Source organism: Streptomyces sp. NPDC055966, assembly GCF_042269865.1.
In the GTDB taxonomy this organism is placed as follows: domain Bacteria; phylum Actinomycetota; class Actinomycetes; order Streptomycetales; family Streptomycetaceae; genus Streptomyces.
On record NZ_JBHJYK010000010.1, the window covers coordinates 171,350 to 285,230 of the forward strand.

Here is a 113,881-nt window from a genome sequence, read left to right on the forward strand (position 1 = left end):
TGGCGATCCACTGCGCGGAGGCGGCGACGCCCAGGGCGGCGGCGCGGATCTTGTTCGGGAACATCTCGCCGAGCATGACCCAGACGACCACGCCCCAGGACAGCGCGAAGAAGAGGACGAACAGGTGGGCGGCGATCAGGGCGACCCAGCCCTGGGTGGCGGGAAGCTTGCCGCCGACCAGGTGGGAGGAGAACGCCCAGGCCTCCAGCGCGAGACCGACGGCCATGCCGACCGAGCCGATGAGGGCGAGCGGCCGGCGGCCGACGCGGTCCACGAAGATCATCGCGATCACGGTGCCGACGATGTTGATGATCGACGTCGTGAAGGAGTAGAAGAACGAGTCCGTCGGGTCGATGCCGACCGACTGCCACAGCGTCGAGGAGTAGTAGAACGCGACGTTGATGCCGACGAACTGCTGGAAGACCGACAGGCCGATGCCGACCCAGACGATCGGCTTGAAGAAGAAGCCGCCGCCGAGCAGGTCCTTGAAGGTGGACTTGTGCTCGCTCTTCATCGCGTGCTCGATCTCGGCGACGCGGGCGTCCAGGTCGGTGCCCTCGCCCTCGACCTCGGCGAGGATCTCCTTGGCGCGCTCACGCTTGCCGACGGAGAGCAGGAAGCGCGGGGACTCGGGGATCGCGAAGGAGAGCAGGCCGTACAGGACGGCCGGGACGACCATGACGCCGAGCATGACCTGCCAGGCCTCCAGGCCCATCAGGTGGCCGCGCTGGTTGCCGCCGGCGGCGTTCAGCAGGCCCCAGTTGACCAGCTGCGAGATGGCGATGCCGATGACGATCGCCGCCTGCTGGAAGGAGCCGAGCCGGCCGCGGTAGGCGGGCGGGGCGACCTCGGCGATGTAGGCGGGGCCGATGACGGAGGCCATGCCGATGGCGAAGCCGCCGACGACGCGCCAGAGGGCGAAGTCCCACAGTGCGAAGGGCAGCGCCGAGCCGACGGCGCTCACCGTGAACAGCACGGCGGCGATCTGCATGACCCGGATACGGCCGATCCGGTCGGCTATGCGGCCGGCGTACGCGGCGCCGATGGCACAGCCGATCAGGGCGATCGCGATGACCTGGGCGAGCGCGGCGGAGCCGATGTCGTAGCGGCCGCGGATGGCCTCGACGGCGCCGTTGATCACGGAGCTGTCGTATCCGAAGAGGAAACCGCCCATGGCGGCAGCCGCCGCGATGAAGATGACGTGCCCGAGATGCTCGGGTTGAGCCGTTCTGGCTCCTGACTGAGGTGCCTGCGCTGTGCTGGTCACGTGTATCTCCTCGGGCCACGGCAACGCTGCCGGGGTGGGGGGCGAGCCCTCTCAGGTGGCGACACCTGAAGGTAAAAGCAACGTTGCAGAGACTATGCCTTCAAGTTTCGAAGTCAATAGTTCAACGGCTGTGAGTTTCGAGATATGCCCGATCATCTCGCGTTCATTTATTGAACGCAGAGTTAGTTGATCTTGAAGAGGGTCAGCGGAGCCGCTGAGAGATGACCTTGGACACTCCATCGCCCTGCATGGAGACGCCGTACAGCGCGTCGGCGACCTCCATCGTGCGCTTCTGATGCGTGATCACGATCAGCTGCGAGGCCTCCTGCAGCTCCTGCATGATCCGGATCAGCCGCTGGAGGTTGGTGTCGTCGAGCGCGGCCTCGACCTCGTCCATGACGTAGAAGGGGCTCGGCCGGGCCTTGAAGATCGACACCAGCAGCGCGACGGCCGTCAGCGACCGCTCGCCGCCCGACAGCAGGGAGAGCCGCTTGACCTTCTTGCCCGGCGGGCGGGCCTCGACGTCCACACCGGTGGTGAGCATGTTGTCGGGGTCGGTCAGGATCAGCCGCCCCTCGCCGCCCGGGAAGAGCCGGCTGAAGACGCCCTCGAACTCGCGGGCGGTGTCCCGGTACGCCTCGGTGAAGACCTGCTCGACGCGCTCGTCGACCTCCTTCACCACCTGAAGCAGGTCGGCCCGGGTCTTCTTCAGGTCCTCCAGCTGCTCGCTGAGGAACTGGTGCCGCTCCTCCAACGCCGCGAACTCCTCCAGCGCCAGCGGATTGACCTTGCCCAGCTGCTGGTACGCCCGCTCTGCGGCCTTGAGCCGGCGCTCCTGCTCGGCCCGGTGGAAGGGCCGGGGCTGGTTGCGCGGGTGCTCGGGGTCCTCGGGCAGCACCTCGCCCTCGGCGGGCGGCGAGGGCGGCACCGGCAGGTGCGGCCCGTACTCCGACACCAGTCCCGCCGGCTCGACGCCCAGCTCCTCCAGCGCCCTGGTCTCCAACTGCTCGATCCGCAGCCGCTTCTCGGCGCCGAGCACCTCGCCGCGGTGCACCGAGTCCGTCAGCTTGTCCAGCTCCGACTTCAGTTCGCGGCCGGCGGTGCGCGCGGCGGTCAGCTCCTGCTCGCGCCGCGCCTTCGCGGCCTCGGCGGCGGTGCGCTCCCGCTCGGCGCGGGCGAGGGACACCTCGATGTGCGCGAGCAGCTGCCGGGTGCCGGCGGCGACGGCCTCGGCGACGGCCGCCTCGTGCCGCAGCCGGGCCCGGCGCTGCTCGGCACGCGCGCGTGCCTCGCGTTCGGCGCGGGCGGCCCGGTCGAGCGAGTCGGCCCGCCCGGCGAGCCCCTTGACCCGCTCCTCGTGGGTACGGACCTGGAGCCGGGCCTCCATCTCGGTCTGCCGGGCGTTGGCCCCGTCGGCGGCGAGCCGATCGCGGACGGAGGTGTCCGGCTCCTCCTCGACCGGCATCTCCTCGGCGACCGCCAGCCGCTCGGCCAGCTCCTCGGCTTCCTGTACGGCCCTGTCCAGCGCCTCCTGCGCGCGGGCGGCGGCAGCGGCGGACCGCTCCGCCTCCCCGGCGGCGCCGCGCGCCTGCCCGGCGAGCCGGCCGAGCTGCTGGGCGACGGCCGACTTCTCCCGGTCGGCGGCCCTGCGCCGCTCCCCCAGTTCTTCCACGAGGGCGGCGGCCTGCCCGCGGCGCTCGGCCGCCGCCTGCTGTGCCTCGGCGAGGCCCTCGCAGCGGACCGCCAGCTCGGCCAGCTCGGCCGCTGCCTCGTCCACGGAGGCCTGTACCTCCAGCAGGCTCGGCGCGCCGGCGGAGCCGCCGTGGGCGAAGTGGCCGCCGAGCAGGTCGCCCTCGGTGGTGACGGCGATCAGTTCGGGGTGCGCGTAGACCAGGTCCTCGGCGTCCTCCAGGGTGCCGACGACCACGATTCCCCTCAGCAGGCGGTGGACGGCGGGCATCAGGTCGGCATCTCCGCGCACGAGCTCGGCCGCGAAACGCCCACCGGGGGGTGCCGCGGTCGGCAGTTCGGCGGGTGCGGGTTCATCGTGGCTTGTCGCGCAGTTCCCCGCGCCCCTGCGGGGCGCGTCCCCTCGGGTCGGCTCCGCCGGCCCCGCCAGCAACAGCGCCGCCCGGCCGCCGTCCTGCTTGCGCAGGAGGCGGATCGCGTCCGCCGCCGCTGCCGGGGTCGACACGGCGACGGCGTCCGCCGCCGCGCCGAACGCCGCCGCCAGGGGGACCTCGTAGCCGGGGGTGACCGTCAACAGCTCGGCCGCCGGGCCGAGTACGCCCGTCAGGCGGTCCCGGGCACCCAGCAGTATCCCGGTGCCGTCCTTCCGCCGCAGGCCGAGGGCCAGGGCCTCCTGGCGGGCCTGGGTCGCGGCGCGGCTGCGCTCGGCAGTGGTGAGTGCCTCGCGGGCCGCGCTCAGCGCGGACTCCGCCTCGGCGAGCTGCCGTCTGGCCGCCTCGTGCCGCTCGGCCAGGTCCGCGTCGTCGGCGTCGAGGCCGTCCACCTCGGCCTTGAGCGCCTCGTACTCCTCCTGGGCGGTGACCGCCCGTTCCTGTGCCTCGTCGCGGGCCACGGCCAGCCGGTCGATCTCGGCCTGCGCCGAGGCCGCGCGCGAACGGGCCGCGTTGACCTGGCCGTTGAGGCGGGCCAGACCCTCGCGGCGGTCGGCGATGGCGCGGGCCACGTCCTTCAGCCGGCGCTCCTCGACGGCCAGTTCCCGCTCCAGCTCGGCCCGGTGGGCGACCGTGTCGTCCAAGGCGTGCTGGGCCGCGTCCAGGGCGGCCTCCAGCTCGGCCTCCTGTTCACGGATGCGGGCGGCCTCGCGCTCCAGGTCCTCCGGGTCGCGCCCGCGCCGCTCCTCGGGGGGCGCGGACGTCGCGCTCTTCACGCGCGCGTCGGCCAGCGAGATCGTGCCCCGTACGCGTTCGGCCAGCTGGGACAGCTCGTACCAGGTCTGCTGGGCGCGCTGGAGGCGCGGCGTGAGCTGCCGTACCTCGTCCTCCAGCAGGGCCTCGCGCTGCAGGGCCTTCCTCAGCTCCTGCTCGGCCGACTCCTTGCGCTCCTTCAGGGCGGCCTCGTCGGCGATCTCGCTCTTCAGCGCCTCGCGCAGCCGGACCAGGTCGTCGGCGAGCAGCCGCAGGCGGGCGTCGCGGAGGTCGGCCTGGATGACGGCCGCTCTTCTCGCCACCGCGGCCTGCCGGCCGAGGGGCTTGAGCTGGCGGCGCAGCTCGTCGGTCAGGTCCTGCACGCGCGCGAGGTTGGCCTGCATCGCGTCCAGCTTGCGCAGGGCCTTCTCCTTGCGCTTGCGGTGCTTGAGGACGCCGGCCGCCTCCTCGATGAAGGCGCGGCGGCCCATGGGGTCGGCGTGCAGGACGGAGTCGAGCTGGCCCTGGCCGACGATGACGTGCATCTCGCGGCCGATGCCGGAGTCGGAGAGGAGGTCCTGGATGTCGAGGAGCCGGCAGGTGTCGCCGTTGATCTGGTACTCGCTGCCGCCGTTGCGGAACATGATCCGCGTGATGGTGACCTCGGCGTACTCGATGGGCAGCGCACCGTCGGAGTTGTCGATGGTCAGGGACACCTCGGCGCGGCCCAGCGGGGGGCGGCCGGTGGTGCCGGCGAAGATGACGTCCTCCATCTTGCCGCCGCGCAGCGACTTGGCGCCCTGTTCGCCCATGACCCAGCTGAGCGCGTCCACGACGTTGGACTTGCCCGAGCCGTTCGGTCCCACGACACACGTGATACCCGGTTCGAAGCGGAGTGTGGTTGCCGAGGCGAACGACTTGAACCCGCGGAGGGTCAGGGCCTTGAGGTGCACGCCGTCGGACTCTACCGGGCGCCGCTATCTCACTCCACGAACCCTCCGGGCCACGCGGTTTCACCAGTGAACATGCAGGGCACACCGTACGTTAAAGAGGGTGAAAGCATGCGGGGGCAAGAAGAAAGAAGGAAGGGACGCCGGAGCGTCCCTTGCAACTCTGACGACTGGGTTGCAGCCGTCCGGTCGACTGAGCGGTTGAATCGGCAGCCCGATGACTGCGACTGCTGTCGTGGAGCGATGCAGTAATCAGGTGAGCGCAGGCTCCGCCTGGTGTGCGTCGATGCTCTCCATGATCCTGTCCTGAGAGGCGGCAGCCGTCAGCGCGTCGTTCTCGGCCTGGATCCGTACGAGCTCGGACTCCAGGTCCTGGACACGCTGCTGCAACCGTCGCATCTCGGCGAGGAGTCGAGGGTCGGAGCCGCCGACGTAACCGAGAAGCGCCTTTGCCATGATGGATGGTCCTCCACACTGAGTGACCGACCGATGCGGTGTGGGTCGTGAGGGATTCGCACCCGCGGTGCTTGGCACATCCGGGTGTTGCTCTGCTGTTGCTTCATGCCAAACAGCTAAGGTGCGCGGGGCTTTCAGCGTCTCACCAAAAAGTTTGACGGTCAACACGATCACACCCCGTATTGGTGGGCGAACCGGGGGCACGCGGCCGGGAAATCGGCGGCGCGGCGACTCTTCCGGTGCCTCGGGGCGTGTCGATCAGTCGTAGCAGGGGAGCCTGCCATGCCGGGCTCTTCTTGGCAACCACCAGGCCATTTCCACCCTCCGCACGCGCGCCCGGCACCTCTTCGCGCGCCTGCCGGTGCGGCGTCGCGGACCCCGGTCAGCGAATGGCGAAGCCGTCGTAGCCGCCGCGGGGTGTGTCCCAGATCTCGGTGACGCCTTCCACGCGCCCGGGCGTGTCGGTGCCCTGGAGCCAGTCGAGCAGCCCCTCGCAGTCCTCGCGCGGCCCTTCCGCGACCACCTGGACCCGGCCGTCGGCCAAATTGAGAGCAAAACCACTCAGGCCGCCGATCTCCAGCGCCTTCGCACGCGTGAACCAACGAAAACCCACACCTTGGACGCGTCCACGCACCCAGGCGACCAGCCGTACATCCTCGCTCATGGGTGCAACCTAACCGGCCGATGTCGCTCGGGACGCGTCGCCTCCCGACGCCATGGGGTACCGTCCCCACCCAATGCATCTCATATGAAACTCACTCGATCGAGTGAGTCGGGTGGGCCAGAGGGAGTCAGGCGCCACCAGGGACCGGGGAGCCCGCGAGGACGAGGAAGAGGGCAAGGGGATGGGACGGCACCGACGCTCCGCCGCCGGCCGCGCCGCCGAGGGACGCGCCACGGGGGTCACGCACACGGACACCTCCGCCACCGGGAGCGACGGCCCACCGGACCCGTACACGCGGGACGCGTACACGACCGACTCGTACACGACGGACTCGTACACGACGGACTCGTACGCCCAGGACCCGTACACGACGGACATGTACACGCAGGACCCGTACGCCCTGGAGCTGTACCGGCGGGACGGGATACCCAAGGGCATCGCGCCGTACCTGAACCCGGAGGCCTACACGGGGGCGAACCCCCGGGCCCGCGCCTATCCGTTCGCCGACGGCGGTGGTGCGGGCTCCGGGGCGGGCGGCGGGTTCACGCCGGGCGGCGACTCCTCCCGCCGCAGGCGCCGCAAGAGGGCCGGCGGGCCGGTGCGCGTGGGCCTGCTCGGCACGGCCGCCGCCGCCCTGCTCGGCACGGCCGCGGTGGCCACGGGCGTGGTGCCGGGGCTGGAGCACTACAGACTCGGCGGCGGCACGGACACCGGCAGCGACTCGGTACAGGCGGCCGGCTCGCCGGGCAACACGGCGACCGAGCAGGGCGGCACGTCGGGCGGCGCCGACCGCCGCGAGGGCGATGCCGGCGCCGGCAGGACCGCGACGCGCCCGGCGTCCCCGAGCCCCTCCGCCTCCGCCTCCGCCTCTACGTCGGCCTCCCCCTCGGCCACCCCGTCCAGGACGGCGGGCGGGATCCCGGCGCCCCGGGCCACCGCGTCCCGGCCGGCGAGCAGCCCGTCGCGTACGGCGAGCAAGGCGCCCGCGACGAGCGCCGCGCCGGCGTCGGCGTCGGCGCGGAGCGCCGCCGAGGCGGAGGTGCTGAGGCTCGTCAACCAGGAGCGGTCGAAGGTCGGGTGCAGCCCGCTCACGGCGAACTCCTCGCTGACCAGGCTGGCCGAGGCGTTCAGCGACGACATGGCCGCGCGGGGCTTCTTCGACCACACCGACCCGGACGGCAAGTCGCCGTGGGACCGTGCCTCGGCGGCCGGGATCAGCAACCTCGGCGGCGAGAACATAGCCCGCGGCCAGGCGGACGCCCAGGCCGTGATGACGGCCTGGATGAACAGCCCCGGTCACAAGGCCAACATCCTGAACTGCGACTTCAAGACCCTCGGCGTCGGTGTCCACCTCGGCACGGGCGGCCCTTGGTGGACGCAGGACTTCGGTTACTGAGGCTCTCGGTCACCGAGGCTCACAGAGCGCGGCGGTAGGTCAGCCCGGGGCGGCCGCTGTGCGGGAGCCGGGTCTCGCCGGTGACGGTGAAGCCGGTGCGGGTCAGCACCGTGCGCGAGGCCGGGTTGTCGAGGGCGGCTGCGGCGCGCAGGACGCTCAGGCCGTACCGCTCGGCGGCGAGCACGCACACCTCGCGGACGGCCCAGGTGGCCAGCCCCTGTCCGGCCGCGCACTCGGCGACGCGGTAGCCGAGTGCGGCGCCGCCGTCGGCCACGTCCACGAGGTTGACCCGTCCCAGTACTTCGCCGTCGCCGCCTGCCACCACGTGGAAGTAGCACTCCCCCGCCTCCTGCTCCGCCAGCAGGGCGCGCAGCCGCTCGTCGAACCGGGCGAAGAAGTCGTCACCCCGGTCCGGGACGGACGCGGCGAAGTACGCGCGGTTCTCCCGCTCGAAGGCGAGGAGCGCGGGGGCGTGGTCCGGGCGGAGCAGGCACAGCTCGGGCATGCCGGGACCGTACGCGACCCGGCCCGCCCTCGTCTCCCGTATTTCCCCCGAATCTCCGGCGGCCTCAGGCGGCGCTGCGACCGCGCGTGAACACCAGCGCCGTCTCCGTCACCCGGCGGCCCAGGTGCTCGGCGGTGGCGATGTCCGCCTTGTGGACGCCCTCGGGACCCTGGTCGTTGTTGCTCTGCGCGGCGGCGCCGGCGAAGAAGCCGAGGCGGTTGAGGTCGTTCTCCGAGGCGGTGCTGGCGTTCCAGCCCGGGAGCAGACCGAGGTTGACCCAGTGCATGCCGTGCTGGGCGGCGAGGGTCTGGAAGAACTGCAGGGTGTGCAGCTTGTCGCCGCTCTTGGAGGCCGAGTTGGTGAAGCCGGCGGCCAGCTTGTCCTGCCAGGCGCGGGTGAACCAGCGGCCCGAGGTGCCCTCGGCGAAGACGTGGAAGGCGCCGGAGGCGGTGCCCATGTAGGTGGGCGAGCCGAAGACGATCGCGTCGGAGCGGTCCAGCGTCTCCCACTGCTCGTCGGTGATCTCGTCGACCTTGATCAGGTGCACCTCGGCACCCGCGTCGGCGGCGCCGGCGCGCACGGCCTCGGCGAGGACGGCGGTGTGGCCGAAGCCGGAGTGGTAGGCGATGGAAACGACAGGGGTGGTCACGACAGACTCCTCGATCGGACAGCCCGGAGGGCGAGTTGGCAGCTCAAAAGCAGTGACCCCAGGAAAGCACTAACTTCTGGTTAGTGCAACCTGGTGGTTAGCGCTGTGTGTGCGTATCCTTCTGTCATGAGCGCCACGCCCCAGGAACAGGACCACCTCGCGGACACCCTCGCGTACGACGTCTTCGCCAAGGCCTGCCCGTCGCGCGCGACGCTGGAGCACGTCACGGGCCGCTGGGGCGGGCTGACGCTCGGCGCGCTGTACGAGGGGTCGCTGCGCTTCAACGAGCTGCGCCGCCGGGTCGACGGGGTGAGCGAGAAGATGCTGTCCCAGACGCTGCACGCGCTGGAGCGCGACGGACTGGTGCACCGCGAGGCACAGCCGACGAACCCGCCGCGCGTGGACTACGAACTGACCGCGCTCGGCCGCGAGGTCGCCGGGCGGCTGCTCGCCCTCATCCACTGCGTGGAGGGCGCGATGGACGACGTGCTCACGGCACGCGCGCGTTACGACGAGACGCGCGGCGCCCTCTGACACTTCGGGCAGAAGTAGCTCGACCGGTTCATCCACGGGCGGCGGCGGATCGGCGTACCGCACCGCCCGCAGGGCTCGCCCTCGCGGCCGTACGCGTCCAGGGACCGGTCGAAGTAGCCCGACTCGCCGTTGACGTTGACGTACAGGCTGTCGAAGCTGGTGCCGCCGACGGCGAGCGCCGCGTTCATGACGTCCCGGACGTGGCCGAGGAGTTCCTGGGTGACCGGGCGGGTGAAGTTCGCCGTCGGGCGCTCGTAGTGGACGCGGGCGCGCCACAGCGCCTCGTCCGCGTAGATGTTGCCGACGCCGCTGATCAGCGACTGGTCGAGCAGGGCCCGCTTGATGGTGGTGCGCTTGCGGCGCAGCGCCCGGTGGAAGGCCTCGTCGTCGAACAGCGGGTCGAGGGGGTCGCGGGCGATGTGCGCGATGACGTCGGGCAGGCCGTCGGGGGTGTTGTCGTGCAACGACAGCCCGCCGAAGGTGCGTTGGTCGACGAAGCGCAGCTCCGTGCCGAGGGAGTCCGCGAACCGGACGCGGATGCGCAGGTGCTTCTCGTCCGGCGCCTCGTGCGGCTGCACCAGCAACTGGCCGCTCATGCCGAGGTGGGCGAGGACGGACTGGTTCGTCTCCTCCAGCGGCAGCCACAGGTACTTGCCGCGGCGGCTCGGGGTGCCGATGTGCCGGCCCTTGAGGCGGTGCGCGAAGTCGTCGGCGCCCGCGATGTGCCGGCGTACGGCGCGCGGGTGCAGCACCTCGACCTCGGCGACGGTGCGCTGGGCCACCCAGCGCGCGAGACCGCGCCGTACGACCTCGACCTCGGGCAACTCGGGCATCGGGACCCCCGTACAGAGCGCTCGCACGGAGCGGTGGATGAGCCGAGCGCCCGCCCGCCGGGAACGGCGGTGCGGGCGCTCGTACTGCTGTGGGTCAGGCCGGAGCGGACGAGGACTCGCCGTCCTCGGCGTCGGCCCCGGAGGCTTCGTCGGCCGCCTCGGCGGCCCTGGCGCGCTCGTCCGCGGCGGCCTTGATGGCCCGCCAGGCGGACTCGGCGGCCTGCTGCTCCGCCTCCTTCTTGCTGCGGCCGGTGCCGGTGCCGTACGAGACGCCTCCGACGCGGGCGGCAGCAGTGAAGGTCTTCTCGTGGTCGGGGCCGGTCTCCGTGACCAGGTACTCGGGCACGCCGAGCCCTTCGATCGCGGTCAGCTCCTGGAGACTGGTCTTCCAGTCCAGGCCGGCACCGAGGTTGGAGGACTTCTCGATCAGCGGGTCGAAGAGCCGGTGCACCAGCTCGGACGCCGCGTCGAGACCCTGGTCGAGATAGACCGCACCGATCACCGCTTCCAGGGTGTCGGCGAGGATGGACGCCTTGTCCCGGCCTCCTGTGCCCTCTTCACCACGGCCGAGCCGGATGAAGGCGCCCAGATCGAGGCCACGGCCGACCTCCGCCAGCGCACGCGAGTTGACCACCGCGGCCCGCAACTTGGCCAGCTGGCCTTCGGGCAGGTCGGGGTGGGTGCGGTACAGCGTGTCCGTGACGACGAGGCCGAGCACGGAGTCCCCGAGGAACTCCAGCCGCTCGTTCGTCGGCAGACCGCCGTTCTCGTACGCGTACGAGCGGTGGGTCAGCGCGCGCACCAGAAGGGCGGACTCAAGCTGATAGCCGAGCCGCCCTTCCAGAAGCGTGTGGGACGAGGCCTGGTTGTCCGCCGGGCTCCCGCTCGCACGGGAAGAGTTCTTCTTGGGCGTGGACACAGTGCCTCTCACCTGGCCGCTCAGACTTCGAGGACCTGGCGCTTGTTGTAGGTGCCGCAAGACGGGCACGCGATGTGCTGCTGCTTGGGCTCGTGGCAGCGCTCGCACGCAACCAGGGTGGGGACCGCAGCCTTCCACTGCGACCGGCGGTGGCGCGTGTTGCTGCGCGACATCTTCCGCTTCGGAACAGCCACGGCTACTTCTCCTGCTTCTCGTCGACGCCCGCTTCCGCGTCAGCGCCGCTCATCTCGTCCTTCTCGCCGTCTTCGAGTGAACCGGCGAGTCCCTGCAAAGCCGCCCAACGGATGTCGACGGCGTCGTGATGGTGGTCCGGGTCGTCCGTGAGCCGCGCTCCGCACTCGGAGCACAGGCCCTGGCAGTCTTCCTGGCACACCGGCTGCATCGGCAGTGCGAGCACCACCGCGTCGCGCAGCAGAGGTTCGAGGTCGAAGAGTCCGTCCTCGAGGAAGAACCTGTCCTCGTCATCCTCGGCGTCGTCGCCCGGTTCCGCGATCACGCGGCCCCGGTCGTCGGCGTCAGGGTACGAGAACAGTTCCTGGAAGTCCGCTTCGAGCTGCTGCTCGACCGGCTCCAGACACCTTACGCACTCCCCCTCGGCCAGTGCACGGGCGGTGCCTGTGACGAGCACCCCTTCCATGACCGACTCAAGGCGGAGTTCGAGCTCCAGCGGGGCGCCCTCGGGCACTCCGATGACTCCCTGGATCCCGAGATCCGCGGGGGCGTCGATCGTGCGGGTCAGGCGCTGGAGCGCGCCAGGACGCCGCCCCAGCTCGTGTGTGTCGAACACGAGAGGGTTGCGGTGGTCGAGGCGGGCGTTGGGAGCCATTCCTGCTTTCGATCTTCAAACTCGGAGGGACGCCGCCCTTCGGTGTTCCGGGCAGCGCTGATCGCGGACATACGCGCGACCGAAGAGCCAGGATACTGGACCTTTCGCTCTCGGCCCAATCCGGCCCTGTCTACAGGCCCCGGCCCTGCTCGTACGCCCGCAGCTGCTCCGCGCTGATCATGCCGGTGTCGAAGAGGCTGGTCTCGTCGAGGGCGTAGCCCTGCTGTCCCTGGTGCTGGTGGGACTGCTGGGCCTGCTGGGGGTCGTAGGCGGCCTGCTGGGGGTCGTAGGAGCCCTGGTAGGCGTAGGGGTCGGCCTGCTGGTAGCCGTAGCCGGTCTGGGTCTGCTGCGGGAAGGCCGCGTACGGGTCCGGCTGCTGCTGGTAGCCGTACGCCGGCTGCGGCTCGTACGACGGCTGCTGGGGCTGCTGCTGCGCCGGCCGGTCCTGGCGCTCGGCCGGGGCGTCCTGCTCGGCGAGGGCCGCGAGGTCGGCGAGGTAGTCGGCGTCGCTGGAGTGCTGGAAGGTCGTGGTGTCGTCGGCGAGGGCGCCGAGGTCGTCCGTGGCGATCCGGCCGTGCAGCTTCTGCCGGCCGCGGCCGACGGCCTCCAGGGTCTTGGCGAGGACCGCCTCGAAGGCGCCCAGCTTGGCGTCGACGTACTGGTCGGCGGTGTGGCGCAGGGTCTCCGGGTCGTGGCTGCGCTCGGGGGCGTCCTCGTCCTCGTAGCCGTTCTCGTCCAGGCCGGGGCCGGTGCCGAGCAGCTTCTCGCGGCCGCGGCCGACCGAGCCGAGGGTCTTGGTGAGGACGACCTCGAAGTTGGCGAGCTTGGAGTCGACGTAGTCGTCGGCCTCGGCGCGGACCTCCTCGGCCTCCTGGCGGGCCTCGGCGAGGATCCGGTCGGCCTCCGACTGGGAGCGGCGGGCGATCTCGGTGTCGGAGATCAGCGAGCCGCGCTCGGCGTGCGCGCCCTCGATGATCCGCTCGGCCTCCTGGCGGGCCTGCTCGACCATCTGCTCACGGCCGCCGATCAGCTCCTGCGCCTGCGCGAGGGAGCCGGGCAGGGCCTGGCGCACCTCTTCCAGCATCGCGAGCAGCTCGGCGCGGTTGATCACGCACGAGGCCGACATGGGCATGGCGCGGGCGCCGGCGACCGCGGAGACGATCTCGTCGAGCTTCTTCTGCACGTCCACCTGTGCTCGCCACTCTCTACAGCCGGGTTGGAGACGGACGGGACGACTGTAGTCCCATCGGTCCCATCAGTCCTTGTGCAGGCGCTTGTTGAGGGCCCCCAGCACCGGGGCGGGCACCAGGTGCGAGACGTCGCCGCCCCAGGCCGCGACCTCCTTCACCAGGGAGGAGGACAGGAAGCTGTACGTGGGGTTGGTGGGCACGAACAGCGTCTCGACGCCCGTGAGCCCGATGTTCATCTGGGCCATCTGCAGTTCGTAGTCGAAGTCGCTGACGGCGCGCAGGCCCTTGACGATGGCCGGGATCTCGCGCTGCTTGCAGAAGTCGACCAGGAGGCCGTGGAAGGCCTCGACGCGCACGTTGTCGTACTCGGCGGTGACCTCGCGGATCAGCTCGATCCGCTCCTCGATCTCGAACAGGCCCTTCTTGGACTTGTTGATCATCACCGCGACGTAGACCTCGTCGTAGAGGCGCGAGGCACGGGCGATGATGTCGAGGTGTCCGTTGGTGATGGGGTCGAACGACCCGGGACAGACGGCGCGGCGCACTTGTGATCCCTCGCTCTCCGGTCCGGTCATCGTGCGTCTTCGCACGTAGAGGCGGCGCGACCGTACCAAAACGTTCCCTCGCCGTAGCGACGGGACCTCAGTGGTGCGAATCCGTCGGGCCAGCGGAATTCTCCGCCTCTGGTGCTGCGCTCCACGGTGACGAGGGCTTCTTCGGTGAGCCAGCGTTCGGAGCGGAGTGTGAGCAGAATCTCGCGAAGATCGTCGTCCGTGACGGCGTACGGAGGGTCGAGGAAGACGAGGTCGTACGGCTCGGCGGGGGGCGCGGTTCTGATGACTTGTTCCGCTTTGCCCGCGCGCACTTCGGCGCCGGGCAGGCCGAGGTTCCTGACGTTGTCGCGGACGGTCCTCGCCGCGCGGGCGTCGGCTTCCACGAGGAGCGTGTGGCTCGCGCCGCGGGAGAGCGCCTCCAGGCCCACGGCGCCCGAGCCGGCGTAGAGGTCGAGGACCCGTTCGCCGTCGAGGGGGCCGCCGAGGAGGGACTGCCAGGTGGAGAAGAGACCTTCGCGGGCGCGGTCGGAGGTGGGCCGGGTTCCGGTGCCGGGCGGTACGGCCAGGCGACGTCCGCCGGCGGTGCCGGCGATCACGCGGGTCATCTTCGGTCCTTGGTCGGGGGTGGTGACGGATTCAGTGTGGCAGGCCGCTTCAGCCCTTTTCCAAGTACTGCTCCCTCTCGTCGTCCAGCAGGGCGGCCAGCGCCGTCCGCAGGCCCGGCAGGTGCTCCAGCTCCGGGTCCGCGCTCACCACCGCCGTCGCCTCCTGTCTCGCCTCCGCGATGACCTCCTCGTCCTCGATGACGGCGAGGACGCGCAGGCTGCTGCGGGCGCCGGACTGGGCCTGGCCGAGGACGTCGCCCTCGCGGCGCTGTTCGAGGTCGATGCGGGAGAGCTCGAAGCCGTCGAGCGTGGCGGCGACCGCGTTCAACCGCTGGCGGGCCGCGCTCGCCTCGGGCATCTCGGTGACCAGCAGGCACAGGCCGGGGGCCGAGCCGCGGCCGACGCGGCCGCGGAGCTGGTGGAGCTGGGAGACGCCGAAGCGGTCGGCGTCCATGATGACCATGGCCGTGGCGTTGGGGACGTTGACGCCGACCTCGATGACCGTGGTGGCCACCAGGACGTCGGTGTCGCCGGCCGCGAAGCGGCGCATGACCGCGTCCTTGTCGTCGGGGTGCATACGGCCGTGCAGCACCTCGACCGTGAGCCCCTGGAGTGGGCCCTTGGCCAGCTGGTCGGCCACGTCGAGGACCGCGAGCGGCGGGCGCTTCTCCGCCTCGTCCTCGGGGGACGGTTTCTTGGCCTTCTTGGCGTCGGCCTCGTCGATGTCGTCGCCGATGCGGGGGCAGACGACGTACGCCTGGTGGCCGTTCGCCACCTCCTCTCGGACCCGCTCCCAGGCGCGGGCGAGGAAGTGGGGCTTGTCGGCGGCCGGGACGACATGGCTGGCGATGGGTGAGCGGCCGGCCGGGAGCTGGTCGAGGACCGAGGTCTCCAGGTCGCCGAAGACGGTCATGGCGACCGTGCGCGGGATGGGGGTGGCCGTCATGACGAGGAGGTGGGGCGGCTGCTTGCCCTTGCCGCGCAGGGCGTCGCGCTGTTCGACGCCGAAGCGGTGCTGTTCGTCGACCACGACCAGGCCCAGGTCGTGGAACTGGACCTTGTCCTCGATGAGCGCGTGCGTGCCGATGACGATGCCGGCCTCGGCGGTGACCAGATCGAGCAGCGCCTGGCGGCGGGCGGCGGCGCCCATGGAGCCGGTGAGCAGGACGACCTTGGTGGCCTGCTCGGCGCCGCCCAGCATGCCGCCCTCGGCCAGCTCGCCCATCATCTCCGTGATCGACCGGTGGTGCTGCTGGGCGAGCACCTCGGTGGGCGCGAGCATGGCCGCCTGCCCGCCCGCGTCGACGACGGCGAGCATGGCGCGCAGGGCGACCATGGTGTTGTGGGTCACCGAGAAGTGGTCGGTGACGTACGCGTGACTGGAGTGCGCGACGCTGATGCACTGGACCGGTTTCCGGCCCACATACTCCACCGCCCGGATGCCACGCCTGAAGGTGTTGTGTTCCGGACGTGGCCGCACGCGCTCCGCCTTGTGTGTGAGCCGGAAGGGGGCGAACTCGTCGGGCAGCGCGACCGAGACGTTGAAGGCGGATCCCTTCGGCAGCACCCGCGCCCGGCCGCCCAAGGACCGCACGATCCAGGCGACGTCATCCGCGAGCCTGCGCGAGGCCGAACACAGGGAGATGCTCATCCCGTCCCGGTGAATCGTGCCATCCGTGTCCAGCAGCCCTTGCAGGAGAGCGAGCCGATTCTTGATCGACGCGTTCTTGAAGTCGTCGGGGATGAACCTGTCGTGGGACGCCAGGCCCCAGAGACCGAGGTCACGCAGGACCTGGATCACCGGGTTCCGGACGCCGCCCGCGCGCTGCGACAGCTGGATCGTGTAGTCGCACCGGGAGCCCTGGACCGCCACGAGGCGGCAGTCCGGAGCCACGGAAGCCGCGACGGCGTCGTGGATCTCCGCGTCCTCGGTGGACAGGCGCAGGTCGTGCCGGAACGAACCACCGCCCAGGAGGAGTCCGAACAGATACGGGTCCAGCGGGAGTCCCGAGTCGTCGCCGAGGTCCACCGGCGTGGCCACCGGGATGTACCACTTCGACGAGCCGTCGGCTTCGAACAGGTCGTGCCGGATTTCCCTCGCGGTCATCACCTTCGGCGGCTGACCGCGCTGCCACCCGCACCTCGTGCCGACGATCCAGAGGTGCTCGTCATCGCATTCCACGGAGCTCCCGTCGGACAACACCATGCGCCACACTCCGCGCTCTCCCTGTGGGAAGACCCCGTCGACCAGGGCGACATCTCCGTCGGGCACGATGACCTCGTCGCCCTCCCTCATGTCTCCCATCCGCCTGAACCCCCTGGGCGTCAGGACGAGCGAGTCCAGTGGCTGGGCCTTCCCCGATCCCACCTCGCCCTGGAGCAGGCGGTGCATCGGGTGTTCCGTGGCGAGGTCGTCGAAGATCTCGCGGGAGACCTTCTGCTGGCCCTCGGTGAGGGTGAAGGGGAGGCGGTCGTCGAAGGCCGTGAGGAGGCCGTCGGGCCGGGGCCTGCGGGGGACGGCCGGGAGCTGGGCGTCCGCGTGGCGGCGGCGGGCCAGGGCCACCTGGAGGACGAAGGCCTCGTCCCACTTGAGCCGGGCGCGGGCGTCGGCGATGTCCGCCTTGGTGTGCGGGCGGTGGATCTTGAGCAGTGCCTCGGGGAGCGGGAGCAGGCCGCGGCCTTCGAGGAGCGGGCCCGGCAGCGGGTCGACGGCCTCCTGGGCGGCGGGCAGCACCGTCTGGACCGCCTTGCCGATCTTCCAGGACTCCAGCTTGGCGGTGGCCGGGTAGATCGGGATCAGGGCGCCGGCCCAGCTCTCGACCGTTTCCTCGCTGTCGCCGCGCAGCAGTTCGTAGGCGGGATGGGCCAGTTGGAGGCGGCGGTTGAAGACGGAGACCTTGCCGGCGAACATCGCGCGCGTGCCCGGCAGCAGCTCCTTGTGCGGCTTGTGCACGCCGTTGCCGAAGAAGACCAGCTGGAGGCGGCCGCTGCCGTCGGTGATCGTGACCTCCAGGCGCTGGCCCTTGCCGCGCGGCGCCCTGGCGGAGGCGAACGTGTGCAGCCGGGCGTCGGCGACCTGGGCGACCACCGTGACGTGCTCGTCCATGGGGAGGTCGGCGAGGTGGGTGAGCTGGCCGCGCTCCTCGTATCTGCGCGGGTAGTGGTGCAGGAGGTCGCCGACGGTGTCCAGGCCGAGGTGCTCGGCCATCACCTTCGCGGTGGCGGGGCCGAGCACTGACTTCAGGGGCTGCTTCAGGGGCTCTTCCAGTGCGGGCACGAGATCCATTGCACACCACGGCACTGACAATGCCGTAGCACCGCCCGGCCCGGCCGCCGTGCGCGCTGCCCTGCGCATTCGTCCCGCCGCGCCGTCAAAATCAGGGAAAGCCCTGGTCAGGTGCGCTGATCCGGCCCTAGGATGGCGCGCTCCGGCCCCCTTTCCGCGGTCACCGCCCCATCCGGGACCGCCCGACCCCGCGCCGCACGCGTCCCCCCTCCGGCGCAGTGACGATGGAATCCCAGACCTCACAGTCATCCCAGGCATCCCGGTCACCCCACCAACCTCACCCGCCTCACACGTTCCAGGTCGACCTGCGCGGTCTGGTGGACCTGCTCTCCCATCACCTCTACTCCAGCCCCAAGGTCTATCTGCGCGAGCTGCTGCAGAACGCGGTCGACGCGGTCACCGCGCGGCGGGCCGAGCAGCCGGACGCCCCGGCGCTGGTCCGGCTGCACCCGGCGGACGGCGGGCTGCGCGTCGAGGACAGCGGCATCGGGCTCACCGAGGCGGACGTGCACGAGCTGCTGGCCACCATCGGGCGCAGTTCCAAGCGGGCCGAGGGCCTGCGGGAGGCGCGCTCCGGCTTCCTCGGCCAGTTCGGCATCGGGCTGCTCGCCTGCTTCGTGGTCGCCGAGCGGATCCGCGTGGTCAGCCGCAGCGCCCGTACGCCCGACGCGCCGCCGGTCGAGTGGACGGCGCGCGACGACGGGTCGTACACCGTGCGCACGCTGGACGGCGCGGCGCGGCCCGAGCCGGGCACCACCGTGTACCTGACCGCGCGTCCGGGCGCCGCCGAGTGGCTCGCGCCCGAGCGGGTCCTGGCCCTGGCCCGGGACTTCGGCTCGCTGCTGCCGTACGACGTCCGGGTCGGCGAGGAGCCGGTCACCGAGCTGCCCGCGCCCTGGGACCGGCCGTATCCGAGCCCGGCGGGCCGAAGGGTGGCGCTGGCCCGGCACTGTCGGGAGCTGTTCGGGTTCGCGCCGCTGGACTCGATCGACCTGGACGTGCCGCTGGCCGGGATCCGCGGGGTGGCGTACGTGCTGCCGGCCTCGGTCGGACCGGCCCAGCGGGCACGGCACCGGGTGCATCTCAAGGGCATGCTGCTGACCGAGCGGGCCGAACAGGTGCTGCCGGACTGGGCGTTCTTCGTGCGCTGTGTGCTGGACACCGACAGCCTGCGGCCCACGGCCTCGCGCGAGTCGCTGTACGAGGACGAGACGCTGGCCGCGGTCCGCGACGCGCTCGGCGACCGGATCCGCTCCTGGCTCACGGGGCTCGCCGCCGGTGATCCGGAGCGGCTGCGGGCCTTCCTCGCCGTGCACCACCTGGGGGTCAAGTCCCTGGCCCGGCACGATGCCGGGATGCTGCGCACGATGCTGCCGTGGCTGCCGTTCGAGACGACCGACGGGCAGCTGTCCCTGGAGGAGTTCGCGCAGCGCCACCCGGTGGTGCACTTCACGCGGACCGTCGAGGAGTACCGGCAGGTCGCGCCGATCGCGTCCGCGCAGGGTGTGGGCGTCGTCAACGGCGGCTACACGTACGACAGCGAGCTGGTCGAGGCGCTGCCGTCGGTGCGGCCGGGGACGGTGGTCGCCGAGCTGGACGCGGACACCGTGACCGCGCACCTGGACTCCGTGGACCCGGCCGAGGAACTGGCGCTGTCGGGCTTCCTGGCGGCCGCGCGGGCCAAGCTCGACCCGCTGGGCTGCGACGTCGTGCTGCGGGCCTTCCACCCCCTGTCCGTGCCCGCGCTGCACCTGGACGACCGGGGCGCCCGGCACGAGCAGGCGCGCGCGGACGCCGAGGAGCGGGCCGACGACCTGTGGGCGGGCATCCTGGGCTCGCTGCGCGGCAGCGCCCCGCGCGCGCGTCTGGTGCTCAACCATCTCAACCCGCTGGTGCGGCGCATCGGTTCGCTGGCGGACCCGGAACTGATCGGCACCGCCACCGAGTCGCTGTACGGGCAGGCCCTGCTGATGGCACAGCGCCCGCTGCGGCCGGCCGACTCGGCGCTGCTCAACCGGGCGTTCCTCGGCCTCCTGGAATGGGCCACGCACGGAGAGTCCGCTCAGGGGGCTCGGGGAGAGGACGATCACCGATGAGCGGAATCGACGGCACGCACGGGACCGGCGGGAGCGAGGGGGCCACGGACTTCGACGCGCTGCGCCGGGCGATGGCGGAGAACTCCGAGCAGCCGGAGGGGCCCGCCCGCAACGCGCGCGCGGAGCGGCTGCTGGCCGACGCCGAGCGGCTGGACGTCCCGCTCGCCGTGATCGAGGCGCTCGGACACCAGCTGAAGGTCTACAACTACAGCTCCGAGAAGGACAAGATGTTCGTCCCGTTCGCGCGGCTGCTGCGCATGTGGGACGAACGGCCGGAGGACTTCGACGCGTACGAGGCGCACTCGCTGCACTGGGTCTTCAAGTGGATGTCGGCGGGCATGCTCGACCAGCCGCACGTGCCGCTCGCCTCCATCGAGAAGTGGCTCGGCGAGATGGCGCACCGCTACCGGCTCGCCGGGCACTCCGAACGGGCCGTGCGCAGCGCGGAGTTCAGCGTGGCCGCGCACGTCGGCGACCACGCGCGCGCGGAGCGGGCGTACGCCGCGTGGCTGGCCGCCGACCGGGACGAGATGGCCGACTGCCACGCGTGCGAGCTGCACGGGCAGGGTGAATGGCAGGTGACGCTCGGCCGGGACGAGGAGGCCCTGGAGCTGTGGCGGCCGGTGCTGGAGGGCGAGTTCGCGTGCGCGCACGAACCGCACACCGTGCTGGCGTCCTCCCTGGCCCCGCTGCTGCGCCTGGGCCGCGTGGACGAGGCCCGGGCGCATCACCTGCGGGGCTTTCGTCTCGTACGCCCGATGGAGTCGATGCGGGGTGCGTACGCCGACCATGTGGAGTTCTGCGCGCTGAGCGGCAACGAGGCGCGCGGTCTGGAGCTGCTCGCCGAGCGGCCGGCGTACTTCACCGACACCGGGCATCCGCGCAGCCTGCTGGACTTCATGGCCGTGGTGGCGCTGCTCATGGACCGGCTGACCGAGCTGGGCCTCGGCGACCGGCGGGTGCCGGGGCCGGCCGGGCGGACCTGGACCGCGGGCGAACTCGCGGTCCACGCGCGCGCGGAGGCGCTGGCGCTGGCCGAGCGGTTCGACCGGCGCAACGGCACGGCGTACGTCGGCGACCGGGCACGCGCGCGTATGGCCCAGCGGCCGCTCGCTGACCGGCTCCCGCTGGGCGTCCGTACGCCCCGCACCGCAGCGGCGCCGGTGGCACCTGCCGCGCCCTCCGGGACGGCGGCGGCACCCGGCCTGCCCGCCCTGCTCGCCGAGGCCCGGCGCCTGTCGGAGACGCTGCGCCCGCACGCCCTGGAGGCCTGGGCGGCGGTCGCGGAGGCGGCGCGGGGCGCGGAGCTGGAGCCGCGGGCCCGCGCGGAGATCACCGACCACGAGGCGATGGCCCGCGGCCCCGAGGGCGTCGCGCTGTTCGCACGGGCGGCGGAGCTGTACGCGGAGGCGGGCGACCCCGGCGAGGCACTGGGCGCACGCGCGCGTGGCGCCTACGTCCGCGCCCTGACGGGCGAGGTGACGGCCGCCCTGACCTCCGTCACGGCCCTGTACGACGAGATCCTCGCCCTGTACGCCGAGGAGGGCACCGGTCTGCGGCAGACGGCCTCGGTGGCGATGAGCCGGGCACGGATCCTGATGCGGGGCGTACACGAGGGAGCGGTGTTCGAGGAGACCGCACGCCAAGAGGCCGAAGCCGCGTCGGACGGGCCCGCGCCCGCAGAGGCCGATCCGAGCGGCCCGGCGTCCGAAGAGACCGGCTCGCGCGGGCCCACGGCCGAGCGGCAAGCACCCGGCCGGCCGGGGCCCGAGGGATCGGCGCCCGGAGAACTGGCATCGGACGGTCCGGCGTCCGAGGAGGCCGGTGCGGGTGGGCCCGGTGCAGCTGCGCGCGGTGATGCCGTGGCGCGGGCCGAGCGGGCTGTGCGGGAGGTGCTCGCGCTCGTGGACGGGCGGGGGGCGGACGATGTGCGGCTGGCCGCGCGGGCCGCGGAGGCGAGGGCGATGCTGGCCGAGCTGGCGGGGGTGCGCGGGGACGCCGGGCAAGCGGCGGCGTTGTTCCGCGAGGCGGCCGCCGCCTATGTCGACGCCGGCCTGCCGTGGTTCGCCGTGGAGTACGAGGTACAGGTCGCCGCCCTCGCCCATCAGGCCGGTGACGCGGACGCGGCCGAGCGCGCGCTGCGGTCCGCGCTGGAGCACGGCGGGGCTTACGTGGAGCCGGTCGGGCGGGCCCAGCTGCATCTCCAGCTCGCCGAGGTCGTCGGCGGGCGCGGCGATGTCGTCGAGGCCGCCGAGCAGGCACTCCAGGCCGCGCACTGGGCCGACGAGGCGGGCGAGAGCGGCACGCTCGGCGCCTGGGCGCGCCAGCAGCTGGGCGGTTTCCTGCTGCGCCGGGGCCGCTGCGCGGAGGCCGCCGAGGTGCTGGAGTCGGCCCTGGCGGACCTGTCCGCCGAGACGCACGGCGACGGGCCCGTCGTCCAGGCGTTGTGGTGGCTCGGCGACTGTCTGAGCGAGCTGGGCGATCACCAGGGGGCCGCCGAACGCCGGCTGCGGGCCGCCGAGTTCGCCCGGCACTGGCCCGAGCAGCAGGACCACGCCACGCTCGCCCATCTCGCCGCCGAGTCCCTGGGCAACGCCGGGCTGCTGGACGAGGCGGAGCAGGCGTACACGCGCGCGGGCGAGCTGTGGCGGGCGCTGGGCAACCCGCACTTCCTCGTGCGTTCGCTGCGCGCCCGCGCGTGGCTGGCGCTGCGCGCGGAGTCCGGCGCGCGGGGTGCGCGGGAGCTGATGGCGCAGGCGGTGCGCACCTGCGAGGGCGCGCTGGAGGCCGCGGCGGATCCGGTGGTACGGGAGCAGCTCACCGCCGAACTGGGCGCCACGCACCGCCAGTTCGGCGATCTGCTGGCCCGCTCGGCGACCGAGGAGGCCGAGGAGGTCGAAGACAGTGTGATCCAGGGGGTGTTCGAGGCCGCGCTGGCGCAGATGGACCGGGCGGCAACGCTGTTCGGCGCGCTCGGCGCGGACGGGCTGGCCAGCCGTACCGGTGCCGAACTCGCCGCGGGCTGGCTGGAGGCCGACCTCGGCCGGCCCGCCGCGGCGGCCGCACGCGCGCGTGCGGTGCTCGAAGCCTACGAGAACGCCGACCAGGACGCCGGGGACGAGACGGTGCGGGAGCGGCGGGCGGAGGCCGCGCAGCTGCTGGAGCTGGAACGGTGAACCCTCACTCCACACCGATGAGCAGCAGCGCGCCCTGCCGGCCGCCCCGGTACACCACGGTGTCGACGGCGAGGTAGGACTCCCGGACGCGGGCCTGGAGGTGCTGGGCGACGGTCTCGGGGGCCTCGTCGCCGACGACGAGGGTGACCAGCTCGCCGCCCGCCTGGAGCATGCGGTCGAGGACGGTGACGGCGGTGGCGGTGACGTCGGCGCCGATCACCGCCACGTCGCCGTCGATGAGTCCGAGGACGTCCCCGGCCTGGCAGATGCCGGCCGTCGTCCAGGACTCGTGCTCGGCGACGGCCACCTCGGCATAGCGGGTGGCGCCCGCCGCCGAGGTCATCTGGACCACGTCCTCGTCGAAGCGGCGTCCCTGCTCGTGCACGGCGAGCGCGGCGATGCCCTGGACCGCCGAGCGGGTCGGGATCAGGGCCACGCGGATGCCCTCGGTGCGGGCCTGCTCGGCGGCCGCGGCGGCCGTGTGGCGCAGCTCGGCGTCGTTGGGCAGCAGGACGACCTCGCGCGCGTGGGCCCGCCGAAGGGCCTGCACCAGCTCCCCGCTGGCGGGCGGCTCCCCGGGGCGCGCGAGGACGGTGGTCGCGCCGGCCTCGGCGTACAGCCCGGCCAGGCCCTCGCCGGGCACGACGGCGACGACGGCCCGCTGCACGCGCTCGCGTGGCGGCCGGCCGCGCCCGGTGTGCGCGTCCCCGAGCCCGAAGTGCGTGATCCGGATCCGGTACGGCCGTCCGGCCTCCACGCCCGCCTCCACGGCGGCACCGGCGTCGTCGACGTGCACGTGGACGTTCCACAGCCCGTCGCCGCCGACCACGACCAGGGAGTCGCCGAGCGCGTCGAGCCGTTCCCGGAGCCGGGCGACGGCGCCGTTCCCGGCCTCCAGCAGGTAGATCACCTCGTAGGCGGGCCCGTCCGCGCCGGGCCCGTCGTCGCACGGCCCCGCCTCGGAAACGGCCGTTACGCGCGCGTGCCCCTGAGGAGCGGCAGGGGCCCCCGGCACGTCCGGTACCGCCTCCCCCGTGAACGCCTCCACGAGCGCGCCGAGGACCGCCACGAGGCCGCGTCCGCCCGCGTCGACCACCCCGGCCCGGCCCAGCACCGCCAGCTGGCCCGGAGTGGCCGCCAGGGCCGCCCGCGCGCCCTCGTAGGCCGACCACGCGACCGCCCCGCAGTCGCCCTCGGCCCCCTCCGCGGCGTCGGCGGCGGCCGAGGCGACCGTCAGTACGGTGCCCTCGACCGGGTGGGCGACGGCCTGCCGGGCGGAGTCGGCGGCCTGCCGCAGCGCCCGTCCCAGCCCGGCGCCGTCGACGCGAGCGGCCTCGTCGTCCCGCGCGAGCACCTGGGCCATCCCCCGCAGCAGCTGCGCGAGGATCGTCCCGGAGTTGCCCTGGGCCCCGATGAGCGCGCCGTGGGCCATCGCGTGCACGGCGTCCGCGAGGGACGGCTCCCCGGCGCCCGGACCGGGTCCGGGCCCGGAGCCCGTCTCGTACCCGGCGAAGACGGCCTCCACGGCCGTGGCCGCCGATTCCAGGGTGAGGTAGAGGTTCGTGCCGGTGTCCCCGTCGGCCACGGGGTAGACGTTGATCGCGTCGATCTCCTCGCGTGCCCGGCCGAGTGCGCCGAGCGCCAGACCGCACCAGGTGCGCACCGCGAGAGCATCGAAGAATGTCTGCGGCACCTGCGCCACCTGCGCCTCCTTGAGCCGGCCGTACGTGGGACGCAGCGTAGACCCCGGGCCGGTGTCCGGCGGAAGAGGGCCGGGGGCGGGGGCCTGAGCTGCCATGGTAGTTTCGTTGTACGGACGCAGTCGTTGTATGCTGCTCCGGTTGCCCGATCCACATCGGGCCGTTCCCCTGGCAACGCCACTCAGATTCAGGTCGTACGATCTCGATCCCGGCATGCCGGGATTATCCGTAAGTGCATCTGAAGTCTTTGGAGTGACCCGTGGCTGCCAACTGCGACGTCTGCGGCAAGGGGCCGGGCTTCGGCAACAACATCTCGCACTCGCACCGCCGTACGCCCCGCCGCTGGAACCCGAACATCCAGCGTGTGCGTACCGTGGTCGGCGGGACGCCGAAGCGCGTGAACGCTTGCACCTCGTGCATCAAGGCCGGCAAGGTCTCGCGCTGACGCACAGCTAAGCGCGCGGCCACTGCTGGTTCGCTGCACTGAGCCGGTCCACCTCACGGTGGGCCGGCTTTTTGCCGTACTCACGCTTGCCGTACTCGCGAGGTCACTCGGGCGACCTGAACCGCCAGCCGTGGTCCACCGGCCCGATCCCGGCCCCGAGCGCGAACCCGGCGGCGATGGCCCCCGTGACGTACTCCTTGGCCGCCACGACGGCCTCCGGCACGCCCTGCCCCTTCGCCAGGCCCGACGCGATGGCGGAGGCCAGCGTGCAGCCCGTGCCGTGCGTATGCCGGTTGTCGTGGCGGGGCGCCCGCAGCCAGTGCTCCGCCGAGCCGTCCGTGAGCAGGTCGACGGCGTCTCCGGCCAGATGCCCGCCCTTGATCAGCACCCAGCGCGGCCCGTACTCCAGCACGGCCGCCGCGGCCCGGCGCAGATCGTCCTCCGACTCGACGCGCACGCCTGTGAGTTGGGCCACCTCGTCGAGGTTCGGGGTCGCCACGGTGGCCGCCGGGAGCAGTTTCGTGCGCACGGAGTCCAGCGCGGACGCGGCCAGCAGCGGGTCGCCGTGCTTGGAGACGCCGACCGGGTCGACCACGGCCGGGGCGTCCGTGCCCAAGATCAACTCGGCGACCGTCTCGACCAGTTCCGCCGAGGACAGCATGCCGGTCTTCACGGCCTGGACGCCGATGTCGTCCACGACGCTGCGGTACTGGGCCCGCACCGCCGCCACCGGCAGCTCCCAGGCGCCCTGCACGCCCAGCGAGTTCTGCGCGGTCACGGCCGTGATCACGCTCATGCCGTGCACGCCGAGCGCCAGCATCGTCTTCAGGTCGGCCTGGATGCCCGCGCCGCCGCCGGAGTCGGAACCGGCCACCGTCAGTACGCGCGGGATCACGACTCGATGTCCCCGAAGTGGTCCCAGCCGCCCTTGCTGGTCCAGGGCGCCCCGTCGACGGTCACCTGGGGCAGCGCGGAGGGGTTGAGGACCTCTCCGATGACCTTCCAGCGGGCCGGCAGCTTGGTGTCCGGCGGGAAGGTCGCGACGATCGCGTGGTCCTCTCCCCCGCTCAGCACCCACTGGAGCGGGTCGACGCCGACGGCCTGACCGATGTCGTTCATCTGGGTCGGGATGTCGATCGCGCCGGAGCGGATGTCGATACGTACCTTGCTGGCCTCGGCGATGTGCCCGAGGTCGGCGATCAGCCCGTCGCTCACGTCGCACATCGCGGACGCGCCGAGCCGGGCGGCCGCCGGGCCCGCGTGGTACGGCGGCTCGGGGCGGCGGTGGGCCTCGACGAAGGCGCGCGGGGAGCGGAAGCCGCGCGAGAGGACCGCGTAACCGGCCGCGGACCAGCCCAGCCAGCCCGTGACGGCCACCAGGTCGCCGGGCTGGGCTCCCGCGCGCGTGACGGGCTCCTGGTTGCGCAGATCGCCGAGCGCGGTGATCGACACCATGATCGTGTCGCCGCGTACGACGTCCCCGCCGACCACCGAGGCGCCCGCGACCTGGCACTCGTCGCGCAGGCCGTCCATCAGCTCGCTCGGCCAGGTCACCGGGAGTTCGGCGGGCACGACCAGGCCGAGCAGCAGCGCGGTCGGCACGGCGCCCATGGCGGCGATGTCGGCGAGGTTCTGGGCCGCCGCCTTGCGTCCCACGTCGTAGGCCGTGGACCAGTCGCGGCGGAAGTGCCGCCCCTCCAGCAGGATGTCGGTGCTCGCCACCACGCGCCGGTCGGGCGCGGCGACCACCGCGGCGTCGTCGCCGGGGCCGATCCGGACCGCCGGGGTGGTGGTGAGACGGGAGGTGAGCTCCCTGATGAGCCCGAACTCCCCGAGCTCACCAACAGTGCCCTTCATTTCCCTTGCTCCCCTTCTGTCCCTGGTCGCTGGTCGTGCCCAGTCGCGCGACATCAGTGTCCCCGATACGGTCGAGATGACCGTCGCCCGGTCGAGGTCGACCGTCAACCTCCGTCGCGCCTGCACCCTGGCGCGCAAGCCCGGTTCCCGCAGGTCTCCCCTCGGGGAGCGGCGACGCGATACCGTGGCGTTCCTTTTCCCCACATGATCCTCGTGGCCGCCCTGGAGGTTCCGTGGTACAGGCGTACATCCTGATCCAGACGGAGGTCGGCAAGGCGTCGACCGTCGCCGAGACGATCAGCAAGATCCCTGGAGTGATCCAGGCCGAGGACGTGACGGGTCCGTACGATGTCATCGTGCGCGCCCAGGCCGACACGGTCGACGACCTCGGCCGGATGGTGGTCGCGAAAGTCCAGCAAGTGGACGGCATCACGCGCACCCTGACCTGTCCGGTCGTGCATCTGTAGCCCCCGTCTACGCTTGGCCGGTGAACATCTTCCGTCACCGGCCCCTCGGCCTGCTCGCGCCCGCGCTGCTGATCGCGGTCGCGGGCTGTTCCTCGGCAGACGACAGCGCCTCGGTGGCGGTTCCCACCCCCGACGCGAAGACGGCCCCGGTGTGCCGGGACCTGCACAAGGTGCTGCCGCAGAAGCTCGACGGACGGAGCCGTGACGACCCCGCACCCCGGTCCGCCTACACGGCGGGCTGGGGAAGCCCGGCGATCATACTGCGCTGCGGTGTCGTACGGCCGCCGAAGATGGTCGATCCGAAGGTGGCGGAAGGGGGCGACCCGGACGCGATCGCGGGCGGGGTGAACGGCGTCGACTGGCTGATGGAGAAGCAGGGCGACGGGACCTGGCGGTTCACGACGGCCAACCGCGTGGCCTATGTGCAGATCGGCCTGCCCAAGGGGATGTCCGCGCAGGACGAGGGCACGGCGGTGCTCACGGACATCGCGCCGGCTGTGAAGAAGGCGATCCCGGTCGGGATCGCCTCCATGCGCGGGTGAACTGCGAGCTGCTCAGCGCAGCCCGGTCGGGCGGCGCAGCGCGGCCTGCACCAGGCGGTCGATCAGCTCGGGGTAGCCGACGCCCGTGGCCTGCCACATCTGCGGGTACATCGAGATCGGCGTGAAGCCGGGCAGGGTGTTGATCTCGTTGATCACGAACTCGCCGTCCTCGGTGAGGAAGAAGTCCGCGCGGACCAGCCCCTCGCAGGAGGCGGCCTCGAACGCCTCGACCGCGAGCCGCCGCACCTCGGCGGTCTCCGCGTCGGTGAGCGGCGCCGGGACGATGCCGGGCGTGGAGTCGATGTACTTGGCCTCGAAGTCGTAGTACGCGTGCGTGTCCGGCGGCGGGATCTCGGCCGGTACGGAGGCGCGCGGGCCGTCCTCGAACTCCAGGACGCCGCACTCGATCTCGCGGCCCCGCAGGGCGGCCTCGACGAGGATCTTCGGGTCGTGCTGCTGGGCGGTGGCGATCGCCTCGTCCAGGCCGGACAGGTCGTCGACCTTGGTGATGCCGATCGAGGAACCCGCGCGCGCGGGCTTCACGAACAGCGGCCAGCCGTGCTCGCCCGCGAAGTCGACGATCTTCTTCCGGGCGGCGGACTCGTCCTGCGCCCACTCACGGGGGCGGATCACCACGTAGGGGCCGACCTTGAGCCCGAAGGAGGTGAAGATCCGCTTCATGTACTCCTTGTCCTGGCCGACGGCCGAGGCGAGCACGCCGGCGCCCACGTACGGCACGCCGGACAGCTCCAGGAGGCCCTGAAGGGTGCCGTCCTCGCCGTAGGGGCCGTGCAGCACCGGGAAGACCACGTCGACCTCGCCCAGAGCCTTGGGCACGGAGCCGGGCTCGCTGTAGACGACTTCGCGGTTCGCGGGGTCGACGGGGAGCACCACGCCGCCCTCGTGCGACTCCGCCAGCTCCTCGACGTCGGGGGTGCGGCGGTCGGTGATGGCCATCCGCTCCGGTTCGTCGGCGGTGAGGGCCCACCGGCCGTCCCGGGTGATGCCGATCGGCAGGACGTCGTACTTGGTCCGGTCGATGGCCTTGAGGACGGCGCCGGCGGTGACCACGGAGATCCCGTGTTCGGAGCTGCGCCCGCCGAACACGACGGCCACGCGCGGCTTGCGCGACGGCTGCTCAGGGCTCTGGGGAAGGTTCTCGGTGCTCATATCGGGTTGAGAGTACCCGGTGGTAGAGCCCGGATACAGCGTCGACTCCGCCCGGGAACGAACAGAGACGGGCGCGTTCGCTCAGCGTCGTTCGGGCTTCGCGCTGCGCGACATCAGCTCCTTGACGGCGACCACGGGCGACTTGCCCTCGTGCACGATGGCGACGACCGTCTCGGTGATCGGCATGTCGACACCGTGCCGGCGGGCCAGATCCAGCACGGACTCGCAGGACTTGACGCCCTCGGCGGTCTGCTTGGTGACCGCGATGGTCTCCTGGAGGGTCATGCCCTTGCCGAGGTTGGTGCCGAAGGTGTGGTTGCGGGACAGCGGCGAGGAGCAGGTGGCCACCAGGTCGCCGAGGCCCGCGAGGCCGGCGAAGGTCAGCGGGTCGGCGCCGAGCGCCACCCCGAGCCGCGCGGTCTCGGCGAGGCCGCGCGTGATCAGCGAGCCCTTGGCGTTGTCGCCGAGCCCCATGCCGTCCGCGATGCCGACGGCGAGCCCGATGACGTTCTTCACGGCGCCGCCGAGCTCGCAGCCCACCACGTCGGTCTCGGTGTACGGCCGGAAGTACGGCGTGTGGCAGGCGGCCTGGAGGCGCCGGGCGACGGCCTCGTCGGCGCAGGCGACCACGGCGGCGGCCGGCATGCGGGCGGCGATCTCCCGGGCCAGGTTGGGCCCGGTGACGACGGCGATGCGCTCGGCGCCGACCTTGGCGACGTCCTCGACGACCTCGCTCATCCGCATGGCGGAGCCGAGTTCGACGCCCTTCATGAGGGACACGAGCACGGTGCCCGGGGCGAGCAGCGGGGTCCACTCGGCGAGGTTCTCGCGCATCGTCTGGGAGGGGATCGCGAGGACCGTGAAGTCCGCGTCCCGCAGGGCCTCGGCCGCGTCGGCGGTGGCCCGCAGGTTCTCCGGGAGTTCGACTCCGGGCAGGTAGTCGGGGTTCGTCCGGGTCGAGTTGACCGCCTCGGCCAGCGCCGGGCGGCGGGCCCACAGGGTCACCTCGCAGCCCGCGTCGGCGAGGACCATGCCGAAGGCGGTGCCCCATGAGCCGGTGCCCATGACCGCCGCCTTTACCGCCTTGCTCACTTGCCCTGCCCCTCCGGTTCCTTGCCCTGCGTGTGTGCTTCGGTCTGTGCCTGCGCCTGTGTGCGGCGCCGCTGCTCGATCCGCTCGCGGCGCGGGTCGTAGGCCGTCTCGGGCGCCTTCTCGCCGCGGATCTCCTCCAGCTGGCGCGTGACGGCCGCCATGATGACCTCGGTGGCCTCCTTCAGCAGGTCCGGGGTCATCTCCTTGTCGTAGAAGCGCGAGAGGTCCACGGGCGGGCCCGCGAGCACGTGATGGGTCTTGCGCGGGAGGAGGTTCGGCTTCTTGGCGTACGGCGGCAGCAGTTCGTTGACGCCCCACTGGGCGACCGGGATGACCGGGCACTTGGTCTGCAGGGCCACGCGCGCGGCGCCCGTCTTGCCGGTCATGGGCCAGCCGTTCGGGTCGCGGGTGAGGGTGCCCTCGGGGTAGAAGGCGACGCACTCGCCGCGCTCCACGGCGTCGATCGCGGCCCGGAAGGCGCTGAGCGCGTCGGTGGACTCGCGATAGACGGGAATCTGCCCGGTACCGCGCATGGCGGCGCCGATGAATCCCGTCTTGAAAAGGCCGCTCTTCGCCAGGAATCGCGGAACCCTTCCGGTGTTGTACTGATAGTGCGCGTACGCGAAGGGGTCCACGTGGGAATTGTGGTTCACCGCGGTGATAAATCCGCCCTCGGCCGGAATGTGCTCCATTCCGCGCCAGTCACGCTTGATCAGAACCACCAGCGGCGGTTTGCAGATCACCGCGGCGAAGCGGTACCAGAAGCCGATTCTGCGGCGGGGCACAAGGACACCTTCCTCTAGGCATGCCACCTCGGCGGGGGGCCGCACAAGTGTCGCCCCGGGCCGCCGGTCTGTCGAGAACACCGTACGCCCCGCCCTGCGTGTCCTCGGATACAGCGGGTGACAATGAGCGCGACAAGAGAGGGACGGTACGCCGGTGCAGTGGACCTTGGTCATCCCGCTGAAGCCCCTGGTGCGGGCCAAGAGCAGGCTCTCGGACACGGCCGCGGACGGAGTTCGCCCGGGGCTGGCCCTCGCGTTCGCGCAGGACACGGTTGCCGCGGCGCTGGCGTGCGCGGCCGTCGCGGGTGTGGCGGTCGTCACGGACGACGAGCGGGCCGGACGGGAACTGGCGGCGCTGGGCGCGCGGATCGTCCCGGACACCCCCGCGGACGGCCTGAACGCCGCCCTGGCGCACGGTGCGGCGGCGGTACGCGCGATTCGCCCCGGAGCGGCCGTGGCGGCCCTGAACGCCGATCTGCCGGCACTGCGCCCGCGGGAACTGGCGCGGGTACTGGACGCCGCCGCGGAATTCCCCCGTGCCTTTCTCGCGGATGCGGCGGCTATCGGCACGACACTGCTGGCGGCGGGGCCGGAACAGGAATTGCAGCCGGCGTTCGGCATCGATTCCCGCAACCGCCACCGGGCCTCGGGCGCGCGGGAACTCACGCCGGCCGGGGTGGATTCGGTGCGACAGGACGTGGACACCGGGGACGATCTGCGCGCGGCGCTGGCCCTGGGGGTGGGCCCGTACACAGCTGCCGCCGCGGCGGGCCTGCTGAGCGCCCCGTAGGCTGAACTCCATGCAGGCCACCGCATACACCTACGACCCCGAGACCCGCAGCGGACAGGTGCTGCTCGACGACGGCACCCCCGTGCCGTACGACACCGCGGCGTTCGACGCCGGCGGGCTGCGGCTGCTGCGGCCCGGGCAGCGGGTGCGGATCGAGACCGAGGGCCGCGGGGACGCCCTGCGGATCACGCTCGTCACGCTGCAGACGCTGTAACCGTCCCCGCACACGCCGCGGGCCGGGCTCCCCTGGGGAGTCCGGCCCGGCGCGTGAGTGCCCTGGAGACCTTACGACGCCTTGCGCGCGGTGGTCTTCTTCGCCGTGGTCTTGCGAGCCGTCGACTTCTTGGCCGGCGCCTTCTTCGCGGTGACCTTCTTGGCCGGGGCCTTCTTGGCGGCGGTCTTCTTCGCGGCGGCGGTGGTCTTCTTCGCCGCCGCCGTGGTCTTCTTGGCGGTCGTCTTCTTCGCCGTGACCTTCTTCGCCGCGGCCGTCGTCTTCTTCGCCGCCGCCGTCGTCTTCTTGGCGGTCGTCTTCTTCGCCGTGACCTTCTTCGCGGCCGCCTTGGTGGCCTTCTTCGCCGCGGCCTTCTTGATCGCCGTGCCGCCGGTCAGGCTGCCCTTGGGCGCCTTCTTCACGGCGACCTCGCCGCCGCGCGGGAGCTTCTTCGAGCCGCTCACCAGGTCCTTGAAGCCCTGGCCCGCGCGGAAGCGCGGCACGGAGGTCTTCTTGACCCGAACCCGCTCGCCCGTCTGGGGGTTGCGGGCGTAGCGGGCGGGGCGGTCCACCTTCTCGAAGGACCCGAAGCCGGTGACCGAGACCCGCTCGCCCGCGACGACCGCGCGGACGATGGCGTCCAGGACATGATCGACAGCCTCGGCCGCCTGCTGGCGGCCACCCATCTTGTCGGCAATCGCTTCTACGAGCTGCGCCTTGTTCACGTCTTCCCCTTCGGAGACATCGCCAGAACGAAAGTGTTCAAGCTTTTTCGCACGTTAGGCAGATATATACCGCAAATCAAACACGAAACGGGCTTATCACCCTTGTGCCGCAACGGATTCGGCGCTCCCAAGCTGCTCAGTGGTCCTCTTCGGGGATCCGCCCCGCGTCGAGGTCCGCGTTGAACCGCTCGAGCCGCCTTGCCGCAGCGGCGAGATCGTGCTTGGCCGCGGCCGTAATGACCAGCAGCTTCCGGGTCAGCGCCATCCGTACGCCCTCCGGGACTTGCAGTGCGCGCACCCTTGCATGCGCTTCCTTGAGCTGGTTCGCGACCGCCGTATAGAGCTGGAGTTGGCCGTCGTGTCCCATGCACAGATTGTGCCATCTGGGGCGAGTTGTCGCCTGCGCAGGGTGTAACTGCCGCCTCAAATGGCCTTCCAGGCACTTGCGGAGGCTGCGATCATTGCACTCGCCTACCCGGCCAACAGCCTTCCTAACGTGGCAAGTTGAGGACAGCGTAAGAGGTGCGCAGGTCCGATCGGGTGCAGACATGGCTGTACCCCCAATCGTGGCGATCGGGGGTACAGGCGGGGTGTTGCGGTGGCCGAAATCAGCCCTGGGGATCAGGGCCGGCGATCAGGCCTGGAGCGTGCGCGGCTTGTAGGTCGGCCGCTTGGCCTCGTAGGCGGCGATGTCGGCGTCGTTCCGGAGCGTGATGGAGATGTCGTCCAGGCCGTTCAGCAGGCGCCAGCGGGAGTTCTCGTCCAGCTCGAAGGAGGCGGTGACGCCCTCGGCGCGCACCTCACGGTTCTCCAGGTCGACGGTGATCTCGGCCTGCGGGTCCGACTCGACGAGCTCCCACAGCGCGTCCACGACCTTCTGGTCCAGAACCACCGTGAGCAGGCCGTTCTTCAGCGAGTTGCCCCGGAAGATGTCCGCGAAACGGGACGAGATCACGGTCTTGAAGCCGTAGTTCTGCAGGGCCCAGACAGCGTGCTCGCGGGAGGAGCCGGTGCCGAAGTCGGGACCGGCGACCAGGACGGTCGCGCCCTGCCGCTCGGGACGGTTGAGCACGAACTCGGGGTCCTTGCGCCAGGCCTCGAACAGCCCGTCCTCGAACCCGTCCCGGGTCACCTTCTTGAGCCAGTGAGCAGGGATGATCTGGTCGGTGTCGACGTTGCCGCGGCGCAGCGGGACGGCCCGGCCGGTGTGGGTGGTGAAGGCTTCCATGGTTCTCAGACTCCAGCGGGCGCGGGGGTGTCGGCGGACAGGTCGGCGGGCGAGGCGAGGTGGCCCAGGACGGCGGTCGCGGCCGCGACCTGCGGCGACACCAGGTGCGTACGGCCGCCCTTGCCCTGCCGGCCCTCGAAGTTGCGGTTGGAGGTGGACGCGGAGCGCTCACCCGGGGCCAGCTGGTCGGGGTTCATGCCGAGGCACATCGAACAGCCCGCGTGCCGCCATTCGGCGCCGGCCTCCTTGAAGACCACGTCCAGGCCCTCGGAGACGGCCTGGAGACCCACCCGCGCGGAGCCCGGGACGACCAGCATCCGTACGCCGTCGGCGACTTTGCGGCCCTTGAGGAGCTCGGCGGCGGCACGCAGGTCCTCGATGCGGCCGTTGGTGCAGGAGCCTACGAAGACGGTGTCCACCTCGATGGAGCGCAGCGGCTGGCCGGCCTCCAACCCCATGTATTCCAGGGCCTTTTCGGCGGCGAGGCGCTCCGAAGCGTCTTCGTACGAAGCCGGGTCGGGGACGTCGGCCGAAAGCGGCGCGCCCTGGCCGGGGTTGGTGCCCCAGGTGACGAACGGCGACAGCTCGGCGGCGTCGATGACGACCTCGGCGTCGAAGACCGCGTCGTCGTCGGTGCGCAGGGTCTTCCAGTACGCGACGGCGGCGTCCCAGTCCGCGCCCTCGGGTGCGTGGGCGCGGCCCTTGAGGTACGCGAAGGTGGTCTCGTCGGGGGCGATCATGCCCGCGCGGGCGCCGGCCTCGATCGACATGTTGCAGATGGTCATCCGGGCCTCCATCGAGAGCTTCTCGATGGCGGAGCCGCGGTACTCCAGGATGTAGCCCTGGCCGCCGCCCGTGCCGATCCTGGCGATGATCGCCAGGATCAGGTCCTTGGCGGTGACGCCCTCGGGCAGTTCGCCCTCGACCGTGATCGCCATGGTCTTCGGGCGGGCCAGCGGCAGCGTCTGGGTGGCCAGCACGTGCTCGACCTGGGAGGTGCCGATGCCGAACGCCAGCGCGCCGAAGGCACCGTGCGTGGAGGTGTGCGAGTCGCCGCAGACGACGGTCGTACCGGGCTGCGTCAGACCGAGCTGCGGGCCGACGACGTGCACGACGCCCTGCTCGACGTCGCCCAGCGGGTGCAGCCGCACCCCGAACTCGGCGCAGTTCTTGCGCAGCGTCTCCAGCTGGGCACGGGAGACGGGGTCCGCGATGGGCTTGTCGATGTCGAGGGTCGGGGTGTTGTGATCCTCGGTCGCGATGGTGAGGTCGAGACGGCGCACCTGGCGACCGCTCTTGCGCAGCCCGTCGAAGGCCTGCGGGCTGGTCACCTCGTGCAGGAGGTGCAGATCGATGTAGAGGAGGTCGGGCTCGCCCTCGGCGCGCCGGACGACGTGGTCGTCCCAGACCTTCTCCGCGAGTGTCCTACCCATCGCTTTCCCTCCGGCCGGCAGACGTGCGCCGGCCCAACTAGAGATCCTGAGGATGCGGCGGCTGCCCTTGCGAGGGCCCCTGAACGTCGTGATTCCGGGCGTCCGCCACCGGGCCCGTTGGTCCGCGGGCCGCCTGTGTGTTTCCAGAGTGGCGCGTTCCACGGAAAATTGAACTTGCGTTTCACAGAGTGAGACATGAGTATCGTTGCATGGACAACAGTAGCGGCGTCGGCGTTCTGGACAAGGCGGCCCTCGTCCTGAGCGCTCTGGAGTCCGGTCCGGCCACCCTCGCGGGTCTGGTCGGGGCCACCGGACTGGCACGACCCACGGCCCACCGCCTGGCCGTGGCCCTGGAACACCACCGCATGGTGGCACGCGACATGCAGGGCCGTTTCATTCTCGGCCCGCGCCTCGCGGAACTGGCGGCGGCGGCCGGCGAGGACCGCCTGCTCGCCACGGCCGGCCCCGTGCTCACCCACCTCCGCGACGTCACGGGCGAGAGCGCGCAGCTCTACCGGCGCCAGGGTGACATGCGCATCTGCGTGGCCGCGGCGGAACGGCTGTCCGGCCTTCGGGACACCGTTCCGGTGGGCTCCACGCTCACGATGAAGGCCGGCTCCTCGGCGCAGATCCTCATGGCCTGGGAGGAGCCCGAGCGGCTGCACCGGGGCCTGCAGGGCGCCCGCTTCACGGCGACGGCCCTGTCGGGCGTACGGCGCCGCGGCTGGGCCCAGTCCATCGGCGAGCGCGAGCCGGGCGTCGCGTCCGTCTCCGCGCCCGTGCGCGGCCCCTCCAACCGCGTGGTGGCCGCCGTGTCCGTCTCGGGCCCGATCGAGCGCCTGACGCGCCATCCCGGCCGGATGCACGCCCAGGCGGTCATCGACGCCGCCGCCCGCCTCTCCGAGGCCCTGCGCCGCTCGGGCTGAGCAGGCGCCGCCCGGGGACACGTCCGGGGACGCCGGGGAGGGCCTGCCTCAACGCCGCGGCAAGCCCTCCCCGATCCCCCGATCCCCCGATCCCCCCGGTCAGCCGGTCTTCTCCGCGACCGGCACCCCCTTCGACCGGTAGGCGAACCGGTCCTTCGCGTACCGGCCCCGCCGCTCCAGCGGGACCTGCCCGTGCGCCGCGGCCAGCCCGAACGCGGGCATGTCGCCGTAGATCGCCTCGTACGACCCCTCGGGCACGACGTACGACTCGTGCCAGATGCCGACCTGCCCGCGCAGCTTCCCGTCCCGCTCCTTGCGGTTGAGGCGCGCCCAGGCCTTGTGATGGAAGGCGTCCGAAGCCGTCGCGTAGGCGTACAGCCGGTCCTTGGACTCCCAGTACTGCACGACGTAGTACGTCCGCGGCGAGGCCGTCAGCAGGACGTGGCTGAGCAGGCCGCGCTCGGGTTCCTTCCGCAGATCCCGCAGCATGCGGAGCATCGCGAGCATCACCGGCAGCCAGAGGTGCACCGCCCAGAAGCGGTTGATCCGCATGCCGATCAGCAGGACGACGACCTCGCCCTTCGCGTCAGCGGTCGTTCGGTTCACCATGACCACTCCCCCTTCATTGGTGAGCGAAGCTATCCAAGTAGCAATGCTTGGATAGTGCCGTTATCCGAGAAGGAGCGCAAGAGATGCGGCTGGCCGAACTGAGCGAACAGAGCGGTGTGTCCACGGCGACGATCAAGTACTACCTGCGCGAAGGGCTGTTGCCGCCGGGCCGCCAGATCAACGCCACGACGGCCGAGTACGACGAGGAGCATCTGCGCCGGCTGCGGCTGGTGCGGGCGATGATCCAGGTGGGCCGGGTGCCGGTGGCGAAGGTGCGCGAGGTGCTCGGGCACGTGGACGACGACTCCCTGCCCCGCACGATCCGCCTGGGCGCGGCACTGTGGGCGCTGCCGCAGGTGCCGGAGCCGGACGCGGAGGACGAGTACGTCCAGGCCGCGCACCGGGAGGTCGGAGCGCTCCTGGAGCAGCTCGGCTGGACGAACGCCAAGCAGCTCACGACCCTCTCGCCCGCGTACCGCTCGCTGGTGGTGGCGGTGGCCGCGTTCCGCCGGATCGGCTACACCTTCGGCGCCGAACTGCTCGTGCCGTACGCCGAGTTGATGTACCGGACAGCCGTCCTCGACCTGGACAACATGGAGGCGTATCCGTCGCAGGCGGAGCGGGTCGAGTTCGCGATCCTGGGGGCGGTCCTCAACGAGCCGGTACTGCAGGCGCTGCACCGGCTGGCCCAGGAGGAGGAGACGGCGCGGCGGTACGGCTTCGAGTAGCCGGCGTCGGACACGACGAAGGCCCTCCGCCGAAGCGAAGGGCCTTCTCCTGTACCCCCGACCGGATTCGAACCGGCGCTACCGCCTTGAGAGGGCGGCGTGCTAGGCCGCTACACAACGGGGGCGTGGACACTGCGTTTCCGCAGGTCCGAGCTGGTCTACCTGGACTCGAACCAAGACTAACTGAACCAGAATCAGTCGTGCTGCCAATTACACCATAGACCAATGATGGTTTAGACCAGTCAGTACCCCCGACCGGATTCGAACCGGCGCTACCGCCTTGAGAGGGCGGCGTGCTAGGCCGCTACACAACGGGGGCCCTAGCGATCCCGACGAGATCGAGATCAGTACCCCCGACCGGATTCGAACCGGCGCTACTGCCTTGAGAGGGCAGCGTGCTAGGCCGCTACACAACGGGGGCTTTGCAGATGAGCTCTGCGAGCTGGCCTACCTGGACTCGAACCAAGACTAACTGAACCAGAATCAGTCGTGCTGCCAATTACACCATAGGCCACTGGAACTCAACCCCCTGTGGGGTTCTCGTTCTAGTTTGCTCCTCGGGGCTCCGGCCTTTCGGCCCGCTCCCCTCGGCGCAGGAAGAACATTACCCGAAGGTGGACGGGGCTCCAAAACGGGTATCCGCGCGGACGAGCGCGGGGAGTTCGGCGAGGGTCGTGATCCGGTGGACGGCGCCGTGCCCGACCGCTTCGCCGGCCGGCCGCTCAGCGGCCCCGCCGCGGTCGATCCACACCGACACCAGCCCGGCCTCGGCGGCGCCCCGTCCGTCGATCTCCGGGTGGTCGCCGACGTACGCCACCTCGTGCGGGGGCAGCGCGAGAGCCTCGCAGGCCGCGCGGAAGGCCCCGGGCTCCGGCTTGGAGACGCCCAGCTCGGCGGCGCACAGGACGGCCTCGAAGCGGTCGCGGATGCCGAGGGTGCGCAGCTTGTGCTCCTGGACCGTGATGCTGGAGTTGGACAGCACCGCGTGCCGGTGACTGGCCGAGAGGGCCTCCAGGGCGGGCAGGACGTCCGGGAAGAGGCTCCAGGCGGCCTCGTAGTGCCCTATGTACCGCTGGAACCAGGCGTCGGCCTCGTCGTCGGTCAGGTCCGCGGCGAGGAACACACGCACGCGGTCGCGCCGCTGGTCCTGGAAGCCGCGCTCCCCCGCCGCGAACCGCGCCCACTGCTGGTCGGTGACCTCCCGCCACCGGGCCAGGGCCGCCTCGGCACCGCCGTACCCGTCGAACAGCCCCTCGGCCACCAGATGCGCCCGCATGCCCTGCCGGTCCGCGGTCGTGTAGTCGAAGAGGGTGTCGTCGACGTCCCAGACAACGGCTCTGATCGTCATGATCCGAACCTATCCCGTGAGGAACGCGACAGGGGCGGCATCCGGGAACTTCCGGATGCCGCCCCTGCGGGTACGGCGGCGACGACGGTTACGCGGCGAGCTTGGCCAGCGCCGCGTCGATGCGGGCCAGCGTCTTCTCCTTGCCCAGGACTTCCAGGGACTCGAAGAGCGGCAGGCCGACGGTGCGGCCGGTGACGGCGACGCGGACCGGGGCCTGGGCCTTGCCGAGCTTGAGGCCGTGGGCCTCGCCGGCGGCCAGGACGGCCTCCTTCAGGGACTCGGCGGAGGTCCAGTCCGCCGCCTCCAGGTTCTCGCGGGCCGTGCGGAGCAGAGCGTCGCTGCCCTCCTTCATCGCCTTCGTCCAGGACGCCTCGTCGAAGACAGGCTCCGTCAGGAACAGGAAGTCGACGTTGTCGGTGATCTCGGAGAGCACCTTGAGGCGGGTCTGCGCGTGCGGGGCGATCGCCGCCCACTTCTCCTCGTCGAAGTCCTCGGGCGCCCAGGGGGCGAACGGGGCCTGCAGCCAGGGGGCGCAGCGGCCGGCGAACTCCTTCACATCCAGCATGCGGATGTGGTCCGCGTTGATCGCCTCGCACTTCTTCAGGTCGAAGCGCGCCGGGTTGGGGTTCACGTCGGAGATGTCGAAGGCCGCGACCATCTCCTCGATCGTGAAGATGTCCTTGTCCGCGGAGAGCGACCAGCCCAGCAGGGACAGGTAGTTGAGCAGGCCCTCGGGCAGGAAGCCCCGGTCCCGGTAGAGGTTGAGGGACGACTCCGGGTCGCGCTTGGAGAGCTTCTTGTTGCCCTCGCCCATCACGTACGGCAGGTGGCCGAAGGCCGGGGTCCGCTTCGCGATGCCCAGCTCGATCAGCGCCTTGTACAGCGCGATCTGGCGCGGGGTGGAGGAGAGCAGGTCCTCGCCGCGCAGGACGTGGGTGATCTCCATCAGGGCGTCGTCGACCGGGTTGACCAGGGTGTACAGCGGGGCGCCGTTCGCGCGGACGATGCCGTAGTCCGGCACGTTCTCCGGCGTGAAGGTCAGCTCGCCGCGGACCAGGTCGGTGAAGGTGATCGTCTCGTCCGGCATCCGGAAGCGGACGATCGGGCTGCGGCCCTGGGCCCGGTACTCCTCGACCTGTGCGGGGGTGAGGTCGCGGCAGTGGCCGTCGTAGCCGGACGGCCTGCCGGCGGCGCGGGCGGCCTCGCGGCGGGAGTCCAGCTCCTCCTGGGAGCAGTAGCAGTGGTAGGCGTGACCGGCGTCCAGCAGCTTCTGCGCGACGTCCTTGTAGAGGTCCATGCGCTGCGACTGGCGGTACGGCGCGTGCGGGCCGCCGATCTCGGGGCCCTCGTCCCAGTCGAAGCCGAGCCAGCGCATCGCGTCGAGCAGCTGGTCGTACGACTCCTCGGAGTCGCGGGCCGCGTCGGTGTCCTCGATGCGGAAGACCAGAGTGCCCTGGTGGTGCCGGGCGAACGCCCAGTTGAACAGGGCGGTGCGGACCAGGCCCACATGCGGGTTACCGGTGGGCGAGGGGCAGAAACGGACGCGTACGGGGGAGCCGGGTGCGCTAGCCACGCTTGACAACCTTGTTGGTGAGTGTGCCGATGCCTTCGATGGTGACGGCGACCTCGTCGCCGACGTTCAGGGGGCCGACCCCCGCGGGGGTGCCGGTGAGGATGACGTCGCCGGGGAGCAGGGTCATGGCCTCGGAGATGTTGACGACCAGGTCCTCGATGGGGTGGATCATCTCGCTCGTGCGGCCGAGCTGGCGCTGCTCGCCGTTGACCGTGCACTGGACGGTCAGGTCGTTCGCGCGCGCGAGGTCCAGGTCCGTCTCCACCCAGGGGCCGAGCGGGCAGGAGGTGTCGAAGCCCTTGGCCCGGGCCCACTGCTTCTCGCGCTTCTGCACGTCGCGGGCGGTGACGTCGTTCGCGCAGGTGTAGCCGAAGATCACGTCCTTGACGCGCTCGCGCGGGACCTCGCGGCACATGCGGCCGATGACGACGGCCAGCTCGGCCTCGTGGTGCAGTTCCTCGGAGAAGGGCGGGTACTGGATGTCGTCGCCGGAGGCGATCATCGAGGTGCTCGGCTTGAAGAAGGCGAACGGCGCGTCCGGGACCTCGTTGCCCAGCTCCTTCGCGTGGTCCGCGTAGTTGCGGCCGAAGGCCACGATCTTGTTGCCGATGACCGGGGGCAGGAGCCTGACCTTGCTCAGCGGGACCTTGACACCGCTGAGCTCGAAGTCGACGCCGTAGGGAATGCCCTTGATGATGTCCAGGACGAGCTCGTCCTGCTTGTCGCCCTCGACCGCGCCGAAGGCGACGTTCCCGTCGATGGAGAACCTGGCGATGCGCACGGGATCCTTGCGCCCCTCACAGTTGAGAACCGGCGTGCTGACGCCCCAGGTTAACCGGTCGAGGGGTCGGATTCCTCCCGGAAATGCCTTCCGCCGAATTCCCCGGTGCCCGGAATTCGGCGGAATAGGTGAGCGGCCGCGCGGCCGCTCCGCGCCCGTCGGCTACTCTGCGGCCACCGCCTGGGCCGGGACGTCCACCAGGACGGTGCGCCGCGGGTTGGCCGTGTGGACCGGAAGGTCGACGGAGTGCTCCGGCAGCTCGGCGGTCTGCAGCTCGCCGGCGTCCTTGAGGTGCGCCAGGGTCGTGCGCCGAGGATTAGCGATCTTGTGGAACATCATCGTCGTCTTCACCGTTGTCGTCCTGTGCCCTCTGGTCGAGTGGGTTTGCAGAGTCGTCACCCTTGTAAAGCGTCAGGCTAAACATCCAATTCCCTGCCGACGGCGCCAACTGCCCCTGTGGCGCATGTGAGTTTCCTCACGGCGTCGCGGACAAAGCGGTCAAATCACTTCGTCAATCCGGCCTTACGAAACGGACATTGACCACCTGAAGCCCTCATTCCGCTCCTGATCATGGCGACTGGGACACCTGACGCCGACCGACAACTCGCCTGGTTTCACCCGTTATGCACGGGATAAGCTTCCACGTCAGGTGACATGGCACTCACAGCCCGTCACCGAGGTCACGGCTCGGTCCACGGCCCTTGTTGGAGATCCGGCACTGTGCTGGAATTCCACGGACCGCCGCAGGATCGAGCCGGCGCACAGGCGGCGCGACGCAGCGCCGGGTGGCGGCGAGACAGGGGGAACCAGCGCCGGTCACTCAAGACCATCGGGGGACGTTTTCAGGGCGCTCCCCACAACGCCGACACCGTGTCCCTCCGCTCGCGGAGGGGTGCCTGGTCCAGAGGTTGCGACGCTAGTGCAGGGACGTTTCAAGAGGGATGGCAGCGCTTCGGCGGAGCCGGAGCCACACGACGGGACTGCTCCCATGAAGGGCGGCTCCTCCTCCCAGCACGCCCAGAACCAGGGCCCGGCCCCGTCCGGTGACGGCGGTGAGCGCGGCGGGCGGCCCGGCGGCCCGTCGGGTCCGACCTCCTCGACCGCTTCCGCCTCCCCCGGCGGCTCCGCGGCCACCACCCCGGCCGTCAAGCCCGTCAAGGGCACCACCGGCCCCGGTTCGCGCATGGCCCTGCGCAACTGGCGCATCTCCACGCGTCTGGTCTCGCTGCTCGCCCTCCCCGTGGTCGCGGCGACCTCGCTGGGCGCGCTGCGCATCGACCAGAACATCAACGACATCCAGCAGCTCGACAACATGAAGCTGCTGACGGACATGACCAAGCAGGCCACGGAACTGGCCGCCGCGCTCCAGGAGGAGCGCGACCAGTCGGCCGGTCCGATGTCGCACGGTCTGAAGGCCACCGACTACACGGTCAAGGGCTACCAGGAGAAGACCGACCGGGCCCGCGAGAACTTCCTCGACGCCTCCGAGCAGATCGACGCGGCCAGCAAGGACGGCCAGCTCCAGGGCGTCCGCGACGCGCTCGTCGGCCTCGCCAACCAGCTGGACGACCTGGCCAAGATCCGCCGGTCCGCCTACCAGTCGCCGGGCAACTCGACCCAGACCATCGAGTCCTACCACCGCCTGATCACCCAGCTGATCTCGCTGTCCCAGGACATGGCCGAGGCGTCCAGCAACCCGGAGATGATCTCGCGCACCCGCGCCCTGGCGGCCTTCTCCACCGCCAAGGAGTACGCCTCCGTGGAGCGCGCGACCATCGCCGCCGCGCTGCCCTCGACCACCGCCTCCAAGGGCGACCTCTCCGAGAACGACCGGCTCTACGGCCAGTCGGCGTTCCAGAGCGAGAACTCCGAGCTGGCGATCTTCCGCAAGATCTACTCCAGCCAGAACGCCGAGGAACTCCTCAAGCCGATCGACGAGGGCAACCCGACGATCGAGGCCGCCGACACCTACGCCAAGCGCGCCTTCGAGTCCGCCAGCGGTATGCAGCAGCTGCCGGCGCGGTCGTACCGCGACTGGGTGGACGACAGCTCGACCAAGATCGAGCAGATGAAGAAGATCGAGCACACGCTGCTGGAGGAGATGGAGCAGAAGGCCCGCGAGCTGAAGAGCGCCACCCAGCAGGACGCCATCATCTCCGGTGCGCTGATCCTGCTCGTCCTCGGCGTCTCGCTGGTCGGCGCGTTCGTCGTGGCCCGCTCCATGATCCGCTCGCTGCGCCGGCTCCAGGAGACCGCGACCAAGGTCGCCCAGGACCGCCTGCCCGAGCTGGTCAAGCAGCTCTCCGAGTCCGACCCGCAGGACGTCGACACCTCCGTCGAGTCCGTCGGTGTGCACTCCAGGGACGAGATCGGCCAGGTCGCCGCGGCCTTCGACGACGTGCACCGCGAGGCGGTCCGCCTCGCCGCCGAGCAGGCCCTGCTCCGGGGCAACGTCAACGCGATGTTCACCAACCTCTCGCGCCGTTCCCAGGGCCTCATCCAGCGTCAGCTCTCGCTCATCTCCGAACTGGAGTCCCGCGAGGCCGACCCGGACCAGCTGTCCTCGCTGTTCAAGCTCGACCACCTCGCCACGCGTATGCGCCGTAACGGCGAGAACCTCCTCGTCCTCGCGGGCGAGGAGCCCGGCCGCCGCTGGACCCGCCCGGTCCCGCTGGTCGACGTGCTCCGCGCCGCCGCGTCCGAGGTGGAGCAGTACGAGCGCATCGAGCTGGCGTCCGTGCCGACGACCGAGGTCGCCGGCCGCGTCGTCAACGACCTCGTGCACCTGCTCGCCGAGCTGCTGGAGAACGCGACCTCGTTCTCCTCGCCGCAGACCAAGGTCAAGGTCACCGGTCACGCGCTGCCCGACGGCCGCGTGCTGATCGAGATCCACGACACCGGTATCGGCCTGTCCCCCGAGGACCTCGCGGCGATCAACGAGCGGCTCGCCTCGCCGCCCACCGTGGACGTCTCCGTCTCCCGCCGCATGGGCCTCTTCGTGGTCGGTCGTCTGTCCCAGCGGCACGGCATCCGCATCCAGCTGCGCCCGTCCGACTCCGGTGGTACGACCGCGCTGGTCATGCTGCCCGTGGACGTGGCCCAGGGCGGCAAGAAGCCCGCCCCGGGCAAGCCGGGCGCGCCCGGTGGCTCCGGCGGTCCCGCCGCCGCGCAGGCCGCCGCGGGTGCGGCCGCGGCCCGGCGACAGGCCGGCAACGGCGGTGCCCTCGGCGGCGCTCCGGCCGGCGGCGGTCTGCTCGGTTCCGGTCCCGCCCCGCGCGGTCAGGTCGGCGCCGGCCAGGGTCCCCGGGCCGCGCTGCCCGGCGGAGGCCAGGGCGGCCGTCCCGGTGCGCCGGGCGGAGCGCGCGGCCCGCAGGGCGGTGCCGGTGCGTTCGGCGGCCCCGGCGGTCCGCAGCAGGGCCGGGCGGTCCCCACGGGTTCCACCGCGGGCGGCTTCGGCGCTCAGGCGCCGGGCGCCCCGCAGAACCTCCAGGCCGCGAACCCGGCCGGGCCGCAGCAGGACGCCTTCGGCGGCCGCGGCCCGCAGCGCCCCGCCGCCCCCGCCGACCAGGGCCGTCAGCCCCAGCTGCCGCCGCGCGGCGGGCCGCGGGCCGAGCTGCCCGGCGCCGAGCCGCAGCAGCCGCGCACGCCGAGCTGGAGCGACTCCGGTGCCCCGCTGTCGCGTGCCTCGCTGGACGCCCCGCGCGGCCACGACGAGCAGGACCCGGCGCACACCGCGCGCATGCCGCGCGTCGACGACCGCCAGGGTCCGGGGGCGACGGCGGAGATACCGGCGATACCCGCGTTCGACGACCACGGTCCGTCCGCCACGGGCGAGTTCCCGCGCCCCGAGCTGAACGGCTTCGACGGCTCCCAGCACACGGGCCAGTTCACCCAGCCCGACGCCCCGCAGCAGTCCGGCCGGTTCGCCCGCCCGGACAACCCGCAGCAGACCGGGCAGTTCGCCCGGCCCGAGGCCCCGCAGCTGCCGGGCCGGTTCGACGGCCCCGCCGGTCAGCCGGACGACGGGCAGTTCCTCCGCTCCGACGTCTTCGGCAGCCCGGCGCCCGCGCGGCCGGACGACAGCCGCCGCGACGGCGGCCGGTACGCGGCCCCGCAGGCCTACGACGGCGGCTTCGACGGCAGCTCCACCGGACAGCACGCGCTGCCCGGGCAGCAGCAGAACCCGGCGCACACCGGCCAGTTCGAGCGCCCGCAGCCGCCCGTCCGGAACGACTTCGGCACCCCGCGCCCGCCGGCCCAGCAGCAGCCGTCGCAGCAGCAGCCGTCGCGTCCGGTGCAGCGCGAGCCGGAGGCCCTGCCGCCGGCCAGCGGTCCCATGGACGGCCGTACGCCGCTGTACGACACGCTGGAGACCAACTGGTTCCACGGCGGTCCGCAGGACGGCACGGCCGCACCGCAGCAGCCGCAGGCGCCCGCCCCTGCTCCGCAGCGCGGTGCGAACCCGGGCGGTGCGGGCGGCACCGGCAACGGCTCGACCACCGGCTCCTGGCGCACCTCGCCGAACGACGACCTCGTCCGGCAGGCCGAACGTGTGCGGCAGCCCGCCGCGGGCGGTATCACCACCTCCGGCCTGCCGCGCCGGGTGCCCCGGGCGAACCTCGTCCCGGGCACGGCTCAGCAGCAACAGCACCAGGCCGGTCCGCAGATCTCGCGTGCGCCTGACGACGTACGCGGACGGCTGACCAATCTCCGTCGGGGTATCGCTCAGGGCCGTCAGGCCGGAAGCGGCCAGACCGGCAGCTACCCGAGCCCCACTCACCAGCAGGAGCGTTAGTTGAGTCCGATGAGCCAGGCGGCACAGAACCTGAACTGGTTGATCACCAACTTCGTGGACAACACCCCCGGGGTGTCGCACACGGTGGTGGTCTCCGCCGACGGCCTTCTGCTGGCGATGTCCGAAGGCTTCCCGCGGGACCGCGCCGACCAGCTCGCGGCCGTCGCCTCGGGGCTCACCTCGCTGACCGCCGGGGCATCCCGGATCTTCGAGGGCGGCAACGTGGCACAGACGGTCGTCGAGATGGAGCGGGGGTTCCTCTTCCTGATGTCCGTCTCGGACGGGTCGTCCCTCGCGGTCCTGGCCCACCCGGAGTGCGACATCGGTCTCGTCGGCTACGAGATGGCACTGCTCGTCGACCGCGCAGGGGCGGTACTCACCCCGGATCTGCGCGCCGAACTCCAAGGCAGTCTGCTCCACTGACCGCCCCCGGCACCACCCACCTCACCAAACCACCGTCCGGCCGACACAATCCCCCCACCGGCCCCCGACAGACGGCTTGACCGACCGACCTGCTGTCCCGCCCGGAGGATTCATGACCCCGCCCACCGCCCATCACGATCCGTACGCGGAACCGTACGGGGACGAGGGCGACCAGCCGCTGGTCCGTCCGTACGCGATGACCGGCGGCCGGACGCGGCCTCGCTATCAGCTCGCCATCGAGGCGCTGATCAGCACGACGGCCGACCCGGCAGCGCTCATGGGGCTGCTCCCGGAGCACCAGCGCATCTGCCACCTGTGCCGTGAGGTCAAGTCGGTCGCGGAGGTCTCCGCGCTGCTGGCCATGCCGCTCGGGGTGGCCCGGATCCTGGTGGCCGACCTCGCCGAGGCCGGCCTGGTCGCCATCCACCAGCCCGGTGGCGACGAGAACAACGGTGGCGCTCCGGACGTGACGCTGCTCGAAAGGGTGCTCAGTGGACTTCGCAAGCTCTGACGCGGGCCGGGCCACCACCTCCGCCAAGATCGTGGTGGCGGGCGGCTTCGGCGTGGGCAAGACCACGTTCGTCGGCGCCGTCTCGGAGATCAACCCGCTGCGCACCGAGGCCGTCATGACGTCCGCCAGCGCGGGCATCGACGACCTCACCCACACCGGGGACAAGACGACGACCACCGTCGCCATGGACTTCGGCCGTATCACCCTCGACCAGGACCTGATCCTGTACCTGTTCGGCACGCCGGGCCAGGACCGCTTCTGGTTCATGTGGGACGACCTGGTGCGCGGTGCGATCGGCGCGGTGGTGCTCGTGGACACCCGGCGCCTGGCCGACTGCTTCCCCGCGGTCGACTACTTCGAGAACAGCGGGCTGCCGTTCGTCGTCGCCCTCAACGGCTTCGACGGCCAGCAGCCCTACAACCCCGACGAGGTGCGCGAGGCGCTCCAGATCGGGCCGGACGCCCCGATCATCACGACGGACGCCCGCCACCGCGCGGACGCGAAGTCGGCGTTGATCACGCTGGTCGAGCACGCGCTGATGGCCCGCCTGCGGTAGCACAAGTGCTGGTCAGCACGTGCATACGTGCTCAAGTACGACGTGCCGTACGGCAGTTGTCGTAATCGGACCGGAGCCGGCTGTGGCCTTTGACACGGTCGGCTCCGGTGTTCATAACAGTTCGGCAGAGGAATCCCCGGGTATCACCACGCGACGCAGTCGGGCTGTACCGCTGCGCTCACAATCGCCCCGCCTTTTGGCGGGGCTCGCTCTTTATGACCGTTTTATCTGCCACCTGCGACAGGCCCCTTCACAGGTTTCCACTGTTTGGAAGAGCACTGGTCCACGTGCTGGAATGCCTGAACTGCCCAATAGTCAAAGACGTACTCAGTAGTCGATGACGAACCGGGCTCTGAGAGACTCTGCGGCACGACGTAGGTGCCGACCGCCGAGAGGTTGTTGGTCGAGTGAGGCGAAGCAAGAACGGTCCCGAGCCGTCGGCACGGGGCAACTTCACCCCGCCGCCGCGCGCTGCGGCGCCCACCCCCATGACCGGCGCGGAACCGGCGGCCCCGCAGGCCCCGAGCGGCGGTCGTTTCTCCCCGCGCAACTGGCGGGTGCCGACCAGACTGAACGCGATCCTGCTCATACCCGTGGCGGTCGGTCTCGTCATGGGCGGCTTCCAGGTGAAGAACTCGATCGACACCTGGCAGCAGGCCCGTGACGCCGAGAACACCGCCCGGCTCGTGCGCGCCTCGCTCTCCTACGCCGACGCGCTCTACCAGGAGCGCGACACCGCCGCCGCGCCCCTGCTGAAGGGCAAGCTGGAGACCGCCCAGGACAAGGCGACCGTCACGGCGGTCCAGAACGCGACCGACAAGGCCGCCGACGCCTTCGACCAGGCCGCGCAGAACATGCCGCACAAGTCCGGCCTGGAGCGCCGGCTGAAGCTGTTCCGCGAGGCGGAGCCCTTCCTCCAGACGCTGCGCGCGGGTGCGTACACCTCCAAGTTCACCGGTGTGCAGACCGAGGAGGGCTACGTCAAGGTCGCCCACCCGCTGATGGAGTTCGCCAACGAGCTCGGTCTCGGCACCGGCAACATCACCTCCTACGGCCGTACCGTCTACGCCATCTCGCTCACCAAGGCGGCCCTGTCGCTGGAGCGCTCGATCGGCATGCACATCCTGGTCAAGCCGGGCCCGGACGCCCCCAACCTGGCCAGCCAGCGCGTCGCCCTGTCCTCGTACGCCTACCTGGAGGGCATCGCCGTCGAGGAGTACATCGGCGGTGGCACCCAGGCCGACGCGGACAAGCTGGACGCCGAGAAGAAGGACATCCAGACCCAGGCCGTGACGATGGCCCAGCAGGCCAAGGCCAAGGACCCGAGCTACGTCGCGCCGCCGTCCGACCCGCAGAAGATGGTCACGGCGCTCGCCACCCTGGACTCCACCGACCCCGCCGCGCGTGCGGCGCTCGCCCAGAAGGGCATCACCGCGCAGAACTGGTGGGCGGTCAACACGCTCAAGTTCAACGCGTACCGCGACATCGAGTCGGGCATGGCCGACAAGGCCGTGAACGAGGCCTCCGGCATCGCCGACGACGCCAAGACCTCCGCGATCACCACCGGTGCCGTCGTCGTGGTCGCCCTGCTGCTCGCGTTCATCCTGGCCGGTGCCGTGGCCCGCCAGATGAGCCGCTCGATGCGCCAGCTGCGCAACGCCGCCTTCGGCATCGCCGAGCAGCGTCTGCCGATGCTGGTCGACCAGCTCTCGCGCACCGACCCCGGCCGGGTCGACACCCGGGTGACCCCGATCCCGATCACCACCAAGGACGAGATCGGCGAGGTCGCCCGCGCCTTCGACCAGGTCCACCGCGAGGCGGTCCGGCTCGCCTCCGAGCAGGCGCTGCTGCGGGGCAACATCAACGCGATCTTCACCAACCTGTCGCGCCGCAACCAGTCGCTGATCGAGGGCCAGCTGACCCTGATCACCGACCTGGAGAACAACGAGGCCGACCCGGACCAGCTGGAGAACCTCTTCAAGCTGGACCACCTGGCCACCCGTATGCGCCGCAACGGCGAGAACCTCCTGGTCCTCGCCGGCGAGGAGCCCGGCCGCCGCTGGGACCAGCCGGTCCCGCTGGTCGACGTGCTGCGCGCCGCCTCCTCCGAGGTGGAGCAGTACGAGCGCATCGAGCTGTCCGGTGTGCCGGAGGCCGAGATCCACGGCCGCGCGGTCACCGACCTCGTGCACCTGCTCGCCGAGCTGCTGGAGAACGCGACGACGTTCTCCTCCCCGCAGACCAAGGTCCGCGTCACCGCGACCCGTCTCCCCGACGGCCGCATCATGATCGAGATCCACGACAAGGGCATCGGCCTGACGGCCGAGGACTTCGCGGACATCAACCACAAGCTGGCCAACCCGCCGACCGTGGACGCCGCGATCTCCCAGCGCATGGGCCTGTTCGTGGTCGGCCGGCTGTCCGACCGGCACGGCATCCGCGTCCAGCTGCGCCCCTCGGGCGAGCAGGCCGGCACGACCTCCCTGGTCATGCTGCCCGACGCGATCACGCACGGTGGCGGCGGCGAGACGCCGCTGGACCGCGAGGAGTTCACGGTCTCGCAGATCATCCCGGAGCAGCAGTTCCAGCAGTTCCAGGGTGAGAGCTTCGGCCAGGCGCAGCAGCCTCTGCGGACCGCAGCCGAGCTCGGCTTCGACGACAGCCGGTACCCGGAGATCCCCGACGACATCCGGGAGCTGGACCCGGTCGGCCGCTCGCTGATGCGCGAGGAGCGCCGCGCGGCCCTGGAGGCGCAGGGCCAGGGACAGCCGCAGGCCGAGCAGCCGGAGCCCGAGGCGCCCGCCGCCTACGCGGACCCGCTGTTCGACGGCCGCTCGGGCTACCAGGCGCAGCAGCCGCAGCAGGCGTTCCAGGAGCAGCCGCAGCAGGCCTACCAGGAGCAGGCGTACGAGGAGCCGCGGCAGGCCGCGTACGAGGAGAGCTACGACAAGCCGTACGAGGACCAGTTCTTCGCGCCGAACGGCGGTCTGCCGCAGGGCGAGAGCTTCTCGGCCGGCGGCTACCCCGACCCGGCGTACACCGATCCGGCCCCGGCGCACTCCTACCAGGACGACTGGCCGCAGCAGCCGCAGCAGCCGCAGCAGCCGCAGGACGGGTACCAGAACGGCTACCCGGCCCCGTACGCTCCGGAGGCGGAATCCTCGCAGGCCGCTGACGTGAGTGAGCGGAACCGCGTAGGCTTCGACCGTCCGGGACCGGCCTCTCCCGCCGCCCACGCGCTGACCGACGCCGGGCTGCCCCGCCGCGGTTCCGCCGCGAGCGGTTCCAACGGTTCGAGTGCCGCGAACGGCACGGCCCGTGTGCAGCCGGAAGCACCGGCACCGGCTCCGGCTCCGGCTCCGGGCGACGCTCCGGCAGCGGGCGGCGACAACGGCTGGCGTTCGGCGAACGACGCGCGGTGGCAGCAGGCCTCGCAGCTCCGGAAGCCGAAGGCGGGCGGGGTCACCGCGTCCGGTCTGCCGCGGCGGGTGCCCAAGGCCAACCTGGTCGAGGGCGCCGCCGAGAGCACCCCCCAGGGAGGCCCCCAGGTCTCCCGCGCCCCGGAGGACGTCCGGGGCAGGCTGAGCAACCTGCGTCGAGGCGTCCAGCGCGGACGCAGCGCAGGCAGTGAAACGAACGGCCAGGGCTTCGGTCCTGACAGCACCTACAACCAGGAGCGTTAGTGTGAGCCCGATGAGCCAGGCGGCACAGAACCTGAACTGGTTGATCACCAACTTCGTGGACAACACCCCGGGGGTGTCCCACACGGTGGTGGTCTCCGCCGACGGACTCCTTCTGGCAATGTCCGAGGGCTTCCCCCGCGACCGCGCGGACCAGCTCGCGGCCGTCGCCTCCGGTCTGACGTCTCTGACGGCAGGCGCCTCCCGGATCTTCGAGGGAGGTGCCGTGAACCAGACTGTTGTGGAGATGGAGAGGGGATTCCTCTTCATCATGTCCGTATCCGACGGCTCCTCGCTCGCGGTTCTGGCCCACCCGGAAGCGGACATCGGCCTCATCGGGTACGAGATGGCCCTTCTGGTGGACCGCGCGGGCACGGTCCTGACCCCGGATCTCCGTGCGGAGCTCCAGGGCAGCCTTCTCAACTAACAATCGGACGGTGCGTATTCGCGTCCCGGGGCCGTAAGGTTTCGGGACGCGGCTCCACAGCGATGGGTGCCCGGCACAGTCGGAGGAGGAGAGAAAGTGGCAACACCCCCAGGTGGTTCGCATTCGGGGAACTGGTCGTACGGCCCTGGTCAGGGTCAGGGCGACGGTTCGGCGAACCGGTACAACTTCCCCTCCGCCCCGAGCCACCGGCAGCCGTACGCGCCGCAGGGCCCCGGCCCGTCGCCGTACGACCAGCCGCCGGCCCCGCGCATCCAGCCGGTGCAGCCGCAGCGCCGCCCCGAGCCGGCGCCCGCGTCCGCATCGAACAACCCCCTGGTGCGTCCGTACGCCATGACCGGCGGCCGGACCCGCCCGCGGTACCAGCTCGCCATCGAGGCACTGGTGCACACCACCGCGCAGCCGCACCAGATGCAGGGCCAGTTGCCCGAGCATCAGCGGATCTGCAACCTCTGCCGGGAGATCAAGTCGGTGGCCGAGGTCTCGGCCCTGCTGACGATCCCCCTCGGCGTGGCCAGGATCCTCGTCGCCGACTTGGCGGAGGCGGGCCTGGTCGCCATCCATCAGCCCGGCGGCGACGAGAACGCCGGTGGCCAGCCAGACGTGACACTGCTCGAAAGGGTGCTCAGTGGACTTCGCAAGCTCTAGCGGCGGTCCTTCCCGCTCCACCACCTCCGCGAAGATCGTGGTGGCGGGCGGCTTCGGCGTGGGCAAGACCACGTTCGTGGGTGCCGTCTCGGAGATCAACCCGCTGCGCACCGAGGCCGTCATGACGTCCGCCAGCGCGGGCATCGACGACCTCACCCACACCGGGGACAAGACCACCACCACGGTGGCCATGGACTTCGGCCGTATCACCCTCGACCAGGACCTGATCCTGTACCTGTTCGGCACGCCGGGCCAGGACCGCTTCTGGTTCATGTGGGACGACCTGGTGCGCGGTGCGATCGGCGCGATCGTGCTCGTGGACACCCGGCGCCTCGCCGACTGCTTCCCCGCGGTCGACTACTTCGAGAACAGCGGGCTGCCGTTCGTCATCGCCCTCAACGGCTTCGACGGCCAGCAGCCCTACAACCCCGACGAGGTGCGCGAGGCGCTCCAGATCGGACCGGACACCCCGATCATCACGACGGACGCCCGCCACCGCGCGGACGCGAAGTCGGCGCTGATCACCCTGGTCGAGCACGCGCTGATGGCCCGCCTGCGGTAGCACTCCGGCTCCTCCTGACGACGGCCCCTGAACCGGTGGGTTCAGGGGCCGAGTTGTGTGCCGACGCCGGGCGTTCAGCGTCCGCAGTACGGCATGGAGCGCACGGAGCCGCCGTGGTTCTCGTCGTCGGTGCCGAGCAGGGCCCGGTCGGTGCCGGGCACGCACTCCACGGCCTCGACCTTGTAGCCGTGGAAGGTGCCGAGCAGGGTGGGGGACTCCGCGAGCGTGACGCGCACGGCGCCGGCCGGGGAGACGGTCACCCGGCCGATGTCGGACACGGCGGAGTCGAACGGCCCGTCGTCATCGGCGTCCGCCGCCGAACTCGCCAGGATCCGGCCGGAGTCGGTCACGGTGAGGTCGGTGATGTGCCGGGTTCCCTCGCCGACCGGGTACGGCGCCCGGTACGGCCGACGGCTCACGGCGCCGAACTCGGGCTGCCCCCAGGGGGCGAAGGTGAGCGGCGCCGCGTACAGGACGGCGGGGTGGTCCGGACCGTCGCCCCGGGAGGCCCACAGCGCGGCGAGCCTGCCGCCCCGGGACACCAGCGCGAAGCTCTCGTCGTCGTCGCCCGGGGCGACGCCGGGCAGGGGCGCGTAGTCGACGACGGCCGCCGTGTCGCCGTCCACCCGCACGCGGTAGACGATGCCGCGGGCGGCGAGCGCCATGTACTCCCCCGCCGTGCCGGGAATCGCCTCGATCGCCTCCAGGTCCTGCGGTTCGGCCCCGCTCCAGGTCAGCGGACTGACCTCGTCGGGGCCGCGGTCCCGGTGGGTGACCCGGGACAGCCGCCGCTGGCCGGGCGCCTTGTTGTCGTGCACGATCAGCGCGTCCACGCCGGTCCCGTCGGCCGAGGGCCCCTCGTCGGCGAGGCCGCTGACGCCGCTGCGGGCGTCGGTGCCGACCCGCTGCCAGCTCTGGCCGGCGGCGCCGGCCGGGATCATGGCGAGCACGGTCAGAAGGGTGGTCGCGATGGTGATCCGGACGGCACATCGCGGCGTCGAGAGTGTCACGGGTGGTGGGGTCCCTTTCCTGGGCCGGTACCTGGGCCGGCTGTGCCGGCTCCTGCGCCGGATCTCCGCGCCAGATTAGGGATCTTGAACTCCCGCCGCCCAGCGCCGGTTGATCCGTTCGCGGGAGCGCACGGGCGCACGGACGGACTGGAAGGGCGCACAACACGACGGCCCCGCCCTCCCGGAGGAGAGCGGGGCCGTGGTGAGGCGTGGACTCAGTGCCAGCTGTGCGGGGCGCGGAAGCCGCCCTCGCGCTCCAGGCGACGCCAGCCGGCCCTGGGGCGGCCGCGGTGCGCCGGGGCCACGGACGTGCGGGCGGCCGCGCGGGCCAGGAGGACGGCCGTGATGGCGGCGACTTCCTCGGGCTCGGCGTGGCCCTTCTCGACGCGGATGTCAGGAGTGCTCATGGGTGTCAGTCTCCGTGAGAGAGAGGTCCGCGGGGTTGCCGCGGCGGGTCCGCTCGGTTACTGCGGGGGGTTGCCGTGCTTGCGGGAGGGCAGGTCGGCGTGCTTGGACTGGAGCATCGCCAGGGACTTGACCAGGACCTCGCGCGTCTCGGCGGGGTCGATCACGTCGTCCACGAGGCCGCGTTCGGCCGCGTAGTACGGGTGCATCAGCTCGGACTTGTACTCCTTGACCATCCGGGCCCGCATGGCCTCGGGGTCCTGGGCGTCGGCGATCTGCCGGCGGAAGATGACGTTGGCGGCGCCCTCGGCGCCCATCACGGCGATCTCGTTGGTCGGCCAGGCGTAGGTGAGGTCCGCCCCGATCGACTGGGAGTCCATGACGATGTAGGCACCTCCGTACGCCTTGCGCAGGATGAGCGAAATCCTCGGCACGGTCGCGTTGCAGTACGCGTACAGCAGCTTCGCGCCGTGGCGGATGATTCCGCCGTGCTCCTGGTCCACACCGGGGAGGAAGCCCGGCACGTCCAGCAGGGTGACGATCGGGACATTGAAAGCGTCACACATCTGGACAAAGCGCGCAGCTTTTTCACTGGCCTCGATGTCCAGCACACCCGCGAGGACCTGCGGCTGGTTGGCGATGATGCCGACCACCTGGCCGTCCATGCGGGCCAGCGCGCAGATGATGTTCCGCGCCCAGCGCTCGTGGACCTCCAGGTAGTCGCCGTCGTCGACGAGCTCCTCGATGACCTTCGTCATGTCGTACGGCCGGTTGCCGTCCGCCGGGACCAGGTCCAGCAGGACGTCGCTGCGGCGGTCGACCGGGTCGGAGGACTCGGTGCGCGGAGGGTTCTCGCGGTTGTTCTGCGGCAGCATCGACAGCAGGTAGCGCACCTCGGCGATGCACGTCTCCTCGTCGTCGTACGCGAAGTGGCACACGCCGCTGGTCTCGGCGTGCACGTCGGCGCCGCCGAGCCCGTTCTGGCTGATCTCCTCGCCGGTCACGGCCTTGACCACGTCCGGGCCCGTGATGAACATCTGCGAGGTCTCACGGACCATGAACACGAAGTCGGTGAGCGCCGGGCTGTACGCCGCGCCGCCCGCGCACGGGCCGAGCATCACGCTGATCTGCGGGATGACACCCGAGGCCTTGGTGTTGCGCTGGAAGATGCCGCCGTAGCCGGCCAGGGCGCTGACGCCCTCCTGGATCCGGGCACCCGCGCCGTCGTTGAGCGACACCAGCGGGGCACCGGCCGCGATGGCCATGTCCATGATCTTGTGGATCTTGGTCGCGTGCGCCTCGCCGAGCGCACCGCCGAAGATCCGGAAGTCGTGCGCGTAGACGAAGACCGTACGGCCCTCGACCGTGCCCCAGCCGGTGATCACACCGTCCGTGTACGGCTTCTTCGCGTCCAGGCCGAACCCCTGCGCCCGGTGCCGGCGCAGCTGCTCGACCTCCTGGAAGGAACCCGGGTCCAGGAGCAGCTCGATCCGCTCCCGCGCCGTCAGCTTGCCCTTGGCGTGCTGCGCCGCCGTCGCCTTCTCGCTCGGGCCGGCCACGGCCCTGGCACGAATCTCGTGCAGCTCGGCGACTCGTCCGCGCGCGTCCGTCGGCTCGCCGGTCGGCTCACCCGTCGTCTCTTCCAAAACGGTCATGTAGCGACCTTACGAAGGACACCAAGGAAAGCGAGACGTCGACTCCGTACAGTCTCCGGCCCGTTTTCCTGGTGCCAGTGAACAGAACCACAGGCGCGTGCAGCCGTTCCGACTGCTCAGAGGGCACCGGGCTTGTAGGGAGACCACAAAGCCATCAGCTGAGACTCACCTCACATACACGGTCGGCACATGCCATCCCTGGAGTGACGCGCAGCCTCAGAGAGCGGTCCGCGGCGAGCACCTCGACGCCCTCGCCGGCCCGGGTCACCGCGCGCACCGGGCGGTCCCAGACGATCTCCAGCGGCCTGCCGGTGCGCGGTGGCTCGCCGATGTGCAGCACGGCCGTACGGCCCCGGCGGACGACGAGCACGCTCGCCCCCGCGGAGACGGCCAGGTCCCCCACCGTACCCGCCCGCCAGAAGTTCGCGCCGGTCAGCCCCAGCCGGGGCACGGCGACGGCCTGCCGGCCGGGGTCGTTGGCGAGGACGCGCAGCCAGTGCCGGTCGGCGGCCCGGGCGGCGGTCTCGGCACGGGTGGCGCCGGGCAGCAGGACGTACAGGTAGCGGGCGCCGGCCGGGTCGGTGCCGTGGTCGAGCCAGAGGGTCTGCCAGCGCCGGGTGCGCCGCTCGTCGGTGCTGGTCGCGTTGATGTCGGACCAGGCGCCGGTGCGGTCCTCGCGCAGGGTGCGCAGTTCGGCGCCGTACGGCCCGTGCGGCAGGATCCAGCCGCCGTGCCCTTCGAGGTGCGCCCAGTTCCGTGCGCGCACGAAGGCCTGGTTGCCGCCTTCCCCCAGGTTGCGGTTGTCCACGACCGTCTCGACCGGGACGGCGTCGGCGCAGGTGATCCCGGCGCCGAGGCAGACCACGGCGTCGTCGAGGAAGAACCAGGACTTACGGGCCTCCAGGCTGGAACCGAGACCCTTGAGATGCTGCCCCACGGCCGCGTACGTACCGTCCGTCGCCCCGCCGACCCACCGGACGTCCGGCTTCGGCGCGCCCCACTCGCCCCCTTCGCGGTCGGCGAGCCGCTTGGTGGAGACGGTGGTCCCGGGCAGCCGGTACCAGTCGACGGTCGGCCAGAACCAGTCCGTGTATTGATCGGCCCGACCGGCCCGACCGGCCCGACCGGCCCGACCACCACTCGGCCACCAGTACAGCATCCCCGAACCGGTGTGCCAGCCGTGCGGGTTCTCGCCGTTGCCGCACTCGTAGTGGGCGATGCGGTCGCTCGCCATGGACAGGGCGGCGGTGAAGCGGGGCCCGCGGTGGACGGCGCGGTCCATGGCCGGGAAGAGCCGGTGGCCGAGGGGTTCCGGGGCCGCCGGGACGGGCGAGGCGGCGACGGCGTGCAGCCGCGCGAGGTCGGCGACACCGAACTGACCCCCCGTCAGCACCGGTGTCACGCTGTCCCGTTCGATCCATCCCTTCACCATCCCGTACCACTTCGCCCGCCGCGCCTCCCCCGCCCCGCCCGCGAGCAGCGCGATCGAGCCGATGAGCGCCTGCCCGTGGAAGTGGTCGCTGCGCATGAGGTGCAGGTCGTCGCCGAGCAGGTAACCCCGGCTGATGGCACGGCCGTTGACGCCGTCCATGACCAGACCGTCGTGGACGAGCGGCGCGAAGGAGTGCTCGACGGCGTCGAGGACGTTCTGCCGGGCGGGGTCGGTGACCTCCCAGGGCGACCCGGCGAGCAGGGCGAACAGCCGCCCGAGTCCGTCGAGCAGGACCTGGCCGTACGTCCCCGCGTAGGCGACCCAGGTGTGCTGCACGAAGGAGCCGTCGGCGTAGAGCCCGTCGCCCTGGGTGACGTACGGGAAGACCGGCGAGAGGGCGTCCCGGGCGAGGGAGATCCTGGCGTCGTCCCGCCCGAGGATGCCGCGCAGGACGACGGAGCGGGCGAGGTCGACGCGGTTGGCGCCGGTGGAGGTGCCGGAGTAGTCGGTGAGCATGCTGTCCGGGATGAAGTGGTCCACGGCCGCGCAGGCGGCGGCGATCCGGTCGGCGCCGAGGCGGTCGTACAGCGTGGCCGTGATGTCCATGAGCAGCCGGGGGCTGCCGATCTGCCACTCCCACCAGTTGCCGTAGCGGCTGGTGGAGGGGTTGTAGACGCGGGCGGACAGATGGTCGAGGCCGCGGATGACGGCGTCGAGGAGCGCGGGGTCGCCGCCGGCGCCGGTGCCGGGCTGGGCCCAGGCCTGGGCCATGGTCCACAGCCGGTTGTAGCTGTAGGTGATGCCGGCCGGCGGGTCGAAGGGGTGCCCGGGCCACAGGGAGTCGGGGGCGGGCGCCATGGTGCCGCCGAAGTCCCGCGCCAGGGAACCGAGTTGGCGGAGGCGGGAGGCGTACGGTTCGGCGCCCGGGTCGTATCCGGTCCCGAGGGCGATGTCGAGCCAGCGCCGGCGCAGGGCGTCGTGGGGATCACCGCCGGTCACGGCATCGGCGACTCCGGGGCGGACTTCGGGGCGGGCCCCGAGGACGGGAGCCAGGGCAGGGCCGAGGGCGGCGGCGAGCAGCATCGCGCGCCGGGTCGGTCGCAGGGAACCACTCATCGCCGCACCCTTCCCGACGTCCGGCGGTGCACGCAGATGGTGCACGCAGATGGTGCCCGCTTCCCGGCCGGTGCGCCAGATGGCAGACGCCGTTGCTCCGCGTAACGATGAAGACACACTACGAATGATGTTGAAAACTGAACAGAATGGGTCTACCGTCGGAGACATCGAGTTCGTTTAACGTTCAACTGAAACTTCCTGGAGCACGACATGGGCTTCTTCAGCCGCAAGGACAGCACCCCCGCGACCACGACCGCCGCCACCGGCCCCGACCTGACGGCGCTGACCGGCGACTACACGATCGACCCGGCACACACCACGATCGGCTTCACCGCCCGGCACGCCATGGTCACCAACGTCAAGGGCGCCTTCCACGACTTCACCGGCAGCCTGCACCTCGACGGCGCGGACCCGGCCGGCTCCACCGCGACCCTCGACATCCAGATGGCCAGCGTCGACACCGGCAGCGCCGACCGCGACGGGCACCTGAAGTCGTCCGACTTCTTCAAGGCCGACGAGTTCCCGACCATGACCTTCCGCTCCACCAAGGCGGAGGCCCTGGGCGGCGAGGACTACCGCATCACCGGCGACCTCTCCATCCTCGGCACGACCAGGCCGATCACCATCGACCTGGAGTTCAACGGCTCGGCGAAGGACCCCTTCGGCAACGAGCGCGTCGGCTTCGAGGGCAAGGCCGAGATCCTGCGCTCCGAGTGGGGCCTGACCTGGAACGCGGCCCTGGAGACCGGCGGCGTCCTGGTCTCCGACAAGATCAAGCTGAACTTCGACATCTCGGCCATCAAGAACGCGTGAGCCTCCGGCGGTTCGGCCGGGAGGGGCTTGCGGGGTCGGGCTTCGCAGGGGACCGGAGGGTTTGGGCCACTCATGGCCACCACGAAGGCCCTGGCCCCGCCCCTCACCGGGGCCTCGGACAGCGCCCAGTCGCGGCCCAAGACTGCCCATCACCTGCGGCTGGGCGGCTGCGTCTGATCGCCGTTCGCCGCCGAGCCGGCCCGGCGTGCAGGCGAGGCGCGAACGCGTCCGTGCTGGGAAGCGGGCGGCCCCGGCTCGTTCGTGAGCCGAGGGCCTCGCCTCCTGACGGGGACCGGCAGTACCCACCACGCCGCCGCGATGGACAGAACCGCTCCAACGGCTGTCGCGGCAAGGCGAGTCGGCAGCAGGCTCACCGCGTCCTGGCCGAAGTAGCCGAGGAGCAGGGAGAGAGCGGTCGTGATTCCGGCTGCCCAGTAGGCGTAGTTGAGCGGGCGCAGCCACAGCGCCACGGCTAGGACCGCGAACATCACCGCCACCGACGCGCGGCCCGTGATGCCGGTCGAGGCCACCCCGGTGGCCAGCAGCGTGCCCGCGGCCGCGCCCGCGAGGCGCTCGACCCCCTTGCGCACGACGTCCGTTCGACCCCGGTTGCCGCTCGCCGCCACGTACGCCGTGAGGACCGCCCAGGGCCAGTGGCCGTCGAAGAGAAGGCGGCCGCAGAGGAAGGCCAGGGCCACGCCGACCGCCATCTGCACGGCCATGCGGGTGCTGGAGCGCGGGCGAAGACGCGAGGCCCGGCGGGGAACGACCGGCTCGGGCTCCGGACGCCAGGGGCCGTACCGGTCCCCGAGGGCCTGTACCAGCCACACGCACCCGCACGCCAGGACGCCGATCAGCGCCGACCAGGACCAGCTCACCAGCCCGCTCTCGGCCGCCGGCGGCAGCGCGGGGCCGGGGACGATCAGCAGCGCGACGAACGGCAGCGCCGTCAGCGTGCCGAGTCCGGTCGCCGTGGCGCCGTAGCGGCGCATCCAGATGCACAGCGAGATGCCCGCCGTGAAGACGGCAGCGCCGATCGCGTAGTGGTGCATGATCAGCCGGCCCAGGAACTGCGCCCCGGCGGCCGTGACGGGCAGCAGCGCCAGGGCGGCCAGCCGGCGGCTCGTCGGCGCGGTGCGCTGGGTCGAGGACAGGGGGAGGGTGAGGGCCACCGCGAGGACGGGCACGTCCGTGTGCAGCCCGGCCGCGCCCTCCAGCCACAGGGCGGCACCCCAGCAGAGCAGCACCGCCGTCATCGCCAGCATCACTTCGTACGCATTGCGTATGAGTTTTGAGCGCACAGGGCGACGATACAGCGGGCTTCCCGTCGCAGCTATTAAGCTGCACGTAGGATCTCTGCATGGATCACCACTCCGACGCCGCCCGCCTCCGGCGCGCCGTCGTCCGGCTCAACCGGCGACTGCGGCAGGAACGCGGGGACGGCGGCCTCAGCCCCAACCAGCTCGCCGTGCTCGGTCACCTGAGCCGGCACGGCCCGGCGACCCCCGGCGAGATCGCGGCGGCCGAGCGGCAGCGGCCCCAGTCGCTCACCCGGGTCTACGCGGAGCTGGAGACCGAGGGGCTGATCGCGCGGGAGCGGGGCACCGACGACCGGCGCCAGTCCGTGCTGTCACTCACCGGACCGGGCCGGCGGGCGCTGGAGCGGGACATGGCCGAGCGTGACGCCTGGCTGGCCGAGGCGCTGGGCACGCTCGGCGAGACGGAGCGCGGGGTGCTGAACCTGGCGGCGGCGGTGATGGAACGGCTGGGCTCCCTGTCCCTGACGGACGACGGTCACCACCAGGACAAGGAGTGACGCACCCTCAGAACCCCCTCAGAACCCCCCTCCGAAATCCCCTCCCCCGTCTCCCCCGCCCCCGCCGCCGAAGTCGCCGCCTCCGTCGCCGAAGCCGCCCCCGAAGTCCCCGGGGTCGAAGTCCGTGCCGGAGACGTCGCCGCCCTGGGAGCCGTCGTCGTAGCCGCCGTCGTAGCCGGAGTGCGGGCCGAAGTCGCCGTAGCCCGTGCCGTAGTCGGCCGCGTACGACGGGGTGGCCATCATGCTGCCGAGGAGTGTGCCGACGAGCAGGCCGGGCAGGATGCCGCCGCCGAAGTAGCCGCCCGCCCAGGGGCCGTAGGCGGGGCCCGCGTCCCAGTAGGGGCGGCGGCCGTGCTCGGTGTCGACCTCGCGGATCACCGGGTCGCGGCCGTCGGCCAGCCGGGTGGCGTCGGCCGCGCAGACCGGGACCTGGCGCGGGGCGCCGCCGGGCGGGGTCCAGTCCGCGTCGGCGGCCGAGGGGCCGTGGCGCGGGTCGAAGAAGCAGGGCGGCCGGCGCTCGGGCAGCGGGCGGCCCGTGCGGCGGGCGGTGAGCTGGGCGAGCGAGAAGCGGCCGTCCTCCAGCGCCTCGGTCACCGTGCGGACGTCCTCCGGGCGCCGCGCCTCGGACATCCGCTGCTTGGCGGTCTCGTAGGCGTCCAGGGCGCGTTCGTAGTCGGCGCGCATCGCGTCGTCGGCGCCGGGCTCGGCCGGGTGGAAGTCGAGGCGGTCCAGTTCCTCGCCGAAGGCGGTGATGTCCTCGTCGACGACCACGCGCAGCCGGTCGAGGGCGGCCCGCCGCTCCTCCTCGCGCCGGCGGCGGCTGCGCCGCACCAGCGCGTACGCGCCCGCGCCGCCGGCCACGAGGACGGCGCCCGTGACGAGCACCGCCGTGCCGGACACCCCGCCGCCCGAACCGGCCGGGCCGCCCCAGCTCCTCGGCGCGTGGCCGCCGACCGTGGCCAGGGCGCGGTCGGTGAAGTCGCTGAGCTGGGTCTTCACCGGCTCGTCCTGGACGCTGTTCACCAGGTTGCGCCGGGCCGTCGCCGACATGACGGAGGAGTCGGCGCGGGCGTCGAAGCGGTCGCCGAGGCGGATGCCGTACAGGCCGGTGATGCCGGTGGCCGCGCGGAGGTTCGTGAAGAGTGCGGCCGTCGGGTAGCCGGCCGGGAGGACCGCGACGAACACCGGCTTGTTGGCGTCCACGATCCGCTTCGCGAGGGCGTCGGCGTCCGCCTTCGGCAGCTGGGAGGCGGCGGCCGGGTCGACGTAGACCGGGCTCGCGCGCAGCGCGCGGGCGATCGTGGAGATGCTCGTGTCCGCGCTCGCCCGGGGCGCGAACGGGGGTGCGAGGAGCAGGAGGAACGGGACGAGCAGGAGGAGGACGGCCGGCAGCAGGGCGGGCAGGCTGCGGGTCCGCAGGACGGCCTTCATGGTTCGAAGCTACCCGAATACCTACGAATACCGAGGAATTCCGGCATATCGAAGCACGGATCGAAGCACGGCAAGCGGGGCTGTCGTTGGTATAGACCGCCCCTGGTCCCCGTGGTTCACTCATGACTTAGCTCACGTCATGAGTTAACTAGGACAGGAAGGGCGACGCACGATGAGCAGAACCCGGAGAACCCCCCGCGCGGTCCGGCTGCTGCTGGCCGGACTGCTCTCCGCGGCCGGCGTGACCGCCGCCGTACCCCCCGCGCACGCGGCCGGCGAGCAGGTCACGGCCTGGCTCACCACCACCGACGACTCCGCCGGACGGCATGTCGTACGCGGGCTCCAGGCGCAGGCGCCGTTCGCGTTCCAGTCCGGGACGGGCGGCAGCGGCACGAACATCACCGTGGACGAGAACACCCGCTACCAGACCTTCACCGGCGGCGGCGCCTCCTTCACGGACACCGCGGCCTGGCTGATGAACAGCAGCGGGGCCCTGTCCCAGGCGACCCGGGACGCGACCATGCGCAAGCTGTTCTCGCCGACGGACGGCATCGGGCTGTCGTTCCTGCGCAACCCGATGGGCGCCTCGGACCTCGCGCGCTACGGCTACACGTACGACGACGTGCCGTCCGGGCAGACCGACCCGAACCTGAACGGCTTCTCCGTCGGGCACGATCTCGCGGACGTCGTGCCGCTCACCAGGCAGGCGCTCCAGCTCGATCCGTCCCTGACTGTCATGGCCTCGCCATGGACGGCCCCGGCCTGGATGAAGGACAGCGGCTCGCTGAACGGCGGCTGGCTGAAGGCCGAGGACTACGGGGCGTACGCCGACTACTTCGTGAAGTACCTCCAGGCGTACAAGGACCAGGGGATCAACGTCTCCTACGTGACACCGCAGAACGAGCCGACCTGCTGTTCCGGCTATCCCTCGATGAGCTGGAACGCGAGCGGCATCGACTACTTCCTCAAGAACGACCTGCTGCCGCGGCTCCAGTCGGCCGGGCTGAGCACCAAGGTGCTGGCGCACGACTGGAACTGGGACACCTACGACTCCTACGCGGCCCAGGCCGTGGACGACGCGGCGATCCGCGACCACCCCAACTTCGGCGGGATCGCCTGGCACGGCTACGGCGGTGACGTCACCAAGCAGTCCGCCGTGCACGACCAGTACCCCGGGCTGGACGCCTTCGCCACCGAGCACTCCGGCGGCACCTGGATCGCCGACCAGCAGCACGAGGACATGTCCAACATCATCGACTACACCCGCAACTGGGCGAAGTCGGTGACCAAGTGGTCGCTGGCCGTGGACCAGAACGGCGGCCCCCACAACGGGGGTTGCGGCACCTGCACGGGGCTGGTCACCGTGCACGACGGGGACGGTGCGAGCGGGACCGTGGACTACACCGTCGAGTACTACGACATGGGCCAGCTGACCAAGTTCGTCCGGCCGGGCGCCCAGCGGATCGCCTCGACGGCGTCCACCACCGTGCCGAACGTCGCCTGGCGCAACCCGGACGGCAGCAAGGCGCTGATCGCCTACAACGGCTCCTCGTCCGCGCAGGACATCACCATCGACTGGGGCTCCCAGCACGCCACTTACTCGCTGCCCGGCAAGACCTCGGCGACCCTCACCTGGGCCGGCACCCAGTCCGGCAACGGCAGCCGGTCCGGCTCCTTCGTCGGCCTGGCGGGCAAGTGCCTGGACGTCGCAGGCGCTTCGAGCGCCGACGGCACGGCCGTACAGCTCTACGACTGCAACGGCAGCGGCGCCCAGCAGTGGACCGTGGCGGCCGACGGCTCGGTCCAGGCGCTCGGCAAGTGCCTCGACGTGACGTCGGGCTCGACGGCGGACGGGGCGAAGGTGCAGCTGTACGACTGCAACGGCACCGGAGCGCAGCAGTGGTCGTACAACGCCTCGACCGGTGATGTCGTCAACACGGCGGCGAACAAGTGTCTGGACGTCACGGACGACTCGTCGGCGAACGGGGCACGGGCGCAGATCTGGTCGTGCACCGGGGCCGCGAATCAGAAGTGGACCCTACGGTAGGAGTTCTCCAGTAGGAATGTTGCCGGGCGGGCGGGCGGCCGGTCCGTGGGGGACGATGACCGTATGACGACACCTCGGGATCTGTTCCTCGTCAGCCTGGACGTGCCCGGCGAGCACCCCGTCGAGCGGGGCGATCTGTCGCTCGCGCTCGCGGGCGCCGAACTGGTCGACCTGCTCGGCGTGCGTGCGCTCACCCTGGACGGTGAGCGCATCGTGCCCGGCCCCGCCCTGACCACGGGCGACCGGATGCTGGACGAGGCCGGGGCGGCGCTCACCCGGCGGGAGCCGTACGAGACGGTCGAGGACTGGCTGTGGCGCCGGGGCGAGGGGCTGGCGGCCGCCTACCGGGACGCGCTGGAGTCCGAGGGGCAGCTCACCGCCGAACGCCGCCACCGGCTGTCGCTGAACCCCGCCGAGCGCGTCCCGGCCGACACCCCGGCCCGGCAGCACGCGGCCGACCGCTGGTGGTCGCGCGAACCGGTCCTCGCCGGCCTCGCCGGCATCCTCGCCATCGGCGAGGACCGCCCGGCGGAGGCCCCCGCCGACGAGGACGTGATCACGGTCCTGGCGGCGGTCGGCGAGGCGGTGCGTGAACTGGAGGGCGTCCGCACCCGCCGCCGCATCGAGAACGCGGCCTTCGACAACATCTGGCGCGTTCCCTGAGCCGGCAGTCCTAAGGGGCCTGCACGCCCGCCCGCAGCAGGCCGTAGGTGTACGCGTCCTCCAGGGCCTGCCAGGAGGCGGCGATGACGTTGTCCGCCACGCCGACCGTGGACCACTCGCCGCTGCCGTCGGAGGTGGCGATCAGCACCCGGGTCGTGGACGAGGTGCCGTGCTTGCCCTCCAGGATGCGGACCTTGTAGTCGACCAGCTCCAGCGCGGCGAGCTGCGGGTAGATCTTCTCCAGGGCCACGCGCAGGGCGCGGTCGAGGGCGTTGACCGGGCCGTTGCCCTCCGCCGTGGCGACGATCCGCTCCTTCTTGGCCCACAGCTTCACCGTGGCCTCGTTGGCGTGGGTGCCGTCGGGCCGGTCCTCGACGATGGCCCGCCAGGACTCGACGTCGAAGTACCGCAGCGGGCGGCCCTCGACCTCGCCGCGCAGGAGGATCTCGAAGCTCGCGTCGGCCGCCTCGTAGGTGTAGCCCCTGAGCTCGCGCTCCTTCACCCGCTCGACCACCCGGCCGACGAGCTCGCGGTCGCCGCCGAGGTCGATGCCGAGCTCCTTGCCCTTCAGCTCGATCGAGGCGCGGCCCGCCATGTCGGAAACGAGCATCCGCATGGTGTTGCCGACCAGCTCGGGGTCGATGTGCTGGTAGAGGTCCGGGTCGACCTTGATCGCGGAGGCGTGCAGGCCGGCCTTGTGGGCGAAGGCGGAGACACCGACGTACGGCTGGTGGGTGGAGGGCGTGAGGTTGACGACCTCGGCGATGGCGTGCGAGATACGGGTGGTCTCGCGGAGCTTGCCGTCGGGCAGCACCTTCTTGCCGTACTTCAGCTCCAGGGCGGCGACGACCGGGAAGAGGTTGGCGTTGCCGACGCGCTCGCCGTAGCCGTTGGCCGTGCACTGGACGTGGGTCGCGCCCGCGTCGACGGCGGCGAGGGTGTTGGCGACCGCGCAGCCGGTGTCGTCCTGGGCGTGGATGCCGAGCCGGGCGCCGGTGTCGGCGAGGACCGTGGCGACGACGGCGTGGATCTGGGCGGGCAGCATGCCGCCGTTGGTGTCGCAGAGGATGACGACGTCGGCGCCCGCGTCCGAGGCCGCCCGGACGACCGCCTTCGCGTACTCGGGGTTGGCGCGGTAGCCGTCGAAGAAGTGCTCGCAGTCCACGAACACCCGGCGGCCCTGTTCGCGCAGGTGGGAGACGGTGTCGCGGACCATCTCCAGGTTCTCCTCCAGGGTGGTGCGCAGCGCCAGTTCGACGTGGCGGTCGTGCGACTTGGCGACCAGTGTGATCACCGGGGCACCGGACGCGAGCAGGGCCTTGACCTGGGGGTCCTCGGAGGCCTTGGCGCCGGCGCGGCGGGTGGCGCCGAAGGCGACCAGCTGGGCGTGCCTGAAGTCGATCTCGGCCTGGGCGCGGGCGAAGAACTCGGTGTCCCGGGGGTTCGCGCCGGGCCAGCCGCCCTCGATGAAACCGACGCCGAAGTCGTCCAGGTGCCGTGCGATGGCGAGCTTGTCCGCGACGGTGAGGTTGATGCCCTCGCGCTGCGCGCCGTCGCGCAGCGTGGTGTCGAAGACGTGGAACGAGTCGTCGAGCTCGTTGGTTGCCGTCTCGGTCATGGTCTCAAGGCTCCTGTTGTGAATCTTCGGTCTTACCGGAATGACCGGCTCCACCGTCCCCACAATGGTCCCGCGCGCTCCGCCCCCGGCTGAAGGTGGGCCGGAAAACGAAAAAACCCCTCGCGGGTGCGAGAGGTCTGCGCGCGGGTCGAGGACGACGGTGGCCACCCGCACCCGTTCGTACGAGGTGGTCACTGCGGACCGGCGCGCCTGCTGCCCATAATCATGGCGAACGAGAGCACGGGGGCAGTCTGGCACAGCCCCGCCCCCGGCTCACGGACCGTCTCAGGATGCGGTCGTCAGGCTGGACTCCCCGGACCCCTGGGCGGCCTTCACCCTGGCCAGATCCAGATCCTTCGTCTCCCGCATGGCGAGGTACACGACGAGCGACACGGCGGCGCATCCCGCCACGTACCAGAAGAAGCCGGATTCGATCCCGGCGTTCTTGAACCACAGGGCGACGTATTCCGCCGTACCGCCGAAGAGGGCGTTGGCGATGGCGTACGGCAGGGCCACGCCGAGGGCGCGGATGCCGGTCGGGAACAGCTCGGCCTTCACACAGGCGTTGATGGAGGTGTAGCCGGTGACGACGACCAGCGCGAGCAGCGAGAGGCCGAGGGCGGGCCAGTAGCCGTTCGCGTGCCCCAGCAGGTTCATGATCGGCACGGTGAGGGCGGTGGAGCCGACCGCGAAGGTGATCAGCAGCGGACGCCGGCCGATCCGGTCCGACAGCCGGCCCGCGAGCGGCTGGAGGGCGGCGAAGACGATCAGCGCGGTGAAGGAGACGAGCGTCGCCGTCTGCTTGGACAGGCCCGCCGAGTTGGACAGGTACTTCGTCAGGTACGTGGTGTACGTGTAATAGGCCACGGTGCCGCCCATGGTGAGGGCGATGACGAGGAACGCCTCCCGCCGGTGCTGCCACAGGGCGCGCAGGGTGCCGCGCTCGGCGGCGTGCGAGTCGTCCTCCTCGTAGACCTCGGTCTCCAGCATGCTGCGGCGCAGGTAGAAGATGACCGCCGCGCCGAGCGCGCCCACGACGAACGGGATGCGCCAGCCGTAGCTGTGCAGCGCGGAGTCGGACATCGTCCGCTGGAGGACGATCTGCAGGCCGAGGCCGAGGATCTGGCCGGCGGTCATGGACACGTACTGGAAGCTGGACGCGAAGCCGCGGTTCCGCGGGTCCGAGGCCTCCGTCAGATAGGTCGCGCTGGCCGCGTACTCGCCGCCCACCGACAGGCCCTGGAGCAGGCGGGCGACGAGCAGGACGAACGCGCCGCCGTACCCGGCGACCGCGTACGTCGGCGCGAGGGCTATCAGGATCGCCGACGCCGACATGAGCGTGACGGTCAGGGTCAGCGCCGCCTTGCGTCCCTTGCGGTCGCCGACCCTGCCGAGCAGCCAGCCGCCCACGGGCCGCATGAAGAACCCGACCGCGAAGATGCCGGCCGTGTTCATGAGCTGGGCGGTGGGATCGCCGCTCGGGAAGAACGCGCCGGCGAAGTAGGTGGCGAAGCTCGCGTACACGAACCAGTCGAACCACTCGACCATGTTCCCGGCCGAGCCGACCCAGATCTTCTTCCAGTGTTGTCGTCCCATGGGCCGTTACCTGCCCGGCCCCGGAGAAAAGGATTCCTTTACTCGCCCGCGGCTACGGACGCAGCAGCGAGTCGCCGATGAACTCCCGCACATGCGCGAGCACTTGCTCGCGGTCCGTGCCGCGCAGCCCGATGGCGACGTGGATGGAGAAGCCGTCCAGCAGCGCCCGCAGCCGCGCCGCGAAGCGGTCGGCGTCGACCCGGCGGAACTCCCCCCGCGAGATGCCCTCGGCGATCAGCGCGACCAGGTCGCGGTGCCAGGCGCCCTCGATCGCGGCCTGCCGGGTGCGCGCGTCGTCGTCGGCGTTCTGCGAGCGGTTCCACACCTCCAGCCACAGCGTCCAGTGCGGATCGCGGTGGCCGTCGGGGACGTACAGGTCGACGTAGGCCGCGAGGCGCTCGCGCGCGGTGCCGGGGCGGGTGAGCAGGCGGCCGCGTTCGGCGCCCAGCCGGCCCTCGCTCCACTCCAGGGCCTGGAGCAGCAGTTCGTCCTTGGAGCGGAAGTAGTAGAGGAGATGGCCACTGCTCATCCCGACCTCGCGGCCGAGCGCCGCCATGGTGAGCTTCTCCAGACCGCGCTCGGCGATCATGTCCATGGCGACGGCGAGTACCTCCTCGCGCGGCGGCGCGTTCTTCCGCGTCCGTGCCGCACCGGCCATCACTGTCTCCTGGATCATGTTCACGCCTTCGGCTGCTGCTGGGTGATGCAGTGGATGCCGCCCCCACCCGCGAAGATCGTACGCGCGTCCACCAGGGTGACCGTCCGCTCGGGGAAGAGCCGGCGGAAGATCCCGGCGGCGATCTCGTCGCGCGGGTCGTCGAAGCCGCACAGCACGACGCCGCCGTTGCAGAGGTAGTGGTTGATGTAGGAGTAGTCGGCCCAGTGGCCGTCGGCCTCCAGGACGGTCGGGGCCGGCACCTCGACGACCTCCAGCGCGCGGCCGCGGGCGTCGGTCGCCGACCTCAGGCGGCCGATGACCTCCTTGGTGACCTCGAAGTCGGGGTGCGCGGGGTCCGGCTGGTGGTGGGCGACGACGACACCGGGGCGGGCGAAGGCGGCGACGATGTCGACGTGGCCGAGGGTGCCGAAGCCGTGGGGAGGGTAGTCGCCGGTCAGGCCGCGCGGCAGCCAGACGGCCTTACGGGTGCCGAGGTGGGCGTGGATCTCGGCCTCGGCCTCCTCCTTCGACCAGTGCGGGTTGCGCTCGGGACCGAGCTGCACGGTCTCGGTGAGCAGCACGGTGCCCTCGCCGTCGACGTGGATCGCGCCGCCCTCGTTGACCAGCCGCGAGGCGTACGTCTTCGCGCCCGCGAGGTCGGACACGTACGCGGCGATCTTCGCGTCGTGCTCCCAGCGAGCCCAGTCCTGGGCGCCCCAGCCGTTGAACGTCCAGTCCACGGCGGCCAGTTGCCCACGGCCGTCGGTGAGGAAGGTCGGGCCGATGTCCCGCATCCAGGCGTCGTCCAGCTCGCGCTCGACGGTCTCAATCTCCGGGCCGAGCAGCGCCCGCGCCTCGGCGGACCGGCCGGGGCCGCAGACCACGGTCACCGGCTCGAAGCGGCGGATCGCGCGCGCGACGGACGCCCAGGCGAGGCAGGACGCGGCGAGGTCGTCCGGGTCGTCGAAGGTGGGGTTGGGGCCCGGCCACGCCATCCAGGTGCGCTCGTGCGGGGTCCATTCGGCGGGCATACGGAAGCCGTCGGCGGCGGGGGTGGTCATACGGAGGTCCTTCACAGGAAGTAGAGACGGTTCAGGGAGACCGAGTCGGCGGGCTGCGAGCGGAGCGGGTCGCCGTCGAGGGTGACCAGTCCGGTGCGCTGGTCGACGTCGACCGCTCCGACACGGGCGTTCAGCCGCAGGTCTGCGGGGCCGATGCCGCGGGTGCCGCGCACGGCGACGCGACGGCGGCGGGTGGGCATCGTGTCGCCGCCCTGGTCCATGGCGGCCTGCGCGACGAAGGCGACCGAGATGTCGGCGGCCGTGGCGCCGTGCGCGCCGAACTGCGGGCCCAGCACGAGGGGTTCGCAGGTGTCGGTGGCCGCGCCCGGATCGCCGACGACGCCGTACGCCGGGAAGCCCGACTTGAGCACGAGCTGCGGTTTGGCGCCGAAGTACTCCGGGCGCCACAGCACGATGTCGGCGAGCTTGCCCACCTCGATCGAGCCGACCTCGTGCGAGAGGCCGTGCGCGATGGCCGGGTTGATGGTCAGCTTGGCCATGTAGCGCAGGACGCGGGCGTTGTCGTCGCCGTCGCCGTCGCCTTCCATGGGCCCCAGCTCGGCCTTCATCTTGCCGGCCATGGCGAACGTACGGCGCACGGTCTCACCGGCGCGGCCCATGCCCTGGGCGTCGGAGGAGGTGATGCCGATCGCGCCCAGGTCGTGCAGCACGTCCTCGGCGCCCATAGTGCCGGCCCGGATCCGGTCGCGGGCCATGGCGGCGTCGCCGGGCAGGTCCGGCTTGAGGTCGTGGACGGAGACGATCATGCCGTAGTGCTCGGCGACCGCGTCCCGGCCGAAGGGCAGGGTGGGGTTGGTGGAGGAGCCGATGACGTTCGGGACACCGGCCATCTTCAGCACGTTGGGCACGTGTCCGCCGCCGCAGCCCTCGATGTGGAAGGCGTGGATCGTGCGGCCCTCCAGCACCTTCAGGGTGTCCTCGACCGACAGGCACTCGTTCAGCCCGTCGCTGTGCAGGGCGACCTGGACGTCGTGCTCCTCGGCGACGCGCAGGGCCGTGTCCAGGGCGCGGGTGTGGGCGCCCATGTCCTCGTGCACCTTGAAGCCGCTCGCCCCGCCCTCGACCAGGGCCTCGATCAGCGGCGCCTCGTGCGAGGACGAACCCCGGCCCAGGAAGCCGATGTTGACCGGCCAGGCGTCGAAGGCGTTGAAGGCGTGCTTGAGCGCCCAGGGCGAGTTGACGCCGACGCCCCAGACCGGGCCGAACTCCTGGCCGATGATCGTGGTCACGCCGGAGGCGAGGGAGGCCTCCATGATGCGCGGCGACAGCAGGTGGACATGGGTGTCGACGGCACCGGCGGTGGCGATGAGCCCCTCGCCGGAGACGATCGACGTACCCGTGCCGACGACGACGTCCACCCCGTCGAGGGTGTCGGGGTTCCCGGCGCGCCCGATGCCGCAGATGCGGCCTTCCCGGATGCCGATGGAGACCTTCCTGATCCCCTGGGCCGCGTCGATCACGACCACGTTGCTGATGACGACGTCGCAGGTCTCGCGGACGGCGGCGGCCTTCAGGTGCAGTCCGTCGCGGGCGGTCTTGCCGAAGCCGGCCAGGAACTCGTCGCCGTAGCGCTGGGAGTCGGCCTCGATCCGGACGGTCAGCCCGGAGTCGCCGAGGCGGACGCGGTCACCGGCGCGGGGGCCGTGGGTGGCGGCGTACTCGTAGGGGTTCATCGGGGGGGTCATCGGTTCTCCGCTCCCAGGTATCCGCAGGCCACGGCCCTGCGCAGGGCCTCCTCCCGGGCGCCGGGCGCGTCCAGCGGCCCGTCGACCAGTCCGGCGAAGCCGATCGCGATCCGGTCGCCGCCGATCGGTACGAGGCCGACCTCGACGCGCTCGCCCGGCCCGAAGCGGACGGAGGACCCGGCGGGCACGGCCAACCGCGTCCCGTAGGCCGCCGCCCGGTCGAAGTCCAGGCGCGGGTTGGCCTCGAAGAAGTGGAAGTGCGAGGTGACCGAGACCGGCACGGTCGCGGTGTTGGTGACCGACAGCCGCACGACCGCCTCCGGCTCGGCGTGCTCGGGGCCCGGCACCAGCGCGCCCGGCGCCCGGTCGCCCAGAGACCCGCCGCCGATCGGGTCGGAGACGACCGCGAGGCGGGAGCCGTCGTCGAAGACGGCCTCGACCATCACCTCGGTGACGACGTCCGCGACGCCCGGCAGGACGTCGTCGGGGCCGAGCACCGAGCGGGCCGCCTCGACGGCCTCGGCGAGCCGCCGCCCGTCCCGGGCCGCCTCGCAGACGGTGTCCGCGATCAGCGCGGTCGCCTCGGGCACGTTCAGCCTGAGGCCGCGCGCCCGGCGGGCCCGGGCCAGCTCGGCGGCTCCGAAGAGCAGCAGCCGGTCACGTTCCGTGGGGGTCAGTCTCACGTCGCGGCACCTCCTTGCCATCTCCTGCTTAGAACACCACTCTAAACACAGAATTCATGAAACAGAAGCATTGACTGTCGGCAAGGCTTCGCGGACATTGAACGTCGCTCTAACTCTCTGGCGGTAGTCGAAGGAGACCCAGCCATGCCGATAGAACAGCGCGGAGTCGACACCATCCCGGACGAGGAGCGGACCAGCGGTCCGCGTGATCTCGTCTCGATCCTGCTCGGCTCGAACCTCTGCCTCGGAGTGATCATCTTCGGCTGGCTGCCGCCGTCCTTCGGGCTCGGCTGGTGGGCGTCGGTGAGCGCGATCGTGGCGGGCACGGTCGTCGGTACGGCCGTCACGGCCCCGCTGGCCCTGATCTCCCTGCGCACCGCGACCAACCTGTCCACCTCCTCCGGCGCCCAGTTCGGGGTGCGGGGCCGGCTGGTCGGCTCGGTGGTCGGCCTGCTGCTGGCCCTCGGCTACACCGCGCTGACCGTGTGGATCGGCGGGGACGTGATGATCGGCGTGCTGGGCCGGCTGGCCGGACTGCCGGCCGACGGGGTGGCCTACGCCCTGGTCTACGCCGTGCTCGCGGCGGCGACGGTCGCGGGCGCGGTCTACGGCTACCGGGTGCTGCTCGCCATGTCCCGGGTCCTCGCCGTCGGCATGACGGCGCTGCTGATCCTCGGGCTCTTCGCCTACGCCCCGCACTTCACGACCTCGGCGCTGCCGGGTGCGGGCGGCTATCTGCTGGGCTCGTTCTGGCCGACCTGGTTCCTGGCGGCCGTGGCGGCGGGCCTGTCCGGCCCCATCGCCTTCATCACGCTCCTCGGTGACTACACCCGCTACATCTCGCCGTCCCGGCACGGCAGCCGGCGCGTCCTGCACGCGACCTGGCTCGGCCTGGTCCTCGGGCTGCTGGTGCCGCAGTTGTTCGGCACCTTCACGGCGTACGGCGCGCACGCGGCCCTCGACTACGCCGGTCCTCTGGTGCAGGCCTCCCCCGCCTGGTACCTGATCCCGCTGCTGCTGTCCGCCTCCGCGGGCTCGGTCGGCAACGCGGGCCTGATGCTGTACTCGATGGGCCTGGACCTGGACGCGATCCTGCCGAGGGCCTCCCGGGCGCGGGCCACCTACACGGTCGCCGTCGTCGCCACCGCCTGTGTCTTCGTCGGCCACTACGCCTGGAACGCGCAGTCCGCGATGACGTCCTTCGTGCTGCTGCTCACCGCGATCGGCACCCCGTGGGCCGTCATCACCCTGATCGGCTTCGTCCGGTGCCGCGGGGTGTACGACGCCGACGCCCTCCAGGTCTTCAACCGCCGTTCGCGGGGCGGGATCTACTGGTACCGCGCGGGCTGGAACGTACGGGCGACGGTCTCCTGGGCGCTGGGCGCCGGGGTCGGCCTGCTGGCCGTGTCCCTGCCGTCGTACCAGGGCCCGCTGCTGCGGCTGACCGGCGGGGTGGACTGCAGCTTCCTGCTGTCGGGCGCGGTGGGCGGCCTGGTCTACCTGCTGCTGACCGCCCGCACCGGACCGGCGAGGGCCGCCGCGGAACCCGACGAGGAGTCCGAGGCGGCCCTGAGCCTGTGACGGTCAGCCGATCCTGTGCATCCAGCCGTGCTGGTCCTCGGCGGTGCCGCGCTGGAGGTCCAGCAGTGCCTGGCGCAGGCGGAGGGTGACCTCGCCGGGGTTGCCGTCGCCGTGGGTCCACTCGTCGGCCTTGGTCTTGACGTGGCCGATCGGGGTGACCACGGCGGCGGTGCCGCAGGCGAAGACCTCGGTGAGGGCGCCGGAGGCGGCGTCCGCACGCCACTGCTCCAGGGTGACCACACCCTCCTCGGCGGTGTAGCCGAGGTCGCGGGCGACCTGGAGGAGGGAGTCGCGGGTGATGCCCTCCAGGATCGAGCCGGTCAGCTCCGGGGTGACGATCCGGTCGCCGTAGACGAAGGCGACGTTCATGCTGCCGCTCTCCTCGACCTTGGTGCGGGTGACCGCGTCCAGGTAGACGACCTGGTCGCAGCCGTGCGCGGCGGCCTCGGCCTGCGGCAGCAGGGACGCGGCGTAGTTGCCGCCGGTCTTGGCGTCACCGGTGCCGCCGGGGACGGCGCGGACGTGGTCCTCGGAGACCCAGATGGTCACGGGCCTGACACCGCCGGCGAAGTAGGCGCCGGACGGGGAGGCGATCAGCATGAACAGGTACTCGTTCGCCGGGTGCACGCCGAGCGCGGCCTCCGTGGCGAACATGAACGGCCGCAGGTAGAGGGACGCCTCGCCGCCGTGCTCCGGAACCCAGTCGGCGTCCTGGGTGAGCAGCGCGTCCAGCGCGGCGATGAACAGCTCCTCGGGCAGCTCGGCCATGGCCATGCGGCGGGCGGAGTTGCGGAAGCGGCGGGCGTTGGCCTCGGGACGGAACAGCGCGATCGAGCCGTCGGGTTGGCGGTAGGCCTTCAGCCCCTCGAAGATCTCCTGGCCGTAGTGCAGGACATGGGTGGAGGGGTCGAGGGAGATCGGGCCGTACGGGACGAGCTGGCCGTCGTGCCAGCCGCGGCCCTCGGTCCACTTGATCGTCACCATGTGGTCGGTGAAGTGGCGGCCGAACCCGGGGTTGGCCAGGATGGCCTCCCGCTCGGCGGCGGCGAGGGGACTGGCGGAGGGCTTGAGCTCGATCGTGGGCGTCGTCATGAGTGGTTGTCCTTCACCGGTTGTAGTGACCAGGCCGCGCTCACGCCCCGACCGGCTTCTCAGCCGGTGCTAGGACGTCCGAGCTTTCCCTCATACCGCGGCTCCGCGTTCGATTATCGCGCGAGGACTGCGGCCGACGGAACGGGGGTTGAAAGCGGCCCAGGGGTTGATGGTGGCACCCGGCGGGGACATGGGAAAGCCGCCGGGTGGTCGTCCGACCCGGCGGCTTCTCGTGGTGGAGCGCCGGGTCAGCCGGCTACTCGCGCGGCGAGCGCGTCGCCGATCGCGGACGTGGCACGGGCAGGCCTGTCGGCACGCTCGGTGAGGTCCGCGGTGACGGCGGCGTCGATGCGGTCGGCCTCGGCGTCGTAGCCGAGGTGGCGCAGCAGCAGGGCGACGGACAGGACCGTGGCGGTGGGGTCGGCCTTGCCCTGTCCGGCGATGTCCGGGGCCGAGCCGTGGACCGGCTCGAACATGGACGGGAACTCGCGGCTCGGGTTGATGTTGCCGGAGGCCGCGACGCCGATGCCGCCGGAGACGGCCGCGGCGAGGTCGGTGATGATGTCGCCGAAGAGGTTGTCGGTGACGATGACGTCGAACCGGGCCGGGTCGGTGACCAGGTAGATCGTGGCCGCGTCGACGTGGATGTAGTCCGTGGTGACCTCGGGGAACTCCTCGGCCACCTGGTTGAAGATGTTCGTCCACAGGTGGCCGGCGAAGGTCAGCACGTTGTTCTTGTGGACCAGCGTGAGCTTCTTGCGCGGGCGGGCCTGGGCGCGGGCGAAGGCGTCGCGGACCACGCGCTCGACACCGAAGGCGGTGTTGACGGAGACCTCGGTGGCGACCTCGTGCGCGGTGCCCTTGCGGATGGTGCCGCCGTTGCCGGTGTACGGGCCCTCGGTGCCCTCGCGGACGACGACGAAGTCGATTTCCGGCTGGCCGGCGAGCGGGGTCGCGACGCCGGGGAGCAGCTTGCTCGGCCGCAGGTTGACGTGGTGGTCGAAGGCGAAGCGGAGCTTGAGCAGGAAGCCGCGCTCCAGGACCCCGGAGGGGACGCTCGGGTCGCCGATGGCGCCGAGCAGGATCGCGTCGTGCCGCTTGAGGGAGTCGAGGTCGGCGTCGGTGAGGGTCTCACCGGTGGCGTGGTACCGCTGGGCGCCGAAGTCGTACTCCTCCGTCTCCAGCTTCACATCCTGCGGAAGCACGGCGGAGAGGACCTTCAGACCTTCGGCCACGACCTCCTGGCCGATGCCGTCACCGGGGATCACTGCGAGACTGATGCTGCGAGACATGCGGGCGACCCTACTCCTCGTCCCAGGTGATGACATGCGGTGTCCGCGATGCGGACACCGTGTCGGCGTTCTCAGTGGCCGGTCTCGCCGCCGTTGTCGCGGCGGTCGAGGGCGCGCTGGAGGGCGGCGGCGGCGTTCTTGCGGTCGGCCTCGCTGGTGCGGGACACGTGGCGGACGCGGCGGCGGGCGGTCGTCTCGATCATGGGGATCGACTCCTTCGGCAGACGTGGAGCACGCTGAGGGATTGCGAGACGCCGTAAGGGCGGGGAGCGCACGGCCGCAGGGGTTGCCTGCACGGGCCCGGCTCACGACCGCCATTCGCTGGATCGAGCGATGCGTTCGGCTCCTACAAAGTTAAGGGAGCGCCCCGCATCTGTCTGCACAGTTACTCGGACTTCCTACTATCTGAGACGGCGGCCCGTGTCATACGGCTTTGAGCTGGGCTTCCGTGCGTTCGAGCGACGGCTGGGCGAGGGAGCGCAGGGTGCGGATCATGGCCCGTACGGCGGTGGTGGAGGCCAGTTCCGGGGTGGTGACATAGCCGACGGAGCGGTGCGGCCGCCCGGGTCCGAGGCCGGTGATCTCCACGGCGGGCGGCGGCGCCGTGAGGGAGAGCGCGGGCATGATGGCCATGCCGAGCCCGCCGGCCACCATGGCCAGCACGGCCCCGTCGTCCTCGGCGCGCACGGTCGCGGCCGGGATCCAGTCCTGGGCGGCCCACCAGTCGCGGGTGTAGGAGCCGCAGTTCTCCGCCCAGTCGACGAGCGGGAGGGCACGCGGGTCGGGGTGTCCCGCCGGATGCACCAGGGAGTACGGCTCTTCCAGCAGGGGCGCGCCGACCAGTCCGGCGGGCGGCGGCCCGCTCAGGGTGGCGATGCCGAGATCGGCACGCCCGGCGGCGACCTCGCCCGCGACGCCGGCGCCCAGTTCCCGTACGACGGTGACGCTCACCTCGATGCCGGAGTGGCGCGCGGCGAGCCGCTCCAGGGCGGGCGGGAGCAGATGCAGGGCGGCGCTGCGGAAGGCGGCGATCCGCAGCGCGCCGCGGACCTCGCCGGTGTCCGCGGCGCGGACGTCCGCGGCCATCGCCCGGAGCATCCGCAGCACCCGCCGGGCATGGGCGGCGGCCCGCTCCCCCGCGGGCGTCGGCCGGGCCCCGAACCGGCCGCGCTCGAAGAGGACGGCCCCCAGCTTGCGTTCGATGCCGCGCACGGCGTGCGAGACGGCGGACTGGGTGGCCCCGAGCCGGGCGGCCGCGGCCGAGAATCCGCCCTCGTCGGCCACGGCGACCAGGATCCTCAGCTCCTGCGGGGCAAGGTCTGCTGCTGTCACTCGGGGCTCCCGCCTGCGACTATGAGGCCGATTCATGGATCGGCGCGTTCCATGAGCCCAACCCTGTCCCCGCGCCCCGCATTCCTGCCTACCGTCCCCTGCCATGACCGAGATCGCGCTCACCGTGCAGCAGACCGCCCGCCCCACCGGCTTCCCCACCCCGGACCACTTCCGCTTCGCCGAGTCCCCGGTGCCCGAACCGGCCCCCGGCAGCGCCCTGGTGGAGAACGTGCTGTGGTCCGTGGACCCGTACCACCGCGAAATGATGGACGGGGACTTCGCGTTGCACGCTCCGCTGGAGGGCCGCACCCTGGGCAGGGTCGTCGCGTCGCGGACGCCGGAGCTGCCCGAGGGCGAGATCGTCTTCCACCGGCAGGGCTGGCGCACGCACGCCGTGGTCCGCCCCGAGGAGGTGCGGCGCCTGCCCCACCACCCGGGCGTGCCGCTGACGGCGTATCTGAGCGTGCTGGGCGGCACGGGCCTGACGGCGTACGTCGCCCTGACCCGGATCGCCCGGCTGCGGGAGGGCGAGGACGTGTTCGTCTCCGGGGCGGCGGGCGGGGTGGGCACGGCGGCGGGCCGGTTCGCCCGGCTGCTCGGAGCGGGCCGGGTGATCGGCAGCGCGGGCGGCCCGGAGAAGGTCCGCCACCTGACGCAACAGGTGGGTTACGACGCGGCCTTCGACTACCGCGCGGCCCCGGTGGCCGACCTGCTGGCCGCGGCCGCCCCCACCGGTATCGACCTCTTCGTGGACAACGTCGGCGGCGAGCACCTGGGCGCCGCGATCGGCGCGCTGCGTGAGCGGGGCCGGGTGGTGCGGGTCGGCACGATCAGCCAGTACAACACCCCGGACGCCCCGCCGGTCGTCTTCGACCACGCGGACGTCGTGGAGAAGCGCCTGCGCATCGAGGGCTTCCTGGTGAGCGACCACCGGGACGCGCAGGACGAGCTGTACGACTTCGCCGTCCCGCATCTGCGCAGCGGGGCGCTGACGGCGGACGAGACGGTGGTCGACGGCTTCGAGCGGATCGTGGAGGCGTTCCTGCTGATGCTGCGCGGCGGCAACACGGGCAAGATCCTGGTCCGCGCGACTCCCTGACGACCCGTCAGGCGACATTGGAAACGGGCCGGGAAGCCTGCTCGGTGCCAGGCTTCCCGGCCCGTCGCTCGGGGTGGGCGAGGATCAGCCCATGTGCGGGTACGCGTAGTCGGTCGGGGCGACCAGCGTCTCCTTGATGGCGCGGGTCAGGGTCCAGCGCAGCAGGTTCTGCGGGGCGCCGGCCTTGTCGTTGGTGCCGGAGGCGCGGCCGCCGCCGAAGGGCTGCTGGCCGACGACGGCGCCGGTCGACTTGTCGTTGATGTAGAAGTTGCCCGCGGCGAAGCGGAGCTTCTCCATCGTGTACGCGGCGGCCGCGCGGTCGTTGGCGATGACCGAGCCGGTCAGGGCGTAGTCGGAGACCGACTCCATCTGCTCCAGCATCGCGTCGTACTGGTCGTCCTCGTAGACGTGGACACCGAGGAACGGACCGAAGTACTCGGTGCGGAAGATCTCGTTCTCGGGGTCGGTGGAGACGACGACCGTCGGGCGGACGAAGTAGCCGACCGAGTCGTCGTAGCTGCCGCCCGCGACGATCTCGCAGGTCGGGTCGGAGGCGGCGCGGTCGATCGCGGCCTTGTTCTTGGCGAAGGCACGGTCGTCGATCACGGCGCCGATGAAGTTCGACAGGTCAGTGACGTCACCCATGGTGAGGTAGTCGACCTCGGCGGCGAACTCCTCCTTGAAGCCCGAGTTCCAGATGGAGGCCGGGATGTAGGCGCGGGAGGTGGCGGAGCACTTCTGGCCCTGGTACTCGAAGGCGCCGCGGGTCAGCGCGGTCTTCAGCACGGCGCGGTCGGCGCTCGGGTGGGCGACCAGGAAGTCCTTGCCGCCGGTCTCGCCGACCAGACGCGGGTACGAGCGGTACTTCTCGATGTTGGCGCCGACCGTCTTCCACAGGTACTGGAAGGTCCTGGTCGAGCCGGTGAAGTGGATGCCGGCCAGGTCCCGGTGCTCCAGGGCGACCTCGGAGACCTCGATGCCGTCGCCGGTGACGAGGTTGATGACGCCCTTGGGGAGGCCGGCCTCCTCCAGCAGCTGCATCAGCAGGACGGCGGCGTGGGTCTGGGTCGGGGACGGCTTCCAGACGACGACGTTGCCCATGAGCGCCGGGGCGGTGGGCAGGTTGCCCGCGATGGCGCTGAAGTTGAACGGCGTGATCGCGTAGACGAAGCCCTCCAGCGGGCGGTGGTCCATGCGGTTCCAGACGCCCGGGGAGTTCGCCGGGGGCTGCTCGGCGAGGATCTGGCGGGCGTAGTGGACGTTGAAGCGCCAGAAGTCGACCAGCTCACAGGGGGTGTCGATCTCCGCCTGCTGGGCGGTCTTCGACTGGCCGAGCATCGTCGAGGCGGCGATGGTCTCGCGCCAGGGACCGGCGAGCAGTTCGGCGGCGCGCAGGATGATCGCGGCGCGGTCGTCGAAGGACATCGCGCGCCAGGCCGGCGCGGCGGCCAGGGCCGCGTCGATCGCGTCCCGCGCGTCCTGCTGGGTGGCGTGGTGACCGGTGCCGATGACGGCCTTGTGGCGGTGCGGCTGGACGACCTGGAACGGCTCGCCGCCGCCCATCCGCTTCTCGCCGCCGATGGTCATCGGCAGGTCGATCGGGTTCTCGGCCAGCTCCTTGAGCTTGGCCTCCAGCCGGGCGCGCTCGGGCGAGCCGGGGGCGTAGCCGTGCACCGGCTCGTTGACCGGGGTGGGGACCTGGGTCACAGCGTCCATGAGATCCGTAACTCCTTGTACGTGAGCGGGTGTTCGGTTTCAGCCCTTGCTGACCATGCTGCGGAGGAAGAACCGGAGGTTGGCCGGCTTCTCCGCGAGACGGCGCATGAAGTAGCCGTACCAGTCGGTGCCGTACGCCGTGTAGACGCGCATGCGGTGGCCCTCGGCGGCCAGCCGCAGGTGCTCGTCGCCGCGGATGCCGTACAGCATCTGGAACTCGTACTCGTTCAGCTTGCGGCCGGCCTGGTGGGCCAGCTCCTGGGCGATGGCGATCAGGCGCGGGTCGTGGGACCCGATCATCGGGTACCCCTCGCCGTCCATGAGGATGCGCAGGACGCGGACGTACGCCTTGTCGATCTCGTGCTTCTGCTGGTACGCGACCTCGGCGGGCTCCTTGTAGGCGCCCTTGACGAGGCGGACGCGGCTGCCGGCGGCGGCGAGGCGGCGGGCGTCGGCCTCGGTGCGGAAGAGGTAGGCCTGGATGACGCAGCCGGTCTGCGGGAAGTCCTTCCGCAGCTCCTCGTGGATGGCGAACATCGAGTCGAGGGTGGTGTGGTCCTCGGCGTCCAGCGTCACGGTCGTACCGATCGCGGCGGCGGCCTCGACGACCGGGCGGACGTTGGCGAGGGCGAGCTCGTGGCCGCCGTCCAGCGCCTGGCCGAACATGGACAGCTTGACCGACATCTCGACCTTCTCGCCGAGCCCCAGCTCCTTGAGGTGGTCGATGAGCGCGAGGTAGGCGTCGCGGGCGGCGGCGGCCTGGTCCGGGGTGGTGATGTCCTCGCCGACGACGTCCATCGTCAGCTCCAGGCCCTTGGCCGTGAGGTCCTTGATGATCGGGACGATGTCGTCGACGGTCTCGCCCGGGATGAAGCGGTCGACGACCTGCTTGGTCACCGGGGCCGCCGAGATCAGGCGTCGCATCCGGTCGCTGCGCGACGCGGCGAGAATCACGGGACCCAGCACGGGGCACCTCCACAGACAAGCATCAAATGGGCCGTCACCCGACGATTCGGGTACGGCACGGAGAACCACCGTGAAACCTAAGGATCTCTCCGATCCTGGGCCATCGACAGCTGTCACGCATCCGTGCACTGGATCTCAGACAGATGTATGAAGACCTCAGGAAAATGAGGGAGAATGCCCGAGTGGCGGCGGATTTCAAGGGTTTCAAAGCCTTCAAGGGTGACTACCAGGAGCTCGTGGACGAGATCTCGGAGCTGCTGGGCGTCCCGGCGACTCTGGAGAACCGCGACTTCGAGCTGATCGCCTTCGGCGCGTACGACAGCGACGACGAGCTGGACCCGTCCGCGCTGGACCCGGTGCGCACCCGCTCGATCCTGACCCGGCGCTCCACGGCGACGGTCCGCTCCTGGTTCGAGGGCTTCGGCATCACCCGCGCGACCGGCCCGGTACGGATCCCGGCGAGCACGGAGGCGGGGGTCTACCGCGGCCGGATCTGCCTCCCGGTCCGCCACCGGGGTGTCGTGCTCGGCTACGTCTGGCTGCTGGACGGCGACCCCGGCCCGACGGACGCCCAACTGGCCGCCGCCATGGCCGTGGCCGGCCGGATCGGCGCGCTGCTCGCGGACGAGGCGGCGGCCGGGGCCGGGCTGAGCCGGGAGCTGCGGGCGGTGCTCGGCGCGGAGCGCGGCTGGCAGCAGGACATGGCGGTGGCCGAACTGCGCACCGCCCTCGGCCCGCGCGCCGACGGTCCGCACGCCCTGATCTGCGTCGCCCCCTGGCCCTCGGCCGACCCGGACGACGCCCCGGCCGCCCGGACGATCCCGCACGCCCTCGCGCTGTGCACCCTGCCCTGGGGCGCGGCCGGGCAGAGCCTCGCGCTGCTGGTCCGGCTGCGCACCACGGAGGTGAGCGCGCCGGCGCTGACGGCGGCCGCGCGGCTGCTGGAGGAGGCCGGGAGCGCGCGCGGCGCGGCGGGCGGTGCCGCCCGCGGGGCCGGGGCCCGGGTGGCCGCGGCGGCCGCGGCCGGTCTGGAGGGGGCGGCCCGGGCCGTGCCGGGTGCCGGTTGCGCGGCCGGGGTCGGCGAGCCCCGCTCCGGCCTCGGCGAGCTGGGCACGATGTGGGAGGAGGCCACCGCCGCCGCACGGGCCGCGCTGGCCGAGCCGCGGTTCGGGCCGGTCGCGCAGTGGGCGGCCATCGGGCCGTACCGGCTGCTGACGGCGCTGCCGCCGGAGGCCGCGCACGATCCCGCGGTCGGCCCGCTGCTCTCGCCCGCCCACCGGGAGCTGGCCCGCACCGCCGAGGTCTATCTCGACTGCGCGGGCCAGGCCGGCCGTGCGGCGGCGGAGCTGGGCATCCACCGGCAGACCCTGTACTACCGGCTGTCCCGGGTGGAGCAGCTGACGGGCCTCGACCTGGACGACGGGGAGGACCGGCTGCTGCTGCACATGGCGCTCAAGCGAGCGCGGCTGTGAGCCTGCCGAGGGCCTCGGCGAGGGCTGCGGGGGCCTGCGGCCGGTCCGGCCAGTGGGCGGCGACGTGTCCGTCCGGGCGGACCAACAGGGCGCCGTGCGGGCCGAGTTCGTACGGCTCGGCGTGCTCGCGGGGCAGGGGTTCGACGCGCAGCGGCACGGGTACGCAGAGGGGTCCGGCCGCGGCGGTGCCGGGCGCCCAGGCGGCGGGGTCCGGGGTGAACAGGGTGAACCACTCGCCGAGGGCGTCCAGCGTGGAGCGGTCGCCGGTGAGCCGGCGGTGGGGCAGGCGGTGGCCCGGCGCCACGGTGGGCACGTAGTCGGTGCCGGGCGGGGACGGTGGCGCCGTGTCGCCCTTGTCGCCCGTGAGGACGGCGGACGAGCGGTAGGCGACGCCGAGCACCAGGCCCAGTTGCGCGAAGTACTGGTCCATCCACGGGAGTTCGATCCGGTCGGGGACGGCTCCGCCGGTCGGCGGCCGCTCGCGCCGACGGCTCTGCACGTCCCCCAGCAGCTGGGCGTTGGCCACCGCCTGGCGCAGCGTCTCATGGGCGACGGGGTGCCGTTCGCTCGCGTAGGTGTCCAGCAGCCCGGGGCCGGCCCAGCCGCGCAGCACGCCCGCCAGCTTCCAGCACAGGTTGTGCGCGTCGGCCACGCCCGCGTTCATGCCCAGGCCGCCGACGATCGGCACCGCGTGCGCGGCGTCGCCGGCCAGCAGGGCCCGGCCGCGGCGCAGGTGTTCGGCGACGAACGCGTTCATCACCCAGTGCTGCACGCGCAGCACCTCGGGGCGTACGTCGACGCCCGGTCCGAGGGCGTGCGCGACGAGGTCGCCCCAGTCGGTGCCGTCGACAGCGGCGGGCGTCGGGCCGAACCAGGCCCAGCCGCCCTCGGGGTACAGCGGCATGAAGGAGCCGTGGGCGGTGAAGTAGACACCGGCGGGTCCGTCGGCGCACCAGCGGTCGAGGTCGGCGTCGAAGACGACGGTGGTGACGCCGCCCAGCGCTCCCGGCCCGGTGGTGCCGACGCCGAGCAGGTCCCGGACGGTGGAGCGGGCGCCGTCGGCGGCGAGGACGTACCGGGCCCGGAGCCGGGACTCGGCACCGGTGCGGCGGTCGGTGAGCCGCGCCACGACCCCCTCGGACTCCTCGGCCAGGCCGACGAGCTCGACTCCGAACCGCACCGGCGCGGCTGCCGCGGCGAGCAGCACCGGTTCCAGCCGGTCCTGCGAGGTGACCACGCCGAGTGCGGGGCTCTCCGGTACCGGCGCGCGCACCCCGGTCATCGCCGCCGAGGCGAAGTCGCCGCCGCCCAGGGTGTCGCGGAAGCGGACCCGGCCGTAGCGCGGCGCGAAGGCCCGGTCGGTGATCCGGGCGGCGAGGCCGAGGCCGCGGAAGATCTCCATCGAGCGCACGTTGACCAGCCGGGAGCGGGGAAACGGCGACAGCGCGTGGTGCCGCTCGACCAGCAGGCAGGGCACGCCCCAGCGGTCCAGCAGCGCCCGCGCGGTGAGTCCGACCGGGCCGCCGCCGACGATCAGTACCGGCACCTCGGCGTCCTGCATGAGGCCAATCTCCCCCGGCCCGCGGGCGTCCGCAATCCGCTCAGCCCGCCTCGGCGGCCGGGACGGACGCGACGATCTGCCGCAGGCCCTCGGTGAGCGCGTCGCCGTCCGGGGCGGTCTTCGGGTCGAACGTCCACTGCGCGATGAGCCCGGTCATCAGCGTCATGTAGAAGCGGCCGAGGGTGTCGGCCGTCTCGTCGGAGACCTCGTCCTCCGGCACGCCCTGGAGCAGGGAGACGAGCCCGCGCCCGCCCTCGCGCTGTGCGCGGGCCAGATGCTCGCGCACCTCGGGCATGTCGATGGTCATGACCTCCATGCTGAGGCGCCAGATCGAGTTCGGCTCCCGCATGGTGGCGACGATGCCGGACCACACGTGCCGGAAGCGCTCCAGCGAGCCGGGCGCGCCCTCGATCGCGATGCCGTCGCCCCCGTCGAAGGCGTCGGACATGTTCTCCACGATCGCGACGTAGGCCTGCGCGAGGAGCGCGTCCTTGGAGCCGTAGTGGTAGCCGATCGAGGCCAGGTTGGTCCCCGAGGCCTTGACGATGTCGCGCGCGGTGGTGCGCGCGAACCCCTTCTCCAGCAGGCAGCGCTTGGCGCCTTCGAGCAGATCCTCACGGTGTCCCATGCCCGCCACCCTACCCCTCGATCCATACAAGCGTCCTAGACGGATGACTTATACAGTCGTTCTAGACAAGCGTTTAAGACGCTTGTACATTCCTCGGCATGACGAACTCGACGAGCACCACCACCCCTGTCGCGGCGGGCCCCCGCGCCGGACGCCGAGAGTGGACCGCCCTCGGCGTGCTGATGCTGCCGCTGCTGCTGGTCTCGATGGACGTCTCCGTCCTGTACTTCGCGACGCCCGCGATCAGCGCGGACCTCCACCCGAGCGGCACCCAGCAGCTGTGGATCTTCGATGTCTACGGCTTCGTCCTGGCCGGCCTGCTGATGACGATGGGCTCGCTCGGCGACCACATCGGCCGCCGCAGGCTGCTCCTCACCGGGGCGGTCGCCTTCGGCGGGGCCTCGCTCCTCGCGGCCTACGCGACCAGCGCCGGGACCCTGATCGCGGCCCGCGCGCTCCTCGGCATCGGCGGCGCGACCCTGATGCCGTCCACGATGGCGCTGCTGCGCACGATGTTCACCGACCCCGCCCAGCGGGCGAAGGCGATCGGGCTGTGGTCCGGCGTGATGACCGGCGGCATCGCGCTCGGCTCGGTGATGAGCGGCATCTTCGTCGAGCACTTCTGGTGGGGCTCGGTCTTCCTGGTCAACCTGCCCGCGATGGCGCTGCTGCTCCTCGGCCCGGTGCTGCTGCCGGAGTCGAAGGCCCCGGACCCGGGCCGCTTCGACTGGCCGAGCGTGCCGCTGTCGATGGCCGCCGTGCTCCCCGTCGTCTACGGCCTGAAGGAGATCCCCTCCGAGGGCTGGCACCCGCTCTACGTCGTCTCGATCACCGTCGGCCTGCTCTTCACGGCCCTGTTCGTCCGGCGCCAGCGCACCGCGGCCGCCCCGCTGATCCCGCCGGCCCTGCTGAAGGGCCACGGCTTCGCCCCGGCGCTGGTCCTGAACCTCGTCGCCGCGCTCGGCATGATGGGCTCGGCCATCTTCACCACGCAGTACCTGCAGTCGGTGCTCGGCAAGAGCCCGCTGTCGGCGGCCCTGTGGAGCCTGCTGCCCTCGGTGTTCATCGGCGTCGCCGGTCCGCTCACCGCGCAGCTCGTCCAGCGGGGCGTCAACCGGGCGTACGTCGCCGCCGGCGGCTTCGCGGCCATGGCGGCCGGGTTCGCGATGCTCGCCCTGCTCGGCACCGACTCGCTGTGGCTGGTGCTGGCCGGAGCCGGCGTGCTCGCCTGCGGGATGGTCGCGATCGCGTCCCAGCTGGTGGACCTGGCCATGAGCGGCGCCCCGGTGGAGCGGGCGGGCACGGCCTCCTCGCTGCTGGAGACCAGCACCGAGTTCGGCGGCGCCCTCGGCATGGCGGTGCTCGGCTCGATCGGCACGGCGCTCTACCGCCACGAGATGCCGTCGACGGCTCCCGCCGGGGCCCGCGAGACCCTGGGCGGCGCCCTCGCCACGGCCGCCCGGCTGCCCGGCCGGGCCGGTGAGTCCCTGCTCGCCACGGCCCGGGAGGCGTTCACCAGCGGGATGCGGGGCGCGGCGCTCGCCGGCGCCGTGATCCTCGTGGTGGCGGCGGTGGGGGCGGCGCTGAGCCTGCGCGGGATCGGGGCCGGAGGCGAGGAGTAGGGCAGGAGAAAACGCCGGGCGGGCCGACTCTCGTCAGCCCGCCCGGCGTTGTCGTGCGCGTCTCAGACGAGGTTCACGGACCGGGCCGACGTCGCCCCGATCTCCGCCGCGACCTCGGCGAGCACAGGGGCCGCCACCGTGTCGTCGACGGTCAGGACGGCCAGGGCCTCGCCGCCCACCGCCGAGCGGGCGACCTGCATGCCGCCGATGTTGATGCCCGCCTCGCCGAGGATGCGGCCGACGGTGCCGACGACACCGGGACGGTCCTCGTAGCGCAGGACGAGCATGTGGTCGGCGAGCGCGAGGTCGACGTCGTAGTCGCCGACCGCGACGATCTTCTGCACGTGCTTCGGGCCGGCCAGCGTGCCGGAGACCGCGACCTCCTCGCCGCTCGCGAGGGTGCCGCGCACGGTGACCACGTTGCGGTGCTCGTTCGACTCGGAGCTGGTGGTCAGCCGGACCTCGACGCCGCGCTCCTGCGCGAACAGCGGGGCGTTGACGTACGACACCGTCTCGGCGACGACGTCCTCGAAGACGCCCTTGAGCGCGGACAGCTCCAGCACCTTCACGTCGTGCTGGGTGATCTCGCCGTAGACCTCGACGTCGAGGCGGTGCGCGACCTCGCCGGCCAGCGCGGTGAAGATGCGGCCGAGGCGCTCGGCGAGCGGCAGACCGGGCTTGACGTCCTCGGCGATGACACCGCCCTGGACGTTCACCGCGTCCGGGACCAGCTCACCGGCGAGCGCGAGGCGCACGGACCTGGCGACCGCGATGCCCGCCTTCTCCTGGGCCTCGTCGGTGGACGCGCCGAGGTGCGGGGTGCACACGACCTGGTCCAGCTCGAAGAGCGGGGAGTCGGTGCAGGGCTCCTTCGCGTACACGTCGAGGCCGGCGCCGGCGACCCGGCCCTCCTTCAGCGCCGCGTACAGCGCCTCCTCGTCGACGATGCCGCCGCGCGCGGCGTTGACGATGCGCACGTTCGGCTTGACCTTGCGCAGCGCCTCGTCGCCGATCAGGCCGAGCGTCTCGGGGGTCTTGGGCAGGTGGACGGTGATGAAGTCGGAGACTTCGAGCAGCTCGTCCAGGGAGAGCACCTTGACGCCCATCTGGGCGGCGCGGGCGGGCTGGATGTAGGGGTCGTAGGCGACGACCTTCATGCCGAAGGCGGACATGCGCTGGGCGACCAGGGCGCCGATGCGGCCGAGGCCGACGACGCCGAGGGTCTTCTCGGCCAGCTCGACGCCCGTGTACTTGCTGCGCTTCCACTCGCCGTTCTTCAGCGCTGCGTTCGCCTGCGGGATGTGGCGGGCGGAGGCGACGAGGAGACCGCAGGCCAGCTCGGCGGCGGTCACGATGTTGGAGGTCGGGGCGTTGACGACCATCACGCCGGCCTTCGTGGCGGCGGAGACGTCGACGTTGTCGAGGCCGACGCCGGCGCGGGCGACGACCTTGAGCTTCTGGGCCGCGGCGATGGCCTCGGCGTCGACCTTGGTGGCGGAGCGGATCAGGATCGCGTCGACGTCGGCGATGGCCGGGAGCAGTTCGGCTCGGTCTGCTCCGTTGGCGTGCCGGATCTCGAAGTCCGGGCCGAGTGCGTCCACGGTCGCGGGCGACAGCTCTTCAGCGATGAGTACGACGGGTTTCGAGCTCACGTGAGGTCCTCACAAGTCCAAGGCATGCGGACGGCCGTCCCGACGGCCGCAGCGGAGGAGGGGCTAGCCGCGGAAGACGCACGACGCTGTGGGCCTGACGCGTGTTGTGCAGCAGTGTAGTGGCGCCGCTCAGGGCGTTGTGCGCCGCTGCGGAAGGATCACCCGTCCGGGGCTGGACGGAGTGGACAACAGAGGGACACAGGGGGCCGGAGCAGCATGCCCCGACCCCCTGACATGAGGCTTACGCCTCCTCGTTCACCCAGCTCATCAGCTTGCGCAGCTGCTTGCCGGTGGTCTCCAGCAGGTGCTCGGAGTCCTGCTTCTTGTACTCGTTGTACTTCTTCAGACCGCCGTGGTACTCGTCCATCCAGTTCTTGGCGAAGGTGCCGTCCTGGATCTCGGCGAGGACCTGCTTCATCTCGGCCTTGGTGGCGTCGGTGATGATCCGCGGGCCGGTGACGTAGTCGCCCCACTCGGCGGTCTCGGAGACCGACCAGCGCATCTTCTCCAGGCCGCCCTCGTACATGAGGTCCACGATCAGCTTCAGCTCGTGCAGGCACTCGAAGTAGGCGATCTCCGGCTGGTAGCCGGCCTCGACCAGGGTCTCGAAGCCCGCCTTCACCAGCGCGGCCGTACCACCGCACAGGACGGCCTGCTCGCCGAACAGGTCGGTCTCGGTCTCCTCGGTGAAGGTCGTCTTGATGACGCCGGCGCGGGTGCCGCCGATGCCCTTGGCGTACGACAGGGCCAGCGCGAAGGCGTCGCCGGAGGCGTCCTGCTCGACGGCCACGATGCACGGGACGCCGCGGCCCTCCTCGTACTGACGGCGCACCAGGTGGCCCGGGCCCTTCGGGGCGACCATGCAGACGTCCACGCCGGCCGGGGGCTTGATGAAGCCGTAGCGGATGTTCAGGCCGTGGCCGAAGAAGAGGGCGTCGCCGTCCTTCAGGTTCGGGGCGATGTCCTTCTCGTAGACCTGGGCCTGGATCGGGTCCGGGACGAGGATCATGATGACGTCGGCCTCGGCGGTGGCCTCCGCGGGGGTCACCACGCGCAGGCCCTGCTCCTCGGCCTTGGCCTTGGACTTGGAGCCCTCGTGCAGACCGACACGCACGTCGACACCGGAGTCACGCAGCGACAGCGCGTGGGCGTGGCCCTGGCTGCCGTAGCCGATGACCGCGACCTTGCGGCCCTGGATGATGGACAGGTCGGCGTCAGCGTCGTAGAACAGCTCGGCCACTTTGGGTTCTCTCCTTGGTGTTCAGGTTGTGCGTCCCACCGTATGCGGTGGGGGGAGGGGAAGTTCCGGGGTCTCGGCATGCGGGCGGCCGACGTGTCGCGCTCGCCCCTTTTCAGCCGTGTCCCAGCTCTGCGTTCGAGCGGTGTTCCAGCTCGCTTCCAGCGTTACGCGGATCGGTCCAGAGCGCGCAGCGAGCGGTCCGTGATCGAGCGGGCGCCGCGGCCGATCGCGATCGTGCCGGACTGCACCAGTTCCTTGATGCCGAACGGCTCCAGCATCTTGAGCATCGCGGACAGCTTCTCGCCGGATCCGGTGGCCTCGATGGTGACGGCCTCCGGGGAGACGTCGACGGTCTTGGCGCGGAACAGCTGGACGATCTCCACGATCTGGGAGCGGGTCTCGTTGTCGGCGCGGACCTTCACCAGGACGAGTTCGCGCTGCACGGCCTGGCCGGGCTCCAGCTCGACGATCTTCAGCACGTTGACGAGCTTGTTGAGCTGCTTGGTCACCTGCTCCAGCGGCAGTTCCTCGACGCCCACCACGATGGTGATGCGGGAGATGTCGGGGTGCTCGGTGACGCCGACCGCGAGCGAGTCGATGTTGAAGCCGCGGCGGGAGAACAGGGCGGCGATGCGGGCCAGGATGCCCGGCGTGTTCTCCACCAGGACGGAGAGCGTGTGCTTGGACATGGTCTTTTTACGTCTCTCTCGCTCAGTCGTCTTCGTTGTCGCCGAAGTCGGGGCGGACGTCCCGGGCGGCCATGATCTCGTCGTTGGAGGTGCCGGCGGCGACCATCGGCCAGACCATCGCGTCCTCGTGGACGATGAAGTCGACGACCACCGGGCGGTCGTTGATCGAGTTCGCCTCCTCGATGACCTTGTCCAGGTCCTCGGGGCGCTCGCAGCGCAGGCCCACGCAGCCCATCGCCTCGGACAGCTTCACGAAGTCCGGGACGCGGGTGCCCCGGGCGTCCGGGTTGACGTCGTCCGGACCGCTGTGCAGGACGGTGTTGGAGTAGCGCTGGTTGTAGAACAGGGTCTGCCACTGGCGGACCATGCCGAGGGCGCCGTTGTTGATGATGGCGACCTTGATCGGGATGTTGTTCAGCGCGCAGGTGGTCAGTTCCTGGTTGGTCATCTGGAAGCAGCCGTCGCCGTCGATCGCCCAGACCGTCCGGTCCGGCTGCCCGGCCTTGGCGCCCATGGCGGCCGGGACCGCGTAGCCCATGGTTCCGGCGCCGCCGGAGTTGAGCCAGGTGGCGGGCTTGTCGTACTGGATGAAGTGGGCGGCCCACATCTGGTGCTGGCCGACGCCTGCCGCGAAGATCGTGCCCTCCGGGGCGAGCTGCCCGACGCGCTCGATGACGTGCTGCGGGGAGAGCGAGCCGTCCTCGGGCTCGTCGTAGCCGAGCGGGTAGGTGTCGCGCCACCGGTTCAGGTCGCTCCACCAGGCGGTGTAGTCGCCCTGGTGGCCCTCGCTGTGCTCCTTCTGCACGGCCTGGACCAGGTCGGCGATGACCTCGCGGGCGTCACCGACGATCGGCACGTCGGCGGCGCGGTTCTTGCCGATCTCGGCCGGGTCGATGTCGGCGTGGACGATCTTGGCGTACGGGGCGAAGCTGTCCAGCTTGCCGGTGACGCGGTCGTCGAAGCGGGCGCCGAGGGCGACGATCAGGTCGGCCTTCTGCAGCGCGGTGACGGCGGTGACCGCACCGTGCATGCCCGGCATTCCCACGTGCAGCGGGTGGCTGTCGGGGAACGCGCCGAGCGCCATCAGGGTGGTGGTGACGGGCGCCCCGGTGAGTTCGGCGAGGACCTTCAGCTCGGCCGTGGCCTGTGCCTTGATGACGCCGCCGCCGACGTAGAGGACGGGCCGCTTGGCGGCGGTGATCAGCTTGGCGGCCTCGCGGATCTGCTTGGCGTGCGGCTTGGTCACCGGGCGGTAGCCGGGCAGGTCCATGGTGGGCGGCCAGGAGAAGACGGTCTTCTTCTGGAGGATGTCCTTGGGGATGTCGACCAGGACCGGGCCGGGGCGGCCGGTCGAGGCGATGTGGAACGCCTGCGCGATCACCCGCGGGATGTCCTCGCCCTTGGTGACCAGGAAGCTGTGCTTGGTGATCGGCATGGTGATACCGACGATGTCCGCCTCCTGGAAGGCGTCCGTACCGATCGCCGAGGACACCACCTGCCCGGTGATCGCGACCAGCGGCACGGAGTCCATGTTGGCGTCGGCGATCGGGGTGACCAGGTTGGTGGCGCCGGGTCCCGAGGTCGCCATGCAGACGCCCACCTTGCCCGTGGCCTGCGCGTAGCCGGTGGCGGCGTGGCCGGCGCCCTGCTCGTGCCGGACCAGGACGTGACGCACCCGGGTGGAGTCCATCAGCGGGTCGTACGCCGGGAGGATCGTGCCGCCGGGAATGCCGAATACCGTGTCCGCGCCGACCTCCTCAAGGGAGCGGATGAGGGACTGCGCACCCGTGACGTGCTCGACGGGGGCGGACTGCTGTCCTCCGGATCGGGGCCGCGGCTGCGGATGGGCCCCGGTGGCCTGCTCGGTCATCGGCATTCTCTTCTCGATGCTGAGGGTTTTTGCGAGGTTTGTGCGGAGTTCAAGTGGTGCACGATCGGTGCTCGTGCAACAAAAAACCCCTCGTGCCGTAAGGCAAGCGAGGGGAGCGCGCCGGTGCGGTCGCCGGGGATTCCGGATCGTCCTCCGGTGGGTCCCAGCTCAGCCGACGCGCTTGCCAAGTACGAGAATTCGGGTGCGCATGACACTGACCCTCCCTCTGACGCGCACCACGTGTCAAGTGGGTGGGACGGGAGTCTCAGAATGTGAGCGAAGGGCACTGCCGCCTCCGAAGACAGCGGGAACACCCCCTGTGTACACCCCCGCACCCCACTCCACCACGTGCTTCGCCTACTCGCCCACGGCCCGGGTCACCTCCGCGGCGCACCGCTCGGCGCCGGAGCCACGACCGTGCTCAGCCCTTCGGACCGCATCCCTTCGGACCGCAGCGTGTCGGACCGCAGCCCGGCCCCGCTCTCGATGCCGACGCGTCCCTGCGGCTCGCGCACGCTGCCCGCGAACGCCGGCTCGGCCGGTGCGTGCGGCACCGGATAGTGGCCGGATCCGAGCGCCCGGCGCAGCCGGTACTCGTCCACGGGCCCCGCGAACGCCATGCCCTGCCCGTGCGTGCAGCCCATCGCGCGCAACGCGACGACCTGCTCCGGCAGGTCCACGCCCTCGGCCACGGACTGGAGCCCGAGATCCCCGGCGATCCGCAGCAGACCGCTGGTGATCTTGTGCAGCCGCGCGGACTCCACGACGCCCTCGACCAGGCCGCGGTCGAGCTTCAGGATGTCGACCGGAAGCCTGCGCAGGGCCGTGATGGCCGCGTAGCCGCTGCCGAAGCCGTCCAGCGCGATCCGCACCCCGAGCCGGCTGAGCGCGGTCAGGCGCCGCTCCAGGTCCTCCAGACAGACCCGCGGATCGGTGTCGGACAGCTCGACGACCAGCGCGCCGGGCGGCAGCCCGTGCCGGGTGAGCAGCGCCTCCACCGAGCCGAGCGGCATGGCGCGGTCCAGCAGCCGCCGGGCGCTCATCCGGACGGTGACCGGCATGACGAGCCCGGTCGCGGCCCGCTCGGCGGCCTGCTCGACGGCCTCCTGGAGGATCCAGCGGTCCAGCTCGGCCGTCTTGTCACCGTCCTCGGTCACGCGCAGGAACTCGGCCGGGGTGAACAGCACCCCCTGGGACGAGCGCCAGCGCGCCTGCGCGGAGACCGCCGTGATCCGGCCGTTCTCCAGGCACACCACCGGCTGGTGCAGCAGCGCGAACTCGCCGTCGTGCAGTGCGGCGCGCAGCCGGGTGGCCAGCTCCGCCTTGCGTACGACGTCCTGCTGCATCTGCGGCTTGTACAGCTCGACCCGGCCCTTGCCGGCCGCTTTCGCGCGGTACATCGCGAGGTCGGCGTTGCGCAGCAGCTCGCCCGCGCCGAGGCCCGGTTCGGCGAAGGCGACGCCGATGGACGCGTTGACCCGGACGTCGTTGCCGTCGATGGCGTAGGGCTGGGAGAGGGTCACCCTGAGGCGGTCGGCGAGCTCCAGGATGTTGCGCTCCCGGGCGGCGCGGTCGCGGGTGCCGTCCCCGACGATCAGGGCCGCGAACTCGTCGCCGCCCAGCCGGGAGGCGGTGTCCCCCTGCCGGACCGCGTCCTGGAGTCTGCGGGCGGCCTGGACGAGCAGTTCGTCCCCGGCCTGGTGCCCGATCGTGTCGTTGACGGCCTTGAAGCCGTCCAGGTCGATGAAGAGCACCGCCGTGTTGCGCAGCGCCGCGCCCCGGTCGGTGGCCCGGCGGCCGGACAGTGCCTGCTGGACGCGCCGGGTGAACAGCGCGCGGTTGGGCAGGTCGGTCAGCGGGTCGTGCTCGGCGTTGTGCTGCAACTGCGCCTGGAGGCGGACGCGTTCGGTCACGTCCCGGCTGTTGAAGATCAGTCCGCCGTGGTGCCGGTTGACGGTCGACTCGACGTTGAGCCAGCCGTCCTCACCGGAGCGGAAACGGCACTCGATGCGGGTGGTGGGCTCCTCCAGCGGGCTGGCGACGAGGAAGCGGCGCACCTCGTGCACCACGCAGCCCAGGTCCTCCGGGTGGATGAGACTGGACAGCTCCGTGCCGACCAGGTCCTCGGCGGGCCGGCCGTAGACCCCGGCGGCGGCCGGGGAGACGTACCGCAGGACGCCGTTGGGCGCGGCGATCATGATGACGTCGCTGGAGCCCTGGACCAGGGAGCGGAAGTGGTTCTCCTTCTGCGCCAGTTCCTGGGTGAGGGTGATGTTGTCCAGCAGCATGATGCCCTGCCGGATCACGAGCGCGAGCACGACCATGCCCGCCGTGATCAGCACGACATGGTCGGGCCGGCGGCCGTTGAGGACGTTGTACAGGATGCCCAGGGTGCACACGGCGGCCGCGAGGTACGGGGTCAGCGCGGCGAGGGAACCGGTCAGCGGACGGCCGGACGGATAGCGGCTGTGGTCGCTGCCCGGTGCGGGCACGGGCACGTGCGGATGGCCCGCGCCGCGTTGTCCTGGCACGTGCTCGTGGATCACGCGCGTGTGCCCGTCCGGCCGGTGCGCCTCCTGCGCGCCCCGGTGCCGGGCGACCCAGGGGGCGTAGGCGAGCAGCAGCGAACCGGCGAACCAGCCGGCGTCCAGCAGCTGGCCGGAGCGGTAACTGCTGTGCAGCAGCGGGGAGGTGAACAGCGCATCGCACATCACGGTCAGCGCGAGCGCGCCGATCGCGGTGTTCACCGCCGTGCGGTTGCCCGGGGAGCGGCGGAAGTGCAGTGCGAGCACCATGCTGACCAGCGCGATGTCGAGCAGCGGGTACGCCAGCGACAGCGCGGTGTGGGGCACGCTCGGTCCGTCGAAGCGGGCCGCCTGGGCGAGCGCGAGGCTCCACGACAGGGTCAGCAGCGAGCCGCCGATCAGCCAGGCGTCCAGCCCGAGGCAGATCCAGCCGGCCTTGGACACCGGCCGCTTGGCCAGCACCAGCAGACCGACGATGGCGGGCGGCGCGAAGCACAGGAAGAACAGGTCCGCGTAGCTGGGCGTGGGCACGGGCCGGCCGAGGACGACCTCGTACCACCCCCAGACCGCGTTGCCCAGGGACGCCATCATCGACGACAGGGCGAACAGCAGCCAGGCCGACCGGAAGCGGACGCGCGGGCTGCGGGAGTACAGGAAGCAGGAGACGGCGGCGACGCCCGCCGCCGCGCTGAGCCCGAAGTCGCCCATGATCAACGCCACTTCGTGCGCACCCCAGTCGAACGCGGCCCCGACGGCGTAGGCCGCGCAGACCAGGGCGAGAACGAGTTGCTCCGTCACGCGCGAGCCCTCGCCGGCGGCCGGCCGGCGCGGCGGCGGAACCTCCTGCGGGTGCGGTGCGCGCACCGCGTCCTCGAACGTGGTCGTCACCGCGAGCGGCGCAGTCACCGGGGCCTCCCGGTCCGCGCCGCTCCCCGGTCCCGCTGCGCCGGGTGCGCCTGCCGCCTGCGGGCGCTGTGCCTGCGTTGCTGACTGCTGTGGTGGCCGGTGTGGTGACCGCGCCTGCGCGCGGTCGTGCGCCAGGGTCGCCGTCGGCGGCTCCGCCGCGTCGGATCGTTCGTCCATAGGCCGTGCATCGCCCGTCGCCCCCCTCACAAAATCTGAAATGTCCATCCCCGGCGCCGATACGTCAGCGGCGCTGCCCCTCGTCGGGACGATACACCAGGATCGTCACTCAGGGACATAGCTTCTCTACGCTCCGTGACGACCAGCGGAGATGTGGCCACGGCCCGCGTCCGAGGGGTTGCGGAGGGTGCCGGACGGGGGGTACGGCGCTCACGCGAAGCCGGGTACGGGAAGGTTCAACGCCCGCCGTCGTCCGCCGTTTCGGCCTCCGTTTCCGCGTCCGTCGTCAGGATCACGTTGCGCAGCGGCTCCCGGTTCACGAAGCGCGTCAGCTGGTCGACGAGCAGGCGCTCGGCGCGGGGCCGGAAGGCCGAGGAGGGGCCGCCGACATGGGGGCTGATCAGCACTCCGGGCGCCTGCCAGAGGGGGTGGCCGGGCGGCAGCGGCTCGGGGTCGGTGACGTCCAGGGCGGCGGTGATCCGGCCGCTCTTCAGCTCGGCGAGCAGTGCCTCGGTGTCCACGACCGAGCCGCGGGCGACGTTGACGAGCAGCGCACCGTCCTTCATCCGCGCGAGGAACTCGGCGTCGACGAGCCTGTGTGTGGCCGGAGTGAGGGGAGTGGACACGATGACGACGTCCGCGTCCGGAAGCAGTGAGAGCACATCGGCGATCGGATGCACAAGACCGCGCGCTGTGGTGCGCCCCGAGCGCGCGATGCGCGCCACCCGCGCAACCTCGAAGGGTGTGAGCCGGTCCTCGATGGCCTCGCCGATGGCTCCGTACCCGACGATGAGCACGTTCTTGTCGGCGAGCGCGGGCCGGAACCCGCCCTCCCAGCGCTCCTGTTGCTGGGCGCGCACGAAGCCGGGTACGCCGCGCAGGGAGGCGAGGGTCAGGGTGAGGGCGAGTTCGGCGGTGCTCGTCTCGTGCACACCGCGCGCGTTGCACAGCGTGACGCCCGGCACGATGGAGCCGAGCCGCCCGGTGATGTCGTCCACGCCGGCCGTGAGCGTCTGGATGAGCCGCACCCGGGTCAGCTGCGCCAGCGGCCGCACGCGGACCGGCAGCGGCTTCATGTACGGCACCACGTACACGGCACAGTCCGCGGGATCCCCGGGAAACTCCTGCTCACCGTCCGCACCACCGTCCCAGAACAGGTACCGGGGCCCGGCGGGCAGCCCCTCGATCTGCTCGGGCGGGATGGGAAGCCACACATCCGTAGTCATGGAACGGAGGCTATGTCAGGGGTGCGGGAGTGCAGAGGTTAGGTTGGGGGCGAGGAGAGGGAGGGTCACGGGCAGGTGGAGCGCAGGACGATCGGCGCGGGGGCACTCGCGGTGGGGGCCGTCGGACTCGGATGCATGCCGATGAGCTGGGCGTACAGCGCCTCGCGGCGGCGGGGCGAGGAGTCGCTGAGAGCAGTGCACCGGGCGCTGGACCTGGGGACGACCCTCCTCGACACGGCGGACATGTACGGCCCGTTCACCAACGAACTGCTGCTGGGCCGGGTGCTGAGGGAGCGGCGCGGCGACGCCTTCGTGTCGACGAAGGTGGGGCTGCTGGTGGGCGAGCAGCACATCGTGGCCAACGGCCGCCCCGGCTACGTCAGACGGGCCTGCGACGCCTCCCTGCGCCGCCTGCAGACCGACGTCATCGACCTCTACCAGCTGCACCGCGCCGATCCCGAGATCCCGGTCGAGGAGACGTGGGGCGCCATGGCGGAGCTGGTGCGGGCCGGCAAGGTGCGGGCGCTGGGCCTGTGCGCGGTGGGAGCGCGCGGCGGACGGCGCGCGGGCACCGGGCTGCACGACGGCACCCTGCGCCAACTGCGGCGGGTGCAGCAGGTGTTCCCGGTGGCCGCGGTGCAGGCGGAGCTGTCGGTGTGGTCACCGGAGGCGCTGGCCGGGCTGCTGCCGTGGTGCGAGGCGCGGGGCGTGGGGTTCCTCGCGGCGATGCCGCTGGGCAACGGCTTCCTGACCGGCACACTGACCCCGGGCGAGGGGTTCGAACCGGACGACCTGCGCGCCCGCCATCCCCGCTTCACGGCCGAGATGATGGCGGCGAACCAGCCGATCGTCGCGGGCCTGCGCCGGATCGCCCGCCGCCACGGCGAGGACGTCACCCCGGCCCAGGTGGCCCTCGCCTGGGTCCTCGCCCAGGGCCGCCATGTGATCGCCGTACCGGGCACGAAGCGGGACCACTGGGCCGCACAGAACGCCTCGGCAGCCGGGCTGACCCTGACCGCCCAGGACCTGACCGAGATCTCCCACCTGCCGGCGGCGCAGGGCTCCTGGGACTGAGGAACCACCCGACCGGCGGGGGTCGGGGGCCTGCGGACCCGCGTGGGCCGGGGCATGAGCGGCGGTGCCCGCGGGGCGGGCAGCCATCTCTGAGCCCCCCGAGCGGTCCGCGAGCCAGGCGCACGCGCCGCGGTGAACCCCCGGCCCGGGCACCCCGCCCCCGAGCAGCCCGCAGGGCAGGCGTGTGGGAGCCGGGCAGGCGGCGGATGTGAGAGGTTGGCGGGTGTCGAACCCGTCGCCGTCCGGAGGGATCCCGATCGTGCAACAGCGCGCTGTGACGGCCGTGTTGACCGCCGCCCTGCTGCTGACCGCGGGGTGCTCCGGCGGTGGTGCGCCGTACCCCGGCGACGGCGCCGCGCAGCCCGGCCGCACGGCGCCGGGCGCCTCCGCCTCCGCGTCGGCCACCGATCCGGTGCCGCCGGCCAGGGGCTCGGTGCAGGTGCTGCGCACCGTGGCCGAGGGGCTGAGGTCGCCGTGGGGGCTTGCCGCGCTGCCCGACGGCGGGCTGCTGGTGTCCTCCCGCGACGACGGGACGATCATCCGGATCGACCCTAAGACCGGGAAGAAGACCGAGCTGGGCGCCGTCTCCGGGGCCACCGCGGGCGGCGAGGGCGGCCTGCTGGGCATCGCCCTCTCCCCCGGCTTCGCCTCGGACCACATGATCTACGCCTACTTCACCACCGCCTCGGACAACCGCATCGCCCGTGTCCTGTACGACGAGCGGAAACCGGCCGGCGAGCAACTGGGCGCACCCGACACGGTGTTCAGGGGCATCCCCAGGGGTGCCGTACACAACGGCGGCCGGATCGCCTTCGGCCCGGACGGCATGCTCTACGCGGGCACCGGCGAGAGCGGCGAGCGGGGTCTGGCGCAGGACCGGAAGTCCCTGGGCGGCAAGATCCTCCGGCTCACCCCGGACGGAGACCCGGCCCCGGGCAACCCCTTCCCGGACTCCCCGGTGTACTCCTACGGCCACCGCAACGTACAGGGGCTGGCCTGGGACGACCGGCAGCGGCTGTTCGCCTCGGAGTTCGGCCAGGACACCTGGGACGAGCTGAACGCGATCAAGCCCGGCGGAAACTACGGCTGGCCCACCGCCGAGGGCAGGTCCGCCGACCCCGCCTTCCAGAACCCGCTCGCCCAGTGGCACACCGCCGACGCCTCCCCCAGCGGCATCGCCTACGTCGACGGCGTGATCTGGATGGCGGGCCTGAAGGGTCGGCGCCTGTGGCGGATCCCGCTGAAGGGCACGGCGGCGGCCGCCGCCCCGCAGGCCTTCCTCACCGGCGCGTACGGGCGCCTGCGCACGGTCGTCGCGGCGGGCGGCGGCAAGGTCTGGCTGGTGACGAGCAACACGGACGGCCGGGGCACGCCGAAGAAGGGCGACGACCGGGTACTGGAGGCACAGGTGCGGTGAGGGGGGCACCCGGCCGCCGGTCGCTAGCTCTCGGCCCCGGTCTCCGCCTCGGCAGGCGGCACGTCTCCGGGCGGCGGCTCGTCGGGCGGCGGCTCGGGCAGGCGTACGACCACCTTGCCCGACGCCAGGTCTATCGGCCCCCGCCCCGGATCGCCGTCGCCGACGTCCTCGCGGGTCAGCTCCAGGCGGTTCTGCTCGTCCCGGGTGTGCTTGCGGCCGGGCGCGAACAGTTCCTCGAAGGCGTTGAACACGGCTTCTCCCCCGCTCTCCTCTTGGTGCTCTCTCCTTTTGGCGCTTTCTCCCCCTCGCCGGTTCTCTCCAGCGTACGAGTCAGCCCGCCGATGGCGCAGGAGCGGTCCCGGCCGGGAACAGTTCCAGCCGATGGGCCAGCGCCGCCGCCTCTCCCCGGCCCGAGACGCCGAGTTTGCCCAGGATGTTGGAGACGTGGACGCTCGCCGTCTTCGGGGAGATGAACAGCTCCTCGGCTATCTGGCGGTTGGTGCGGCCGGCCGACACCAGGCGCAGGACGTCCCGCTCGCGCGTGGTGAGGCCGAGGGCGGCGGCCGGGTCGGCGGGGGCCGGGGCCCGGCGGGCGGCGCGGGTCAGGGTGAGGCGGGCGCGCTGGGCGAGACGGGCGACGGCGTCGGCCAGGGGGCGGGCACCCAGGTGGTCGGCGACCGCGCCGGACAGCCGGAGCAGTTCCACCGCGCGGTCGCGTTCGTCGTCCCCGCCGCCGGCTTCGGCGAGGAGGGCTCCGGCGAGCCGGTGGCGGACCCGGGCGAGGTCGTAGGGGCGGTCCAGGATCTCGAAGGCGGTGACGACCGGCGACCAGGCGTCGGCAGTGTCCGTGCCCTGCGCGCGCAGCAGTTCGGCACGGGTCCACTGCTCGTAGGCCTGCCAGAGCGGGGCGCCCGTGGTGAGTCCGCGGACGGTCTCGCGGAGCCGGCCGAGGGTCTCCTCGCGGCCGGGCCCGGCGGCGGGCACGGTGCGGGTGTCGGCCTCGGCGGTGGCGGCGGCCAGCAGCAGGGGCCAGCCGTAGCGCTGGGTGCCGGGCGGGAATCCGGCGTCCAGGGCCCGGAGCAGCTCGGTGCGGGCGTCGGCGACCCGGCCCTGCGCGGCGGCGAGGCCGAAGGTGATACGGGCCAGTGGCAGGGAGTGCTGGGGCATGGGGTCGTGGGTGCCGTAGTGGGCGCGGGCGGCGGTGAGGTGCCGGGCGGACTCGGCGAGGTCGCCGCGGGCCAGCGCGAGATGGGCCAGGCGCAGGGCGCCCGAGCCGCGCGGCTGGGCGCTGTGGCCGCCCCGGGCCGCGTGCGCGGCGGCCTCGGCCGCCTGCGGCCACTGGCCGAGCGCGTAGAGCGACTCGGACAGGTTGGACCACATCCAGGGCTCGGAGTCCAGCAGCCCGTGGGCGCGCGCGTAGGCGAGGCCTTCGCGCAGCAGATCGGCGGCCTCGCGGTCGCGGCCGACGGACTGGAGCTCGGACGGCAGGTTCACATAGGCGCGGCCCGCGACCTGGCGCACGCCCTCGGCGACGGTGTCCGCCAGCACCTGCCGCATCTCCGCGAGGCCGGTCTCGAAGTCGCCGGCGTCCACCTGGAGGCCGGCCAGGGTGAGGCGGGCGTGCAGTTCGGTGTCGCGGGCGCCCACCATGCGCGCGTACTCCACGGCCCGCTCGGCGGCGGCGAAGGCCTCCGCTCCGGGCCGGTGCAGCATGGACCAGTTGGCGGCGAGGGCCAGCACCTCGGCGTGCACCTCGGAGGGCGGCAGACCGCGCACCAGGTCCTGGGCGGTGGCCAGCTCCCGCCAGCCGTCGCCGCGGGCCAGGGACTGGACCAGGCGGGAGCGCTGGATCCAGAACCAGGCGGCGCGCAGGGGGTCCGGCTCCTCGTCCAGGAGGCGCAGCGCCCGCTTGGTGATCTTCAGGGCGCGTTCGCGCTCGCCGCCGAAGCGGCCCGCGACGGCGGCCTCGGCCATCAGGTCGACGTAGCGCAGCGGGGCGGTGGCCGGGTCGCAGCCGCCGGGGGTCCCGCCATGCCCTTCGGACAGTGGGGGAGGGCAGACCTCGGCGCAGTCGATCGGGCGCAGGGCCCGGCACACGTCCTCGGGGGCGCTCTCCCACAGCTCCATCGCCCGCTCCAGCAGCCCCAGTTGCTCGGTGTAGGCGTGCCGCCGGCGGGCCACCACGGAGGCGGCCAGGACGGCGGGCAGGGCCTTGGCGGCGTCGTGCGCGTGGTACCAGTAGCTGGCCAGGCGCATCACGCGCGCGTCGGCCGGGACGAGCGTCGGGTCGGCCTCCACGGCTTCGGCGTAGCGGCGGTTGAGCCGGGAGCGCTCGCCGGGCAGCAGGTCGTCGGCGACGGCCTCGCGGACCAGGGAGTGCCGGAAGCGGTAGCCGTCACCGGCCGCGGTGACCGTGAGGATGTTGATGCCGACGGCGGCCCGCAGCGCCTCGATGAGATCGTCCTCGGTGAGCCCGGCGACGGCGGCGATCAGCCGGTACTCCACGGTGGAGCCGCCCTCGGCGACGATCCGGGCGACCCGCTGGGCGCGCTCGGACAGCGCCTCGACCCGGACCAGGAGCAGATCGCGCAGGGAGTCGGTGAGGCCGGTGCAGCAGCCCTCCCAGGCGGCGACGGCGAGTTCCTCGACGAAGAAGGCGTTGCCGTCGGAGCGTTCGAAGATGTCGTCGACCTGGTCGGGGTCGGGTTCGGCGGCGATGATGCCGGCGATCTGGCGGCCGACCTCCTCGCGTGTGAAGCGGGCGAGCTCGACCCGGCGGACCGTGCGCAGCCGGTCCAGCTCGGCGAGCAGGGGGCGCAGCGGGTGGCGGCGGTGGATGTCGTCGGAGCGGTAGCTGGCGAGGACGAGGAGCCGGCCGGCGCGCAGGGTGCGCAGGAGGTAGGCGAGCAGATGGCGGGTGGAGGCGTCGGCCCAGTGCAGGTCCTCCAGGACGAACACGACCGGCTGGTCGGCGGCGACCCGCTCCAGCAGGCGGGCGGTCAGCTCGAACAGGCGGGCCATGCCCTGCTCGTCGTGCCGGCCGGCGCCGGCCTCGCCCAGGTCGGGCAGGAGCCGGGCCAGCTCCTCCTCCTGTCCGCAGGCGGCGGCGCCGAACTGCTCGGGCAGCGCGTCGCGCAGGGCGCGCAGCGCGGTCGAGAACGGGGCGAACGGCAGCCCGTCCGCGCCGATCTCGACGCAGCCGCCGACGGCGACGACCGCGTGCCGCCCGGCGGCCGCGGCGAACTCCTCGACGAGGCGGGTCTTGCCGACCCCGGCCTCGCCGCCGAGCAGCAGTGCCTGCGGCTCGCCGGCGCGGGCGCGGGCGAGCGCGTCGTTCAGCGTGTCCAGCTCGTCGGCGCGGCCGACGAACACGGGACTGACGGACCTGGTCTCCACGGGCCCGAGCATCGCACGAGGCCCGGGTGGCGGGGCACCGGTTTTCCACAGGTCCGGTGTGATGGTCGTACCGCCGGCCGGGTGAGTTGTGGGGCGGGACGGACGACGGCCGACCCCCGTACGGCCCTCCTCCGTCCCGCCCCGGCCCGTCGGCCCGGGGTTCACGCGGTGCGTGGGAGGCGGTGCCGGCGGGCCCGCCCGGTATGGGACTCGGCACCCGTGCCGTCGTGGCCTGCGCGGTCCGCGGGGCGGGCGGCGCGGCGGGCCCGCGCGACCGACCGGGCCAGGCGCTCCTCCTCGGCCGTGCGGATCAGCTGGGCGGTGCGCATCTTGTGGTACTCGAACTCGATCATGACGTGTCCCTCGGTGCGGGCTCGGCGAGCGTCGAAGGCTCGATGAGCGTCGGTGTCGTGCCTCGCGTTCTGCGATGGCTCCACCTTCGTCCGCGAGGGGGGTGCGCCACATCGGGAGAGTTCCGCATCTTCGTGCCCGCCCGCGGCCCGCACGCACGCGTAAGGGGCCCCCACGCACGCGTAAGGGGCCTCAGGGTGCCCGTAAGGTACTCACGGATTCCCTAAGGCCCCTGGGACCTGCGGTTTCTCAGCCCGCCGAGGGCAGGGCCAGCAGTGCGTCGGAATACTTCAGGACGGCCAGGAGCAGGCCGATGACACCGAGCGAGACCCCCGCCCAGGCGACCGACCTGATCCAGGGCGTCTGCGGCCGGCCCGGGGTACCGAACGCGGGGCGGACGAGCACGACCACGCCGGTGAGCAGCGCGGCCAGCGCGAACACTCCGGCCCACATCGCGGTGCTGTGCCAGGCGTCGCCGTAGACCGCCTTGATCTGCTTGGCGACGGTCGCCGTGGAGGAGGTCCGCAGCTGGCCGACGAGCTGCTGGCGGGCCCCGGCCACGGTGCCGATCCAGCCGCCGCTGAGCGAGACCAGGCCCAGTGCGGCGGAGACGACGGCACCGGCGCCCTGCCCGACACCCGTGGACACCTCGGCCTCCGTCTCGGCGTCCTCCTCCGGCTCGACGTCGTCCTCCGGTTCCCGGTCCTCCTTCGCCGCCCGGTCCGCCTCGGGCTCCGGGTGCTCGTCGCCGGATCCCGTGCGCGGGGTCTCCTCGACGGCGGTCACGTCCTCCGCCGCGGTCTCGGCGTCACTGTGCGCCGCGGCGCCTTCCTTCGTCTTCGTTGCCATGCCCGGCACCGTACGGACGCTGTCTGAGAGGTCTCTTAATGATCGTTCCGCCCGGTACGCGCGCGTGCCGCGCGCCACTCGGGGGCGAGCACCGACCAGATCTCGGTGCTGGTGCGCACGCCCCGGTGCGGGTAGTTCTCGCGGAGCACGCCCTCACGGGTCATCCCGAGCCGCCGCGCCACGCCGATGCTGGGCTCGTTGGCCGAGGAGACGTGCCACTCCACGCGGTGCATGCCGCGCTCCTCGAACGCCCAGTCCAGCAGCACCCCCAGCCCCCGGGTGACCAGTCCGCGCCCGGCCGCCGCCGGCTCCAGCCAGCAGCCGGCCTCGCACACGCCGCTCGGGGTGTCCCACACGCGGAACAGCAGCCCGCCGACCAGCGTGCCGTCCAGCCAGATGCCGTGCAGACTCCCGCCGTCGGCGGCCCGCTTGTCGGCGTACGCCTTCAGCCACGCACGCGCGCCGTCCAGGTCGGACACCACGTCCGGCAGCCCGACGTGCCGGCCGATGAACTCCCGCCCCCGGTCGATGTTGGCGAGGACCTCCTCGGCGTGCCACACCTCCAGCGGCCGCAGCTCGGCGCCGTCATCGCCCAGGGATATCGCGTACATCGGGTTCCTGTTCCTCGTCCAGCCGTGCCATCGAGACGTCCCCGAGCCTCTCATGTGCGCCGCGGCACTCCGGCGGCTCGATGCTGATGCGCGGCAGGCGGCGCTCCAGCCAGGCGGGCAGCCACCAGTTGGCGGCGCCGAGCAGGTGCATCAGGGCGGGCACGAGCAACGTGCGCAGCACGAAGGCGTCGAGGGCGACGGCGGAGGCCAGCGCGATGCCGAACATGGCGATGACCCGGTCGCCGCTGAGCACGAAGGCGAGGAAGACCGAGATCATGATGACCGCGGCGGAGTTGATGACCCGGCTGGTCTCGGCGAGGCCCACACGGACGGCGCGCCGGTTGTCGCCGGTCTCCAGCCACTCCTCGTACATCCGGCTGACCAGGAAGACCTGGTAGTCCATGGAGAGCCCGAAGAGGACCGAGACCATGATCACGGGCAGGAAGGGCTCGATGGGCCCGGCCCGGCCGAGGCCGAGCAGTTCGCTGCCCCAGCCCCACTGGAAGACGGCGACGACGATGCCGAACGCGGCGGCCACGGCGGCGACGTTCATCACGGCGGCCTTCGCCGGGATGCCGAGCGAGCGGAAGGCGACCAGCAGCAGGAGGCAGCCGAGTCCGACGACCGCGCCGACGAACAGCGGGAGTTTGCCGACGATCACATCCGCGAAGTCGTCGTAGCCGGCGGTCACTCCGCCGACCTGGACGTCGAGGGAGGTGCCGGTCTCCGCGCGGGGCAGGACGTCGTTCCGCAGCCGGTCCACGAGGTCGCTGGTGTCCTGCGACTGGGGCGCGGAGGCGGGGACGACCGTGAGGTAGGCGGTCTCGCCGCCGGCGCCGTAGACGACCGGGGTGGCGGAGGCGACGCCGGGGGTGGTGCGCAGGGTGTCGTCGAGGTTGTCCAGGGCGAGCTTGTCGGCGGCCCCGTCGACCCGGGTCACCAGGGTGAGCGGTCCGTTCACGCCCGGTCCGAAGCCCTCGGCGAGCAGGTCGTAGGCCTTGCGGGTGGTGGAGGTGCGCGGGTCGTTGCCCTGGTCGGAGGTGCCGAGGTGCAGCGAGAGGGTCGGCACGGCGAGGACGGCGACGACGGCGACGGCGAGCGCGCCGAGCAGTCTGGGGTGGCGTTCGACCAGCGCCGACCAGCGGGCGGCGAGTCCCGTGGGCAGCTCCGGGCCCGGTCCGTGCGCGGCGAGATGGCGCCGCTCGCGGCGGCTGAGGGCGCGCGGACCGATGTACGACAGCAGGGCGGGCAGCAGCGTGACCGAGGCGGCGACGGTGAGCACGACCGTCAACGAGGCGGCGACGGCGACCCCGTTGAGGAAGCCGAGGCGCAGGATCAGCATCCCCAGCAGGGCGATGCACACCGTCGCACCCGCGAACACGACGGCCCGTCCGGTGGTGGCCACGGCGTTCACGGCGGCCTCGGTGACGCTCAGCCCGCGTTTCAGACCGCGCCGGTGTCTGGTCACGATGAACAGCGCGTAGTCGATGCCGACGCCGAGCCCGATCAGCATGGCGAGCATGGGCGCGAAGTCGGCGACGGTCAGGGCGTGTCCGAGCAGCCCGATGCCGGAGTACGCGGTGCCGACGCCGACCAGCGCGGTGGCGATGGGCAGGGCAGAGGCGGCGAGCGAGCCGAAGGCGAGGAACAGCACGACGGCGGCGACGAGCACGCCGACCAGTTCGGCGGTGTGCTCGCGCGGGGACGCGGTGAGCCCGATCGCGTCGCCGCCCAGCTCGACCTGGAGCCCGTCGTGCGCGGCGGCCTTGGCGGTGCTCACCACGGCCTGCGCCTCGGACCTGCCGATCTCCTCGGAGGGCTGGGTGAAGGTGACGGTGGCGTAGGCCGTGCGGCCGTCGGCGCTGATCCGGTGGGCGCCCTGGGGGCCGTACGGGCCGGTCACGGAGGCCACGCCGGGCAGGGCGGCGATCCGGTCGAGGGTGCGGGTCATGGTCTGCTCGACGCCGGCGGCGCGGACGGTCTCGCCGTCGGTGTGCCAGACGACGGTGTCGCTGTCCCCGCCCAGCCCCGGAAAGCCCTGCTTGAGCAGGTGCTCCGCCCGGCCGGACTCGGTGCCCGGGACCGCATAGTCGTTCGAGTAGGACGTCCCGGCGACGGCGGCGGCCGCACTCACCCCGCCGAAGGCGAGCAGCCACAGCAGCACGGTGATCAACCGGTGCCGGACACACCAACGGGCGAGGTCTGCCACGGACGTGCTCCCAGAATCGCGATGTGTGGATCTTTGGCCGGGAACAATCGTCCATGAACTGAACAGCCCGCAAAGAACGGATGAGCAAGCGCAAGACACTCTTGCAGGCGAATGTGATCCTTTGCCGTGTTCGTGGGCTTCTTCACACGAGTGGGTGGGAGGTCACAGACAGTCCCGTAAACTCTGTCGCTTTATCGGGCACTTACTTCGGTCTTCAGTCGGACTGGTCCCCCAGCGCCATGACCATCGTCCCGGCGATCATCAGCCACAGCGCCCTGCGGGTACGGCCCCTGGCCCCGAGCGCGGCGGCGAGGGCGCACACGGCGGCCCCCAGGCCGTAGGCGGCGGGTACGCGGGCGGAGGCGGCGCCGGTGAGCTTGAACAGCGAGGCGGCGAGCCCGGCGAGGGTCAGCAGCACACCGGTGCCGACGGCCAGCCAGCGGGCCCGGCGGGCGTCTTCGACGTGGTCCGCCTCGTCCTCCGCCTCGGTTATGGCGGGTCCGGTGTCGGAATCGGTACGTGTGCTCATGGCGGGCGAGCGTAGTGCCTGTGCCCGGCAGGCATGCGAACGGCCCCGGAGGACATGCCTCCGGGGCCGCGCACAGCCATACACAGCGTGGGCTCAGCCCTCGCTGACGCCCAGCTTCTCCAGGATCAGCTCCTTGACGCGGGCCGCGTCGGCCTGGCCCCGGGTGGCCTTCATGACGGCGCCGACCAGGGCGCCGGCCGCGGCCACCTTGCCGCCGCGGATCTTGTCCGCGACGCCCGGGTTGCCGGCGATGGCCTCCTCGACGGCGGCGGTCAGCGCGCCCTCGTCCGAGACGACCTTCAGACCGCGCTTGTCGACGACCTCGTCCGGGGTGCCCTCGCCCGCGAGGACGCCCTCGATGACCTGGCGGGCCAGCTTGTCGTTCAGGTCGCCCTTCGCGACGAGCTCGGTGACCCGGGCCACCTGCTGCGGCGTGATGGCCAGCTCGTCCAGGGACGTGCCGGACTCGTTGGCGCTGCGCGCCAGTTCGCCCATCCACCACTTGCGGGCGGAGGCCGCGTCGGCGCCGGCGTCGATCGTGGCGACGATCGGGTCCAGCGCGCCGGCGTTGAGGATCGCCTGCATGTCGGTGGCCGTGATGCCCCACTCGGCGAGCAGCCGGGTACGGCGGGCCAGGGGCATCTCCGGCAGCGCGGCGCGGATCTCCTCGACCCACTCACGGGAGGGGGCCACGGGGACGAGGTCGGGCTCGGGGAAGTACCGGTAGTCCTCGGCCTCCTCCTTCACGCGGCCCGAGGTCGTGGACCCGGTGTCCTCGTGGAAGTGGCGGGTCTCCTGGACGATCGTGCCGCCGCCGGAGAGCACGGCCGCGTGGCGCATGATCTCGAAGCGGGCCGCACGCTCCACGGAACGCAGCGAGTTGACGTTCTTCGTCTCGGAGCGCGTGCCGAACTTCTCGGTGCCGTTCGGGCGCAGCGACAGGTTCACGTCGCAGCGCATCTGGCCCATCTCCATGCGGGCCTCGGACACGCCGAGGGCACGGATGACCTCGCGCAGCTCACGGACGTACGCCTTCGCCACCTCGGGGGCGCGCTCGCCGGCGCCCACGATCGGCTTGGTGACGATCTCGATGAGCGGGATGCCCGCGCGGTTGTAGTCCAGCAGCGAGTGCGAGGCGCCGTGGATACGACCGGTCGCGCCGCCCACGTGCGTGGACTTGCCGGTGTCCTCCTCCATGTGCGCGCGCTCGATCTCCACGCGGAAGGACTCGCCGTCCTCCAGCTGCACGTCGAGGTAGCCGTTGAAGGCGATCGGCTCGTCGTACTGGGAGGTCTGGAAGTTCTTCGGCATGTCCGGATAGAAGTAGTTCTTCCGGGCGAAGCGGCACCACTGCGCGATCTCGCAGTTCAGCGCGAGGCCGATCTTGATGGCGGACTCGACGCCGGTCGCGTTGACGACCGGGAGCGCGCCGGGCAGGCCGAGGCAGGTCGGGCAGGTCTGCGAGTTGGGCTCGGCGCCCAGCTCGGTCGAACAGCCGCAGAACATCTTGGTCCTGGTGCCGAGTTCGACATGGACCTCAAGGCCCATGACGGGGTCGTACGACGCCAGCGCGTCCTCGTACGACACCAGGTCGGTCGTGGTGGTCACGGTGAAAACTTCCCTCTCAGCCCAGCAGGACGTCGTCGTCGCCCAGCCGCTTCAGCTCGCGGTAGAGGATGGCGAGGCCGGTGACGATCGCGACGGCGGACACGGTGGCGTCGATCAGGCGCAGCGTGTCGTGCTCGGCGCGGGCCTTCTTGATCTGCTTGGCCACACCGATCGCGCCGAACGCGGTCGTGCCCATGGACAGGTACGTGCCGGACTTCGACTTCTTGAAGCCCTTGGCCTTCGACAGTGCGTTGCTCACAGCGACGGAGCCTCCTCCAGCAGCGGGTGTCCCCACTTTTCCACGAAGGCGGCCTCGACGGCGGCGCCCACCTTGTACAGCCGGTCGTCCTGGAGCGCCGGGGCGATGATCTGCAGGCCCACCGGGAGGTTGTCCTCCGGGGCGAGGCCGCAGGGCAGGGACATGGCCGCGTTGCCCGCCAGGTTGGTCGGGATGGTGCACAGGTCCGCGAGGTACATCGCCATCGGGTCGTCGGCGCGCTCGCCGATCGCGAAGGCGGTGGTGGGCGTCGTGGGGGACACGATCACGTCCACCTGCTCGAAGGCCTTCTCGAAGTCCCGCGTGATGAGCGTGCGGACCTTCTGGGCCGAGCCGTAGTACGCGTCGTAGTAGCCGGAGCTCAGGGCGTACGTGCCGAGCATGATGCGGCGCTTGACCTCGGGGCCGAAGCCCGCCTCACGGGTGAGGGAGGTGACCTCCTCGGCCGAGTGCCCGCCGTCGTCGCCGGTGCGCAGGCCGTAGCGCAGGCCGTCGAAGCGGGCGAGGTTGGAGGAGCACTCGGAGGGCGCGATCAGGTAGTACGCCGACAGGGCCAGGTCGAAGGACGGGCAGTCCAGCTCGACGATCTCGGCGCCCAGCTCCTTCAGCAGCTCGACGGACTCGTCGAAGCGCTGGATGACACCGGCCTGGTAGCCCTCGCCGCGGAACTGCTTGACCACGCCGACGCGCATGCCCCGCACCGAGCCGTTGCGGGCGGCCTCGACGACCGCCGGGACCGGGGCGTCGATGGAGGTGGAGTCGAGCGGGTCGTGCCCGGCGATGACCTCGTGCAGCAGCGCCGCGTCCAGGACCGTACGGGCGCAGGGTCCGCCCTGGTCGAGGGAGGACGAGAACGCCACCATGCCGAAGCGGGAGACCGCGCCGTACGTCGGCTTCACACCGACCGTGCCGGTGACGGCGGCCGGCTGGCGGATGGAGCCGCCGGTGTCGGTGCCGATGGCGAGCGGGGCCTCGAAGGAGGCGAGGGCGGCGGAGGAACCGCCGCCGGAGCCGCCGGGGATCTTGGTCAGGTCCCAGGGGTTGCCGGTCGGGCCGTAGGCGCTGTTCTCGGTGGAGGACCCCATGGCGAACTCGTCCATGTTGGTCTTGCCGAGGATGACGACGTCGGCGGCCTTGAGCCGCTTGGTGAGCGTCGCGTCGTACGGCGGGATCCAGCCCTCCAGGATCTTCGAACCGACGGTCGTGGGCACGCCCTCGGTCGTGAAGATGTCCTTGAGCGCGAGCGGGACGCCGGCCAGCGGGCCGAGCTTCTCGCCGCGGGCCCGCTTCTCGTCCACGGCGCGGGCCTGGGCGAGGGCGCCCTCACGGTCGACGTGCAGGAAGGCGTGCACCTTCTCGTCGACGGCCTCGATGCGGGCGAGGTGGGCCTCGGTGACCTCGACGGCCGTGAGCTCGCCGGAGGCGATCTTCTCGGCGATCTGCGCGGCCGTGAGCTTGATGATGGTGCTGTCCGTCATGTCGGTCACTCCTCCCCCAGGATCTGCGGCACCTTGAAACGCTGCTGCTCCTGGGCCGGGGCGCCGGAGAGCGCCTGCTCGGGGGTGAGCGAGGGACGGACCTCGTCCGCGCGCATGACGTTCGTCAGCGGGAGCGGGTGCGAGGTCGGCGGTACGTCTTGGTCGGCGACCTCGCTGACGCGGGCCACCGCGCCGATGATGTCGTCCAGCTGTCCCGCGAAGTGGTCGAGTTCTTCGGGCTTCAGCTCCAGACGCGCCAGCCGGGCGAGGTGGGCGACCTCCTCGCGCGTGATGCCAGGCATGCAGCGATCCTCTGGGGTGAGTGTGTGTGGTTTGGGGCTGGGGGCTGGCGTCGCATTTCCGCCGTCCGCCCGAAAGGCGGGTCGCGCGGCGTCTGGCGCGTGCGATCGCAAGGCGCCGGAGCGCCCTCGTGGCGGAGCCACGTGGGCGATTCGGCAACGCAGCGAGCGTGCGTGCCAGGCGTCGCGCGGCAGGCGGGAATGTGACGCCAGTCCCCAATCCTATGGGGCGGGGCCCTGTGCCCGTGAAACGGTTTCCCGGGGCGCGGCCGTCAGCGGTGTCGTCAGCGGTGCCGGCCGTCCCAGGCGTCGCTCCTCAGGAAGTGGTTGTCGTACAGCTCCTGGACCTCCAGCAGGCTCTCCGGGGTGACCTCGCCGAGGCGGATGCGCTGGAGGTGGCGGAAGTACTCGAAGCGCTCGACGCCGGGCGCGATCACGATCAGGATGTCGGCCGGGCTGCCGGGGGCCGCGGCGAAGGCATGGGGCCGGTCCGGCGGGACGATGATCAGGTCCCCGGGCCCGGCAGTGACCACGTCGTCCCCGGAGAGGAAGTCGGCGGCACCGTCGAGCAGGAAGAACATCTCGGCGGAGTTGTGGTGCACATGCGGTCTGGCGCCGTCGGCCCCCTCGGCGAGGGTGACCCGGACCGTGGACAGCGCGCCGCCGCTGGCACTGCTGTCGGCGAGCAGCTTGACGCCGGTGGGAGCCTGACCGACGACTTCGGCCTCGGCGTCCCGGACCACCACGGTGTCGTCGAACCTGGGCACGAACAGAGACATCGCACATCCCCCTTGTGTGGAGCCGGCCGGTGCGGGGCCGGACCGCGCAGAGCAGTCCGGCACTGATCAGTACAACGACCTCGGGGGCGAAGCAGATCCCGGACGCGACGGCTTTCGTGCCGCCGTCGCACAGGACGATCACCGACGGATCGGCCGGAGCAGCTCCTGGTCAGCCACTTCAGCGCGCCGTGGCGGCGCGGGGCGGGAAGGTCACTCGGCGCTGGGGAGTGCCGCCCGCGGCCGCTGCCATCCCCGCGACCCCCGCGCCAGCAGCCACGCCGTGGTCTCCTCCGGCGGCATCGCGGCGGCGACCAGCCAGCCCTGCACCGCGTCGCACCCCATGTCCCGCAGCCGCTCCCAGGTCTCGTCGTCCTCCACGCCCTCGGCGACGACGAGCAGCCCCAGCGAGTGCGCCAGGTCGACCGTGCAGCGCACGATCTCCGCGTCCTCGGTGTCGACGGCCAGCCGGGCCACGAAGGAGCGGTCGATCTTCAGCTCGCTCACCGGCAGCCGCCGCAGATGCACCAGCGACGAGTACCCGGTGCCGAAGTCGTCCAGCGACATCTTCACGCCGTGCCCGGTGAGCCCGGCGAGGGTGTCGGCGGCGCGCTGCGGGTCCTCCAGCAGGACGTGCTCGGTGATCTCCAGCTGGAGCGCCCCCGCGGGGACCCCGTGCCGGGCCAGCCGCGCCGCGACCGAGCCGGCGAAACCGGGCGTGTGCACATCGCGCGGGGAGACGTTCACGGCCACCGGCACCCGCAGCCCCTGGGCTCGCCAGCGGGCGACCTGCCCCAGCGCGGTCTCCAGCACGTACTCCGTCAGATGGGGCATCAGCCCGGAGGACTCGGCGATCGCTATGAACTCGTCCGGCGGCACCTTCCCGCGCTCGGGGTGGACCCAGCGCACCAGCGCCTCCAGGCCGGCGACCTGGCCGTCGAAGCGGACCTTGGGCTGGTAGTGCAGCTGCACCTCGTGCGCGTCCAGCGCCCGGCGCAGATCGCCCAGCAGGCCGAGGCGGTCGGGAGTGTTGGAGTCCCGCTTGGACTCGTAGACCTCGACGCCCGTACGGTCGCGCTTCGCCTGGTACATCGCCACGTCCGCGCGGCGCAGCAGTCCCTCGGCGTCCAGGGCGTGGTCGGGGAAGACGGCGACGCCCGCGCTGGCCTCCAGGACGAGGGTGAGGCCGTCGAGGTCGAGCGGGGAGCTGAGGGCGGCGACGAGGCCGCGGGCGACACGGGTGGCCGACGTGGTGGAGTCGGCGACGGGCAGTAAGACCGCGAACTCGTCGCCGCCGAGCCGCGCGGCCTCCGCTCCGCGCGGCAGGGCGAGGCGCAGCCGGTCGGCTATCTGGAGCAGCAGCCGGTCACCGGCGAGATGACCGAGGGTGTCGTTGACCGACCGGAAACGGTCGAGGTCGATCAGCATGAGGGCGGAGCGGGCGCTGATGCGTTCGGCGTCGTCGAGCGCGGTCCAGATCCGCTCCAGCAGCCACTGCCGGTTGGGCAGCCCGGTCAGCGGGTCGCGCAGCTGCTCCTCGGCCCGCGCGCGGGCCATCCACAGAGTGGAGTCGAGGGCGATGAGCGGGATCGCGAACAGCGGCAGCAGGATCGGCTGGGCGTCGGCGACGACACACAGCAGGGGCGCGATGCCGAGCAGCGCGACGGCGAGAAGGCCCTGCCGGACCAGGGACGCCCGGTCGACGGTGGGCACCTTGCCGTCGACCGGAGCGTGCAGGTACCACAACAGGCCGCGGCTGACCGCGAGGTAGACACCGGCGACGAGGACGACCTCCGGCGCGGTGGGGATGCTCCAGCTCTC

97 protein-coding genes and 5 tRNA genes (2 of these 102 cut by a window edge) are annotated in these 113,881 nt (G+C 71.9%); 29 read left to right on the forward strand and 73 right to left on the reverse strand.

What is annotated here, in order from left to right; translation table 11 throughout:
* From ACFC8N_RS22500 to ACFC8N_RS22515, 4 genes are all read right to left on the reverse strand, one after another.
* On the reverse strand, nucleotides 1–1,267 hold the 5' portion of the coding sequence (locus tag ACFC8N_RS22500; protein WP_362823246.1) for a sugar porter family MFS transporter. The gene continues 152 nt to the left of window position 1, outside the view; the window shows 1,267 of its 1,419 coding nt (coding positions 1–1,267); the start codon lies at nucleotides 1,265–1,267; the stop codon falls past the left edge of the window.
* A gap of 202 nt (nucleotides 1,268–1,469) precedes the next feature.
* Nucleotides 1,470–5,093: a chromosome segregation protein SMC gene (gene smc, locus ACFC8N_RS22505; RefSeq protein ID WP_376289277.1), complete on the reverse strand. Its 3,624-nt coding sequence runs from the start codon at nucleotides 5,091–5,093 to the stop codon at nucleotides 1,470–1,472.
* 249 nt (nucleotides 5,094–5,342) lie between these two features.
* The gene (locus ACFC8N_RS22510) at nucleotides 5,343–5,546 is read right to left on the reverse strand and encodes a hypothetical protein (RefSeq protein WP_023546484.1); all 204 of its coding nucleotides are present in this window, start codon (nucleotides 5,544–5,546) and stop codon (nucleotides 5,343–5,345) included.
* 382 nt (nucleotides 5,547–5,928) lie between these two features.
* Nucleotides 5,929–6,210: an acylphosphatase gene (locus ACFC8N_RS22515; RefSeq protein WP_356024586.1), complete on the reverse strand. Its 282-nt coding sequence runs from the start codon at nucleotides 6,208–6,210 to the stop codon at nucleotides 5,929–5,931.
* A 181-nt stretch (nucleotides 6,211–6,391) separates the two neighbouring features.
* On the opposite strand from ACFC8N_RS22515, the gene ACFC8N_RS22520 reads away from it, so the two are divergent.
* On the forward strand, nucleotides 6,392–7,606 hold the full coding sequence (locus ACFC8N_RS22520; protein WP_376289279.1) for a CAP domain-containing protein: 1,215 nt from the start codon (nucleotides 6,392–6,394) through the stop codon (nucleotides 7,604–7,606).
* A gap of 19 nt (nucleotides 7,607–7,625) precedes the next feature.
* On the opposite strand, the gene ACFC8N_RS22525 is transcribed toward ACFC8N_RS22520, so the two are convergent.
* Entirely contained in the window at nucleotides 7,626–8,111 is a 486-nt protein-coding gene (locus ACFC8N_RS22525; protein WP_376289281.1) for a GNAT family N-acetyltransferase, read from the reverse strand.
* A 64-nt stretch (nucleotides 8,112–8,175) separates the two neighbouring features.
* Nucleotides 8,176–8,760, reverse strand: coding sequence for a flavodoxin family protein (locus ACFC8N_RS22530; protein ID WP_356024594.1), 585 nt, complete (start codon nucleotides 8,758–8,760; stop codon nucleotides 8,176–8,178).
* A 126-nt stretch (nucleotides 8,761–8,886) separates the two neighbouring features.
* On the opposite strand from ACFC8N_RS22530, the gene ACFC8N_RS22535 reads away from it, so the two are divergent.
* Nucleotides 8,887–9,294 carry a helix-turn-helix domain-containing protein gene (locus tag ACFC8N_RS22535; protein WP_356024596.1) on the forward strand — a complete coding sequence of 136 codons (408 nt, stop codon included), beginning with the start codon at nucleotides 8,887–8,889 and terminating at the stop codon, nucleotides 9,292–9,294.
* Here the strand turns inward: ACFC8N_RS22535 and mutM are convergent.
* The 8 genes from mutM to ACFC8N_RS22575 form a co-directional block, all read right to left on the reverse strand.
* Entirely contained in the window at nucleotides 9,267–10,127 is an 861-nt protein-coding gene (gene mutM / locus ACFC8N_RS22540) for a bifunctional DNA-formamidopyrimidine glycosylase/DNA-(apurinic or apyrimidinic site) lyase (protein WP_376289283.1), read from the reverse strand. The genes ACFC8N_RS22535 and mutM overlap by 28 nt on opposite strands.
* Before the next feature lie 94 nt (nucleotides 10,128–10,221).
* Nucleotides 10,222–11,058: a ribonuclease III gene (gene rnc / locus ACFC8N_RS22545; RefSeq protein ID WP_376289285.1), complete on the reverse strand. Its 837-nt coding sequence runs from the start codon at nucleotides 11,056–11,058 to the stop codon at nucleotides 10,222–10,224.
* Between the two features lie 8 nt (nucleotides 11,059–11,066).
* Nucleotides 11,067–11,240 (reverse strand): 50S ribosomal protein L32, encoded by a 174-nt coding sequence (rpmF, locus tag ACFC8N_RS22550; protein WP_003951102.1) that lies wholly within the window; start codon nucleotides 11,238–11,240, stop codon nucleotides 11,067–11,069.
* A gap of 2 nt (nucleotides 11,241–11,242) precedes the next feature.
* On the reverse strand, nucleotides 11,243–11,893 hold the full coding sequence (locus tag ACFC8N_RS22555) for a DUF177 domain-containing protein (RefSeq protein WP_376289288.1): 651 nt from the start codon (nucleotides 11,891–11,893) through the stop codon (nucleotides 11,243–11,245).
* Between the two features lie 130 nt (nucleotides 11,894–12,023).
* The gene (locus ACFC8N_RS22560) at nucleotides 12,024–13,082 is read right to left on the reverse strand and encodes an ATP synthase F0 subunit B (RefSeq protein WP_356024605.1); all 1,059 of its coding nucleotides are present in this window, start codon (nucleotides 13,080–13,082) and stop codon (nucleotides 12,024–12,026) included.
* Nucleotides 13,083–13,148: 66 nt separating this feature from the next.
* Nucleotides 13,149–13,628 (reverse strand): pantetheine-phosphate adenylyltransferase, encoded by a 480-nt coding sequence (gene coaD / locus ACFC8N_RS22565; protein WP_356024739.1) that lies wholly within the window; start codon nucleotides 13,626–13,628, stop codon nucleotides 13,149–13,151.
* A gap of 26 nt (nucleotides 13,629–13,654) precedes the next feature.
* Complete coding sequence (rsmD, locus tag ACFC8N_RS22570; RefSeq protein WP_356024606.1) at nucleotides 13,655–14,242, reverse strand: 16S rRNA (guanine(966)-N(2))-methyltransferase RsmD; 588 nt, start codon at nucleotides 14,240–14,242, stop codon at nucleotides 13,655–13,657.
* 49 nt (nucleotides 14,243–14,291) lie between these two features.
* A complete protein-coding gene (locus ACFC8N_RS22575) occupies nucleotides 14,292–17,528 on the reverse strand; it encodes a helicase-related protein (protein WP_376289290.1) in 3,237 nt (1,078 codons plus the stop codon).
* Nucleotides 17,529–17,752: 224 nt separating this feature from the next.
* Between ACFC8N_RS22575 and ACFC8N_RS22580 the strand changes: the two genes are divergently transcribed.
* Together ACFC8N_RS22580 and ACFC8N_RS22585 are read left to right on the forward strand one after the other, a co-directional pair.
* Nucleotides 17,753–19,624 (forward strand): HSP90 family protein, encoded by a 1,872-nt coding sequence (locus tag ACFC8N_RS22580; RefSeq protein ID WP_376289292.1) that lies wholly within the window; start codon nucleotides 17,753–17,755, stop codon nucleotides 19,622–19,624.
* Nucleotides 19,621–22,800, forward strand: a complete 3,180-nt coding sequence (locus tag ACFC8N_RS22585; protein ID WP_376289294.1) for a tetratricopeptide repeat protein — start codon at nucleotides 19,621–19,623, stop codon at nucleotides 22,798–22,800. The genes ACFC8N_RS22580 and ACFC8N_RS22585 overlap by 4 nt, the downstream gene beginning before the upstream one ends.
* A 4-nt stretch (nucleotides 22,801–22,804) precedes the next feature.
* Here the strand turns inward: ACFC8N_RS22585 and ACFC8N_RS22590 are convergent, their stop codons facing one another.
* Nucleotides 22,805–24,502, reverse strand: a complete 1,698-nt coding sequence (locus ACFC8N_RS22590) for a DAK2 domain-containing protein (protein ID WP_356024741.1) — start codon at nucleotides 24,500–24,502, stop codon at nucleotides 22,805–22,807.
* A gap of 257 nt (nucleotides 24,503–24,759) precedes the next feature.
* On the opposite strand from ACFC8N_RS22590, the gene rpmB reads away from it, so the two are divergent.
* Nucleotides 24,760–24,945 (forward strand): 50S ribosomal protein L28, encoded by a 186-nt coding sequence (gene rpmB / locus ACFC8N_RS22595; protein WP_004924906.1) that lies wholly within the window; start codon nucleotides 24,760–24,762, stop codon nucleotides 24,943–24,945.
* A gap of 103 nt (nucleotides 24,946–25,048) precedes the next feature.
* Here rpmB and thiD read toward each other — a convergent pair whose 3' ends face one another.
* The gene (gene thiD / locus ACFC8N_RS22600; RefSeq protein ID WP_362823232.1) at nucleotides 25,049–25,840 is read right to left on the reverse strand and encodes a bifunctional hydroxymethylpyrimidine kinase/phosphomethylpyrimidine kinase; all 792 of its coding nucleotides are present in this window, start codon (nucleotides 25,838–25,840) and stop codon (nucleotides 25,049–25,051) included.
* A complete protein-coding gene (locus ACFC8N_RS22605; RefSeq protein ID WP_356024618.1) occupies nucleotides 25,837–26,802 on the reverse strand; it encodes a thiamine-phosphate kinase in 966 nt (321 codons plus the stop codon). Before ACFC8N_RS22605 ends, thiD begins: the two co-directional genes overlap by 4 nt.
* 233 nt (nucleotides 26,803–27,035) lie before the next feature.
* Between ACFC8N_RS22605 and ACFC8N_RS22610 the strand changes: the two genes are divergently transcribed.
* Together ACFC8N_RS22610 and ACFC8N_RS22615 are read left to right on the forward strand one after the other, a co-directional pair.
* Nucleotides 27,036–27,269 (forward strand): Lrp/AsnC family transcriptional regulator, encoded by a 234-nt coding sequence (locus ACFC8N_RS22610; protein WP_003997603.1) that lies wholly within the window; start codon nucleotides 27,036–27,038, stop codon nucleotides 27,267–27,269.
* A gap of 20 nt (nucleotides 27,270–27,289) precedes the next feature.
* Entirely contained in the window at nucleotides 27,290–27,811 is a 522-nt protein-coding gene (locus ACFC8N_RS22615; RefSeq protein WP_356024621.1) for a DUF3515 domain-containing protein, read from the forward strand.
* A gap of 12 nt (nucleotides 27,812–27,823) precedes the next feature.
* On the opposite strand, the gene ACFC8N_RS22620 is transcribed toward ACFC8N_RS22615, so the two are convergent.
* The 3 genes from ACFC8N_RS22620 to ACFC8N_RS22630 all read right to left on the reverse strand — a co-directional run bounded on the left by ACFC8N_RS22620 (nucleotide 27,824) and on the right by ACFC8N_RS22630 (nucleotide 30,858).
* Nucleotides 27,824–28,981 (reverse strand): D-alanine--D-alanine ligase family protein, encoded by a 1,158-nt coding sequence (locus ACFC8N_RS22620; protein WP_362823229.1) that lies wholly within the window; start codon nucleotides 28,979–28,981, stop codon nucleotides 27,824–27,826.
* Nucleotides 28,982–29,062: 81 nt separating this feature from the next.
* Nucleotides 29,063–30,073 (reverse strand): NAD(P)H-dependent glycerol-3-phosphate dehydrogenase, encoded by a 1,011-nt coding sequence (locus ACFC8N_RS22625; RefSeq protein ID WP_356024625.1) that lies wholly within the window; start codon nucleotides 30,071–30,073, stop codon nucleotides 29,063–29,065.
* Complete coding sequence (locus ACFC8N_RS22630) at nucleotides 30,070–30,858, reverse strand: lysophospholipid acyltransferase family protein (protein ID WP_356024628.1); 789 nt, start codon at nucleotides 30,856–30,858, stop codon at nucleotides 30,070–30,072. Before ACFC8N_RS22630 ends, ACFC8N_RS22625 begins: the two co-directional genes overlap by 4 nt.
* Nucleotides 30,859–31,012: 154 nt before the next feature.
* Between ACFC8N_RS22630 and cofC the strand changes: the two genes are divergently transcribed.
* Both cofC and ACFC8N_RS22640 read left to right on the forward strand, forming a co-directional pair.
* The gene (gene cofC, locus ACFC8N_RS22635) at nucleotides 31,013–31,648 is read left to right on the forward strand and encodes a 2-phospho-L-lactate guanylyltransferase (RefSeq protein ID WP_376289298.1); all 636 of its coding nucleotides are present in this window, start codon (nucleotides 31,013–31,015) and stop codon (nucleotides 31,646–31,648) included.
* 10 nt (nucleotides 31,649–31,658) lie between these two features.
* Nucleotides 31,659–31,862: a hypothetical protein gene (locus ACFC8N_RS22640; protein WP_071379653.1), complete on the forward strand. Its 204-nt coding sequence runs from the start codon at nucleotides 31,659–31,661 to the stop codon at nucleotides 31,860–31,862.
* A gap of 71 nt (nucleotides 31,863–31,933) precedes the next feature.
* Here the strand turns inward: ACFC8N_RS22640 and ACFC8N_RS22645 are convergent, their stop codons facing one another.
* From ACFC8N_RS22645 to leuC, 4 genes are all read right to left on the reverse strand, one after another.
* Complete coding sequence (locus tag ACFC8N_RS22645) at nucleotides 31,934–32,584, reverse strand: HU family DNA-binding protein (RefSeq protein WP_356024635.1); 651 nt, start codon at nucleotides 32,582–32,584, stop codon at nucleotides 31,934–31,936.
* Between the two features lie 136 nt (nucleotides 32,585–32,720).
* Nucleotides 32,721–32,951 carry a hypothetical protein gene (locus ACFC8N_RS22650; protein ID WP_356024637.1) on the reverse strand — a complete coding sequence of 77 codons (231 nt, stop codon included), beginning with the start codon at nucleotides 32,949–32,951 and terminating at the stop codon, nucleotides 32,721–32,723.
* Nucleotides 32,952–33,218: 267 nt separating this feature from the next.
* Nucleotides 33,219–33,812 carry a 3-isopropylmalate dehydratase small subunit gene (leuD, locus tag ACFC8N_RS22655; protein ID WP_362823226.1) on the reverse strand — a complete coding sequence of 198 codons (594 nt, stop codon included), beginning with the start codon at nucleotides 33,810–33,812 and terminating at the stop codon, nucleotides 33,219–33,221.
* A 5-nt stretch (nucleotides 33,813–33,817) separates the two neighbouring features.
* On the reverse strand, nucleotides 33,818–35,245 hold the full coding sequence (gene leuC, locus ACFC8N_RS22660) for a 3-isopropylmalate dehydratase large subunit (RefSeq protein WP_356024641.1): 1,428 nt from the start codon (nucleotides 35,243–35,245) through the stop codon (nucleotides 33,818–33,820).
* A 209-nt stretch (nucleotides 35,246–35,454) separates the two neighbouring features.
* Between leuC and ndgR the strand changes: the two genes are divergently transcribed.
* Nucleotides 35,455–36,171, forward strand: a complete 717-nt coding sequence (gene ndgR / locus ACFC8N_RS22665; protein WP_009320373.1) for an IclR family transcriptional regulator NdgR — start codon at nucleotides 35,455–35,457, stop codon at nucleotides 36,169–36,171.
* A 99-nt stretch (nucleotides 36,172–36,270) separates the two neighbouring features.
* Here the strand turns inward: ndgR and ACFC8N_RS22670 are convergent, their stop codons facing one another.
* Nucleotides 36,271–36,780 carry a DUF4188 domain-containing protein gene (locus ACFC8N_RS22670; RefSeq protein WP_356024644.1) on the reverse strand — a complete coding sequence of 170 codons (510 nt, stop codon included), beginning with the start codon at nucleotides 36,778–36,780 and terminating at the stop codon, nucleotides 36,271–36,273.
* Nucleotides 36,781–36,863: 83 nt separating this feature from the next.
* On the opposite strand from ACFC8N_RS22670, the gene ACFC8N_RS22675 reads away from it, so the two are divergent.
* Nucleotides 36,864–37,508, forward strand: a complete 645-nt coding sequence (locus tag ACFC8N_RS22675; RefSeq protein WP_356024645.1) for a MerR family transcriptional regulator — start codon at nucleotides 36,864–36,866, stop codon at nucleotides 37,506–37,508.
* 52 nt (nucleotides 37,509–37,560) lie between these two features.
* Here ACFC8N_RS22675 and ACFC8N_RS22680 read toward each other — a convergent pair.
* The 9 genes from ACFC8N_RS22680 to ACFC8N_RS22720 all read right to left on the reverse strand — a co-directional run bounded on the left by ACFC8N_RS22680 (nucleotide 37,561) and on the right by ACFC8N_RS22720 (nucleotide 41,561).
* A tRNA-Glu gene (locus tag ACFC8N_RS22680) sits at nucleotides 37,561–37,633 on the reverse strand.
* A 28-nt stretch (nucleotides 37,634–37,661) separates the two neighbouring features.
* Nucleotides 37,662–37,733 (reverse strand) — tRNA-Gln (locus tag ACFC8N_RS22685).
* Between the two features lie 21 nt (nucleotides 37,734–37,754).
* Nucleotides 37,755–37,827, reverse strand: a tRNA-Glu gene (locus ACFC8N_RS22690).
* Between the two features lie 29 nt (nucleotides 37,828–37,856).
* A tRNA-Glu gene (locus ACFC8N_RS22695) sits at nucleotides 37,857–37,929 on the reverse strand.
* Between the two features lie 21 nt (nucleotides 37,930–37,950).
* Nucleotides 37,951–38,022: transfer RNA gene (locus tag ACFC8N_RS22700), tRNA-Gln, on the reverse strand.
* A gap of 90 nt (nucleotides 38,023–38,112) precedes the next feature.
* Complete coding sequence (locus tag ACFC8N_RS22705) at nucleotides 38,113–38,856, reverse strand: HAD family hydrolase (protein WP_356024647.1); 744 nt, start codon at nucleotides 38,854–38,856, stop codon at nucleotides 38,113–38,115.
* Nucleotides 38,857–38,944: 88 nt separating this feature from the next.
* The gene (gltX, locus tag ACFC8N_RS22710; protein WP_376289303.1) at nucleotides 38,945–40,429 is read right to left on the reverse strand and encodes a glutamate--tRNA ligase; all 1,485 of its coding nucleotides are present in this window, start codon (nucleotides 40,427–40,429) and stop codon (nucleotides 38,945–38,947) included.
* Complete coding sequence (locus ACFC8N_RS22715) at nucleotides 40,422–41,210, reverse strand: fumarylacetoacetate hydrolase family protein (RefSeq protein ID WP_356024652.1); 789 nt, start codon at nucleotides 41,208–41,210, stop codon at nucleotides 40,422–40,424. Before ACFC8N_RS22715 ends, gltX begins: the two co-directional genes overlap by 8 nt.
* Nucleotides 41,211–41,372: 162 nt before the next feature.
* The gene (locus tag ACFC8N_RS22720) at nucleotides 41,373–41,561 is read right to left on the reverse strand and encodes a hypothetical protein (RefSeq protein WP_356024654.1); all 189 of its coding nucleotides are present in this window, start codon (nucleotides 41,559–41,561) and stop codon (nucleotides 41,373–41,375) included.
* Nucleotides 41,562–42,129: 568 nt separating this feature from the next.
* On the opposite strand from ACFC8N_RS22720, the gene ACFC8N_RS22725 reads away from it, so the two are divergent.
* From ACFC8N_RS22725 to ACFC8N_RS22760, 8 genes are all read left to right on the forward strand, one after another.
* On the forward strand, nucleotides 42,130–46,005 hold the full coding sequence (locus ACFC8N_RS22725) for a nitrate- and nitrite sensing domain-containing protein (RefSeq protein WP_376289305.1): 3,876 nt from the start codon (nucleotides 42,130–42,132) through the stop codon (nucleotides 46,003–46,005).
* A gap of 9 nt (nucleotides 46,006–46,014) precedes the next feature.
* On the forward strand, nucleotides 46,015–46,428 hold the full coding sequence (locus tag ACFC8N_RS22730; RefSeq protein ID WP_003973453.1) for a roadblock/LC7 domain-containing protein: 414 nt from the start codon (nucleotides 46,015–46,017) through the stop codon (nucleotides 46,426–46,428).
* Between the two features lie 112 nt (nucleotides 46,429–46,540).
* Nucleotides 46,541–46,939: a DUF742 domain-containing protein gene (locus tag ACFC8N_RS22735; RefSeq protein ID WP_009190816.1), complete on the forward strand. Its 399-nt coding sequence runs from the start codon at nucleotides 46,541–46,543 to the stop codon at nucleotides 46,937–46,939.
* Nucleotides 46,920–47,495, forward strand: a complete 576-nt coding sequence (locus ACFC8N_RS22740; RefSeq protein WP_356024659.1) for an ATP/GTP-binding protein — start codon at nucleotides 46,920–46,922, stop codon at nucleotides 47,493–47,495. The genes ACFC8N_RS22735 and ACFC8N_RS22740 overlap by 20 nt, the downstream gene beginning before the upstream one ends.
* A gap of 407 nt (nucleotides 47,496–47,902) precedes the next feature.
* Complete coding sequence (locus ACFC8N_RS22745) at nucleotides 47,903–51,178, forward strand: nitrate- and nitrite sensing domain-containing protein (protein ID WP_376289307.1); 3,276 nt, start codon at nucleotides 47,903–47,905, stop codon at nucleotides 51,176–51,178.
* Between the two features lie 10 nt (nucleotides 51,179–51,188).
* Nucleotides 51,189–51,602, forward strand: coding sequence for a roadblock/LC7 domain-containing protein (locus ACFC8N_RS22750; RefSeq protein WP_003993185.1), 414 nt, complete (start codon nucleotides 51,189–51,191; stop codon nucleotides 51,600–51,602).
* 96 nt (nucleotides 51,603–51,698) lie between these two features.
* Nucleotides 51,699–52,268, forward strand: coding sequence for a DUF742 domain-containing protein (locus tag ACFC8N_RS22755; protein ID WP_071370711.1), 570 nt, complete (start codon nucleotides 51,699–51,701; stop codon nucleotides 52,266–52,268).
* Nucleotides 52,249–52,830 (forward strand): ATP/GTP-binding protein, encoded by a 582-nt coding sequence (locus ACFC8N_RS22760; protein ID WP_009314218.1) that lies wholly within the window; start codon nucleotides 52,249–52,251, stop codon nucleotides 52,828–52,830. The genes ACFC8N_RS22755 and ACFC8N_RS22760 overlap by 20 nt, the downstream gene beginning before the upstream one ends.
* Nucleotides 52,831–52,904: 74 nt before the next feature.
* Here the strand turns inward: ACFC8N_RS22760 and ACFC8N_RS22765 are convergent, their stop codons facing one another.
* The 4 genes from ACFC8N_RS22765 to ACFC8N_RS22780 all read right to left on the reverse strand — a co-directional run bounded on the left by ACFC8N_RS22765 (nucleotide 52,905) and on the right by ACFC8N_RS22780 (nucleotide 58,448).
* On the reverse strand, nucleotides 52,905–53,840 hold the full coding sequence (locus tag ACFC8N_RS22765) for a hypothetical protein (RefSeq protein WP_376289310.1): 936 nt from the start codon (nucleotides 53,838–53,840) through the stop codon (nucleotides 52,905–52,907).
* A gap of 215 nt (nucleotides 53,841–54,055) precedes the next feature.
* Nucleotides 54,056–54,247 carry an acyl-CoA carboxylase subunit epsilon gene (locus ACFC8N_RS22770; RefSeq protein WP_356024666.1) on the reverse strand — a complete coding sequence of 64 codons (192 nt, stop codon included), beginning with the start codon at nucleotides 54,245–54,247 and terminating at the stop codon, nucleotides 54,056–54,058.
* Between the two features lie 57 nt (nucleotides 54,248–54,304).
* Entirely contained in the window at nucleotides 54,305–55,900 is a 1,596-nt protein-coding gene (locus tag ACFC8N_RS22775; protein WP_376289312.1) for an acyl-CoA carboxylase subunit beta, read from the reverse strand.
* Between the two features lie 154 nt (nucleotides 55,901–56,054).
* A complete protein-coding gene (locus tag ACFC8N_RS22780) occupies nucleotides 56,055–58,448 on the reverse strand; it encodes a polysaccharide lyase 8 family protein (RefSeq protein ID WP_376289314.1) in 2,394 nt (797 codons plus the stop codon).
* A 210-nt stretch (nucleotides 58,449–58,658) separates the two neighbouring features.
* Here ACFC8N_RS22780 and ACFC8N_RS22785 point away from each other — a divergent pair, with 210 nt between their 5' ends.
* Nucleotides 58,659–59,261 (forward strand): YceI family protein, encoded by a 603-nt coding sequence (locus ACFC8N_RS22785; protein ID WP_356024673.1) that lies wholly within the window; start codon nucleotides 58,659–58,661, stop codon nucleotides 59,259–59,261.
* A gap of 149 nt (nucleotides 59,262–59,410) precedes the next feature.
* On the opposite strand, the gene ACFC8N_RS22790 is transcribed toward ACFC8N_RS22785, so the two are convergent.
* On the reverse strand, nucleotides 59,411–60,562 hold the full coding sequence (locus ACFC8N_RS22790; RefSeq protein WP_376289316.1) for an FUSC family protein: 1,152 nt from the start codon (nucleotides 60,560–60,562) through the stop codon (nucleotides 59,411–59,413).
* 59 nt (nucleotides 60,563–60,621) lie between these two features.
* On the opposite strand from ACFC8N_RS22790, the gene ACFC8N_RS22795 reads away from it, so the two are divergent.
* Nucleotides 60,622–61,077: a MarR family winged helix-turn-helix transcriptional regulator gene (locus tag ACFC8N_RS22795; protein WP_376289318.1), complete on the forward strand. Its 456-nt coding sequence runs from the start codon at nucleotides 60,622–60,624 to the stop codon at nucleotides 61,075–61,077.
* Nucleotides 61,078–61,095: 18 nt separating this feature from the next.
* Here the strand turns inward: ACFC8N_RS22795 and ACFC8N_RS22800 are convergent, their stop codons facing one another.
* On the reverse strand, nucleotides 61,096–62,508 hold the full coding sequence (locus tag ACFC8N_RS22800) for a hypothetical protein (protein ID WP_376289320.1): 1,413 nt from the start codon (nucleotides 62,506–62,508) through the stop codon (nucleotides 61,096–61,098).
* A gap of 172 nt (nucleotides 62,509–62,680) precedes the next feature.
* Between ACFC8N_RS22800 and ACFC8N_RS22805 the strand changes: the two genes are divergently transcribed.
* Both ACFC8N_RS22805 and ACFC8N_RS22810 read left to right on the forward strand, forming a co-directional pair.
* Nucleotides 62,681–64,555, forward strand: a complete 1,875-nt coding sequence (locus ACFC8N_RS22805; protein ID WP_356024681.1) for a ricin-type beta-trefoil lectin domain protein — start codon at nucleotides 62,681–62,683, stop codon at nucleotides 64,553–64,555.
* A gap of 63 nt (nucleotides 64,556–64,618) precedes the next feature.
* Complete coding sequence (locus tag ACFC8N_RS22810) at nucleotides 64,619–65,218, forward strand: GPP34 family phosphoprotein (RefSeq protein ID WP_356024684.1); 600 nt, start codon at nucleotides 64,619–64,621, stop codon at nucleotides 65,216–65,218.
* Between the two features lie 10 nt (nucleotides 65,219–65,228).
* Here the strand turns inward: ACFC8N_RS22810 and cimA are convergent, their stop codons facing one another.
* The 6 genes from cimA to ureA all read right to left on the reverse strand — a co-directional run bounded on the left by cimA (nucleotide 65,229) and on the right by ureA (nucleotide 72,540).
* A complete protein-coding gene (gene cimA, locus ACFC8N_RS22815; RefSeq protein WP_356024686.1) occupies nucleotides 65,229–66,836 on the reverse strand; it encodes a citramalate synthase in 1,608 nt (535 codons plus the stop codon).
* A gap of 285 nt (nucleotides 66,837–67,121) precedes the next feature.
* On the reverse strand, nucleotides 67,122–68,432 hold the full coding sequence (locus ACFC8N_RS22820) for an MFS transporter (RefSeq protein ID WP_376289322.1): 1,311 nt from the start codon (nucleotides 68,430–68,432) through the stop codon (nucleotides 67,122–67,124).
* 52 nt (nucleotides 68,433–68,484) lie between these two features.
* A complete protein-coding gene (locus ACFC8N_RS22825; protein WP_356024743.1) occupies nucleotides 68,485–69,090 on the reverse strand; it encodes a TetR/AcrR family transcriptional regulator in 606 nt (201 codons plus the stop codon).
* 20 nt (nucleotides 69,091–69,110) lie between these two features.
* Nucleotides 69,111–70,151, reverse strand: a complete 1,041-nt coding sequence (locus ACFC8N_RS22830; protein WP_376289324.1) for an agmatine/peptidylarginine deiminase — start codon at nucleotides 70,149–70,151, stop codon at nucleotides 69,111–69,113.
* An 11-nt stretch (nucleotides 70,152–70,162) separates the two neighbouring features.
* Nucleotides 70,163–71,857, reverse strand: coding sequence for an urease subunit alpha (locus tag ACFC8N_RS22835; protein ID WP_376289326.1), 1,695 nt, complete (start codon nucleotides 71,855–71,857; stop codon nucleotides 70,163–70,165).
* Nucleotides 71,854–72,540, reverse strand: a complete 687-nt coding sequence (gene ureA / locus ACFC8N_RS22840; RefSeq protein WP_362823509.1) for an urease subunit gamma — start codon at nucleotides 72,538–72,540, stop codon at nucleotides 71,854–71,856. The genes ACFC8N_RS22835 and ureA overlap by 4 nt, the downstream gene beginning before the upstream one ends.
* Before the next feature lie 144 nt (nucleotides 72,541–72,684).
* Here ureA and ACFC8N_RS22845 point away from each other — a divergent pair, with 144 nt between their 5' ends.
* Nucleotides 72,685–74,121 (forward strand): cytosine permease, encoded by a 1,437-nt coding sequence (locus ACFC8N_RS22845; RefSeq protein WP_376289328.1) that lies wholly within the window; start codon nucleotides 72,685–72,687, stop codon nucleotides 74,119–74,121.
* Nucleotides 74,122–74,124: 3 nt separating this feature from the next.
* Here the strand turns inward: ACFC8N_RS22845 and ACFC8N_RS22850 are convergent, their stop codons facing one another.
* The 4 genes from ACFC8N_RS22850 to ACFC8N_RS22865 all read right to left on the reverse strand — a co-directional run bounded on the left by ACFC8N_RS22850 (nucleotide 74,125) and on the right by ACFC8N_RS22865 (nucleotide 77,837).
* The gene (locus tag ACFC8N_RS22850; protein ID WP_356024696.1) at nucleotides 74,125–75,213 is read right to left on the reverse strand and encodes a branched-chain amino acid aminotransferase; all 1,089 of its coding nucleotides are present in this window, start codon (nucleotides 75,211–75,213) and stop codon (nucleotides 74,125–74,127) included.
* A gap of 248 nt (nucleotides 75,214–75,461) precedes the next feature.
* Entirely contained in the window at nucleotides 75,462–76,505 is a 1,044-nt protein-coding gene (locus tag ACFC8N_RS22855; protein WP_356024699.1) for a 3-isopropylmalate dehydrogenase, read from the reverse strand.
* Between the two features lie 71 nt (nucleotides 76,506–76,576).
* Nucleotides 76,577–76,708, reverse strand: a complete 132-nt coding sequence (locus ACFC8N_RS22860; RefSeq protein ID WP_107471088.1) for a hypothetical protein — start codon at nucleotides 76,706–76,708, stop codon at nucleotides 76,577–76,579.
* 220 nt (nucleotides 76,709–76,928) lie between these two features.
* Nucleotides 76,929–77,837, reverse strand: coding sequence for a LysR family transcriptional regulator (locus tag ACFC8N_RS22865; RefSeq protein WP_376289331.1), 909 nt, complete (start codon nucleotides 77,835–77,837; stop codon nucleotides 76,929–76,931).
* Nucleotides 77,838–77,940: 103 nt separating this feature from the next.
* Here ACFC8N_RS22865 and ACFC8N_RS22870 point away from each other — a divergent pair, with 103 nt between their 5' ends.
* Entirely contained in the window at nucleotides 77,941–78,936 is a 996-nt protein-coding gene (locus ACFC8N_RS22870) for an NADP-dependent oxidoreductase (RefSeq protein ID WP_356024704.1), read from the forward strand.
* A gap of 84 nt (nucleotides 78,937–79,020) precedes the next feature.
* On the opposite strand, the gene pruA is transcribed toward ACFC8N_RS22870, so the two are convergent.
* A complete protein-coding gene (pruA, locus tag ACFC8N_RS22875) occupies nucleotides 79,021–80,652 on the reverse strand; it encodes an L-glutamate gamma-semialdehyde dehydrogenase (protein ID WP_356024706.1) in 1,632 nt (543 codons plus the stop codon).
* A 39-nt stretch (nucleotides 80,653–80,691) separates the two neighbouring features.
* Complete coding sequence (locus ACFC8N_RS22880; protein WP_362823513.1) at nucleotides 80,692–81,618, reverse strand: proline dehydrogenase family protein; 927 nt, start codon at nucleotides 81,616–81,618, stop codon at nucleotides 80,692–80,694.
* A gap of 164 nt (nucleotides 81,619–81,782) precedes the next feature.
* Here ACFC8N_RS22880 and ACFC8N_RS22885 point away from each other — a divergent pair, with 164 nt between their 5' ends.
* Complete coding sequence (locus ACFC8N_RS22885; protein ID WP_376289334.1) at nucleotides 81,783–83,090, forward strand: PucR family transcriptional regulator; 1,308 nt, start codon at nucleotides 81,783–81,785, stop codon at nucleotides 83,088–83,090.
* On the opposite strand, the gene ACFC8N_RS22890 is transcribed toward ACFC8N_RS22885, so the two are convergent.
* Complete coding sequence (locus ACFC8N_RS22890; protein ID WP_376289336.1) at nucleotides 83,071–84,651, reverse strand: FAD-dependent monooxygenase; 1,581 nt, start codon at nucleotides 84,649–84,651, stop codon at nucleotides 83,071–83,073. The genes ACFC8N_RS22885 and ACFC8N_RS22890 overlap by 20 nt on opposite strands.
* A gap of 40 nt (nucleotides 84,652–84,691) precedes the next feature.
* Nucleotides 84,692–85,279 carry a TetR/AcrR family transcriptional regulator gene (locus ACFC8N_RS22895; protein WP_376289338.1) on the reverse strand — a complete coding sequence of 196 codons (588 nt, stop codon included), beginning with the start codon at nucleotides 85,277–85,279 and terminating at the stop codon, nucleotides 84,692–84,694.
* A 98-nt stretch (nucleotides 85,280–85,377) separates the two neighbouring features.
* Here ACFC8N_RS22895 and ACFC8N_RS22900 point away from each other — a divergent pair, with 98 nt between their 5' ends.
* Complete coding sequence (locus ACFC8N_RS22900) at nucleotides 85,378–86,901, forward strand: MFS transporter (protein ID WP_376289340.1); 1,524 nt, start codon at nucleotides 85,378–85,380, stop codon at nucleotides 86,899–86,901.
* A gap of 62 nt (nucleotides 86,902–86,963) precedes the next feature.
* Here the strand turns inward: ACFC8N_RS22900 and serA are convergent, their stop codons facing one another.
* The 6 genes from serA to ACFC8N_RS22930 form a co-directional block, all read right to left on the reverse strand.
* On the reverse strand, nucleotides 86,964–88,553 hold the full coding sequence (gene serA, locus ACFC8N_RS22905) for a phosphoglycerate dehydrogenase (RefSeq protein ID WP_356024719.1): 1,590 nt from the start codon (nucleotides 88,551–88,553) through the stop codon (nucleotides 86,964–86,966).
* 241 nt (nucleotides 88,554–88,794) lie between these two features.
* Nucleotides 88,795–89,793 carry a ketol-acid reductoisomerase gene (gene ilvC / locus ACFC8N_RS22910; protein WP_376289342.1) on the reverse strand — a complete coding sequence of 333 codons (999 nt, stop codon included), beginning with the start codon at nucleotides 89,791–89,793 and terminating at the stop codon, nucleotides 88,795–88,797.
* Between the two features lie 164 nt (nucleotides 89,794–89,957).
* Nucleotides 89,958–90,482 carry an acetolactate synthase small subunit gene (gene ilvN / locus ACFC8N_RS22915; protein WP_071379685.1) on the reverse strand — a complete coding sequence of 175 codons (525 nt, stop codon included), beginning with the start codon at nucleotides 90,480–90,482 and terminating at the stop codon, nucleotides 89,958–89,960.
* A 22-nt stretch (nucleotides 90,483–90,504) separates the two neighbouring features.
* Nucleotides 90,505–92,352, reverse strand: a complete 1,848-nt coding sequence (locus ACFC8N_RS22920) for an acetolactate synthase large subunit (protein WP_356037183.1) — start codon at nucleotides 92,350–92,352, stop codon at nucleotides 90,505–90,507.
* Between the two features lie 377 nt (nucleotides 92,353–92,729).
* Nucleotides 92,730–95,783: a putative bifunctional diguanylate cyclase/phosphodiesterase gene (locus ACFC8N_RS22925; protein WP_376289345.1), complete on the reverse strand. Its 3,054-nt coding sequence runs from the start codon at nucleotides 95,781–95,783 to the stop codon at nucleotides 92,730–92,732.
* 413 nt (nucleotides 95,784–96,196) lie between these two features.
* On the reverse strand, nucleotides 96,197–97,186 hold the full coding sequence (locus ACFC8N_RS22930) for a 2-hydroxyacid dehydrogenase (RefSeq protein WP_376289347.1): 990 nt from the start codon (nucleotides 97,184–97,186) through the stop codon (nucleotides 96,197–96,199).
* Between the two features lie 75 nt (nucleotides 97,187–97,261).
* Here ACFC8N_RS22930 and ACFC8N_RS22935 point away from each other — a divergent pair, with 75 nt between their 5' ends.
* Together ACFC8N_RS22935 and ACFC8N_RS22940 are read left to right on the forward strand one after the other, a co-directional pair.
* Nucleotides 97,262–98,260, forward strand: a complete 999-nt coding sequence (locus tag ACFC8N_RS22935) for an aldo/keto reductase (protein ID WP_356037175.1) — start codon at nucleotides 97,262–97,264, stop codon at nucleotides 98,258–98,260.
* 259 nt (nucleotides 98,261–98,519) lie between these two features.
* On the forward strand, nucleotides 98,520–99,677 hold the full coding sequence (locus ACFC8N_RS22940) for a PQQ-dependent sugar dehydrogenase (protein WP_376289349.1): 1,158 nt from the start codon (nucleotides 98,520–98,522) through the stop codon (nucleotides 99,675–99,677).
* A gap of 23 nt (nucleotides 99,678–99,700) precedes the next feature.
* On the opposite strand, the gene ACFC8N_RS22945 is transcribed toward ACFC8N_RS22940, so the two are convergent.
* The 13 genes from ACFC8N_RS22945 to ACFC8N_RS23005 all read right to left on the reverse strand — a co-directional run.
* On the reverse strand, nucleotides 99,701–99,928 hold the full coding sequence (locus ACFC8N_RS22945; RefSeq protein ID WP_376289351.1) for a DUF6191 domain-containing protein: 228 nt from the start codon (nucleotides 99,926–99,928) through the stop codon (nucleotides 99,701–99,703).
* Nucleotides 99,929–100,007: 79 nt separating this feature from the next.
* Nucleotides 100,008–103,085, reverse strand: coding sequence for an AAA family ATPase (locus tag ACFC8N_RS22950; RefSeq protein WP_376289353.1), 3,078 nt, complete (start codon nucleotides 103,083–103,085; stop codon nucleotides 100,008–100,010).
* A 149-nt stretch (nucleotides 103,086–103,234) separates the two neighbouring features.
* A complete protein-coding gene (locus ACFC8N_RS22955; RefSeq protein WP_356037167.1) occupies nucleotides 103,235–103,426 on the reverse strand; it encodes a hypothetical protein in 192 nt (63 codons plus the stop codon).
* 247 nt (nucleotides 103,427–103,673) lie between these two features.
* Nucleotides 103,674–104,273 carry a hypothetical protein gene (locus ACFC8N_RS22960; RefSeq protein WP_376289355.1) on the reverse strand — a complete coding sequence of 200 codons (600 nt, stop codon included), beginning with the start codon at nucleotides 104,271–104,273 and terminating at the stop codon, nucleotides 103,674–103,676.
* 35 nt (nucleotides 104,274–104,308) lie between these two features.
* On the reverse strand, nucleotides 104,309–104,884 hold the full coding sequence (locus ACFC8N_RS22965) for a GNAT family protein (protein ID WP_362822398.1): 576 nt from the start codon (nucleotides 104,882–104,884) through the stop codon (nucleotides 104,309–104,311).
* On the reverse strand, nucleotides 104,859–107,093 hold the full coding sequence (locus ACFC8N_RS22970) for an MMPL family transporter (RefSeq protein WP_376289356.1): 2,235 nt from the start codon (nucleotides 107,091–107,093) through the stop codon (nucleotides 104,859–104,861). Before ACFC8N_RS22970 ends, ACFC8N_RS22965 begins: the two co-directional genes overlap by 26 nt.
* Nucleotides 107,094–107,307: 214 nt before the next feature.
* Nucleotides 107,308–107,622 (reverse strand): hypothetical protein, encoded by a 315-nt coding sequence (locus ACFC8N_RS22975; RefSeq protein WP_356037157.1) that lies wholly within the window; start codon nucleotides 107,620–107,622, stop codon nucleotides 107,308–107,310.
* 93 nt (nucleotides 107,623–107,715) lie between these two features.
* Complete coding sequence (gene gatB / locus ACFC8N_RS22980) at nucleotides 107,716–109,230, reverse strand: Asp-tRNA(Asn)/Glu-tRNA(Gln) amidotransferase subunit GatB (protein WP_356037154.1); 1,515 nt, start codon at nucleotides 109,228–109,230, stop codon at nucleotides 107,716–107,718.
* A 16-nt stretch (nucleotides 109,231–109,246) separates the two neighbouring features.
* A complete protein-coding gene (locus ACFC8N_RS22985) occupies nucleotides 109,247–109,489 on the reverse strand; it encodes a hypothetical protein (RefSeq protein WP_158925082.1) in 243 nt (80 codons plus the stop codon).
* Nucleotides 109,486–110,985: an Asp-tRNA(Asn)/Glu-tRNA(Gln) amidotransferase subunit GatA gene (gene gatA, locus ACFC8N_RS22990; protein ID WP_376289358.1), complete on the reverse strand. Its 1,500-nt coding sequence runs from the start codon at nucleotides 110,983–110,985 to the stop codon at nucleotides 109,486–109,488. Before gatA ends, ACFC8N_RS22985 begins: the two co-directional genes overlap by 4 nt.
* Nucleotides 110,986–110,990: 5 nt before the next feature.
* On the reverse strand, nucleotides 110,991–111,287 hold the full coding sequence (gene gatC / locus ACFC8N_RS22995) for an Asp-tRNA(Asn)/Glu-tRNA(Gln) amidotransferase subunit GatC (protein ID WP_006130840.1): 297 nt from the start codon (nucleotides 111,285–111,287) through the stop codon (nucleotides 110,991–110,993).
* A 281-nt stretch (nucleotides 111,288–111,568) separates the two neighbouring features.
* Nucleotides 111,569–112,063 carry a cupin domain-containing protein gene (locus ACFC8N_RS23000; protein WP_376289361.1) on the reverse strand — a complete coding sequence of 165 codons (495 nt, stop codon included), beginning with the start codon at nucleotides 112,061–112,063 and terminating at the stop codon, nucleotides 111,569–111,571.
* Nucleotides 112,064–112,273: 210 nt separating this feature from the next.
* Nucleotides 112,274–113,881: the 3' portion of a bifunctional diguanylate cyclase/phosphodiesterase gene (locus ACFC8N_RS23005; RefSeq protein WP_362822401.1), read on the reverse strand. It continues 663 nt past the right edge of the window; the window shows 1,608 of its 2,271 coding nt (coding positions 664–2,271); the start codon falls outside the window, past its right edge; it ends in the stop codon at nucleotides 112,274–112,276.

Bases quoted from the DNA above. Each gene is read 5' to 3' on its own strand.
- gatA (WP_376289358.1), bottom strand. From the start codon at position 110,985: ATGACGGACAGCACCATCATCAAGCTCACGGCCGCGCAGATCGCCGAG.
- cimA (WP_356024686.1), bottom strand. From the start codon at position 66,836: ATGACCGAGACGGCAACCAACGAGCTCGACGACTCGTTCCACGTCTTC.
- ilvN (WP_071379685.1), bottom strand. From the start codon at position 90,482: ATGTCCAAGCACACGCTCTCCGTCCTGGTGGAGAACACGCCGGGCATC.
- ACFC8N_RS22900 (WP_376289340.1), top strand. From the start codon at position 85,378: ATGACGAACTCGACGAGCACCACCACCCCTGTCGCGGCGGGCCCCCGC.
- ACFC8N_RS22930 (WP_376289347.1), bottom strand. From the start codon at position 97,186: ATGACTACGGATGTGTGGCTTCCCATCCCGCCCGAGCAGATCGAGGGG.
- leuC (WP_356024641.1), bottom strand. From the start codon at position 35,245: ATGGGTAGGACACTCGCGGAGAAGGTCTGGGACGACCACGTCGTCCGG.
- ACFC8N_RS22955 (WP_356037167.1), bottom strand. From the start codon at position 103,426: ATGATCGAGTTCGAGTACCACAAGATGCGCACCGCCCAGCTGATCCGC.
- ACFC8N_RS22750 (WP_003993185.1), top strand. From the start codon at position 51,189: ATGAGCCAGGCGGCACAGAACCTGAACTGGTTGATCACCAACTTCGTG.
- ACFC8N_RS22825 (WP_356024743.1), bottom strand. From the start codon at position 69,090: ATGGCCGGTGCGGCACGGACGCGGAAGAACGCGCCGCCGCGCGAGGAG.
- ACFC8N_RS22515 (WP_356024586.1), bottom strand. From the start codon at position 6,210: ATGAGCGAGGATGTACGGCTGGTCGCCTGGGTGCGTGGACGCGTCCAA.
- ACFC8N_RS22605 (WP_356024618.1), bottom strand. From the start codon at position 26,802: ATGAAGGGCACTGTTGGTGAGCTCGGGGAGTTCGGGCTCATCAGGGAG.
- ACFC8N_RS22510 (WP_023546484.1), bottom strand. From the start codon at position 5,546: ATGGCAAAGGCGCTTCTCGGTTACGTCGGCGGCTCCGACCCTCGACTC.
- ACFC8N_RS22735 (WP_009190816.1), top strand. From the start codon at position 46,541: ATGACCCCGCCCACCGCCCATCACGATCCGTACGCGGAACCGTACGGG.
- ACFC8N_RS22810 (WP_356024684.1), top strand. From the start codon at position 64,619: ATGACGACACCTCGGGATCTGTTCCTCGTCAGCCTGGACGTGCCCGGC.
- ACFC8N_RS22950 (WP_376289353.1), bottom strand. From the start codon at position 103,085: ATGCTCGGGCCCGTGGAGACCAGGTCCGTCAGTCCCGTGTTCGTCGGC.
- ACFC8N_RS22650 (WP_356024637.1), bottom strand. From the start codon at position 32,951: ATGGGACACGACGGCCAACTCCAGCTCTATACGGCGGTCGCGAACCAG.
- ACFC8N_RS22800 (WP_376289320.1), bottom strand. From the start codon at position 62,508: ATGAAGGCCGTCCTGCGGACCCGCAGCCTGCCCGCCCTGCTGCCGGCC.
- ACFC8N_RS22805 (WP_356024681.1), top strand. From the start codon at position 62,681: ATGAGCAGAACCCGGAGAACCCCCCGCGCGGTCCGGCTGCTGCTGGCC.
- ACFC8N_RS22535 (WP_356024596.1), top strand. From the start codon at position 8,887: ATGAGCGCCACGCCCCAGGAACAGGACCACCTCGCGGACACCCTCGCG.
- ACFC8N_RS22850 (WP_356024696.1), bottom strand. From the start codon at position 75,213: ATGACGACGCCCACGATCGAGCTCAAGCCCTCCGCCAGTCCCCTCGCC.
- ACFC8N_RS22855 (WP_356024699.1), bottom strand. From the start codon at position 76,505: ATGTCTCGCAGCATCAGTCTCGCAGTGATCCCCGGTGACGGCATCGGC.
- ACFC8N_RS22705 (WP_356024647.1), bottom strand. From the start codon at position 38,856: ATGACGATCAGAGCCGTTGTCTGGGACGTCGACGACACCCTCTTCGAC.
- ACFC8N_RS22575 (WP_376289290.1), bottom strand. From the start codon at position 17,528: ATGGATCTCGTGCCCGCACTGGAAGAGCCCCTGAAGCAGCCCCTGAAG.
- ACFC8N_RS22885 (WP_376289334.1), top strand. From the start codon at position 81,783: ATGAGGGAGAATGCCCGAGTGGCGGCGGATTTCAAGGGTTTCAAAGCC.
- ACFC8N_RS22775 (WP_376289312.1), bottom strand. From the start codon at position 55,900: ATGACCGTTTTGGAAGAGACGACGGGTGAGCCGACCGGCGAGCCGACG.
- ACFC8N_RS22580 (WP_376289292.1), top strand. From the start codon at position 17,753: ATGGAATCCCAGACCTCACAGTCATCCCAGGCATCCCGGTCACCCCAC.
- ACFC8N_RS22975 (WP_356037157.1), bottom strand. From the start codon at position 107,622: ATGAGCACACGTACCGATTCCGACACCGGACCCGCCATAACCGAGGCG.
- ACFC8N_RS22795 (WP_376289318.1), top strand. From the start codon at position 60,622: ATGGATCACCACTCCGACGCCGCCCGCCTCCGGCGCGCCGTCGTCCGG.
- ACFC8N_RS22965 (WP_362822398.1), bottom strand. From the start codon at position 104,884: ATGTACGCGATATCCCTGGGCGATGACGGCGCCGAGCTGCGGCCGCTG.
- ACFC8N_RS22845 (WP_376289328.1), top strand. From the start codon at position 72,685: ATGCCGATAGAACAGCGCGGAGTCGACACCATCCCGGACGAGGAGCGG.
- ACFC8N_RS22870 (WP_356024704.1), top strand. From the start codon at position 77,941: ATGACCGAGATCGCGCTCACCGTGCAGCAGACCGCCCGCCCCACCGGC.
- ACFC8N_RS22520 (WP_376289279.1), top strand. From the start codon at position 6,392: ATGGGACGGCACCGACGCTCCGCCGCCGGCCGCGCCGCCGAGGGACGC.
- ACFC8N_RS22835 (WP_376289326.1), bottom strand. From the start codon at position 71,857: ATGACCCCCCCGATGAACCCCTACGAGTACGCCGCCACCCACGGCCCC.
- ACFC8N_RS22820 (WP_376289322.1), bottom strand. From the start codon at position 68,432: ATGGGACGACAACACTGGAAGAAGATCTGGGTCGGCTCGGCCGGGAAC.
- rsmD (WP_356024606.1), bottom strand. From the start codon at position 14,242: ATGACCCGCGTGATCGCCGGCACCGCCGGCGGACGTCGCCTGGCCGTA.
- mutM (WP_376289283.1), bottom strand. From the start codon at position 10,127: ATGCCCGAGTTGCCCGAGGTCGAGGTCGTACGGCGCGGTCTCGCGCGC.
- gatC (WP_006130840.1), bottom strand. From the start codon at position 111,287: ATGCCTGGCATCACGCGCGAGGAGGTCGCCCACCTCGCCCGGCTGGCG.
- ACFC8N_RS23000 (WP_376289361.1), bottom strand. From the start codon at position 112,063: ATGTCTCTGTTCGTGCCCAGGTTCGACGACACCGTGGTGGTCCGGGAC.
- ACFC8N_RS22770 (WP_356024666.1), bottom strand. From the start codon at position 54,247: ATGAGCACTCCTGACATCCGCGTCGAGAAGGGCCACGCCGAGCCCGAG.
- ACFC8N_RS22620 (WP_362823229.1), bottom strand. From the start codon at position 28,981: ATGAGCACCGAGAACCTTCCCCAGAGCCCTGAGCAGCCGTCGCGCAAG.
- ACFC8N_RS22860 (WP_107471088.1), bottom strand. From the start codon at position 76,708: ATGATCGAGACGACCGCCCGCCGCCGCGTCCGCCACGTGTCCCGCACC.
- ACFC8N_RS22895 (WP_376289338.1), bottom strand. From the start codon at position 85,279: ATGGGACACCGTGAGGATCTGCTCGAAGGCGCCAAGCGCTGCCTGCTG.
- ACFC8N_RS22675 (WP_356024645.1), top strand. From the start codon at position 36,864: ATGCGGCTGGCCGAACTGAGCGAACAGAGCGGTGTGTCCACGGCGACG.
- ndgR (WP_009320373.1), top strand. From the start codon at position 35,455: ATGGACAACAGTAGCGGCGTCGGCGTTCTGGACAAGGCGGCCCTCGTC.
- ACFC8N_RS22830 (WP_376289324.1), bottom strand. From the start codon at position 70,151: ATGACCACCCCCGCCGCCGACGGCTTCCGTATGCCCGCCGAATGGACC.
- ACFC8N_RS22555 (WP_376289288.1), bottom strand. From the start codon at position 11,893: ATGGCTCCCAACGCCCGCCTCGACCACCGCAACCCTCTCGTGTTCGAC.
- ACFC8N_RS22525 (WP_376289281.1), bottom strand. From the start codon at position 8,111: ATGCCCGAGCTGTGCCTGCTCCGCCCGGACCACGCCCCCGCGCTCCTC.
- ACFC8N_RS22670 (WP_356024644.1), bottom strand. From the start codon at position 36,780: ATGGTGAACCGAACGACCGCTGACGCGAAGGGCGAGGTCGTCGTCCTG.
- ACFC8N_RS22730 (WP_003973453.1), top strand. From the start codon at position 46,015: ATGAGCCAGGCGGCACAGAACCTGAACTGGTTGATCACCAACTTCGTG.
- ACFC8N_RS22780 (WP_376289314.1), bottom strand. From the start codon at position 58,448: ATGAGTGGTTCCCTGCGACCGACCCGGCGCGCGATGCTGCTCGCCGCC.
- ACFC8N_RS22585 (WP_376289294.1), top strand. From the start codon at position 19,621: ATGAGCGGAATCGACGGCACGCACGGGACCGGCGGGAGCGAGGGGGCC.
- leuD (WP_362823226.1), bottom strand. From the start codon at position 33,812: ATGGAAGCCTTCACCACCCACACCGGCCGGGCCGTCCCGCTGCGCCGC.
- ACFC8N_RS22785 (WP_356024673.1), top strand. From the start codon at position 58,659: ATGGGCTTCTTCAGCCGCAAGGACAGCACCCCCGCGACCACGACCGCC.
- ACFC8N_RS22920 (WP_356037183.1), bottom strand. From the start codon at position 92,352: ATGACCGAGCAGGCCACCGGGGCCCATCCGCAGCCGCGGCCCCGATCC.
- ACFC8N_RS22890 (WP_376289336.1), bottom strand. From the start codon at position 84,651: ATGCAGGACGCCGAGGTGCCGGTACTGATCGTCGGCGGCGGCCCGGTC.
- ACFC8N_RS22640 (WP_071379653.1), top strand. From the start codon at position 31,659: ATGCAGGCCACCGCATACACCTACGACCCCGAGACCCGCAGCGGACAG.
- pruA (WP_356024706.1), bottom strand. From the start codon at position 80,652: ATGGACGCTGTGACCCAGGTCCCCACCCCGGTCAACGAGCCGGTGCAC.
- ACFC8N_RS22960 (WP_376289355.1), bottom strand. From the start codon at position 104,273: ATGGCAACGAAGACGAAGGAAGGCGCCGCGGCGCACAGTGACGCCGAG.